Annotated in this window: 119 protein-coding genes, 3 tRNA genes, 1 other RNA gene and 1 pseudogene (2 of these 124 running past the window's edge); 73 read left to right on the plus strand and 51 right to left on the minus strand. The window is 59.6% G+C overall.

Annotated elements, in window-relative coordinates; all coding sequences use genetic code 11:
* Positions 1–195, plus strand: a pseudogene (locus tag ACA027_RS09775) (RNA recognition motif domain-containing protein); its annotated part reaches 156 nt to the left of the window's first position; the annotation flags it as partial.
* A gap of 194 nt (positions 196–389) precedes the next feature.
* Here the strand turns inward: ACA027_RS09775 and ACA027_RS09780 are convergent.
* On the minus strand, positions 390–1,877 hold the full coding sequence (locus tag ACA027_RS09780; RefSeq protein ID WP_370682185.1) for a PLP-dependent aminotransferase family protein: 1,488 nt from the start codon (positions 1,875–1,877) through the stop codon (positions 390–392).
* Between the two features lie 149 nt (positions 1,878–2,026).
* On the opposite strand from ACA027_RS09780, the gene ACA027_RS09785 reads away from it, so the two are divergent.
* On the plus strand, positions 2,027–3,286 hold the full coding sequence (locus ACA027_RS09785; protein ID WP_370682553.1) for a benzoate/H(+) symporter BenE family transporter: 1,260 nt from the start codon (positions 2,027–2,029) through the stop codon (positions 3,284–3,286).
* A 4-nt stretch (positions 3,287–3,290) separates the two neighbouring features.
* Complete coding sequence (locus ACA027_RS09790) at positions 3,291–4,091, plus strand: YggS family pyridoxal phosphate-dependent enzyme (RefSeq protein ID WP_370682186.1); 801 nt, start codon at positions 3,291–3,293, stop codon at positions 4,089–4,091.
* 28 nt (positions 4,092–4,119) lie between these two features.
* Here the strand turns inward: ACA027_RS09790 and ACA027_RS09795 are convergent, their stop codons facing one another.
* Entirely contained in the window at positions 4,120–5,637 is a 1,518-nt protein-coding gene (locus ACA027_RS09795; protein ID WP_370682187.1) for an aldehyde dehydrogenase family protein, read from the minus strand.
* A 129-nt stretch (positions 5,638–5,766) separates the two neighbouring features.
* Positions 5,767–6,960, minus strand: coding sequence for a saccharopine dehydrogenase family protein (locus ACA027_RS09800; RefSeq protein ID WP_370682188.1), 1,194 nt, complete (start codon positions 6,958–6,960; stop codon positions 5,767–5,769).
* 332 nt (positions 6,961–7,292) lie between these two features.
* Here ACA027_RS09800 and ACA027_RS09805 point away from each other — a divergent pair, with 332 nt between their 5' ends.
* From ACA027_RS09805 to ACA027_RS09825, 5 genes are all read left to right on the plus strand, one after another.
* Positions 7,293–8,120, plus strand: a complete 828-nt coding sequence (locus ACA027_RS09805) for a MetQ/NlpA family ABC transporter substrate-binding protein (RefSeq protein ID WP_370682189.1) — start codon at positions 7,293–7,295, stop codon at positions 8,118–8,120.
* A gap of 130 nt (positions 8,121–8,250) precedes the next feature.
* A complete protein-coding gene (locus ACA027_RS09810) occupies positions 8,251–8,766 on the plus strand; it encodes a cupin domain-containing protein (protein ID WP_370682554.1) in 516 nt (171 codons plus the stop codon).
* Positions 8,763–9,884, plus strand: a complete 1,122-nt coding sequence (locus ACA027_RS09815; RefSeq protein ID WP_370682190.1) for a DUF6817 domain-containing protein — start codon at positions 8,763–8,765, stop codon at positions 9,882–9,884. Before ACA027_RS09810 ends, ACA027_RS09815 begins: the two co-directional genes overlap by 4 nt.
* Positions 9,885–9,928: 44 nt before the next feature.
* Complete coding sequence (locus ACA027_RS09820) at positions 9,929–10,141, plus strand: hypothetical protein (protein WP_370682191.1); 213 nt, start codon at positions 9,929–9,931, stop codon at positions 10,139–10,141.
* Between the two features lie 163 nt (positions 10,142–10,304).
* Positions 10,305–10,381: transfer RNA gene (locus tag ACA027_RS09825), tRNA-Met, on the plus strand.
* A gap of 174 nt (positions 10,382–10,555) precedes the next feature.
* Here ACA027_RS09825 and lapB read toward each other — a convergent pair.
* From lapB to gyrA, 9 genes are all read right to left on the minus strand, one after another.
* Positions 10,556–11,728, minus strand: coding sequence for a lipopolysaccharide assembly protein LapB (gene lapB / locus ACA027_RS09830; protein ID WP_370682192.1), 1,173 nt, complete (start codon positions 11,726–11,728; stop codon positions 10,556–10,558).
* Positions 11,718–12,035 (minus strand): lipopolysaccharide assembly LapA domain-containing protein, encoded by a 318-nt coding sequence (locus tag ACA027_RS09835; protein ID WP_370682193.1) that lies wholly within the window; start codon positions 12,033–12,035, stop codon positions 11,718–11,720. The genes lapB and ACA027_RS09835 overlap by 11 nt, the downstream gene beginning before the upstream one ends.
* A 71-nt stretch (positions 12,036–12,106) precedes the next feature.
* A complete protein-coding gene (locus ACA027_RS09840; RefSeq protein WP_370682194.1) occupies positions 12,107–12,439 on the minus strand; it encodes an integration host factor subunit beta in 333 nt (110 codons plus the stop codon).
* A 103-nt stretch (positions 12,440–12,542) separates the two neighbouring features.
* Positions 12,543–14,225, minus strand: coding sequence for a 30S ribosomal protein S1 (rpsA, locus tag ACA027_RS09845; protein WP_370682195.1), 1,683 nt, complete (start codon positions 14,223–14,225; stop codon positions 12,543–12,545).
* 184 nt (positions 14,226–14,409) lie between these two features.
* A complete protein-coding gene (locus ACA027_RS09850; RefSeq protein ID WP_370682196.1) occupies positions 14,410–16,467 on the minus strand; it encodes a bifunctional 3-phosphoshikimate 1-carboxyvinyltransferase/cytidylate kinase in 2,058 nt (685 codons plus the stop codon).
* Positions 16,468–16,563: 96 nt separating this feature from the next.
* The gene (locus ACA027_RS09855; protein WP_370682197.1) at positions 16,564–17,451 is read right to left on the minus strand and encodes a prephenate dehydrogenase; all 888 of its coding nucleotides are present in this window, start codon (positions 17,449–17,451) and stop codon (positions 16,564–16,566) included.
* Between the two features lie 12 nt (positions 17,452–17,463).
* Positions 17,464–18,567 (minus strand): prephenate dehydratase, encoded by a 1,104-nt coding sequence (gene pheA, locus ACA027_RS09860; RefSeq protein ID WP_370682198.1) that lies wholly within the window; start codon positions 18,565–18,567, stop codon positions 17,464–17,466.
* A gap of 273 nt (positions 18,568–18,840) precedes the next feature.
* Complete coding sequence (gene serC, locus ACA027_RS09865; RefSeq protein ID WP_370682199.1) at positions 18,841–19,944, minus strand: 3-phosphoserine/phosphohydroxythreonine transaminase; 1,104 nt, start codon at positions 19,942–19,944, stop codon at positions 18,841–18,843.
* A gap of 115 nt (positions 19,945–20,059) precedes the next feature.
* Positions 20,060–22,927, minus strand: coding sequence for a DNA gyrase subunit A (gene gyrA, locus ACA027_RS09870; RefSeq protein ID WP_370682200.1), 2,868 nt, complete (start codon positions 22,925–22,927; stop codon positions 20,060–20,062).
* Between the two features lie 227 nt (positions 22,928–23,154).
* Between gyrA and ompA the strand changes: the two genes are divergently transcribed.
* From ompA to ACA027_RS09895, 5 genes are all read left to right on the plus strand, one after another.
* Complete coding sequence (ompA, locus tag ACA027_RS09875) at positions 23,155–23,802, plus strand: outer membrane protein OmpA (protein ID WP_370682201.1); 648 nt, start codon at positions 23,155–23,157, stop codon at positions 23,800–23,802.
* 88 nt (positions 23,803–23,890) lie between these two features.
* Complete coding sequence (gene ubiG / locus ACA027_RS09880) at positions 23,891–24,604, plus strand: bifunctional 2-polyprenyl-6-hydroxyphenol methylase/3-demethylubiquinol 3-O-methyltransferase UbiG (RefSeq protein ID WP_370682202.1); 714 nt, start codon at positions 23,891–23,893, stop codon at positions 24,602–24,604.
* Positions 24,604–25,278 carry an HAD family hydrolase gene (locus tag ACA027_RS09885; RefSeq protein ID WP_370682203.1) on the plus strand — a complete coding sequence of 225 codons (675 nt, stop codon included), beginning with the start codon at positions 24,604–24,606 and terminating at the stop codon, positions 25,276–25,278. Before ubiG ends, ACA027_RS09885 begins: the two co-directional genes overlap by 1 nt.
* 12 nt (positions 25,279–25,290) lie before the next feature.
* Positions 25,291–25,668, plus strand: a transfer-messenger RNA (tmRNA) gene (gene ssrA, locus ACA027_RS09890).
* A gap of 218 nt (positions 25,669–25,886) precedes the next feature.
* Complete coding sequence (locus ACA027_RS09895) at positions 25,887–27,137, plus strand: tyrosine-type recombinase/integrase (protein WP_370682204.1); 1,251 nt, start codon at positions 25,887–25,889, stop codon at positions 27,135–27,137.
* Positions 27,138–27,185: 48 nt separating this feature from the next.
* On the opposite strand, the gene ACA027_RS09900 is transcribed toward ACA027_RS09895, so the two are convergent.
* The 6 genes from ACA027_RS09900 to ACA027_RS09925 form a co-directional block, all read right to left on the minus strand.
* The gene (locus tag ACA027_RS09900) at positions 27,186–27,956 is read right to left on the minus strand and encodes an oxidoreductase (protein WP_370682205.1); all 771 of its coding nucleotides are present in this window, start codon (positions 27,954–27,956) and stop codon (positions 27,186–27,188) included.
* A gap of 74 nt (positions 27,957–28,030) precedes the next feature.
* Positions 28,031–28,369 carry a helix-turn-helix domain-containing protein gene (locus ACA027_RS09905; protein WP_370682206.1) on the minus strand — a complete coding sequence of 113 codons (339 nt, stop codon included), beginning with the start codon at positions 28,367–28,369 and terminating at the stop codon, positions 28,031–28,033.
* 118 nt (positions 28,370–28,487) lie between these two features.
* Positions 28,488–29,546 (minus strand): phage capsid protein, encoded by a 1,059-nt coding sequence (locus ACA027_RS09910; RefSeq protein ID WP_370682207.1) that lies wholly within the window; start codon positions 29,544–29,546, stop codon positions 28,488–28,490.
* Positions 29,547–29,629: 83 nt separating this feature from the next.
* On the minus strand, positions 29,630–30,691 hold the full coding sequence (locus tag ACA027_RS09915; protein WP_370682208.1) for a YqaJ viral recombinase family protein: 1,062 nt from the start codon (positions 30,689–30,691) through the stop codon (positions 29,630–29,632).
* A gap of 151 nt (positions 30,692–30,842) precedes the next feature.
* Complete coding sequence (locus ACA027_RS09920; RefSeq protein WP_370682209.1) at positions 30,843–31,826, minus strand: DUF932 domain-containing protein; 984 nt, start codon at positions 31,824–31,826, stop codon at positions 30,843–30,845.
* Positions 31,827–31,912: 86 nt separating this feature from the next.
* Positions 31,913–32,284, minus strand: coding sequence for a hypothetical protein (locus tag ACA027_RS09925; RefSeq protein WP_370682210.1), 372 nt, complete (start codon positions 32,282–32,284; stop codon positions 31,913–31,915).
* 527 nt (positions 32,285–32,811) lie between these two features.
* On the opposite strand from ACA027_RS09925, the gene ACA027_RS09930 reads away from it, so the two are divergent.
* The 3 genes from ACA027_RS09930 (at position 32,812) to ACA027_RS09940 (ending at position 35,888) form a co-directional block, all read left to right on the plus strand.
* Positions 32,812–33,171: a helix-turn-helix transcriptional regulator gene (locus tag ACA027_RS09930; protein WP_370682211.1), complete on the plus strand. Its 360-nt coding sequence runs from the start codon at positions 32,812–32,814 to the stop codon at positions 33,169–33,171.
* Positions 33,172–33,333: 162 nt separating this feature from the next.
* A complete protein-coding gene (locus ACA027_RS09935) occupies positions 33,334–34,557 on the plus strand; it encodes an inovirus-type Gp2 protein (RefSeq protein WP_370682212.1) in 1,224 nt (407 codons plus the stop codon).
* Positions 34,554–35,888 (plus strand): DUF3987 domain-containing protein, encoded by a 1,335-nt coding sequence (locus tag ACA027_RS09940; RefSeq protein ID WP_370682213.1) that lies wholly within the window; start codon positions 34,554–34,556, stop codon positions 35,886–35,888. The genes ACA027_RS09935 and ACA027_RS09940 overlap by 4 nt, the downstream gene beginning before the upstream one ends.
* Positions 35,889–35,962: 74 nt before the next feature.
* Here ACA027_RS09940 and ACA027_RS09945 read toward each other — a convergent pair whose 3' ends face one another.
* A complete protein-coding gene (locus ACA027_RS09945) occupies positions 35,963–37,111 on the minus strand; it encodes a hypothetical protein (protein WP_370682214.1) in 1,149 nt (382 codons plus the stop codon).
* 108 nt (positions 37,112–37,219) lie between these two features.
* Between ACA027_RS09945 and ACA027_RS09950 the strand changes: the two genes are divergently transcribed.
* The 8 genes from ACA027_RS09950 to ACA027_RS09985 all read left to right on the plus strand — a co-directional run bounded on the left by ACA027_RS09950 (position 37,220) and on the right by ACA027_RS09985 (position 49,059).
* Positions 37,220–37,405 (plus strand): hypothetical protein, encoded by a 186-nt coding sequence (locus tag ACA027_RS09950; protein ID WP_370682215.1) that lies wholly within the window; start codon positions 37,220–37,222, stop codon positions 37,403–37,405.
* Positions 37,406–37,475: 70 nt separating this feature from the next.
* Positions 37,476–39,830: an N-6 DNA methylase gene (locus ACA027_RS09955; RefSeq protein ID WP_370682217.1), complete on the plus strand. Its 2,355-nt coding sequence runs from the start codon at positions 37,476–37,478 to the stop codon at positions 39,828–39,830.
* The gene (locus tag ACA027_RS09960) at positions 39,827–41,671 is read left to right on the plus strand and encodes a DUF262 domain-containing protein (RefSeq protein WP_370682218.1); all 1,845 of its coding nucleotides are present in this window, start codon (positions 39,827–39,829) and stop codon (positions 41,669–41,671) included. Before ACA027_RS09955 ends, ACA027_RS09960 begins: the two co-directional genes overlap by 4 nt.
* On the plus strand, positions 41,671–42,954 hold the full coding sequence (locus tag ACA027_RS09965; protein WP_370682219.1) for a restriction endonuclease subunit S: 1,284 nt from the start codon (positions 41,671–41,673) through the stop codon (positions 42,952–42,954). Before ACA027_RS09960 ends, ACA027_RS09965 begins: the two co-directional genes overlap by 1 nt.
* A gap of 9 nt (positions 42,955–42,963) precedes the next feature.
* Positions 42,964–45,924 (plus strand): type I restriction endonuclease subunit R, encoded by a 2,961-nt coding sequence (locus ACA027_RS09970; protein ID WP_370682220.1) that lies wholly within the window; start codon positions 42,964–42,966, stop codon positions 45,922–45,924.
* A gap of 35 nt (positions 45,925–45,959) precedes the next feature.
* On the plus strand, positions 45,960–46,970 hold the full coding sequence (locus ACA027_RS09975) for a nucleoid-associated protein (RefSeq protein ID WP_370682221.1): 1,011 nt from the start codon (positions 45,960–45,962) through the stop codon (positions 46,968–46,970).
* A 2-nt stretch (positions 46,971–46,972) separates the two neighbouring features.
* On the plus strand, positions 46,973–47,914 hold the full coding sequence (locus tag ACA027_RS09980) for a hypothetical protein (protein ID WP_370682222.1): 942 nt from the start codon (positions 46,973–46,975) through the stop codon (positions 47,912–47,914).
* Positions 47,914–49,059 carry a hypothetical protein gene (locus ACA027_RS09985; RefSeq protein ID WP_370682223.1) on the plus strand — a complete coding sequence of 382 codons (1,146 nt, stop codon included), beginning with the start codon at positions 47,914–47,916 and terminating at the stop codon, positions 49,057–49,059. The genes ACA027_RS09980 and ACA027_RS09985 overlap by 1 nt, the downstream gene beginning before the upstream one ends.
* A gap of 955 nt (positions 49,060–50,014) precedes the next feature.
* Here ACA027_RS09985 and ACA027_RS09990 read toward each other — a convergent pair.
* Together ACA027_RS09990 and ACA027_RS09995 are read right to left on the minus strand one after the other, a co-directional pair.
* The gene (locus tag ACA027_RS09990) at positions 50,015–51,196 is read right to left on the minus strand and encodes an Arm DNA-binding domain-containing protein (protein ID WP_370682224.1); all 1,182 of its coding nucleotides are present in this window, start codon (positions 51,194–51,196) and stop codon (positions 50,015–50,017) included.
* Positions 51,157–51,414, minus strand: coding sequence for an excisionase (locus ACA027_RS09995; protein WP_370682225.1), 258 nt, complete (start codon positions 51,412–51,414; stop codon positions 51,157–51,159). The genes ACA027_RS09990 and ACA027_RS09995 overlap by 40 nt, the downstream gene beginning before the upstream one ends.
* Before the next feature lie 516 nt (positions 51,415–51,930).
* Here ACA027_RS09995 and ACA027_RS10000 point away from each other — a divergent pair.
* On the plus strand, positions 51,931–52,878 hold the full coding sequence (locus ACA027_RS10000) for an HNH endonuclease (RefSeq protein WP_370682226.1): 948 nt from the start codon (positions 51,931–51,933) through the stop codon (positions 52,876–52,878).
* 79 nt (positions 52,879–52,957) lie between these two features.
* The gene (locus ACA027_RS10005; RefSeq protein WP_370682227.1) at positions 52,958–53,548 is read left to right on the plus strand and encodes a hypothetical protein; all 591 of its coding nucleotides are present in this window, start codon (positions 52,958–52,960) and stop codon (positions 53,546–53,548) included.
* Positions 53,549–53,590: 42 nt separating this feature from the next.
* On the opposite strand, the gene ACA027_RS10010 is transcribed toward ACA027_RS10005, so the two are convergent.
* The 8 genes from ACA027_RS10010 to ACA027_RS10045 form a co-directional block, all read right to left on the minus strand.
* Positions 53,591–53,890, minus strand: coding sequence for an H-NS family nucleoid-associated regulatory protein (locus ACA027_RS10010; RefSeq protein WP_370682228.1), 300 nt, complete (start codon positions 53,888–53,890; stop codon positions 53,591–53,593).
* Positions 53,891–53,909: 19 nt separating this feature from the next.
* Positions 53,910–54,206, minus strand: a complete 297-nt coding sequence (locus tag ACA027_RS10015; protein WP_370682229.1) for a hypothetical protein — start codon at positions 54,204–54,206, stop codon at positions 53,910–53,912.
* A 6-nt stretch (positions 54,207–54,212) separates the two neighbouring features.
* The gene (locus tag ACA027_RS10020) at positions 54,213–54,386 is read right to left on the minus strand and encodes a hypothetical protein (protein ID WP_370682230.1); all 174 of its coding nucleotides are present in this window, start codon (positions 54,384–54,386) and stop codon (positions 54,213–54,215) included.
* Positions 54,383–54,988: a hypothetical protein gene (locus tag ACA027_RS10025; protein ID WP_370682231.1), complete on the minus strand. Its 606-nt coding sequence runs from the start codon at positions 54,986–54,988 to the stop codon at positions 54,383–54,385. The genes ACA027_RS10020 and ACA027_RS10025 overlap by 4 nt, the downstream gene beginning before the upstream one ends.
* A 56-nt stretch (positions 54,989–55,044) precedes the next feature.
* Positions 55,045–55,899 (minus strand): YfdQ family protein, encoded by an 855-nt coding sequence (locus tag ACA027_RS10030; protein ID WP_370682232.1) that lies wholly within the window; start codon positions 55,897–55,899, stop codon positions 55,045–55,047.
* A 43-nt stretch (positions 55,900–55,942) separates the two neighbouring features.
* On the minus strand, positions 55,943–56,356 hold the full coding sequence (locus ACA027_RS10035) for a hypothetical protein (RefSeq protein WP_370682233.1): 414 nt from the start codon (positions 56,354–56,356) through the stop codon (positions 55,943–55,945).
* Between the two features lie 115 nt (positions 56,357–56,471).
* Positions 56,472–56,669 carry a hypothetical protein gene (locus ACA027_RS10040; RefSeq protein WP_370682234.1) on the minus strand — a complete coding sequence of 66 codons (198 nt, stop codon included), beginning with the start codon at positions 56,667–56,669 and terminating at the stop codon, positions 56,472–56,474.
* Between the two features lie 12 nt (positions 56,670–56,681).
* A complete protein-coding gene (locus tag ACA027_RS10045) occupies positions 56,682–56,825 on the minus strand; it encodes a hypothetical protein (protein ID WP_370682235.1) in 144 nt (47 codons plus the stop codon).
* A 308-nt stretch (positions 56,826–57,133) separates the two neighbouring features.
* Between ACA027_RS10045 and ACA027_RS10050 the strand changes: the two genes are divergently transcribed.
* Positions 57,134–57,697: a hypothetical protein gene (locus tag ACA027_RS10050; protein WP_370682236.1), complete on the plus strand. Its 564-nt coding sequence runs from the start codon at positions 57,134–57,136 to the stop codon at positions 57,695–57,697.
* Positions 57,698–58,503: 806 nt separating this feature from the next.
* On the opposite strand, the gene ACA027_RS10055 is transcribed toward ACA027_RS10050, so the two are convergent.
* The 3 genes from ACA027_RS10055 to ACA027_RS10065 form a co-directional block, all read right to left on the minus strand.
* Complete coding sequence (locus tag ACA027_RS10055) at positions 58,504–59,067, minus strand: hypothetical protein (protein WP_370682237.1); 564 nt, start codon at positions 59,065–59,067, stop codon at positions 58,504–58,506.
* A gap of 1 nt (position 59,068) precedes the next feature.
* Positions 59,069–59,938, minus strand: a complete 870-nt coding sequence (locus ACA027_RS10060; protein ID WP_370682238.1) for a DUF4747 family protein — start codon at positions 59,936–59,938, stop codon at positions 59,069–59,071.
* A gap of 191 nt (positions 59,939–60,129) precedes the next feature.
* Positions 60,130–60,678: a helix-turn-helix transcriptional regulator gene (locus tag ACA027_RS10065; RefSeq protein ID WP_370682239.1), complete on the minus strand. Its 549-nt coding sequence runs from the start codon at positions 60,676–60,678 to the stop codon at positions 60,130–60,132.
* A 225-nt stretch (positions 60,679–60,903) separates the two neighbouring features.
* Between ACA027_RS10065 and ACA027_RS10070 the strand changes: the two genes are divergently transcribed.
* Genes ACA027_RS10070 through ACA027_RS10120 form a run of 11 tightly spaced genes read left to right on the plus strand, consistent with a single transcriptional unit; the run spans position 60,904 to position 64,667 of the window.
* A complete protein-coding gene (locus ACA027_RS10070) occupies positions 60,904–61,116 on the plus strand; it encodes a hypothetical protein (RefSeq protein WP_370682240.1) in 213 nt (70 codons plus the stop codon).
* Positions 61,117–61,299, plus strand: a complete 183-nt coding sequence (locus ACA027_RS10075) for a hypothetical protein (RefSeq protein ID WP_370682241.1) — start codon at positions 61,117–61,119, stop codon at positions 61,297–61,299. It begins immediately after the preceding gene.
* On the plus strand, positions 61,292–61,597 hold the full coding sequence (locus tag ACA027_RS10080) for a hypothetical protein (protein WP_370682242.1): 306 nt from the start codon (positions 61,292–61,294) through the stop codon (positions 61,595–61,597). The genes ACA027_RS10075 and ACA027_RS10080 overlap by 8 nt, the downstream gene beginning before the upstream one ends.
* Positions 61,598–61,600: 3 nt before the next feature.
* Complete coding sequence (locus tag ACA027_RS10085) at positions 61,601–61,774, plus strand: hypothetical protein (RefSeq protein WP_370682243.1); 174 nt, start codon at positions 61,601–61,603, stop codon at positions 61,772–61,774.
* Complete coding sequence (locus tag ACA027_RS10090) at positions 61,771–62,634, plus strand: hypothetical protein (protein ID WP_370682244.1); 864 nt, start codon at positions 61,771–61,773, stop codon at positions 62,632–62,634. The genes ACA027_RS10085 and ACA027_RS10090 overlap by 4 nt, the downstream gene beginning before the upstream one ends.
* Entirely contained in the window at positions 62,631–63,176 is a 546-nt protein-coding gene (locus ACA027_RS10095) for a hypothetical protein (RefSeq protein WP_370682245.1), read from the plus strand. Before ACA027_RS10090 ends, ACA027_RS10095 begins: the two co-directional genes overlap by 4 nt.
* Positions 63,173–63,394, plus strand: a complete 222-nt coding sequence (locus tag ACA027_RS10100) for a hypothetical protein (RefSeq protein ID WP_370682246.1) — start codon at positions 63,173–63,175, stop codon at positions 63,392–63,394. Before ACA027_RS10095 ends, ACA027_RS10100 begins: the two co-directional genes overlap by 4 nt.
* Positions 63,391–63,735: a DUF1064 domain-containing protein gene (locus ACA027_RS10105; protein WP_370682247.1), complete on the plus strand. Its 345-nt coding sequence runs from the start codon at positions 63,391–63,393 to the stop codon at positions 63,733–63,735. The genes ACA027_RS10100 and ACA027_RS10105 overlap by 4 nt, the downstream gene beginning before the upstream one ends.
* Entirely contained in the window at positions 63,735–64,001 is a 267-nt protein-coding gene (locus ACA027_RS10110; protein ID WP_370682248.1) for a hypothetical protein, read from the plus strand. The genes ACA027_RS10105 and ACA027_RS10110 overlap by 1 nt, the downstream gene beginning before the upstream one ends.
* A complete protein-coding gene (locus ACA027_RS10115) occupies positions 63,995–64,255 on the plus strand; it encodes a hypothetical protein (RefSeq protein WP_370682249.1) in 261 nt (86 codons plus the stop codon). Before ACA027_RS10110 ends, ACA027_RS10115 begins: the two co-directional genes overlap by 7 nt.
* Before the next feature lie 16 nt (positions 64,256–64,271).
* Entirely contained in the window at positions 64,272–64,667 is a 396-nt protein-coding gene (locus tag ACA027_RS10120) for a hypothetical protein (protein WP_370682250.1), read from the plus strand.
* 114 nt (positions 64,668–64,781) lie between these two features.
* Here the strand turns inward: ACA027_RS10120 and ACA027_RS10125 are convergent, their stop codons facing one another.
* Entirely contained in the window at positions 64,782–65,537 is a 756-nt protein-coding gene (locus ACA027_RS10125; protein WP_370682251.1) for a hypothetical protein, read from the minus strand.
* Between the two features lie 204 nt (positions 65,538–65,741).
* On the opposite strand from ACA027_RS10125, the gene ACA027_RS10130 reads away from it, so the two are divergent.
* The 28 genes from ACA027_RS10130 to ACA027_RS10265 all read left to right on the plus strand — a co-directional run bounded on the left by ACA027_RS10130 (position 65,742) and on the right by ACA027_RS10265 (position 89,662).
* Positions 65,742–66,206, plus strand: a complete 465-nt coding sequence (locus tag ACA027_RS10130) for a hypothetical protein (protein ID WP_370682252.1) — start codon at positions 65,742–65,744, stop codon at positions 66,204–66,206.
* 44 nt (positions 66,207–66,250) lie between these two features.
* The gene (locus ACA027_RS10135) at positions 66,251–66,838 is read left to right on the plus strand and encodes a terminase small subunit (protein ID WP_370682253.1); all 588 of its coding nucleotides are present in this window, start codon (positions 66,251–66,253) and stop codon (positions 66,836–66,838) included.
* On the plus strand, positions 66,835–68,139 hold the full coding sequence (locus ACA027_RS10140; protein WP_370682254.1) for a PBSX family phage terminase large subunit: 1,305 nt from the start codon (positions 66,835–66,837) through the stop codon (positions 68,137–68,139). The genes ACA027_RS10135 and ACA027_RS10140 overlap by 4 nt, the downstream gene beginning before the upstream one ends.
* Positions 68,139–70,235 carry a hypothetical protein gene (locus ACA027_RS10145; RefSeq protein ID WP_370682255.1) on the plus strand — a complete coding sequence of 699 codons (2,097 nt, stop codon included), beginning with the start codon at positions 68,139–68,141 and terminating at the stop codon, positions 70,233–70,235. Before ACA027_RS10140 ends, ACA027_RS10145 begins: the two co-directional genes overlap by 1 nt.
* Complete coding sequence (locus tag ACA027_RS10150; protein ID WP_370682256.1) at positions 70,232–70,525, plus strand: hypothetical protein; 294 nt, start codon at positions 70,232–70,234, stop codon at positions 70,523–70,525. Before ACA027_RS10145 ends, ACA027_RS10150 begins: the two co-directional genes overlap by 4 nt.
* Positions 70,518–70,892, plus strand: a complete 375-nt coding sequence (locus ACA027_RS10155; RefSeq protein WP_370682257.1) for a hypothetical protein — start codon at positions 70,518–70,520, stop codon at positions 70,890–70,892. Before ACA027_RS10150 ends, ACA027_RS10155 begins: the two co-directional genes overlap by 8 nt.
* A 10-nt stretch (positions 70,893–70,902) precedes the next feature.
* Positions 70,903–71,274, plus strand: coding sequence for a Gp49 family protein (locus ACA027_RS10160; protein ID WP_370682258.1), 372 nt, complete (start codon positions 70,903–70,905; stop codon positions 71,272–71,274).
* Between the two features lie 136 nt (positions 71,275–71,410).
* Entirely contained in the window at positions 71,411–72,364 is a 954-nt protein-coding gene (locus ACA027_RS10165; RefSeq protein ID WP_370682259.1) for a hypothetical protein, read from the plus strand.
* Between the two features lie 2 nt (positions 72,365–72,366).
* Positions 72,367–73,308, plus strand: a complete 942-nt coding sequence (locus ACA027_RS10170; protein ID WP_370682260.1) for a DUF5309 domain-containing protein — start codon at positions 72,367–72,369, stop codon at positions 73,306–73,308.
* Positions 73,309–73,365: 57 nt separating this feature from the next.
* Entirely contained in the window at positions 73,366–73,683 is a 318-nt protein-coding gene (locus ACA027_RS10175) for a hypothetical protein (RefSeq protein ID WP_370682261.1), read from the plus strand.
* A complete protein-coding gene (locus ACA027_RS10180; protein WP_370682262.1) occupies positions 73,680–74,309 on the plus strand; it encodes a hypothetical protein in 630 nt (209 codons plus the stop codon). Before ACA027_RS10175 ends, ACA027_RS10180 begins: the two co-directional genes overlap by 4 nt.
* The gene (locus tag ACA027_RS10185; RefSeq protein ID WP_370682263.1) at positions 74,306–75,757 is read left to right on the plus strand and encodes a hypothetical protein; all 1,452 of its coding nucleotides are present in this window, start codon (positions 74,306–74,308) and stop codon (positions 75,755–75,757) included. The genes ACA027_RS10180 and ACA027_RS10185 overlap by 4 nt, the downstream gene beginning before the upstream one ends.
* Entirely contained in the window at positions 75,754–76,062 is a 309-nt protein-coding gene (locus ACA027_RS10190; RefSeq protein WP_370682264.1) for a hypothetical protein, read from the plus strand. Before ACA027_RS10185 ends, ACA027_RS10190 begins: the two co-directional genes overlap by 4 nt.
* Complete coding sequence (locus tag ACA027_RS10195) at positions 76,059–76,472, plus strand: hypothetical protein (RefSeq protein ID WP_370682265.1); 414 nt, start codon at positions 76,059–76,061, stop codon at positions 76,470–76,472. The genes ACA027_RS10190 and ACA027_RS10195 overlap by 4 nt, the downstream gene beginning before the upstream one ends.
* Entirely contained in the window at positions 76,469–77,236 is a 768-nt protein-coding gene (locus ACA027_RS10200) for a hypothetical protein (protein ID WP_370682266.1), read from the plus strand. The genes ACA027_RS10195 and ACA027_RS10200 overlap by 4 nt, the downstream gene beginning before the upstream one ends.
* A 1-nt stretch (position 77,237) precedes the next feature.
* Complete coding sequence (locus ACA027_RS10205) at positions 77,238–77,753, plus strand: hypothetical protein (protein WP_370682267.1); 516 nt, start codon at positions 77,238–77,240, stop codon at positions 77,751–77,753.
* A 3-nt stretch (positions 77,754–77,756) separates the two neighbouring features.
* Positions 77,757–79,040, plus strand: coding sequence for a hypothetical protein (locus ACA027_RS10210; RefSeq protein ID WP_370682268.1), 1,284 nt, complete (start codon positions 77,757–77,759; stop codon positions 79,038–79,040).
* 1 nt (position 79,041) lies between these two features.
* The gene (locus ACA027_RS10215) at positions 79,042–81,300 is read left to right on the plus strand and encodes a hypothetical protein (protein ID WP_370682269.1); all 2,259 of its coding nucleotides are present in this window, start codon (positions 79,042–79,044) and stop codon (positions 81,298–81,300) included.
* Between the two features lie 152 nt (positions 81,301–81,452).
* Positions 81,453–82,166 carry a hypothetical protein gene (locus ACA027_RS10220; RefSeq protein ID WP_370682270.1) on the plus strand — a complete coding sequence of 238 codons (714 nt, stop codon included), beginning with the start codon at positions 81,453–81,455 and terminating at the stop codon, positions 82,164–82,166.
* Between the two features lie 198 nt (positions 82,167–82,364).
* A complete protein-coding gene (locus ACA027_RS10225; RefSeq protein ID WP_370682271.1) occupies positions 82,365–83,162 on the plus strand; it encodes a hypothetical protein in 798 nt (265 codons plus the stop codon).
* Positions 83,163–83,169: 7 nt separating this feature from the next.
* Positions 83,170–83,820 carry a hypothetical protein gene (locus ACA027_RS10230; protein WP_370682272.1) on the plus strand — a complete coding sequence of 217 codons (651 nt, stop codon included), beginning with the start codon at positions 83,170–83,172 and terminating at the stop codon, positions 83,818–83,820.
* A gap of 1 nt (position 83,821) precedes the next feature.
* Positions 83,822–86,902: a hypothetical protein gene (locus tag ACA027_RS10235; RefSeq protein WP_370682273.1), complete on the plus strand. Its 3,081-nt coding sequence runs from the start codon at positions 83,822–83,824 to the stop codon at positions 86,900–86,902.
* Positions 86,886–87,158 (plus strand): hypothetical protein, encoded by a 273-nt coding sequence (locus ACA027_RS10240; RefSeq protein WP_370682274.1) that lies wholly within the window; start codon positions 86,886–86,888, stop codon positions 87,156–87,158. The genes ACA027_RS10235 and ACA027_RS10240 overlap by 17 nt, the downstream gene beginning before the upstream one ends.
* A gap of 61 nt (positions 87,159–87,219) precedes the next feature.
* Positions 87,220–87,432 (plus strand): hypothetical protein, encoded by a 213-nt coding sequence (locus tag ACA027_RS10245; protein WP_370682275.1) that lies wholly within the window; start codon positions 87,220–87,222, stop codon positions 87,430–87,432.
* An 8-nt stretch (positions 87,433–87,440) separates the two neighbouring features.
* Positions 87,441–87,974, plus strand: a complete 534-nt coding sequence (locus ACA027_RS10250; protein ID WP_370682276.1) for a lysozyme — start codon at positions 87,441–87,443, stop codon at positions 87,972–87,974.
* A gap of 216 nt (positions 87,975–88,190) precedes the next feature.
* Positions 88,191–88,430: a hypothetical protein gene (locus tag ACA027_RS10255; protein ID WP_370682277.1), complete on the plus strand. Its 240-nt coding sequence runs from the start codon at positions 88,191–88,193 to the stop codon at positions 88,428–88,430.
* Between the two features lie 528 nt (positions 88,431–88,958).
* On the plus strand, positions 88,959–89,525 hold the full coding sequence (locus tag ACA027_RS10260; RefSeq protein WP_370682278.1) for a hypothetical protein: 567 nt from the start codon (positions 88,959–88,961) through the stop codon (positions 89,523–89,525).
* 43 nt (positions 89,526–89,568) lie between these two features.
* Positions 89,569–89,662, plus strand: a tRNA-Tyr gene (locus ACA027_RS10265).
* A gap of 275 nt (positions 89,663–89,937) precedes the next feature.
* Here the strand turns inward: ACA027_RS10265 and ACA027_RS10270 are convergent.
* The 7 genes from ACA027_RS10270 to ACA027_RS10300 all read right to left on the minus strand — a co-directional run bounded on the left by ACA027_RS10270 (position 89,938) and on the right by ACA027_RS10300 (position 93,787).
* A complete protein-coding gene (locus ACA027_RS10270) occupies positions 89,938–90,375 on the minus strand; it encodes a tyrosine-type recombinase/integrase (protein WP_370682279.1) in 438 nt (145 codons plus the stop codon).
* On the minus strand, positions 90,279–90,626 hold the full coding sequence (locus tag ACA027_RS10275; RefSeq protein WP_370682280.1) for a hypothetical protein: 348 nt from the start codon (positions 90,624–90,626) through the stop codon (positions 90,279–90,281). Before ACA027_RS10275 ends, ACA027_RS10270 begins: the two co-directional genes overlap by 97 nt.
* A 21-nt stretch (positions 90,627–90,647) precedes the next feature.
* Entirely contained in the window at positions 90,648–91,037 is a 390-nt protein-coding gene (locus ACA027_RS10280; RefSeq protein ID WP_370682281.1) for an Arm DNA-binding domain-containing protein, read from the minus strand.
* Positions 90,998–91,243 (minus strand): excisionase, encoded by a 246-nt coding sequence (locus ACA027_RS10285; RefSeq protein ID WP_370682282.1) that lies wholly within the window; start codon positions 91,241–91,243, stop codon positions 90,998–91,000. The genes ACA027_RS10280 and ACA027_RS10285 overlap by 40 nt, the downstream gene beginning before the upstream one ends.
* A gap of 1,362 nt (positions 91,244–92,605) precedes the next feature.
* Positions 92,606–92,794, minus strand: coding sequence for a hypothetical protein (locus ACA027_RS10290; RefSeq protein WP_370682283.1), 189 nt, complete (start codon positions 92,792–92,794; stop codon positions 92,606–92,608).
* Positions 92,795–92,983: 189 nt separating this feature from the next.
* Positions 92,984–93,169: an H-NS family nucleoid-associated regulatory protein gene (locus tag ACA027_RS10295; protein ID WP_370682555.1), complete on the minus strand. Its 186-nt coding sequence runs from the start codon at positions 93,167–93,169 to the stop codon at positions 92,984–92,986.
* Between the two features lie 432 nt (positions 93,170–93,601).
* Complete coding sequence (locus tag ACA027_RS10300) at positions 93,602–93,787, minus strand: hypothetical protein (RefSeq protein ID WP_370682284.1); 186 nt, start codon at positions 93,785–93,787, stop codon at positions 93,602–93,604.
* 856 nt (positions 93,788–94,643) lie between these two features.
* On the opposite strand from ACA027_RS10300, the gene ACA027_RS10305 reads away from it, so the two are divergent.
* Both ACA027_RS10305 and ACA027_RS10310 read left to right on the plus strand, forming a co-directional pair.
* Positions 94,644–94,874: a hypothetical protein gene (locus ACA027_RS10305; RefSeq protein ID WP_370682285.1), complete on the plus strand. Its 231-nt coding sequence runs from the start codon at positions 94,644–94,646 to the stop codon at positions 94,872–94,874.
* Between the two features lie 201 nt (positions 94,875–95,075).
* Complete coding sequence (locus ACA027_RS10310; RefSeq protein ID WP_370682286.1) at positions 95,076–95,258, plus strand: Arm DNA-binding domain-containing protein; 183 nt, start codon at positions 95,076–95,078, stop codon at positions 95,256–95,258.
* 156 nt (positions 95,259–95,414) lie between these two features.
* Here ACA027_RS10310 and ACA027_RS10315 read toward each other — a convergent pair whose 3' ends face one another.
* The 6 genes from ACA027_RS10315 to ACA027_RS10340 all read right to left on the minus strand — a co-directional run bounded on the left by ACA027_RS10315 (position 95,415) and on the right by ACA027_RS10340 (position 100,684).
* Positions 95,415–95,771, minus strand: a complete 357-nt coding sequence (locus ACA027_RS10315; protein WP_370682287.1) for a LexA family protein — start codon at positions 95,769–95,771, stop codon at positions 95,415–95,417.
* Positions 95,772–96,086: 315 nt separating this feature from the next.
* On the minus strand, positions 96,087–96,272 hold the full coding sequence (locus tag ACA027_RS10320) for a hypothetical protein (RefSeq protein ID WP_370682288.1): 186 nt from the start codon (positions 96,270–96,272) through the stop codon (positions 96,087–96,089).
* Between the two features lie 176 nt (positions 96,273–96,448).
* Positions 96,449–97,237, minus strand: a complete 789-nt coding sequence (locus tag ACA027_RS10325) for an IclR family transcriptional regulator (protein WP_370682289.1) — start codon at positions 97,235–97,237, stop codon at positions 96,449–96,451.
* 55 nt (positions 97,238–97,292) lie between these two features.
* A complete protein-coding gene (locus ACA027_RS10330) occupies positions 97,293–98,645 on the minus strand; it encodes an MFS transporter (RefSeq protein WP_370682290.1) in 1,353 nt (450 codons plus the stop codon).
* A gap of 114 nt (positions 98,646–98,759) precedes the next feature.
* Positions 98,760–99,779, minus strand: a complete 1,020-nt coding sequence (gene dmpG / locus ACA027_RS10335; protein ID WP_370682291.1) for a 4-hydroxy-2-oxovalerate aldolase — start codon at positions 99,777–99,779, stop codon at positions 98,760–98,762.
* Positions 99,780–99,793: 14 nt separating this feature from the next.
* Positions 99,794–100,684, minus strand: a complete 891-nt coding sequence (locus ACA027_RS10340; protein WP_370682556.1) for an acetaldehyde dehydrogenase (acetylating) — start codon at positions 100,682–100,684, stop codon at positions 99,794–99,796.
* 598 nt (positions 100,685–101,282) lie between these two features.
* Between ACA027_RS10340 and ACA027_RS10345 the strand changes: the two genes are divergently transcribed.
* From ACA027_RS10345 to ACA027_RS10365, 5 genes are all read left to right on the plus strand, one after another.
* Complete coding sequence (locus tag ACA027_RS10345) at positions 101,283–102,662, plus strand: dicarboxylate/amino acid:cation symporter (protein WP_370682292.1); 1,380 nt, start codon at positions 101,283–101,285, stop codon at positions 102,660–102,662.
* Positions 102,663–102,827: 165 nt separating this feature from the next.
* Complete coding sequence (locus ACA027_RS10350) at positions 102,828–104,711, plus strand: ATP-binding protein (protein WP_370682557.1); 1,884 nt, start codon at positions 102,828–102,830, stop codon at positions 104,709–104,711.
* On the plus strand, positions 104,704–106,068 hold the full coding sequence (locus tag ACA027_RS10355; RefSeq protein ID WP_370682293.1) for a sigma-54-dependent transcriptional regulator: 1,365 nt from the start codon (positions 104,704–104,706) through the stop codon (positions 106,066–106,068). The genes ACA027_RS10350 and ACA027_RS10355 overlap by 8 nt, the downstream gene beginning before the upstream one ends.
* A 210-nt stretch (positions 106,069–106,278) precedes the next feature.
* Positions 106,279–107,199, plus strand: a complete 921-nt coding sequence (locus ACA027_RS10360) for a polysaccharide deacetylase family protein (RefSeq protein ID WP_370682294.1) — start codon at positions 106,279–106,281, stop codon at positions 107,197–107,199.
* 300 nt (positions 107,200–107,499) lie between these two features.
* A complete protein-coding gene (locus ACA027_RS10365; RefSeq protein WP_370682295.1) occupies positions 107,500–107,847 on the plus strand; it encodes a hypothetical protein in 348 nt (115 codons plus the stop codon).
* 111 nt (positions 107,848–107,958) lie between these two features.
* Here ACA027_RS10365 and ACA027_RS10370 read toward each other — a convergent pair whose 3' ends face one another.
* The 5 genes from ACA027_RS10370 to ACA027_RS10390 all read right to left on the minus strand — a co-directional run.
* Positions 107,959–108,252, minus strand: coding sequence for a hypothetical protein (locus tag ACA027_RS10370; protein WP_370682296.1), 294 nt, complete (start codon positions 108,250–108,252; stop codon positions 107,959–107,961).
* Complete coding sequence (locus ACA027_RS10375; protein WP_370682297.1) at positions 108,249–109,133, minus strand: SPFH domain-containing protein; 885 nt, start codon at positions 109,131–109,133, stop codon at positions 108,249–108,251. The genes ACA027_RS10370 and ACA027_RS10375 overlap by 4 nt, the downstream gene beginning before the upstream one ends.
* Positions 109,134–109,368: 235 nt before the next feature.
* Positions 109,369–109,444 (minus strand) — tRNA-Thr (locus ACA027_RS10380).
* 12 nt (positions 109,445–109,456) lie between these two features.
* The gene (locus tag ACA027_RS10385) at positions 109,457–110,479 is read right to left on the minus strand and encodes a class 1 fructose-bisphosphatase (RefSeq protein ID WP_370682298.1); all 1,023 of its coding nucleotides are present in this window, start codon (positions 110,477–110,479) and stop codon (positions 109,457–109,459) included.
* Between the two features lie 61 nt (positions 110,480–110,540).
* On the minus strand, positions 110,541–110,891 hold the 3' end of the coding sequence (locus tag ACA027_RS10390) for a hypothetical protein (protein WP_370682299.1). The gene runs 639 nt beyond the window's last position; 351 of the gene's 990 nt are visible here — the last part of the coding sequence; its start codon lies beyond the right edge, outside the window; the stop codon is at positions 110,541–110,543.

Here is a 110,891-nt window from a genome sequence, read left to right on the forward strand (position 1 = left end):
TCGGACGCCGAAGCCCAAGCCGCTATCGAAGGTCTGCACGAGCAGCCTTGGGGTGGCCGCAACATGATCGTCAACGTGGCCCGTCCTCGTGAAGAGCGTCCCGGCGGCTTCGGCGGCGGCGGCGGTGGCTTCCGTGGCAACGGCGGTGGTTTCCGCGGTGGCAACGGCGGCGGTGGCGGCTACGGCGGTGGCCGCAGCAGCTACTAAGCAGCCAGAGCGTTTGCCGCATCAGTGCTCGCTTGCAGCGGGCCTGGTGTGGTCAGGCTCCCAAAAGCTCCCCTCGGGGAGCTTTTTTTATGGCGAATCGGCTTGCCGCTGACGGGGCACGCTTGTGCACGGACTCTGCCGATATCTATGGATGGCGGTGCAGGTCGCCGGCAAGGTGGCGATCAATTACTGGGAGAAAGCGTGCGCAGCACCTGGGCCAATTGCAGCACGCCGGCCTCCAGCTCCATCGGGGAATGGGCGGCAAAACCCATCAGCACGCCGCTGTGGCGTGGGGCTGCGCTGTACAGCGTGGAAAGACCAACCAGGCTGATCCCCGCACGCGCTGCAGCGGTCACCAGCTGTGACTCGGGAATAGGACCGCGCAGGTGGCAGGCCATTTGCATGCCGCCTGCGGGAACCTGGGGCTCCAGCACATGGCCCAGGTGGGTGCGTAGCAACTGGGCCAGCAGGTCACGGCGCTGGGCATAGACGGCCCGCATGGTGCGGATATGGGCGCCCAGGTGGCCGCCTTCGATGAAGCGCGCCAGCGTCAGCTGGGCCAGGGCGGCGCTGTGCCCGTCCTGGAGCGACCGGGCCACGGCCATGGGCGCCACCAATGTCGGCGGCAGCACCATATAGCCTATGCGCAGACTGGGGAACAGCGATTTGCTGAAGGTGCCGATGTAGAGGGTGCGTCCATGCGGGTCCAGCCCCTGCACGCAGGCCGTGGGCTTGCCGGCGTAGTGGAACTCGCTGTCGTAATCGTCCTCGATGATCCAGGCCTGGTGCTGCTGTGCCCAGGCAATGGCGGCCAGCCGCCGCTCCAGCGACAGCGTGGCGCCCGTGGGGTATTGGTGGGAGGGTGTCAGGAACACCGCCTTGGCGCTGGGGACTGCTGCCAGTTGCTGCACCTGCATGCCATCGGCGTCCAGGGGAACGGGCAGGCAGACCAGGCCGGCCGCGTCAAATGCCTTGCGTGCTCCGTGGTAGACCGGGTCTTCGATCAAAATGCGCTCGCCCGCATCGAGCAGCACCTGGGCGCACAGGCTCAGCGCCTGTTGCGAGCTGGTCAGTACCAGCACCTGCTCGGGCGTGGCGCGGGCGCCGCGCTCCAGGTTCACATAGTCGGCAATGGCCTGGCGCAGCGGCAGCAAACCCTGGGCCGGGCTGTGCAGCAAGGCCTGTGTGCCGTATTCCTGCAGCACCTGGCGCTGCAGCCGCTCCCAGGTGTGCAGCGGGAAGTTGCGTGTCTCAGGTATGCCGGCCACAAAAGCATGTGGCGGCTGAAAGTCGCGCACGCCGCCACCGGACAGCATGGCCTGGCCACGCTGGCTCAGCGCCGGAGCGGCCTGGGCCGCCGTCGCAGGCCGTGTCATGCCGCGCGCCGGCAGGCGCTGTACCTGGTCGGACACCAGGCTGCCGCTGCCCACGCGCCGGGTGATGAAGCCCTCGGCATGCAACTGGCTGTAGGCCGTCTCCACCGTGTCGCGGGAAACGGCCAGTGACAGCGCCAGCGCACGCGATGCAGGCAGGGGCCGGCCTGCGGCGAGCTGGCCATCAAGGATGAGCTGGCGCAGGCCGCGCTGCAGGCGTGCATGCAGGGGGAGGGCGCTGTGGGCGGGGTCGGCCATCCAGGCTTTGACGGACTCGAGCTGGGCGTGCTTAAACAATTGGTCTGACTATCTGCTTGAAAGTGGATGGTTGGATCATGCCATTGGCATTTTATAAATGCCCCATACCCGAGGCCATGGGCGCCATGTTCTGCATGGTTAAGACCAGCCCGGTTGCTTTTTATTTCTCGCAAAAATTGTATTTCGGCATGCCACACACCACGGCCCACACCGCAGCCACATCACCGCTGCGCGCGCGCGATCTGCTCCACCCCATCGTGGCGGGACTGATTTCGGTCATCGTCAACTACGGCGGCACTTTCATTCTGGTTTTTCAGGCAGCCCGGGTGGCAGGTCTGGACGCTGCACACACGGCTTCGTGGGTGTGGTCCATCTCCATCGGCGTAGGGGTAACAGGCTTGTGGCTCAGCTGGGCCACGCGCGCGCCCATCATCACGGCCTGGTCCACGCCGGCCGCGGCTTTTTTGGTGACGGCGCTGGCCACCACGCCCTATGCCGAAGCCGTGGGCGCCTACCTGGTGTCTGCAGCCGCCTTTGTGGCGCTGGGGCTGTCGGGCTATTTCGAGCGCGTCATACGTTTGATTCCGCCGGGCGTGGCCTCGGGGCTGCTGGCGGGGATTTTGCTGCCCTTCGGCATGCGGGCCTTTGGCGGCATGGCGGTGGACCCGGCCCTGGCCTTGTTGCTCATCGTGGCCTATGTGGTGCTCAAGCGCACGGCGGCGCGTTACGCCGTGGTGGGCATTTTGCTGTTGGGCCTGGCGTTCTTGCTGCTGCAGCAGCGTGTGGATTTGTCGGGGCTGTCGCTGCAGCTGGCGGCCCCCGTGTACACCGCGCCGGCATGGTCGCTGAACAGCCTGCTCAGCGTGGCCTTGCCGCTGTTTTTGATCACGCTCACCGGCCAGTACATGCCCGGCATGCTGGTGTTGCGCAACGATGGTTTTGCCACCAGTGCCAACCCCATCGTGACCGTGACGGGCCTGGGCTCTTTGTTGATGGCCTTTTTTGGCGCCCATGCCTTCAATCTCGCCGCCATCACGGCGGCCATTGCCACCGGCCCTGAGGCACATGAAGACCCATCCAAGCGCTGGATTGCTGGTGTGGCCGCAGGCCTGTGCTACATCCTGGTGGGCGTGTTCGGGGTGACGCTGGCCGCCGTCTTCATGGCCTTGCCTGCCACCTTCATCACCACGCTGGCGGGCCTGGCCCTGTTGGGCACCATTGGTGGCAGTCTGGCCGGAGCCTTGGCCGATGCCCGCACCCGCGAGGCCTCGCTGATCACCTTTCTGGTCGCAGCCGCCAATATCCAGCTGCTGGGCATAGGCGGCGCTTTCTGGGGGCTGGTGATTGGCCTGCTGGCCCATGCCGTGCTGCACGGCGCCATCCCTTGGCGCAAGCAGGCCACTGACCCCGTCACCCCTATTGCCGCAGCGCTTATCAAAAAGGTCTGAATCCATGCAGCCATCCCACTTCAACCCTGGCACTACCACCCGCCATGACCAGCATGGCCTGTATCCCCAGGCTGTGACGGTGTCGGACTTTCAACACAACCTGGCGGCGGTGCAGGCCCGTATTGCGGCAGCCTGCCAGCGTGCCGGGCGCGATGCGGCCAGCGTGCGCTTGTTGCCCGTGAGCAAGACCAAGCCCGAGTCCAGCCTGCGTCTGGCCCATGCTGCGGGCTGTCAGATGCTGGGCGAGAACAAGGTGCAGGAGGCCTGGAGCAAGTGGGAGGCCATGCAGGATCTGGTGGATCTGCGCTGGTCGGTGATCGGCCATTTGCAGACCAACAAGGCCAAGCTGGTGGCGCGTTTTGCCAGCGAATTCCAGGCGCTGGACAGTCTGCGCCTGGCCGAGGCCCTGGACCGGCGCCTGCAGGCCGAAGGGCGCTCGCTGGATGTGTTTGTCCAGGTCAACACCTCGGGTGAGGCCAGCAAATACGGCCTGGCCCCCGAAGAGGTGGAAGCTTTCTTGCAGGCCTTGCCCGCCATGTCGGCCCTGCGTGTGCGCGGGCTGATGACGCTGGCGCTGTTCTCCAGCGATGTCGTGCGCGTGCGCCAGTGCTTTGTGCGGCTGCGCCAGCTGCGAGACCGGCTACAGCAGAGCGCCCCTGCAGGCATATCGCTGCAGCAGCTGTCCATGGGCATGTCGGGCGATTTTGAAATCGCCATCGAAGAAGGCGCCACCGTGGTGCGCGTGGGCCAGGCCATTTTTGGGGCCCGGCCCTTGCCGGACAGCCATTACTGGCCGGGGGCTTGAGCCTGGCCAACGCCAGGCTAGCGCGCTGTCACTCGAACTGGATGCCCTGGGCCAGTGGCAGCTCGCGTGAGTAGTTGATGGTGTTGGTGCTGCGGCGCATGTACTGCTTCCAGGCGTCCGAGCCGCTTTCGCGGTCGCCACCGGTTTCCTTCTCACCGCCAAAGGCACCGCCGATTTCCGCACCACTGGGGCCGATGTTGACATTGGCCATGCCGCAGTCCGAACCGGCTGCGCTCAAGAAGGCTTCCACTTCGCGCAGGTCGTTGGAGAAGATGCAGGACGACAGGCCCTGGGGCACATCGTTGTTCAAAGCGATGGCCTGCTCCAGATCGTCATAGGTCAGCACATAGAGCAGGGGGGCGAAAGTTTCGTGCTGCACCACAGTGGTTTGCGCCGGCATGTCGATGATGGCGGGTGCCACGTAAAAGCCTTGCGGGTACTGCTCGGCCAGCACGCGCTGGCCGCCAGCCAGCAACTGGCCGCCTTGCTGCTGGGCCTGGGCAAGAGACTGCTGCATGGCATCGAAAGCCGCCTGGTCGATCAGCGGGCCCACCAGACTGCCTTGCAGCGGATGACCGATGCGCAGGTTGGCATAGACCCTGAGCAGCTTGTCCAGCAGCGCGGCCTTGATGTCACGGTGCACGATCAGCCGGCGCAGCGAGGTGCAGCGCTGGCCGGCCGTGCCCACGGCGCTGAAGACGATGGCACGCACGGCCATGTCCAGATCGGCTGCGGGGGTGACCAGCATGGCGTTGTTGCCGCCCAGCTCCAGAATGCGCTTGCCAAAGCGCGCCGCCACCTTGGGGCCCACGGCACGGCCCATGCGCGAGGAGCCTGTGGCCGAGACCAGTGCGATCTGCGGGCTGTCCACCAACACCTCGGCCACATCGCTGTGGCCGAGCACGATCTGCGCCAATCCGTCGGGTGCACGGTTGCCAAATTTGGCGATGGCGCGCTCCAGGGCCTTGAAGGTGGCCAGGCCCGACAGCGGTGCTTTTTCCGAAGGTTTGAAGATCACCGGATCGCCACAGACCAAGGCCAGGGCTGCATTCCAGGCGAACACCGCGCTGGGGAAGTTGAAGGCCGTGATCACGGCCACCGGGCCCAGTGGGTGGTATTGCTCCATGATGCGGTGGCCGGGGCGCTCGGAGACGATGGTCTTGCCATGCAGCTGGCGCGACAGACCCAGGGCGAATTCGCAGATGTCCACGGCCTCCTGCACCTCGCCACGGCCCTCCTCGGTGATCTTGCCCACTTCCACCGACACCACATGGCCTATGTCGTTCTTGGCCAGGCGCAGTTCTTCGCCCCACAGGCGTACCAGCTCGCCGCGTGCGGGGGCTGGTACCTGGCGCCAAGCCTTGAAGGCGGCGCCGGCGCGCTCAATCACGGTCGGCATGGCAGCCACGGGCAGGGCCGCCAGTTGGGCCAGTTCGGCCCCGTCAATGGGCGAGCGCACGGTGATGTCGCTGCCCTGGTGGTCTGCAAGGGTGATGCCGCAGCGAGCGAGCACGGCGGAGAAGTCATTGCGTGGCGATGCAGTCATGGAAAATTCCGTAGTGGATGGGGCGGGACATGTGGCCCAGCGCGGTGGCCAACATGGCCTGGATTGTGGGCGACAGCGTGCAAGACACGGCGCTGGGAAAACGCGGAGCAGCCAGCGGCTGCCCCGTGTTCAATGGCGCAGAGGGCGTGCAGCTGCAGCAGTGGTTGCTGCCTCGCCGCCGTGCGGCTGGAGCAGGCCCGTATCTGCATCGCCCGCATCGGCACCCGGTGCGGGGTCTTGCAGCCCCGCAAAGTAGTGGCCCACACGGGTGGCCAGCAGGGCGGGCAATGGGCATTGTTCTTGCCGCACAAAGCCGCGCTGCGGCAGCTGGCCGCTGGCAAACAGCTCCACTGCGCCCAGCACGCCGGCGGCCGTGGTCAGTTCGATGGCGGTGCGTTGCTTGCCGCGCAGCGGGGCGCCATAGATGCGGGCGCTGCGTGTGAGTTGCTCCTGCTTGCCGGCGCGTATGCCAGTGGCCATGGCGGCCATCACCACCATGTCGTCCCGGCTGTGGGGCACGGCGCCTTCCAGCACCTGGCGCAGCAGATCGCGCCGCTCAATCAGGCGCAGGCCGTGCAGCAGCAAATGCATGGCGTCGCGGTGGCCAGGGTGGCGCATGGTCTTGTAATTCAGATTGCGCACGCGGCCGGCCAGGGTGTCGCACAGCGTGCCCAGGCCACCGGAGGTGTTGAAGGCCTCGAACAGCTCGCCGTCCAGGCTGAAGGTTTCCATGCCCTCCAGCGGTTGCACAGCGGCAGCTTGGCCGTTGACCACGGCATCACAGGGGTTGCAGTACTCGTTGATGACGCCGTCAATGCTCCAGGTGAAGTGGTAGCGCAGCGCATTGCTGGCATGGCGGGTCAGCGCACCCACGCGCAGCTGCAGGTCATAGAGCTCGTCAAACTGGGTGGCCAGATGCCCGCCCAGCATGCCGATCACGCCGGGCGCCAGACCGCATTGCGGCATCAGCACCGAGCGGGCCTGTGGGGCCAGGGCCTGCACGGTGCGCGTGGCGGCCACGTCTTCCGTCAGGTCAAAGTAGTGCACGCCATATTGGGCGGCGGCGGTAGCCACGCGCTGGGCGCAGAAAAAAGGCAGGGCATTGATGACCAGGGCATGCTGCTGCAGCACCGTCGCCAGTGCGGCGTCGTCCTGCACATCGAGCTGCAGGTAGTGCACCAGGGCGTCATCGTGCTGGGCGGGGGCGGGCTGCAAGTCAGCCAGGGTGACGGACACGCCGTGCAATTCGGCCAGCATGTCGGCGATGGTGGAGCCGATTTTGCCGGCGCCGAGGATGAGAACGTTGTCCAGGAAGAGCTGCATGGAATAACTCCTAGTCAGAGCGAGAGCCGAAGATGTTCCAGAGGTTGGAAGGCTGTACAGGACCGGGCAGATGTGGTGGTCATGTGCTTGCAGCATGGCGCGAGGATGCGGATTCGTCTCGCGAGAATTTCTAATTGCCGCTTAGTGCATTTCAGAATTCTGCGGGTTTATGCGGAGCGGCACGGCATCGCTGCGGCACTCGGGCCTGCGCGGGCGTGGTGTGACGGATGGCGAAGGCTGGCATGTCGATTTTCGCCAGGTGCATGAGCTTATGCAGGGTTTCCACGGAGGTGTATCTGGGCTACCTTTGCCGTCCTTGAAAGGACTCCCTCATGAAGCACACCGCATTGGCATTGCGCAAACGTTTTGCCCTGCAGGCCTTGGCAGCCGCTGCCTTGTTGCCCACGGGCCTGTGGGCCCAGGTGCAGTCCAGCCCGGCGCTGCAAGTCACCGTAGGCGTGACCGCCGGCCCCCACGCCCAGATTGCCGAAGTGGCCAAGCAGGTCGCGGCCCAGCAGGGCCTGCAGGTCAAGCTGGTGGAGTTTGGCGACTTCATCCAGTCCAACGCCGCGCTGGCGGCAGGGGACATCGACGCCAATATCTACCAGCACCAGCCGTTTCTGGATGCACAAAACAAGGACCGGGGCTACCGGCTGGTGCCCGTGGCCAAGGCCGTGAACCAGCAAATGGGCGTGTATTCCAAAAAGGTCAAAGACCTCAAGGAGCTCCAGAACGGTGCCCGCGTCGGCATTCCCAATGACCCCAGCAATGGCTCGCGCGCCTTGCTGGTGTTGGCCAAGCAGGGGCTGATCACGCTCAAGTCCAATGTGGGCGCGCGGGCCTCGGTGCTGGACATCACAGCCAATCCCCAAAAGCTCAAATTCATCGAGCTGGAAGCGGCCCAACTGGCCCGCTCGCTGGACGATCTGGACGCTGCCGCCGTCAACAGCAGCTATGCCGTGGCTGCCGGCCTCAAGCCCCAGGGCGATTCGCTGGCGCTGGAGGACGTGAGCACGCCCTATGTGACGGTGCTGATCGTGACCCGCGCCGGCCACGAACAGGACAAGAACCTGCAGACCTTTGTAAAGGCCTACCAGTCGCCCCAGGTCAAGGCCTTTGTGGACAAAACCTTCAAGGGTGCCTACACCACGGCCTGGTAACTGCCCAGTGACCCCGCCCTGCGCGCCAGCGTATGCTGCGGCAATGCAGACACCCTGCTGCCCACAGGGTCTGGAAAAACGAAAACGAGAGCACGCTATGCCCACCCCATCTGCATCTACCGACGATTCAATGCCAGAGCGCACACTGCGGGCCTCCGTCACCGCCCTGGGCGTGGACTGGCAGCAGCGGCCGTTGCGGCCCGAGCCCGGCCTGGCCGCCTTGCTGGCCCAGCCTGCCCTGAGCGAAGGCGACAAGGCCACGGTGGTCCAGGCACTGGGCGCCGAGCTGGTCGATGTCTGCCTGGCCCATGGCTACCACAGCATGGACCTGGTGGTGCTGCACCCGGACACGCCCGGTCTGGATGAAGCGCTGGCGCGTTTTGACCTGCCCCACACCCATGCCGACGACGAGGTGCGCTACATCGTGGACGGAGCAGGGCTGTTTGGATTTTTCGACGCAGAGGGGCGCGAGCACAGCATGCGCGTAGGCCCGGGCGACTATCTGCGCGTGCCCGCGGGTGCGGAGCATCGCTTCACGCTCACCAGCGCGCGCCGCATCAAGGCGTTGCGCTTGTTTAGCGACACCGCCGGCTGGGTGGCCCAGTACACGGCGCGCGTGGCCGACCCCATGGAGGTTTTGGAATGAAGCAGTCTGCCAACCATGTTCTGAGCCCTGTGCTGCACCGCCTGGATGTCGGCCTGTTTGTCCGTGCACAGGCTTTGCTGGATGAAGAGTGGCTGGCCCGCGATGCCGAACTCGCACCCCTGCTGCCCGTGGTTCTGGCCCGGGGCGTGGGCCAGGACTGGCACAAGGCCGGCACCTTTCGCCACCACCTGGTGGGCGTGGCGCGTTCGCTGGCGCTGTGGAAGCAGCCCAAGGACATCCGCCTGCTGGGCCTGCTGCACAGCGTCTACGGCAATGCTTTTGTCGATCTGGTGAAGTTCGACGCCAGCAGCGAGCGAGGCAATCTGCAAGCGCTGGCAGGCGAGGGGGCGGAGCATCTGGTCTACCTGTTTTGCACCATGAGCCGCACCCAGTTTGTGCAAAAGCTGCTGGCAGGCGAGCTGGCGGCCGATGGCAGCCTGACGCTGGAGAAAAACGGCCCCGAGCCGCGCCAGACCATCACGCTGACGGCCTACGAGGTGGCAGCTTTTGCCATCGTCAGCATGGCCGACAGCATCGAGCAGTGGTTCAGCTGGCAGGAAGACATTTACTCGCGTTTCCCGGCCGTGGACGCCAGCCGCCCGCAAGGCGTGCACTGGGCGGCATCGCTATGGCCCGGGCCCATGCGGCCCAGCAGCCGCATGCTCAGCCAGATCAGCGCCTTGGGCCATGCGCTGCAGCATCCGGCGCTGAAAAGCCAGCTGCCGCTGCCGCCGGTGTTTGCCCACTGCAGCCAGCCGCTGGCCGCCAGCGACGAGGCCGCAGCCACGGCGCTGTACTGGGCGGTCATCCAGCAGGACATGCCGCTGGTGGACCTGGACGTGGCCACGGCCACGCTGGAACAGGCCGTGCGCCTCAACCCCTGGGTGGGCGAGCCGCAAATGGTGCTGGCCCAGCTCTATTTGTCCGCTGGCCGTGCGCAGGACGCGGCCCTGGCGGCCGAAAGCGCACTGCAATGCTTCAGCGCCTGGGGCAATGCCTGGGACAAGCGCGTGCAATGGGATGCCTGGATGGCCTGGACGCGCATTCTTCTGCAGTCTGCGCAGGAGGGTGGCTGGCCTCAGCGGCTGGACAAGCTCAACAATATGGCGCTGCGATGAGCAAGGGGCCCGACAATAGGAGTCTTATTGACGAGGAGCAATGCGTGAACGCACCCCAAAAACAGGAACATGCGGCACTGCGTGCCAGCTACCACAAGGCCGCGGCCGATGCGGCCAAGAAGACCGCGCTGGTGCGGGCGCTGGCCGCCAAAGGCCCACGTGCCATCCAGGTGGCCAGTGAGACTGCGGCCAAGGCCGTCCGCCGCCGCAATGTGCTGGCAGCACAGCTCGCCGCCCTGGGCGTGGTGGATTTGTAAGAGCCACGCACCGCTGCGGTAGCGAGAGTGGCATGCGCCTGCCCAGGTGTTTTCTTTATGTTTCTTTGGAATAAAAAGATTTTTGGGTATGGCTTGTGGTAATATTCGATTGGTCGGTGCAGCAGTGGTTTGCAAAAAATGCTTCTGCACCGACACGATATATCGCGAGGTGGAGCAGTCTGGTAGCTCGTTGGGCTCATAACCCAAAGGTCGTTGGTTCAAATCCAGCCCTCGCAACCACCAAAATCAAGCACAGCGCTTGTCAAAAAGGCCCACGAAAGTGGGCCTTTTTTGTTGGCGGTGACGGCCTTATGCTGCGGGGCAGATGCTGTGGGCTCTGCGTGATGGAGAGGTAAAAACCTCTTTTACGCAGGCCCTGTATGCATTGGCTGTTCTTAGATCGTGAATACGTTCTTACAGCTCTTCCACCCGACGTGCCGGGTAGCTGTCCCAGCTTTGGCAGCCGGGGCAGTGCCAGAAATGGGTGCGGGCCTCGAAGCCGCAGGCCGCGCAGCGGTAGCGCAGCAAGGGTTTGCTGGCATGGTCCAGGGCTTTTTGCACCGCAGGGTGGTATTGCTCCTGGCTCAGCTTTTCACCTGCCAGCCATTTGGTGGCGGCCACCAGCGAAGGCTCGCGTGTGAGGTGCTGCACATACCAGCTGCGCTCGTCCGGGATGTTGCCGTCTTCTGCGGCGGCTGCGGGCTTGGCACCCAGGGTCACCAGCGCGTCCAGCAGGTCCAGCGATGGGGTCTGCTGGTAATGCTGGCGCAGCAAGGCCACGGTGTCTTCCTGGTGCTGGCTGGCGGCTGCCACCTCCAGCAGCAGTGGGGCGGCCAGGGGCAGGCCCTGAGGCGTTTCGGCCGCCAGGTGCAACAGGGTCTGGTAGGCGTCTTCGGCGCGGTCCAGGCGGAACAGGATCTGGGCCAGTGCAATGCGTGGGCGTATGGACTGGGGTGCGGTGGCTACGGCCTCGTGCAGCAGATCCAGCGCGGCTTCCAGCTGGGCGTTGGAGGCGTTTTCGGCGGCCTGCTCGCACAGATAGTGGGCCAGGCGGGCGCTGAAGTCGCCCTGGCCTGCAGCCTGCATGCGCCGGGCAATGTCGGCGGCCTGGGGCCAGTCGCGCGAGCGTTCGTAGATAGCCAGCAGCGCCAGCCTCGACTCGGTTTCGTACGGGGTGGCCTCCAGGCGGCGCAAAGCCTCTTCGGCGCGGTCCAGCAGGCCGGCTTTCAGAAAGTCCTGGGCAATGCCATGCTGGGCACGCTCGCGGTCACTGGGGCTGAGATCGGCACGCGAGAGCAGGTGCTCATGCACGCGCACGGCACGGTTGTATTCACCACGGCGGCGAAACAGATTGCCCAGAGCGAAATGCAGCTCCGTGGTGTCGGGGTCGTTTTGCACGGCCTCGATAAAGGCATCGATGGCCTTGTCCTGCTGCTCGTTGAGCAAAAAGTTCAGGCCCTTGAAATAGGCCTTGGGGGCCTGGCGGTTTTCGGCGCGGATCTGGCGCAGGTCCAGGCGCGAAGCCAGCCAGCCCAAGATGAAAGCCAGCGGCAGGCCCAGCAAGAGCCAGCTGAGATCAAATTCCATGGATGCTCGAAGTGATGGTGTCGGAAGAGGTGGCGGGCGCTGCGCTTTCAGGCGCCGTGCTGGCGGCCTGTTGGTCTTGCATCTGTCGCTGTGCTGCGGCTTTGCGGTGCTTCCACCAGCGCGGCACCATGCCCAGCACCCCGGCCACCAGGCCCAGTGCAAAGGCCGTCAGCACCACCAGCACCAATGGTGCCTGCCACCTGGTGCCGAAGAAGAAGTGCACGCTGACTTCTTGCTGGTTGTTCAGTGCGAAGGCGAAGAGGGTGAAAAAAATGGCTGCCTTGAGCAGCCACAGCAGGTATTTCATGTGCGCCCTTGAAGTATCAGGCCAATTCTAGGGCCAACATCCGGTGGGCTGGCGCAATGCGGGCGGTGGGCTCAGGCCGTGGTGGGCTCGGCAGCCTTGGGGGCGGCGCAGAGCTGCGCGGCCGTGTCGCGGTCTACGTCTTCGCGCAAGGCCTTGCCTGGTTTGAAGTGGGGGACGCGCTTGGCGGGAATCTGCACGGCTTCACCGCTGCGGGGATTGCGGCCGAGGCGGGGAGGGCGGCGGGTGACGGAAAAGCTGCCGAAACCGCGGATTTCAATGCGTTGGCCACGCACCAGGGCATCGCCGGCTGCATCCAGAATGGTTTTCACGGCCAGTTCGGCATCGCGCTGGGTCAGCTGATCGAAGCGGGCGGCCAATTCCTCGACGAGGTCAGATCGGGTCATCGCACAAACTAGAAGCTTGCAAAGGGTAAAAGCACAGCGGGCGCCGTGAAAGCGCCCGCTGCGATGGAGTCCTCCGGGTTAGCGCAGGGCTAACGCCAGGGGATTACTTGTCGGCGTCCAGCTTGGCGCGCAGCAGAGCACCCAGGCTGGTGGTGCCGGCGTTTTCCTTGGAGGACTGAGCCGACAGGGAAGCCATGGCTTCTTGTTGGTCAGCCTGGTCCTTGGCCTTGATGGACAGCTGGATGTTGCGGCTCTTGCGATCCACGTTCACCACCACGACGGAGACTTCTTCGCCTTCCTTCAGGACGGAGCGAGCATCTTCCACGCGGTCTTGCGAGATTTCGGAAGCGCGCAGGTAGCCCACGATGTCTTCGCCCAGGTCGATTTCAGCGCCCTTGGCGTCCACAGTCTTGACCTTGCCGGTCACCAGGGAGCCCTTGTCGTTCACGGTCACGAAGGTGGTGAAGGGGTCGCCGTCCAGTTGCTTGATGCCCAGGGAGATGCGCTCGCGCTCCACGTCCACGGCCAGCACGATGGCTTCGACTTCTTGGCCCTTCTTGTAGTTACGAACAGCGGCTTCGCCGGTTTCGTTCCAGGACAGGTCGGACAGGTGCACCAGGCCGTCGATACCGGCAGCCAGGCCCACGAACACGCCGAAGTCGGTGATGGACTTGATGGGGCCCTTCACGCGGTCGCCGCGCTTGGTGTTTTGCGCAAATTCTTGCCAAGGATTGGCCTTGCATTGCTTCATGCCCAGCGAGATGCGACGCTTGTCTTCGTCGATCTCCAGCACCATGACTTCGACTTCGTCGCCCAGAGCCACCAGCTTGGAAGGAGCAACGTTCTTGTTGGTCCAGTCCATTTCGGAGACGTGCACCAGGCCTTCGATGCCGGGTTCCAGTTCCACGAATGCGCCGTAGTCGGCGATGTTGGTGACCTTGCCGAACAGACGGGTAGCCGAAGGATAGCGGCGCGAAACGCCCATCCAGGGGTCATCACCCATTTGCTTCAGACCCAGGGACACGCGGTTCTTTTCGGTGTCGAACTTCAGGATCTTGGCAGTGATTTCTTGGCCAGCGGTCACCACTTCGGAGGGGTGACGCACACGGCGCCATGCCATGTCGGTGATGTGCAGCAGGCCGTCGATACCGCCCAGGTCCACGAACGCACCGTATTCGGTGATGTTCTTGACCACGCCTTGAACAATGGCGCCTTCCTTCAGGGTTTCCATCAGCTTGGCGCGCTCTTCGCCCATGGAGGCTTCGACCACAGCGCGGCGCGACAGCACCACGTTGTTGCGCTTGCGATCCAGCTTGATGACCTTGAATTCCAGGGTCTTGTTTTCGTAGGGGGTCAGGTCCTTGATAGGACGGGTGTCGATCAGCGAACCGGGCAGGAAAGCGCGGATGCCGTTGACCAGAACGGTCAGGCCGCCCTTGACCTTGCCGGAGGTGGTGCCGGTCACGAATTCGCCGGATTCCAGCGCCTTTTCCAGGGCCAGCCAGGAAGCCAGACGCTTGGCGGTGTCGCGCGACAGGATGGTGTCGCCGTAGCCGTTTTCGATGGAGCCGATGGCCACGGACACGAAGTCACCCACTTGGACTTCGATTTCGCCCTGGTCGTTCTTGAATTCGTCGATTGGCACATAGGCTTCCGACTTCAAGCCAGCGTTCACCACCACGAAGTTGTGCTCAACGCGCACGACTTCAGCGGTAATGACTTCGCCAGGACGCATTTCGGTGCGTGTCAACGACTCTTCAAAAAGGGCGGCAAAAGATTCAGACATGTAGTTCCTTGACCGGATGCAGGTTTCCGTCGGCACCATTGCCGACGTTTTTAAGGCTGCACACGGAGGGTTGTGGGCTCGCACCCACGGGGTTCTAGGTTGCAAACCGCAGCGCCAGTGCGCGTGAAAAGCGCGGATGTGGCGTGCGGACCTGTGCTTTTTGGGGACTGGTTCAGCCCTGTGCCTATTGGCTTGCGCCTGGTGTTGTTGCACCTTGCGCAAAAGGCTGGCGCTGTGCCCACCAGTTCAACACCTGCTGCACGGCCTCATCGATCGTGCCGCAGGAATTGTCTAGGCGCATAGCGTCTTCTGCAGGTTTAAGCGGCGCCGCAGCGCGTTGTGTATCGCGTGCGTCTCTCGCCTCCAAGTCAGCAAAAAGCGCATCCATGTTAGCAGAAAGGCCCTTGGAAATCAATTGCTTATACCTACGCTCGGCGCGGCATTGCACGCTGGCCGTGAGGTAGACCTTGAGCGGGGCGTCGGGGAAGATCTCCGTGCCCATGTCGCGCCCATCGGCCACCAGGCCGGGCAGGGCGCGGAAGGCGTGCTGCATGTCCACCAGCGCGGCGCGCACAGCGGGGAAGGCCGAAACCTGGGAGGCATGCATGCCGGCCGTTTCGCTGCGAATGGCCAGGGACACATCTTCGCCATTGACCAGCACGCGCTGGTCGGCGGTGAATTCCAGACGCTGTTCGGCCATCAGCGTGGCAATGCGCTCGGCATTGGCGGCTTCCAGCGCTAGGCCGGCGCGCGTGGCCACCAGGCCGGTGATGCGGTAGAGCGCGCCCGAGTCCAGCAGGTGGTAGCCCAGGGCCTCGGCCACTTGCGCCGCGATCGTGCCCTTGCCCGAGCCCGAGGTGCCGTCAATGCAGATCACGGGAATGCGTGCGTTGGCCGTGTCGCAGACCGAGAACAAGGCCTCGAAGTAATCAGGGAAGGTCTTGGCCACGCACTGCGGGTCTTCGATGCGCACCGGCAGGCCGGCCGGGTTGAAGGCGGCCAGCGAGAAGCACATGGCCACGCGGTGGTCGTCGTAGGTGTGGATGCTGCCGGCTTTCCATGCAGCTGCGGCGGCTGGCGGCGTGATGCAGATGTAATCCGCGCCTTCCTCCACCGTGGCGCCCAGCTTGCGCAGCTCGGTGGCCATGGCAGCAATGCGATCGGTCTCCTTGACGCGCCAACTGGCGATGTTGGTCAGGCGGGTCGTGCCCTCGGCATAGAGCGCCATGACGGCCAGTGTCATGGCTGCATCGGGGATGTGGTTGCAGTCCAGGTCTATGGCCTTGAGCGGCCAGGCCCCACGCGAAACCTGCAGCCAGTTCGGGCCGCTGTCCACCTGGGCGCCCATGGAGCGGGTGGCCTCGACAAAGCGAATATCGCCCTGGATGGAGTCCTGGCCCACTCCCAAAATCTTGACGCCGTTGTGGCCTGCAGTGTTGGCCGCAATGGCACCAAGCGCTATGAAGTAGCTAGCAGACGAGGCGTCGGCTTCGACATGAATATCGCCGGGCGACTGGTAGCGGCTGCCGGCCGGAATCACAAAGCGTTGCCAGTCTTCGTTTTTCACCGCAATGCCAAAGCGGGCCAGCAGCGCAAGCGTGATGTGGATATAGGGCTTGGAGATCAGCTCGCCCACCACCTCGATGGTGATGTCGCGGTCCGTTGCCAGCAGGGGCAGGGCCATCAGCAGCGCGGTCAGAAACTGGCTGGAGACATCGCCGCGCACCGGAATGGCTTGCGTGCTCAGCTGGCTGAAATCGGGCTGACCAATCTGGAGCGGCGGAAAGCCTGGGTTGCCCAGATAGTCAATGCTGCAGCCGAGTTGGCGCAAGGCATCCACCAGGTCGCCAATGGGGCGCTCGTGCATGCGGGGCACGCCCGTCATCTCAAAGTTGCCACCCAGCACGGCCAGGGCCGCAGTCAGCGGGCGCATGGCGGTGCCGGCATTGCCCAGGAACAGTGTGGCGGCTGTGCCCGCAGGCAATTGGCCGCCAATGCCGGTGACTGCAATCGGCTGGCCCGGGGTCACGGCAGCGGGCTGAATACGGCAGCCCAACTGCTGCAGGCCGGCCAGCATGACGCGGGTGTCGTCCGAATCCAGCAGATCGTGGATGGTGGTCGTGCCCTGGCTGAGGGCGGCCAGCAGCAGCACGCGGTTGGAAATGCTTTTGGAGCCGGGCAGGTGGACCGTGCCGCCGGCCGTGGCCAGCGGAGGAAGGTCGAGAAACGCGGTGCGGAACATGCGGGTTCCTTCAAAAAGGTCAAAAAAGCGGTACGAGATTGTGGAGGCAGGCCTTGGTGCAGCGCGTGCCTGTCTGCAAGCGAAATGCGCTGCAGCTCAGTCTTTGTGGGCGCTGGCCATGGCCTGGCCTATGGTCCATTGCAGCCGGCTTTGGCTGGCACTGGTCAGCAAGGTTTGCAGGGCTGTGGCGTCGTCGGCCTCCATGGCCTGCTCCAGCTCCTGCAGCGCCAGCTGGAACTGGCGCGCCTGGGCCAGCACTTCTTTTTTGTTGGCCAGCAAAATATCACGCCAGATCTGCGGGTCGCCCGCGCCAATGCGGGTGAAGTCGCGAAAGCCCGGGCCGGCCAGCGACAGATAGGTGTCGCCATCGGCCTGGCGCAGCATGCTGCGCATCATGGCAAAGGCCAGCAAATGGGGAAGGTGGCTGACGGCGGCCAGGGCGTTGTCGTGTAGCTCGGGCGCCATGACGCTGACGCGGCAGCCCAGGGCCTGCCACAGCGCCTGGGCGCGTTGCAGCTGGACGCTGTGGGTGTGCGCCGTAGGCGTCAATACCACCTGGGCGCCCTGGTAGAGCTGGGCGTCGGCATGCTCCACGCCGGCCACTTCCTTGCCGGTGATGGGGTGTGCGGGCACAAAGCTGGCCAGTTGCTCGCCCAGGGCCTGTGCGGCAGCTTGGGCCACATCCACCTTGGTGGAGCCCACGTCCATGACCAGCATCTGGGCGGTGATGTGGGGGCGAATGCTGCGCAGCGTGGCTTCGGTGGCGGCCACGGGCACGGCCAGCAGCACCAGGTCGGAGCCGGCGGCGGCCTGGGCAGCGTCGGTGACGGCGGCATCGATCACGCCCAGCTGCAGCGCGCGTGCGGTGGTGGACGGTGATTTGCTGTAGCCCACCACGCGGCGCACCAGGCCGGCTTTTTTCAGCGCCAGCGCAAACGATCCGCCCATCAGGCCGCAGCCCAGCAATCCCAGTTGGTCAAACATCGCAGCCCGTCCTCAACCCGCAGCCACGGGGTAGGTGCCCAGCACCTTGTAGAAGGCGCTGAGGCCTTGCAGCTCGGCCAGGGCCTGGGCCACATGGGGCTGGTCCGGGTGGCCTTCGATGTCCACGTAGAAGTAGTACTCCCATTTGCCGGTGCGCGCCGGGCGCGACTCGAAGCGGGTCATGGACACGCCATGCTGCTTGAGCGGCACCAGCAGATCGTGCACGGCGCCGGGGCGGTTGGGCACGGAGATGATGATGCTGGTGCAGTCATGGCCGCTGGGCGCCGGCGTGGGCAGGGTGCCGGGCAGGCAGATGACGGCAAAACGGGTGCGGTTATAGGCCTCGTCCTGGATGGCATGGGCCACCACATGCAGGCCGAACTGCTGGGCCGCACGCTCGCCGGCAATGCCGGCCCAAGTGGGGTTGAGCGCGGCCAGGCGCGCGCCCTCGGCATTGCTTTCCACCGGGCGGCGCTCGGCATGCGGCAGGTGCTTGGACAACCAGCTCTGGCATTGGGCCAGGGCCTGGGGGTGGGCTGCCACCACTTCAATGCCCTCGGCCGAATTGCTGGTGCGCAGCAGGTTGTGGCGGATCAGCAGGCTGACCTCGCCCACCACCTGGCAGGGCGTGTGCAGCAGCATGTCCAGCGAGCGGGTGACCACGCCTTCGGTGGAATTCTCAATGCCCACCACGCCGTATTGGGCGCTGCCGGCGGCCGTGGCGTGAAAGACTTCTTCAAAGCTGCCGCAGTACAGCAGATTGGCCGCACCGCCAAAGTACTGGATGGCGGCCTCTTCGCAGAAGGTGCCGGCCGGGCCCAGCACGGCCACGCGCTGGGGCGATTCCAGTGCCAGGCAGGCGGACATGATTTCGCGCCAGATGGCGGCCACATGCTGGCCCTTGAGCGGGCCGGGGTTGGCGCCCTTGATCTTCTCGATCACCTGGGCCACGCGGTCGGGGCGGAAGAAGGCCGAGCCCTCGTGCTTTTTGACCTCGCCCACACGCTCGGCCACCAGGGCGCGCTGGTTCAGCAGGGTCAGCAACTGCTGGTCGAGGTTGTCGATCTGCACACGCAGGCTGGCCAGTTCCGGGGTGGCTTGGGGTTCTGTGCTCATGGTGCTAGTAAAAATCGGAGCATCTATAGCGCGTCACATCAGGGTTTCGATATGTTTTGTCTTTGAAACGCTTGATGTGTCTGCGGTGAATGCTCCTGTTTGTTCAGTGGAGGAAAGGTGCTGCGATTGATGCCCAGAGTCTATGCAACTGGCGCTTGCCCGGGTCAGGGACAGCGAGCAAGGGCCTATACCGGCCGCGCCGCCCCGCAGCGAGGCTGTCGTCCCCCTCCCACGCAGTGAGAGAGGGGGCGCGGCAAAGCCGCTCAGGGGTGTTTATGCGGTCTTTTCGAAATCACGCATGTAGTCGACCAACGCCTGCACGCCCACCAGCGGCACGGCGTTGTAGATGCTGGCACGCATACCGCCCACGGACTTGTGGCCCTTGAGTTGCAGCAGGCCGCGTGCCTTGGCACCGGCCAAAAAGGCATCGTTGCGGCTCTCGTCGCGCAGCAAAAAAGGCACGTTCATGCGCGAACGATAGGCCTTGTCCACCTGGTTGACGTAGAGCTGCGAGTTGTCGATATAGCCATACAGCAGCTCGGCCTTGGCCATGTTGCGCGCCTGCATGGCGGCGATGCCGGTGAGGCCGCCCTCGGTCTGGCGCTTGAGCCATTGGAAGGTGAGGCCGGCCATGTAAATGCCCCAGGTGGGTGGAGTGTTGAACATGGACTCGTTCTCGGCCACGACCTTGTAATCAAAGGCGGTGGGGCAGATGGACAGGGCGTGGCCCAGCAAGTCTTCGCGGACGATGACCATGGTCAGGCCGGCCGGGCCGATGTTTTTCTGCGCGCCACCAAAGGCCAGGCCCACGCGGCTCCAATCCACGGGGCGCGAGGCCACATGCGAGGAAAAGTCAATCACCAGGGGCGCGTCGCAGCCCAGGGCTTTCAGGTCGGGCAGCTGCTGGAATTCCACGCCGTGGATGGTCTCATTGCTGCACAAGTGCACATAGGCCGCGTTGCTGGAGAGCTTCCAGCTGGCAGCGTCGGGCACGCTGGTGAAGCCGCTGGCCTCGCCGCTGGCGGCCAGGTGGCTGCTGGCGTATTTACCGGCTTCCTGGAAAGACTTTTTGCTCCAGCTGCCGGTGACCACAAAGTCCACCGTGCCGCCCTTGGACAGGTTCAGCGGGACGATGGCGTTCTCGGCCAGGCCGCCGCCTTGCATGAACAGGATCTTGAAGTTGGCCGGCACGGCCAGCAGCTCGCGCAGATCGACCTCGGCCGTTTGGTAGATGCTGATGAACTCCTTGCCACGGTGGCTCATCTCCATCACGCCCATGCCGCAGCCATGCCAGTCCAGCATCTCGGAGGCGGCTTGCTGCAAGACTTCTTCAGGGATGGCGGCGGGGCCGGCGGAAAAGTTGTAGGGGCGGTTCATGGAAAGCTACCAAATAGGGCTGTGGCGCAGCAGGGGTCAGCGCTGTCAGCTATCAAAAATGCAATCTTAGGCGGAAAAACACCCCACGGCTTGCGCGGTGGGGTGTGGAGAGTGCTTATTCCGCGGCTGGCGTTGGCGGCGTGCTGCCGTCGTCGGCGGCGGCTTCGGTATCACCCTCTGCAGCCTCGGCTTCGGCATCGCCGTTGGCGTCGTTTTCGGCAATCCGTTGCAGGCCGCTGAGCTTGGCGCCTGAATCCAGTGCGATCAAGGTCACGCCCTGGGTGGCGCGGCCCATTTCGCGGATCTCGCCCACCCGGGTGCGCACCAGCACACCAGTGTCGGTGATGAGCATGATTTCATCTTCCGGCGCCACCAGGGTGGCAGCCACCACCTTGCCGTTGCGCTCGGATTGCTGGATGGCAATCATGCCCTTGGTGCCACGGCCATGGCGGGTGTATTCCACGATGGAGGTGCGCTTGCCGTAGCCGTTTTCGGTGGCGGTCAGCACGCTGTGCAGGGTCTCGCGTGGTTGCTCGGCCAGCGCGGCTTCGGCGGCTTTTTCGGCCAGCTCCAGCGCGGCGCGGGCAGCGTCCATCTGCTGCTGCAGAGCATCGAGCTCGGCGGCGGGGGCGCTGGCGTCCTGGGCTTCCTTGTGCTGGGTCTGCAGCGCGTCCAGTGCGTCCTTGGCTTTGCGGGCCTCGACTTCGGCGGGGTGCTGGTCGGCGACCAGCATGGCAATCACGTTCTGCGTGTCGTCGATGTTCATGCCACGCACGCCGCGTGCGGTGCGGCCCATGGGGCGCACATCGTTTTCATCGAAGCGCACGGCCTTGCCGCCGTCGCTGAACAGCATCACGTCATGCTGGCTGTCGGTCAGCGCTGCGCCAATCAGCACATCGCCTTCATCCAGTCCCACGGCGATGATGCCGGCCTTGCGCGGGTTGCTGAACTCGGTCAGCGGCGTCTTCTTCACGGTGCCCATGCTGGTGGCCATGAAGACGAAGTGGTCCTCGGGGAAGCTGCGGTTGTCGCCGGTGAGCGGCAGCACCACGTTGATCTTCTCGCCCTCTTGCAGCGGGAACATGTTGACGATGGGGCGGCCGCGCGAGCCGCGTGAGCCGGCAGGCACTTCCCAGACCTTGAGCCAGTACAGGCGGCCACGGTTGGAGAAGCACAGCAGATAGTCGTGCGTGTTGGCGATGAAGAGCTGGTCGATCCAGTCGTCTTCCTTGGTGGCCGTGGCCTGCTTGCCGCGCCCGCCGCGCTTTTGCGAGCGGTATTCGGACAGAGGCTGGCTCTTGATGTAGCCGGTGTGGCTGAGCGTGACCACCATGTCGGTGGGCGTGATCAGGTCTTCGGTGGACAGGTCTTGCGCGCTGTACTCGATGGTGGAGCGGCGCAGGCCCTTCTTGGTCTGGCCGAACTCGGCCTTGATGGCGGTCAGCTCGTCGCCAATGATGACGGAGACGCGCTCGGGTTTGGCCAGGATGTCGAGCAAGTCCTCGATCACGGCCATGATGTCCTTGTACTCGGCAACAATCTTGTCCTGCTCCAGGCCGGTCAGGCGCTGCAGGCGCATTTGCAGGATTTCCTGGGCCTGGGTTTCCGAGAGGCGGTACAGACCGCTGCCCTGCATGCCGAACTCCTGCTCCAGCCCTTCGGGGCGGTAGTCGTCGGCATTCACCACGCCGCCATCGGCGCGGGTGCGGGTGAGCATTTCGCGCACCAGCTTGCTGTCCCAGGACTTTTCCATCAGCGCAGCCTTGGCCACTGGGGGGGTGGGGGCGTTGCGGATGATGGCGATGAAGTCATCGATATTGGCCAGGGCCACGGCCAGGCCTTCCAGCACATGGCCGCGGTCGCGGGCCTTGCGCAGCTCGAACACGGTGCGGCGCGTGACCACTTCGCGGCGGTGCTGCAGAAAGACCTTGACCAGGTCCTTGAGGTTACACAGCTTGGGCTGGCCGTCCACCAGGGCGACCATGTTCACGCCGAAGGTGTCTTGCAGCTGGGTCTGCTTGTACAGATTGTTCAGCACCACTTCGGGCACTTCGCCGCGCTTGAGCTCGATCACCAGGCGCATGCCGGACTTGTCCGACTCGTCCTGGATATGGCTGATGCCTTCGATCTTCTTCTCATGCACCAGCTCGGCCATGCGCTCTTGCAGGGTCTTCTTGTTCACCTGGTAGGGCAGCTCGTCCACGATGATGGACTGGCGCTGGCCACGGTCGATGTCCTCGAAGTGCACCTTGGCGCGCATCACCACACGGCCACGGCCGGTGCGGAAGGCTTCCTTGACGCCATTGATGCCGTAGATGATGCCGGCAGTGGGGAAGTCGGGCGCGGGGATGATCTCCATCAGATCTTCCACGCTGGCCTCGGGGTTGCGCAGCAGGTGCAGGCAGGCGTCCACCACCTCGTTGAGGTTGTGTGGCGGAATATTGGTGGCCATGCCCACGGCAATACCGGCTGAGCCGTTGACCAGCAGATTGGGCAGGCGCGCGGGCAGGGTCAGCGGCTCGCTTTCGCTGCCGTCATAGTTAGGGCCGAAGTCGACGGTTTCCTTGTCGATGTCGCCCAGCATTTCATGGGCAATCTTGGACAGGCGGATTTCGGTGTAACGCATGGCCGCGGCGCTGTCGCCGTCGACCGAACCGAAGTTGCCCTGGCCGTCCACCAGCATGTGGCGCAGCGAGAAATCCTGGGCCATGCGCACGATGGTGTCGTAGACGGCACTGTCACCGTGCGGGTGGTATTTACCGATGACGTCACCCACAATACGGGCCGACTTTTTGTAAGGTCGGTTCCAATCGTTGTTGAGTTCATGCATCGCGTAGAGCACACGCCTGTGCACGGGCTTCAGGCCATCGCGTGCATCGGGGAGGGCCCGGCCTACGATCACGCTCATGGCGTAGTCGAGATAGCTGCGGCGCATTTCCTCTTCGAGGCTGATGGGAAGTGTTTCTTTTGCAAACTGGGTCATGTACTTGGGCGGTGACGGCGAAGACCGGTCATTCTAGAAGGAATGGGCTGTTGCTGCCAGGCAACATATGCCGGGTATTAGGCTTTTGTCCTACGGTTGCGATTCAAGGGCCTTGGCTTTTGATCTGTTACGTATGGCACAATTAAAGCCAGCGTTCTTGGTGATGGTCACTAATGACGTCCTCAATTCCGTGGTTAAGCCACGGCTCAATCCCCAAGAGGAGAACCATGAAGAAACTGAACAAAGTAGCGATGCTGTTCGCAACCGCAGCCCTGGCAACCGCAGCTGGTGCACAAGTCAAGGCAGCTAACGGTGGCAACGTCATCGAAAACTGGCAGAACGGCACTGGCGAACAAGTGTGGAAGAACGGCACGAACGAACTGTGCTGGCGCGATTCCACCTGGACGCCTGCTACTGCAGCCGCTGGCTGCGACGGCGCCCTGCAAGCCGCTGCTCCCGCAGCAGCTACCGCTGCTCCTGCAGCTACTGCCCCTGGCGTTGCTCCCGCTCCCGCCGTGGCTTCGAAGGTGACTTTCGCCGCCGACGCCTTCTTTGACTTCGACAAGGCTGTTCTGAAGCCCGAAGGCAAGGCCAAGCTGGACGATGTGGCCTCCAAGGTCAAGGACATCAACCTGGAAGTTGTGATCGCTGTGGGGCACACCGACTCCGTTGGCTCTGATGCTTACAACCAAAAGCTGTCCGTGCGCCGCGCTGAAGCCGTGAAGGCTTACCTGGTGTCCAAGGGCATCGCTAAGGACCGCGTCTACACCGAAGGCAAGGGCAAGAAGCAGCCTGTGGCCGACAACAAGACCAAGGACGGTCGCGCAAAGAACCGTCGCGTGGAAATCGAAGTGGTGGGCACTCGCGCTCAGTAATCACTTGATTACCCTGTAAAAAAGCCCCGGTAACGGGGCTTTTTTTATTTCGGCGGAAGCCTGTATAGATGGGGGACAATCGGTGCCCATGAACCAAAATACCAATGTGGATCCAGCCGAGCTGGAGAAGTTTTCCAGTCTGGCCCATCACTGGTGGGACCTGGAAAGCGAGTTCAAACCCTTGCACCAGATCAACCCCCTGCGACTGGGGTGGATTGATGGCCTGGCGCCGCTGCAAGGCAAGCAGGTACTGGATGTGGGATGTGGTGGCGGTATCTTGGCTGACTCCATGGCGCGCAAGGGCGCGGAAGTGTTGGGTATCGACCTGGCCACCAAATCGCTGCGCGTAGCCCAGCTGCACGCGCTGGAGGCCTCCACGCCGAATATCCAATACCGCGAAGTGGCGGTGGAGGCGCTGGCCGAAGAAAAGCCCGCAGGCTTTGATGTGGTGACCTGCATGGAAATGCTGGAGCATGTGCCCGATCCGGGCTCGGTGGTGCGCGCCTGTGCGCAATTGGTCAAGCCAGGCGGCTGGGTGTTTTTCTCCACCATCAACCGCAATCCCAAGGCCTATGCCCTGGCCATTGTGGCGGCCGAATATCTGCTGAAGATGCTGCCGCAGGGCACGCATGAATTCGATAAATTCATCCGCCCCAGCGAGCTGGCGCAACATGCCATCGATGCGGGCCTGGTGGTGGACTCTGCCAAGGGAATGCAGCACAACCCATTGAGTGGACGCTATTGGCTCAGCAGCGACACCAGTGTGAATTACCTGCTGGCCACGCGCCGGCCCCTGCGCTGATGCCGGCCGCATGGAGTGGCGTGCGCGCCGTGTTGTTTGATCTGGATGGCACCTTGCTGGACAGCGCACCCGATCTGGGGGCCGCAGCCAATGTGCTGCGCCGCAGTGCTGGCTTGGAAGATTTGCCGCTGTCTGCCTACCGCCCCTATGTGGGAACGGGTGCGCGCGGCATGTTGCGCATCGCCCTGGGTCTGCAGCCTGATGCGGCAGATTTTGATGCGCATCGCGAAGCCTTTTTCCAGGCCTATGAAGCGGTGTTGATGCAGCACTCCGTGCTGTTCGCCGGCGTTCCGCAGCTGGTGCAGCAACTGGAGCAGCAAGGCATATGCTGGGGGATTGTGACCAACAAGTCCGAGCGCTTTACCCATCCCATTGCGCTGCAGCAGGCCACGCTGGCGCGTGCCGGTGCCTTGGTCTGTGGTGACACCACGGCACATGCCAAGCCGCACCCCGCACCACTGCTGCATGCCTGCGAGCGATTGGGTGTTGCGCCAGAGCAGGCCATCTACGTGGGTGATGATGAGCGCGACATGCAAGCCGCCCGGGCCGCAGGTATGCGTGGGGTTGCAGCAGACTATGGCTATCTGGGAGGCGTGGAAAGCACGGATGCCTGGAATCCAGACGCCGCAATTAAAAATCCCCTTGAGCTCTTGAACTTGCTGGGACTGGACTAAAATACACGCTATGGGGCTGTCCTGGTTTCGACGTGGGTTCGGGATCAGTGTGGTGCATGCCGAGCTTGAGTGACGCTCGTAAATCTCCATTCAAAAAACTAACTGCAAACGACGAACGTTTCGCACTCGCCGCTTAAATCCGGTGAGCCTTGCAACAGCACGCTGATGGGCTGGGCAAGGGGGTAGCAATACCTCCAGGCTGCAAGGGAATTTTCATCAGCTGGTTCTAGGCTGGGTACCTTAGTCCGGAACGAGAAAATAGGGTGCTGGCCTTGTTTGCAGCGTGCGTCTGCGCGGCAAATGAGGCGAGATTCAAAATAGTACGCTAAGCATGTAGATCTGCCTGACGAAGGCTTGCGGACGCGGGTTCAATTCCCGCCAGCTCCACCATCCACCCGTACAAAGGGGTTCAATGAAGTTCATTGAACCCCTTTTTATTTTGGTAAATCAATGACTTATCGTCTCTTTATGTCTTAAGTGATTTCACTGCTGCCAATGCATACATGGGGAACATTTGGGGGAACAGGTGGGGTGAATGGTAAATTTACCCCCACCTGTTCCCCCTTTCCCCTCTGGGGGAGGTCTTTTTGAGAGGATTTGTTCCCCCTATGTTGACTGATGCACAGTGCCGAAACGCAGTCTGTTCCCCCGGCGCAAAGCGAGAGCGTTTTTCTGACGCAGGTGGCCTGTACCTTGAGGTCAGCCCTGCAGGCTCTCGACGCTGGTTCTGGAAGTATCGAAAGGACGGTAAAGAAGGGCGTCTGGCTCTAGGCAGCTATCCGCAGGTTACATTGACGGCTGCACGGAAAGCTAGGGATGCTGCTCGGTTGCAGAAGTCAGAAGGCATCGACCCCGCTAAGGCACGCAAGCTGGAAAAGTTGGTCAACCCAACTGGGGTAGCTGACACATTCAAAGCGGTGGCGCTGGAGTGGTACGAAAAGCAGGTGCCACGCTGGAGCCCTGGTCATGCTGAGCGAATGCATCGTCAACTGGAGCGCGACTTGTTTCCGTGGATTGGTGACCGGGAAATGGCGCAGATCCAGCCCATGGAGTTACTGGCTGTGCTGCAGAAAGTGGAAGCGCGCGGTGCTGTGGAGACCGCTGATCGTGCACTGATGTTGGCACGGCAGGTCTGGCGCTACTGGTTGCCAACCGCTAGCAATACTCAGCGTGACATCACCGAAGGTCTGAAAGCTCGATTGACACCATATCGAGGCACGAACTTTCCTGCCATTGTGGAGCCCCAGCGCTTCGGGGAACTTCTGCGTGCCATGTACGCCTATAAGGGTGGCCCCTTTGTGCGCACTGCGCTTCTGCTTGCCCCATTGCTTTACCAGCGCCCTGGCAATCTTCGGATGATGGAGTGGGGTGAATTGGATCTTGATGCTTCGCTTTGGACCATCCCCAGCGTCAAGATGAAGCGCACGGTACAGGAAAAGGAAAATGGTGAGCCGCATGTGGTACCGCTGCCAAAGCAAGCTGTGGCGATGCTGCGTGAATTGCTGCCGCTTAGTGGCCGTGGACGATATGTATTCACTGGTCAACGTGACCATGACCGTCCTATGTCCGATAACTCTGTGCGTACAGCTCTGTACAGCCTGGGGTTTGGCGATGAGCAAAGCTGGCACGGCTTTCGTGCGAGTGCCAGAACCATGTTGGTCGATCAGCTAGACCTTGATCCGCTGGCGATCGAGGCCAATTTGGCGCATGCCGTCAAGGATGCCAATGGACGCAGCTATAACCGGACGAAGTACTTGGCAAAGCGCTTCGAACAGGTTCAACAGTGGGCTGATTACTTGGATCGCTTGCGTGAGGGTGCTGCCGTGATCGAGTTTCCACAAAAAATCAAAGTTATGTGACACAAGCCAGCGCCCTATGCGCTGGCTTGTGTGCTATGTGAAGCTGCGTTAACTTGCGCTCAGTGCTCGCCAACCGTTCTCGGTCTTGCGCATGGTGATCTTGCCCTTCATCTGAAGCTGCTGCTCTTGTAGCCAGTACAGGACGTCTTGTGCCTTCATTGCTTCAATGTTGATTCTGTCTAAGGCTGGGGAGAGGAACTTTGTGGAGCCTCCTTGCCGGCATCCCGCAGCGTACATAGACCAGACGCGTTCCGGCACCTGGTTGTAGATGGTGTTTTTGGGCTGGTTGTGCTCTTGTTTTTGCCGGGAATCTTGCTCCAGTGCATCGAGCGCCTGCATCTTCTGACGCAGGCTGTCCGGCAGCGGATGCTCGTTTTCCCACTGGGTCAGTGCTTTCCGATATGCGTCCTCTTCCAGGAAGCCCATCCCCGGCGGATTGTTGAAGTTGAAGTCTTCGCGACGTGGTGCACTGCTGTTGTGTTCCTTGCGTAACGCTAGGATCTCAGCCTTGAGCTTTGCAATTTGCTGTTGATCGGCCTTTCCTGCATCCTCCCATGCTTTCATGCGGTCACGCTCCTCCATGTAGGTCTGGCGCATGCGCGTCAAGGTATCTGGGTCTTTGAGCTCGATGTCGTACGAGAACTCGACACGGTAGTGACCATCCTCTTCATAGCCGTTGGTCTTTTTGATGTGCGTCACCTTGACGTTTTCGCAGGTGGCAAACTGGGGCTGCAGGAATTTTTCGATATCGCTGTCACTTGGGGCAGAGCTGCAGCCAGCCAAGGCCAAGGCAGAGCAAAGTAGTAGTAGCTTTTTCATATATCCCTCTCTTGGGTCTAGATAACGAATTGGAAATTTGGACCTGCCCCTCCAAGGGAGCGTAGGTGTGTGCTTTAGGGTGATTGCCGATTGATGCCTTGCAGGTAGTGCGGTGCAAAGCCTTGCAGGTGCACAGTTTTCAGCTGCTCAGTGATGTCCCGAAAATGCGCATCTAGCGCCAGGAAGAACTCGGAAGGCTTCATGTGCAGGGCGGCGATGATTCGCTCCATATTGGCGAGCGTCACATTGCGCTCCCCACGCTCCACGCCACCCATGTAGCTGCGATCTAAGCCGCAGTAATGCGCAAAACCTTCCTGAGAAAACCCTCGCGCTCTTCGGCACTCGCGCACGGCCTGCCCAAATGCCTTGAGCACTGGAGATCGTTCCGCATCGGTCATTGGTTTGCTTGCCATAGGACGCAATGGTTACGATTCGTAGCATGCTTGGCCACAGTGCAAAAGCACACAGCGATAGTGATCACGGTGCACAGAAACACTGCTTCAAGTACTACGGCCATAACAGCCACTGCTTTTACGGATACGGACTTTGCGTACCATTTCGCTGGCTGGCCTGGGCGATAGGGGGCCAGTGCTCATTGGCTGCAGCTGTAGTAGGGGCGGTGGATGTGTCGCTTTCTTCGGGATAAAACTCCTCCACAATCTCAACCATCTCATCGGGTGCATCTTCAAAGTTGCCGTTGGCAAAGCCCTGTCGTGCGGCCCCGTCCAAGGCAGACTGATCAAACCCGGCTGCCAAGCGCTCAGCCGCCAAGGTGTGGGCTTGCACAATGGCCTCGTTCAAAGAGGCACCAGTACGCACCACCAAGTCCGCGTAATAGATGGCCGATCGATGCGACTGCGTGGTGGACTTGCCGCGCAGCTTGAGCTCCAGCGGCATGCAGGCCAGGTTGCCACCAGAGACTGCAGCGAAATATTGCAGCCGCGCTGTCAGAGTGCGAATGCTGTTGAAGCCCGTGGTTCTGAATACAAAGCTGCCCAACTCATCGCTGTCGCCAATACTCACGTTCAAGCGGCCGTAGGGCTTGCAATGGCCCATGCCAAACCGGCATGTATCCGGACCAGGGCAGGCCAACTCTTCAAAACCTTTATCTGTCACACGCTTGCAGCTCTCGCCATTGCCGACGCACAGCGGGCGAGCGGTACTGCGATCAAACATGCAGTAATCAGCTCGGAGGTTCAAATCTGGATCATTGAACAGCACCCGCACTGGGATGCTGCGCAGCTTGCGCCTTGCCGTGCTCGGCGCAGCCGTTGGCGTATCTGCCACACCCATCTTGTCTTTGAGTGAGCGTTTGCCTGTGCGAGTTTGGGTAGCGCTTGCGGACGTTTCACTTTGCACATCGGAAGGCTCTGTGCCTTCTTTTATGCCGCCGGAAACTTGACCAGGTGCTTGGCTCTGGCGCAAGGCCTCATCCAAAGGGTGTAGCACCCACTGGCCTCGCTGCTGCACCTGCGTGGTGATGGTGAACTCATCGTCCTTTTCTGGCAGACGCTTGCCGTTCTTCTCCACCACCTTGCCAATCGAAATCCTGCCAATCACAGGAGGGGTGATCATTAAACCTTTGATCATGTCTTGCTCCAAAAAAAGAAGCTCTCTGGGGCTGTGAACCGCAGAAAGCAGAGGGGGGGATAAAGAGGGCAGTGAGTCACCGCTCACGTTTCATTGACGCAAAATCGCCGAGCGCCAGCCCGCGTGGACAGGTAGGCCTTGGCCAGCTCTGGGTGATCTTTGCTGAACTGCGCCGTATTGAACACTTGACCATCCTTGCTGCGCCGCCATGTCACGCTGCCGCCGCAGGCAAACGTTGCTTTGCCAGCTTCTCCCATATGGATCTGGATGGCTTGGCGCAAGCGGGCTTCATTTTTCTGTGCGGCTTCAAACTGCTCACGTGCTGCCAGCAAGGCTTCAAACGTGGCATTGAGCTCTGGGACATCACTCATGTCTACGTCATCGCCTGCACTGTTTGGATAGAGGCTACGCAAGGCTTTTTCTGCACTGTCCGATCCATCGCCAGCAGGCGGCGTTTTGCTCTCCACCATTTGCCAGAATGCGTGCTCCATCTCGATCAGTCGGGCAATCAAGGCCTCATCACGCTCAACCCTAAAAATACGAAGCTCCTGACCACCAATTAGCACTGCTACGTCAGCAGCACGATGGCCAGTCACGGCCAACTGGTGCATCACCTGCAGTTGCACATACTCGGGAACACCGTCACGCCACAGGCGGGCGCCATGGATACCTGCAGTTTTGCATTCCAGAAGCTGCACCTCCGAAGAGCCGACAACTTCACGATCCACGTTAGCCAGCATCCAAGGATGCTCAGGATGCTGCAAAACCGCATTCACTCTGCGCACCTTGTTGCCTGTGCGCTTGGTGTAGTGAGCCGCCACAATGGGCTCTAGCATCGTTCCCCAGAACATGGGGCTGGTGTCATCATTGGCATCGACGACTGGCAGCAGATCACCCTTGCCCGTCTTTTGCATCCACAACTCCAGCTGGGACTGGTAGGGGTTCAGGCCAATCGCTGCAGCGGCATCGGAGCTACCAATCCCGGTGCGGCGCACCTCCAGCCAATCATCTCGCTCCAGGTCTTTGGTGGAGACCAGGCGCAAAGCAGCGCCCTTGCGTGGCGTGCGTGGAGTGTTATTGGAGGCCGCGTGAAGAGCGGTAGAGCCAGCATCCAGATTGCCATTTATGAGAACATGCACAGACATCGAAATCTCCTGGCCCGCCAATTGCGGGCATAAAAAAGCCACCTCAAAAGGTGGCTTGGTTGGGTGGAAAACAGAAAGCGTAAAAACGGTGTGATGCGTCCAAACACGGACAACTAGATCTGCAGTCAGTCATTGCTATGGCGTCAACCCATCAGGCTACCAGCTGCAGCGCATGATCCAGAGCGCGTTGCTTGATGACGGCACCTTGGCCAAACCAGGCGCTGTCCAAGCGGTTGTCCTGGCTGCGGGCTTGCTTCTCATGGTCAATGAACTCGGTCACAGAGCACAGCAGGCCCCAGGCCGTGTCCTTGGACGCATGCATCTCTGCACCACGGCCATGGCCTTCATAGAGCATCTGCACCTTCTTGAGAGCACGCTCATTGGTCAAGCCCACAGACATATCGGAATGCTGGTCGGTGTTGCAGATCACCTTGAGGAAATAGTTCATCGCCTCATGGGTCTTGACCTTGCGCTCGGCCAGCGTCTTCATGCGGTACATAAAGCTGTCCCACTGACCGACTGCCACACCCAACTGGCGCTTGACCGCCTGGGCATCGAAAGCCGTGCTGTGAGGCACCTTGACGGCTCCCACGCCATCACGCAAAGCAATCGTCAGCGTGTTGTTGCAGACCACCCGCACCGTCGTCGGCATCGCCACCGTGGCCAGCGTCCCATCGCAGGACGTCGCCAGCAGCAAATAACCGTTGACCACATCCTTGCCCTTGAGAGCGGCAGACTTGCCTGTGCGGGCCAGTGCCCAGAATTTGCGCCCGGCCTTGAGCACCCCGGCTGTCTCCAGCTCGTAGCCGGCCACTTCGGTCAGATCCCGGTAGAACTCCAGCACCTCACGGGGCTGCACCACCTGGTAGCGACTGCCAACCACCGACAAGGGCGCTTGCGTATCGCTGCGATACAGCACCTTTTGCTCTGGGAATTCCTTGGGTTCGGCATACAGACCTGAAAGACCGGAATCAGCATCAGAGGCGAGATAACGCACCGGCGTTTCTTGAATGCGCCAATCCATGCCGGCAGCCTGGGCCCAGACATCGATGCTTTGCTTGGCGGGCAGTGCGTGGCCCAGTTCATGCCAAGGGGTTTGACCAGCGTAGGCCATGGTTTCAACGAGATGTGCCATGAGAAAACTCCTTCAGTAAGAGAAGCGAAAAACCAAAAAGGGAGGTCAGGGATAAAAGTGAAAATGGATTGAGCAGGGTGAATCGCTCAATCCGAATTGACATAGCCGCAAGTCGATTCCTGGCGTGCAAATACATGCTTGCATTCCAGGCACTTGAAGTTGTCCAACATGCGGGCATCAATCGTTTTGCCCACCGACGTGCCGACTTCGCAGCCTATGGCCGTGCCAGCCAGACCACCTAAAACTGCGCCTGCAATTCCACCGATGGTTGAACCCGCGGGGCCGGTCATTAGCCCCGAGGCAATACCAATCTGTGCACCGCGCAGGGCGCCAACAAAACCACCTGTTGCACCAGCAGCGCAGCCGATGGCACCTGCGGCTTTGCGAGCCCAGTTGCGGGACATGACCCGTGGGCTCTGGCACAGGGGGCATGTGGGATGGATAGAAGAAAAAGCCATCAAAGCTCCTTGGAAGAAAGACAAGAAGCCAGGTGCTGGAGCGTGCTCTGCAAAGCAGGCGCATCACCACGACCTGGACGGCAGACCGGTGTCTGCTCAGGTCGGTGATATGTGGCTGAAAAAAAGTGGATTGAAGAAGTTGGTTTTTGAGCGTAAGGACGGCCGCGACTTCTAGAGAACGCCTTTAAAGCAGGAAAAAAATGCGTGGCAATGTGACCCTGTCGATGCGATTGAGCGTGCGAACACGAATCTGTTCGCACAGCCTTTGAACGATGGAAATTTCCCTCTGTACGGAACTAAATGTTGAGGGCAATTCGCACGTTCGCATGGATTTCGAACATTGCTTCTTGCGTGGGTGGTTGGACGTCCTAGAACAAAAGATGCTGAAAAAGTCAATACATCTCAGGACGCTGATTTAGAGAAATTCGCGAGCCCGGCGCGTAGATCTTTTTGGCGCCCAAAACGGCCCAATGAGTGCATATCAACCACGGACCTGCACTCACATGCTCCAAACATCCTCTCCCCAAATGGCATCCATCAATGGCGTTATGCCCACTGCTGTCGCACTCGCAAGTTCGGCGGCTGTGGCTCTCCGTTCGAAGAGCCCTGCACCTGCGAATACGCAGCAGACAGTTGCTGCGCTCTCTAAGACCAGTGAGATTGCCTCAACCAAGAAGGACCCGAAAGCCATCATTCGTCTGAACACGTTGCTTGCCTTAGTGGGGATGTCTCGCTCCACGGTCTACAACCGAATCAGCCCCAATTCCAAGTACTACGACCCGATGTTTCCCAAGCCGGTGCGTCTTGGTGCCAAGGCGGTTGGCTGGATTTTGGCAGATGTATATGCCTATATCGAGCATCTGCGTCATGGTGCTAGCGCTTGCTGATGGGTACTAAATATTCATAAAACCAACGATTTATAAGTAGCACTCACGGAGGTAAAAACTCCGTGGGATGCAGATTATTTTGAATAAAACTTTGATGTTGAATTTATCAATTAACTTGGTATTTAGTAACTAAGTATATAAGGGAATATATAAGGTACGTATATGCGTAAGTATGATATTCTGGCAGGCGATGCCGTAGCCAAGTACTTGAGTAATCAATACCTTTCGAGCAAACGGGAAGAGTCTATTTATGACTCTGATAATTCAATCCTTTCGAATTCCATTAAGGATCTTCTTGAGTGGTGTGTCAGAACACCACACGTCTTTCCTTTTCATCGCAAGGAGAAATATCGTAAATATAAAAGTGCACTTCTGAAATATCAGAAGGCACTGTGTGAGTGCGTCTCCGAAGTATTCTCGAATCTAATCAGTGAAGCTGACTGTGTAGAGTATTTTTACTTGAAAGTAAACCCTGATGCAAAAATAGTTCTTGAAGGGATTAAGTTGTGGCTTAAGAAGAAAGAAGAGAGCGACGAATACTTGTTTTCGCTTCTGTATCAATTTGACTATAACGCTTATCTGCTGCAGTCTGAAAAAGATAAGGCGCGTGTGAAGAAAGCTCTGAATGGGCTTTCGGCTTACTTGCGCAAGAAATTGATGCAATCAGGCCATAAAGAGAAGGTGCATAGCTTTAAGAGAAACTCGACCGAATGCTACAAGCAAGTGCTGCAGGTATGCCAGCAAGCATGGGAGGCGTATAGCTCGATACTGCTGATCCGCCTGGATTGGGGTTACCGTGTCAAGGTGCCAGACATGCGGGGGATTTTTACATCTGCACAAGACTATGAAATGCGCTTCAAGCAGGTGAGTGAATATCGCGCCAAGATGCTGAAAGCTCTTCGCAAAATGTATGGAAATGATCTTGCTTTCTTTGTCTGGAAGATTGAATGTGCGCCTTTCAAGGGATTGCACATTCACTGGATGATTGGACTCAATGGTGCAAAGCATCAGGACCGTATCAATGTTCCCAAAGCCATTGCGAACAAATGGGATGAGATTGTTGGTGATCCGGAGGCCTACACCTGGAATCTCAGCGCTGAACAAAAGCACGAGGAAGCCATTTTGCGGGTGATCGACTACAACGATCCGCTGCTGTGGCGGATCGTGGGTGGCTATGCCGACTACCTGACCAAGGTGGACTACCTAGTACGTCTCAGGACGCCCAAGGGCATGCGTAGTTTTGGTTGCACCAAGCTGAAGCCAGCCATCAAGCCCAAGAAGGGCCCCAAGCGTGGCAAACCGATGCCTGCGCTGGACCCTTGGGCCGTGCGTCGCCCATTGAATGAACTCAGTACCGAAATGGGCTGGCAAGGATACAAAGCATGAACACGATACTTCCTCTTTACCCTACCAACTGCTTACATGATCTTGGTAGCGACTTTGCTGACTGTGTCGCTCGCACTGCGCAAGCCAAGGATGCGCTCGTCGGCCCTGTGGTGCTTGCTGCCATGGCGGCAGCTGTCCAAGGTGTGTTGGATATCTGCACGCCTTTTCATCAGGTGATGCCGACCAGCCTGTACGTGTCCGTGATCGCTGGGTCTGGGCTGCGCAAGTCCACCGTTGTGCAATTCGCTTTCCAGGGCTTTCGTGAATTTGAAGCTCGCTTTGATGGTCGTATCTCAGGCAAGGTCGATTTCGACTGCGTTGGCGCCCACCCTTACGTCTGGGAGGATGCTTCTGAAAGCGGTATTACCGGCCTGTTTGGCAATGGAGCGAAGGCGGCTGCGATGGTGATGGATGAAGGTGGGATGCTGGAGGCGCGACTCAACAACCAAGCCATGTGCAAGCGCTTTGATGGCACCCCGCTGCGTGTAATTCGCAAGGATCAGATCACGCAGATTCGCGATACGCGCACCACCTTTTGCATGACGGTGCAGGATGCAGTGTTTGATCAGTTGCTCAAAGGCAAAGAAGGCTCTTTGATGGTGGCTTCGGGCTTGATGGCTCGCAACCTGATTTCCTACGCTACGCATGCTGCGCCGCATCTGAGCTTCAGCCGCACTGCCCAAAATCCGAACGAACATGGCTTCCATGATCGTGTGCGTGAGTTGATGCGCGACTACAGCATGATATTGCGTACATCGGGCCAGAGGGCTCAGATACGTCTGAGCCCTGAAGCCGAGCAGCTTTGGCGTGAGGCAGACACATACTGGAAGGCTTTGCCCAGCACGGATGAGGCTTGGAAAGGCATGGACTCGTTTGCACAAAGAGCTGGTGAGCAAGCTCTGCGCATCGCAGCCGTTTTGCAGTGGTTCACGGATCCTCAGCTTTTCATTGAACACCGCTATATGGAGTCTGCTGTGACGCTGGTGGAGTGGCACCTGGAGCAGGCCTTGGCGGGATTTGGCGCACCTTCGCAGGAGGCGCTGCAAATCCAACTGGGCAATGATCTGTATGCCTACCTAGTAGGCAAATGGAAGACTGTGAAGCAGGGCGCTTTTATGCGCGTCGATTTGCTGCGCAAAGGGCCTGCAAGTCTGCGCAAGGCTGCACACCTGGACTTTGCGATTGATCAGTTGCTGCTTGAGGGGAAGGTTTCGCTGCATCCTGCAGACACACGCAAGCAACTGCTTCTGAACATCACGCCGGAGCTCATGAATCAGCTTATCCCGAAGCAGCACGTGCCGGGTTTATCGCTTCGTAAGTTCCTGAAATAATTATCGAAAAATAATCAAGACCCAAGAGATCTAAAAATCTCTCTGGGTCTTGTCATTTATTGAATGGGGTATATTTATTTCGATTTATTTTCTTTAATCACAACAACGCGATTAATTGCCTCAATAAAAAGCAAGTCATTTTCTTCTATCCAAGTTCTGAAAATTCTTTCAAAATTCGGTGTTTCTACATCCTTAAGATAATTCGGATTTTTATACAGAGCTATATCAGCAAAGGTTGTATTCTTTGTTTCGTCGTTAGATTTGTAGTCGTGGAATATTTTTAATAAAATATGCTCCTGATCTTTGCAGAAGGCTGGAAGACTTGGGTACTTCTCACTGATTTCAGATTCTTTTTTGTTTTTGTTATTTTTCTTTGTTTTGTTGAATTTTTTTATTTCTTCTGTGTCGAGATTAAGAATATAAGTGGCAATATCATCTTTTAGGCTTTGCTTGCCAGTGTGACGGATGATGTTTTTGATTGATGAGCTATTCCCCTTGGAATGGTTTGAGGGATTTTCGGCGCTCTGATAAATTTGATCGCTCAGATCTTCACATCTTTCTAGAAGACTTCGAAAAATTCGGAGAAGACGATTTTTATCGTAAATTTCTCCATAATGTTTTATATCAAAATCTTCTTTTATAAAGTCTATGAATCTGATGCCTCGGATTGAGTGTCTAGCAGGTTCGATGGTGATTTTTATTTTGTAAGCTGAAGCCAATATTGAGAAGTAGGCGTTTTTCAAAGGATCTTCGTAGCTGTTTCCTAGAAGCATCTTTGAGCGCGCAATTTCTGCTTTATTGTCTATGTAATTTACATCCTGCCATTCTGAGTATCCCCAGTAGCTTTTTATTTTTCTTTTGTTGTGCTTCTCAAAGTGGGTAAGTAGGGAGGATGCGAAGTCCCAAGTAAAGTACATGTAGAGCAGTTTTTTGTCCAGACCATGAACTAGGGTGGACCTGTCATTTTTATACTTATCAAATACATGCTTTGTACTTATCTTTGAGCTACTGGGTAATTGTATTGAATGGATTTTCTTAAAGCCCTGCTCATCACTTTCATCGATGCTGAAATTTGGCTGATAAGTGGATGATATTTTCTCCTCATATATTTTTGAAATATAGTCTTGAATGAAAATGCTTTTCACGAACTTGCAACACTGGTCGATGGAATGCTGGCATGTTACATCAGGGGTTCGCTGCCGTAGGCCTAGATCGGCGGCCATTTACCGCTCCAAGTATCCTTTGCTCCGCAGTAGGGGCTAGGTGGCTGTAGTTTTGAAGCAAAGCGCAGTACATTTGCAGGACAATCAACCTAGGACTTTGATATCGTTATGAAGCTTCCGAAGGATGAAACCCTGTCCATACGCACATCGGCAGACATCAAGCAGCTGCTGCGCATGGCCGCTGAAAAAGAACACCGTTCCATCGCTTCGATGATGGAAGTGCTGATCCTGAACTACGCGCAAGAGCACGGCCTGAAGGCCGATGCCGTCCAGGAAAAGCCACCCAATAAATGAACTGCATGGCCCGTAGTAAGCGGGCTTTTGGAACCGATACGGGCTGAGGCCCAGAGAAGAATAGAAAAGAATGGATCATTCAGTACATAACAAGATCGTCAGCTTCATCTGGTCAATCGCTGATGACTGCCTCAGGGATGTGTTTGTACGCGGCAAGTACCGCGATGTCATCCTGCCGATGTTTGTCCTGCGCCGTCTGGATTGCTTGCTGGAGCCCAGTAAGGAAGCGGTGCTCGAAGAGGTCCGCTTCCAGCGTGAAGACGCAGAAATGGCCGACCTTGATCCGCATGGACTGCGCGAGGCATCGGGCTACGTGTTCTACAACACCTCCCGCTTCACACTGAAGTCCCTGCTCGGCAATCCGTCCCAGATGGAAGCCAACCTGAAGAACTACCTCGATGGCTTCTCGGACAACGTGAAGGAAATTGTCGAGAAGTTCGACCTGCGCAACCAGATCCGCAAGATGGCTCAGTCGGATGTGCTGCACGACGTGATCGAAAAGTTTGTTTCCGACGAGATCAACCTTAGCCCCAACGACCGCAAAGGTCCGGATGGGCGCACCCAGCCGGGGCTGTCCAATCTGGGTATGGGCTACGTCTTCGAGGAGCTGATCCGCAAGTTCAACGAAGAAAACAACGAAGAAGCAGGTGAGCACTTCACGCCCCGTGAAGTGATCAAGCTCATGACCAATCTGGTCTTCATCCCGGTCAATGATCAGTTGCCCAATCCGCTGACCATCTATGACCCGGCCTGCGGTAGTGGCGGCATGCTGACCGAGTCACAGGACTTCATCACCGACCCCGAAGGCGAGATCAAGGCCAAGGTGGGCGTTTTTCTCTACGGCAAGGAAGTGAACCCGGAGACCTACGCCATCTGCAAGTCCGACATGATGATCAAGGGTAACGACCCTGAAAACATCAAGTTCGGCTCGACGTTGGCGACCGACGATTTCTCGGGCACGCGCTTCGACTTCATGCTGACGAACCCGCCCTACGGCAAGAGCTGGAAGAGCGACCAAAAGAGCATCGTTGAAGGCAAGGATGTGATCGACCACCGCTTCCAGGTCAATCTATCCGACTACTCTGAGGAAGACTTCGACTTCTACCCGGCCATTCCGCGCTCGTCGGACGGCCAGCTCCTTTTCATGATGGAGATGGTGGGCAAGATGAAGCGACGCAGCGACAGCCCGATGGGCTCGCGCATCGCTTCCGTTCACAACGGTTCGGCCTTGTTCACTGGCGATGCAGGCAGCGGCGAGAGCAACATCCGCCGCCACATCATCGAGAATGACTACCTCGAAGCCATCATCCAGCTGCCGAACAACCTGTTCTACAACACCGGCATCACCACCTACGTCTGGGTTCTGTCCAACAACAAGGCCGACCAGCGCAAAGGCAAGGTGCAGTTGATCGACGCCAGCAACCTGTGCCAGAAGCTGCGGAAGAACCTCGGTGAGAAGAACTGCGAATTCACCGACGAGCACATCCACCAGATCACCCAGCTGTACTTGGAAATGCCGAATGATGGCATTTCTAAGGTCTTCAATAACCGCGATTTCGGCTACTACAAGGTCACGGTCGAGCGCCCGCTGCGACTGGCAGCCCAATTCAGCCCCGAGCGCATCGCCACGTTGCGTTTCACGCCGGGCATGCAGGACATCATGGAATGGGTGTACGGCATGTACGGCGATGAGGTTTACACCGGACTGAAGGCGCATGTCGAAGCCATTGAAGCCCACCTTGAGCGCGAAGAGATCGCCCTGTCGCCCAAGAACCGCAAGGAACTGCTGTCCGAGACGACATGGCGCGAGCAACGCGACATCATGCTGGCCGCGCAGCAACTGGCCGAGAAAATTGGCAGCGGCGAATTCCTCGACTTCAACCGCTTTGAGGACATCGTCGATGACGCTCTCAAAGCACTGGGCCTGAAGCTGGCTGCACCGGCACGCAAGCAAATCCTGAACGCCGTCAGCTGGCGTGATGAGCGGGCTGAGAAGGTCATCAAGAAGGTCCACAAGCTCAACGCTGCCAAGCTGGGCGATCTGTTGTTCCAGCTGGGCACGACCCACGACAAGTTGGGCGACTATGGCTACATGGCGACACCGACCGGTGAGTACATCGAGTACGAACCGGACAGCGAATTGCGCGATACCGAAAACGTGCCGCTGGCGCTGGACACCAGCCTGTCAGCCTCCAGTGTGATCCACGACTACTTCATTCGCGAAGTACGCCCGCATGTGGACGAAGCCTGGATCGCCATCGACAAGACCGTGATCGGCTACGAGATCAGCTTCAACAAGTATTTCTACCAGCACAAGCCGCTGCGTAGCCTGGAAGAGGTCACGGCAGAAATCCTGGCACTAGAGGCTGAAACCGATGGCCTACTCAAGCAGCTGGTGAGCTTTGTGTCGGGGGCGAAGCAATGAAGGAAATTCAGGCCAAGACGCGCAGCGTGCGGGAGCTGCTGAGCGACACCAAGTACGGCATCGACTACTACCAGCGCGAATACAAGTGGCAGACCAAGCAGATTGTCGAGCTGATTTCGGACCTCTCCACGGCGTTTCTCGAAGAGTACCAATCCCAGCATGAGCGCAAGGACGTGGCCTCCTACGGGCACTACTTTCTGGGCTCCATCGTCATCAGCCAACCGGACGAGAAAAAACAGATCGTGGATGGTCAGCAACGGCTGACCAGCCTCACGCTGCTGCTGATCTACCTGCACAACATCCAGAAAGGCCGTCCCGACGCCGTTTCCATTGAGAAGATGATCTTCTCCGAGGAGTACGGGGAAAAATCTTTCAACCTCGACATTCCCGAGCGCAACGAGTGCATGAATGCGCTGTTCGATGGCACACCCTACGATGCGGTGGATCAAGTTGAATCGATCCAGAACCTGATCGGGCGCTACAACGACATCGTGGAAGCTTTCCCCGCCGAGATTGCGATCGACAAGGCGCTGCCGTACTTCGTGGATTGGCTACGCAACAAGACTCAACTGGTCGAGATCACGGCTTACGCAGATGCCGATGCCTACACGATCTTTGAAACCATGAACGACCGTGGGTTGTCGCTCTCCAACACCGACATGCTCAAGGGCTACTTGCTAGCGAGCATTGCCGACACCGCCAAGCGGGCCGAGGCCAACAAGGAAATCAAGCAATGGCTGCTGACTTTCGCCAAGCGTGATAGCGAGCACGACACCAAGGAGAGCGAAGCTGATTTCTTCAAGGCATGGTTGCGTGGGAAGTACGCGCAGGACATCCGTGAACGGAAGAAGGGCGCGAAACCTGAAGACTTCGACCTGATCGGCACCGAGTATCACCGCTGGGTCCGAGCCAAGGCCGATCTGATCAGCCTGAACACGAGTGACGATTTCAACCGCTGGGTGCGCCAAGATTTGCGCTTCTTTGCCCGCGTCTATCTGGAGCTGCTGGATGCCTCCGAGACCTTGAAGCCGGGCCTAGAGTCCGTCCGCTTCAATGCCGACCACGGCTTTACCCAGCAATTTCAGGTGCTGCTGGCCCCGTTGCTGCCGACCGACGACGAAGCTACGGTCAAGGCCAAGCTCAAGCTGACGGCGGATTACCTCGACTGCTGGCTGAATCGCCGCCTCTGGAATTTCAAGTCGATCGACTATTCCACGTTGCAATACGCCACTTTCCTGCTGACCAAGGAACTGCGCAACTTGTCGCTGGATGCGCTACGCGACAAGTTGATCACTCGGCTGACCAATGATCAAACCGAGTTGCCGCTCGACGATCAGCCTTATCTGAACAACTGGAACGCCAAGAGCCTGCATCGCCAGCTGGCTCGCTTTACGCACTGGCTGGAAGAGCAAAGCGGACAGCCAGGGCGGTATCTGGAATACATCGTTCGTTCGGGCAAGAACGCTTACGAGATCGAACACCTGTGGGCCAACCACTTCGAGCGCCACACCGATGAATTTGCCCATGCGCAGGAGTTTTCTGCGCACCGCAACCGGGTGGGCGGGCTTGTACTGCTGCCGAAGAAGATCAATGCGAGCCTTAACGACAAGGCCTACAGCGACAAGCTGGAGCATTACCAGAGCGAAAACCTACTGGCCCGTTCGTTGCACCCCATGTGCTACGTCCACAACCCCGGCTTCCTCAAGCTGAAGGCGGAAACCGGACTGCCATTCAAGGCATTCACGGAGTTCAAGAAGGCCAACTTCGACGAACGATTCGGTCTCTACAGGGGCATTGCCGAACTGCTTTGGTCGGCTGATTGCTTGAAGGAGGTGGAGTGATGCAGCGCTACGAGAGCTACAAGTCGAGTGACGCCGCATGGCTAGGCAATGTTCCCTCACACTGGGGCGTTCAGCCTCTTCGTGCTGTAACCTCGCTCAAGTCCGACAAGAACAGGCCTGATCTGCCTGTTCTGTCGGTATATCGAGAGTACGGGGTTATTCTGAAAGACTCCCGAGACGACAATCACAACGCCACCTCGCTCGACACGAGTACCTACAAGGTTGTAAAACCAGGCGATCTGGTCGTCAACAAAATGAAGGCTTGGCAAGGCTCAATGGGCGTGAGTGTCCATGACGGAATTGTTAGCCCTGCATATATCACCTGCACAACCAAGGCGGATCGGGTCCGCCCCGCATACCTTCATTACCTTCTGCGTTCGTCACCATTGATCGGTGTTTACAACTCTTTGTCTTACGGCGTTCGAGTCGGGCAATGGGACATGCACTACGAGGATTTCAAACAAATCCAGATTCCCTTGCCACCCAAAGACGAGCAAGACCGCATCGTTGCCTTCCTCGACCAGAAAACCGACGAGATCGAGGCTGCGATTGCGAAGAAAGAGCGGCTGATCGAGTTGATCAAGGAACAGAAACACACCTGCATCGAGAAAGCAATCACGGAAGGCCTTGAAGTACCCAAAAACAGCGAGGTCGGTTTATCGCCGAAGCACTGGTCGCGCGTCAAGCTCAAATACTGCATCAATCTGCTTCCGGGCTTTGCATTCAAAAGCTCGTCCTACTCCTCAAATGACTCCGACATTCCTTTGCTGCGCGGGGTTAATGTCAACCCAGGGAAGTTGAATTGGGAAGACAAGGTCAGCTGGCCGAAGGCCTCGTTGGCTCCTCACCTTAAGTACCTGCTAGAGCCCGGTGATCTGGTGATTGGCATGGATCGCCCCTGGGTTGCAGATGGAATTCGTGTCGCACCAGTTCAAGCATGTGACTTGCCTTGCTTGCTCCTCCAACGCGTTGCAAGACTGCGTGCAGCCAATCGCATTACACAAGAATTTTTAGCGCTTGTTCTCACGTCACGCGGGTTCCTCACCTATTTTGAGCCAATGCTGACGGGAATCAGCGTGCCCCACATTAGTCCCGAACAAATTGGAAACTATGAGGCAACCTTGCCTCCGGTCGAAGAACAAGAAGCCATCTGCAAGTTTGTCAGCCAACTGAGTACATCTTGTGAGCAGGCTATAGCCAAGGAGACACAGATCGTGAATGGACTCCGGCAATTGAGGGCCTCTGTAATTGCCGATGTCGTGCTTGGCAAGAGAAAAATCTAAGGGAGAAACATGGTCAGCCAAACCAACGAAGCAGCGCTCGAAACGCACATCGAAAACGCCCTCGCCAAGGACGGCTACTGCATTGGCAACCCGGCTGACTTCGACAGAGAGTTTGTCATTGACGGCAAACTCTTCTGGCAATTCCTCGAAGCCACGCAGCCCAAAGAACTGGCGAAGCTGAAGGATCGTCCGAACTGGCAGCGCCTGCTGCTGGAACGCCTGAACAAGAAGATCAAGAAGGACAGCGTGCTTGCTGTCCTGAAAAAGGGGCTGGACATCGACGATGCCCACTTCGATCTGCTCTACCGGCTGCCCTACAACGATCTGAATCCGGAAGTCGTCGCCAACTTTGCGGCCAACATCTTCAGCGTCACCCGGCAGGTGCATTACAGCGAGTCCGACACATTCAAGTCGGTGGACATGGTGCTCTTCGTCAATGGTTTGGCGATTGCCACGCTGGAGCTGAAAAACCCCTGGACCGGCCAGAACGTCCACAACGCCATCAAGCAGTACCGCACCGACCGTGACCCGCGTGAGCCGCTGTTCGAATTTGGCCGCTGTCTGGTCCACTTTGCGGTGGACCCAGACGAGGCCTACATGTGTGCCCAGCTGGCCGGAAATGACAGCAATTTCCTGCCGTTCAACAAGGGGTTCAACTTCGGCAAGGGTAACCCGGTCAACCCGAAAGGCCACAGAACTGCCTACCTCTGGGAGGACATCCTGCCGCGCCGCAGCCTGACCAACATCATCGAGCAGTTTGCCAAGTTCACCGTTGAGAAGGACAAGAAGACCGGCAAGGAGCGCAAGGCGCTGTTCTTCCCCCGCTATCACCAGTTGGATGTGGTGCGCGGCATCCTGGCTGATGCCAAACAGAATGGCATCGGCCAGACTTACCTGATCCAGCATTCGGCAGGCTCAGGCAAGTCCAACTCGATCACTTGGCTCGCCTACCAGCTGGTGGAGCTATACGACACGGCAGGCACGGCCAACGTGTTCAATTCCGTGGTGGTGGTCACGGATCGCCGGGTACTGGATACCCAGCTCAAGGACAACATCAAGCTCTTCTCCGAGACCAAGAACATTGTTGCCCACGCCGAAAGCGCCGCTGAACTGAAGGCGCATCTGGAACTGGGTAAGAAGATCATCATCACCACGGTGCAGAAATTCCCGTTCATCGTGGATGGCATCGACGATCTGACCGACCGCAACTTTGCCGTCATCATCGACGAAGCCCATTCTTCGCAGTCCGGCAGCGCATCCGACAAGCTGAACATGACGCTGGGAGCGGAAGACGATGAAGTGCCCGAAGACCTCCAGGACAAGATTCTTGCAGCCATGAAGGGCCGCAAGATGAGCCAGAACGCCAGCTACTTCGCCTTCACCGCCACCCCGAAACCTGCCACGCTGGAGAAGTTCGGGCGGCAAGGCCCGGACGGGAAGTTCTACCCCTTCCACCTGTACTCCATGAAGCAGGCCATCGAGGAGAAATTCATCCTCGATGTACTGGAGAAGTACACCACGTACAAGAGCTACTACGAGGTCCAGAAATCGGTCGAAGAGAACCCTCTTTTCGACACGGCCAAAGCGCAGAAAAAGCTCAAGGCCTTCGTAGAGGCCAGCCCCCGGACCATCGAGGTGAAGGCCAAGATCATGGTCGATCACTTCATGAGCAATGTTTGGCAGGCCAAGAAGCTCAAGGGCAAGGCTAAGGCGATGGTAGTCACGCGGAACATCGAATGCGCGATCCGCTACTTCTTCGCCATCCGCACCGCCCTACAAGAGGCCAACGCGCCATTCAAGGCTCTGGTGGCCTTCTCGGGCGAAAAAACCGTCGATGGCATCAAGTACACCGAGGACGGGATCAACGGCATTGCTGCCCGTGACTTGCCAGAGGAGTTCGAGAAAGACGATTTCAAGATTCTGGTCGTTGCCAACAAGTACCTCACCGGCTTCGACGAGCCCATGCTGCACACCATGTACGTAGACAAGAAGCTGCAAGGGGTTCTCGCGGTACAGGCGCTGTCACGCCTGAACCGCTGCAACTGGAAGCTAGGCAAGACCGACACCTTCGTGCTCGACTTCTACAACACGGTGGACGACGTCAAGGCCGCATTCGATCCGTTCTACACGGCCACAACCCTGAGCGAACCCACCGACGTCAACGTGCTGCACGACCTCAAGGATGTGCTGGATGACTTCGGCATTTACGGCTGGTCAGAGGTGACGACCTTCAACGAGAAGTTCTTCGCCAGTGCCGAAGCCGAGGAACTGCACCCGATCATTGATGCCGTAGTGGCTCGCTTCGATGCCGACCTCGACGACGAGCAGCGCATCGACTTCAAGATCAAGGCCAAGCAGTTCGTCAAAATTTACGCGCAGGTAGCGGCCATCATCCCATTCAACAACGCGAACTGGGAAATGCTGCACTGGTTCCTGAAATTTCTGATCCCCAAGCTGAAAGTGAAGGACCCCGATCAGGACAAGCTGGATGAGCTGCTGAACAGCGTTGACCTTTCCACCTATGGGCTGGAAAGGTCACGCCTTGAGACGAAGATTGGCCTCGACGACTCGGAAACTGAACTGGAGCCCCAGAACCCGAACATCCGTGGCCCACATTTTGGTCCAGGTGAGGCCGATCCGCTTGATGAGATCGTGCGTGCTTTCAACGAGCGCCACTTTGCAGGTTGGGAGGCCACGCCGGAAGAGCAGCGCGTGAAGTTCATCAACATCGCCAAGCATGTGATGAACCACGCTGACTACAAGGCCCAAGTCGAAGACAACCCAGACAGCCAAAACCGGCAGCTGGCGCTGGAGCGCCTGATCCAACAGGCGATCAGCGTCGAGCGTCGGCGGGAACTAGATCTCTACAAGAGGTATGCGTCTGACCCGGATTTCAAGCGGGCGTTTGATGCGAGCGTTTCAAGACTTCTGGCAATGCAAAGCGGCAATTCCAATATCTTCGGCGTGTGAATTTCAGAGCTCACCCCCAATCAGGAAGGATAAAAATGGATATAAGTTCAGCGAAGATTTCAAAGGTCATTGTCCACCGGGTTGGCAACAAACTTAGGGATGAAGGCATTCACCTGTCACCAATCGAATGTCAACGATCCGGCGCATTAGACGATTTGCTGCTTAAAAACCTATTAGCTCCAGTCGTGCGGAATGGTCAGGAATACTATCTGACACACGAATCGGATATTTCCCTGAACACAATCAATCACTATGCTGTCAATGCGTTTGCCGATGCAGATAAATTCAAGGAATGCAGCGAGGCTATAGCAAAGCATTTGTATAGCTGCTCCAGCCATCCAAACATTGGTGGCGGAGAGTTTATCGTCATTCTTTTTGAAAATATCAGGACTGATGACCGCGCACATCAAGCTCTGGGCTTGTTCAGAGTTGAAAGCAAGGATGACTACCTAGATGTCGGCGAAGAAAAGGGCGCAATCCAAGTAATCGAGAGAAGCGGCATATCCCTCGACAAGATTCAGAAAGGTGCGATCGTCCTCTCGGACAGCCTTAAAGTTCTAGTGATTGATAACTTGGGGCAGAAAACAAAATACTGGATAGAGAATTTTCTAAAATCCACACCTAGTCAGACGCCTCAAAAATGTGCTCAAGTTGCTGGAGCATTGCTTAAGGCTATTTCCAGCAAAGTTGAAACCCCGAGTAATGCACTGGAGTTCGCACGACAAGTAGAAGATCTCCTCACCGAAAACGAGTCCCTGTCATTGACGGATATTCGGAATGTTTCCAGAAACTACATTGACAATGAAAGCGTAGATGAGCTTCTTGCTGGCGCTCATCTCAAATATGGAATTTCTCTAGACGACGACCTATCAATTGAGAGCAAGCGTCTCGCCAGATACGCAAAAGATGTTGTCACAAAGGCACGCATCGCGGAGGGAGTCAGTCTATTGGTCTCGAATCCGGATGCGAAAATATCATCAATTGACGTGAAATCCACCAAGAACGGATTTCGGGCGGTTGTGGACATTCAACTTAAAGGGGCATAACGATGGCTGGGGAGAAGTCTAAAAAATCCGGAGAAATCGGCGAGGCCTTGGCCAGCGCCCTTCTTGATCGGATCGGCTGGAAGCATCTAATTCACAACATTGCTATTAGTTGCAACACGCCCACTCATGTCAATGAAGAGGGGAATCCACGCCAAAGCCACGGCGAAGATCAGATTTATCTGTATAACAATCCGTTCCATGATGATCGGACTGACTTTGTTCATGTTTCCAACAAGAACATCATCGGCAGTTATCCAAAGGAAGGAACGCTCAGGACGCAATTCAAATCCCATATTAAGGAACTAGGCCAGACAATCGAATGTGCCAAGTACAATCAAACGTTGCGCGAGATTGCTACAAACTTCAAGGCAAAAAAGAATCGAAATCACGCTGGTCTGCTTATCTGGCTTCACAACGACCACGAAGACATCGAGAAAAGTATTCTGGGTGATCTTGCGCCTTCTCGACTCGAATTGAATACTGATGCGCCGTTTTATGTAATTGACAATGGCCGGGCAACCTTCCTTTTGAAGGTGGTTGATGATTTGCGCAGGCGTTCAGCGGGTGGTGATTATCAGTTCTTCTATCCACGCATCGGAACGTCAATAACGGTTGATGAAATGAGAACAGGAAAGGAACTTCCGCTTGAGCTGTTGGCCGCAGACATCATTCCCGCTGTTTTGACGGTCAGTGGTGCAAAGGAATTGATTATCTACGCCAATGAGAGCTTCGACCCCACCTCATACAAGAACTTGATGGCATATGGGTTGAGCTTTGCATCGGGGTTGATCACCACTATCAAAATCGGGATGTCAAACTACAACCCAGCACGTGATGAAGAGGTAGCAGCGCAGGCGCGGCTTGCTTTTCATAGCCGTCCAGAGGAAATCTCCCCTTTTTCATTCAAACGATCGATTCTTGATCTCCTTCAGGAGGCACCGTAATGAAACAGGTTCTAGATTCCAACTACCTAATTCCATTGGGAAGCGAACTTCGGGTGCTGCTAAATAGCGAGCATATTTCATATGGTGAAGTTCATTCGGCATTGAAGACAAAGGGAATATTCTCGGGAAGCAACGACAAGTCGATAACAGTACCTCTTTTGGCAGCAACGCTACTGACGCCATCAGGTTATTCAGCCCTGATTGAAGCGTCTGTGGATCGTGACTCAAAACCCAAAATGAAGGTGTCCGCTCTTGACTTGGTGGCCTCAAGCTCAGATTGGATTACCCCGCTCAAGCAACTCTTCGAGACTGATTTCAACCCGTTTGCAGGCATTGAAAATATCGAGGTAATCGATACGCCAGGGGTCGTTGTTGATGGCAAGGATAAGGTTCGGATTCCATTTTCCATCGTCCGCAAAGATTTCAGTAAGGACTGGACACAGAGGGAATTGCGCTTTGATGGAGAAGTAACTATCGAGCGCCAAGGGGGTAGTTTGAAACTGGACTTTGCTTCAACCCACTCATCCAAGGAAACGGAGATTGCGAATAGGCGCATGACCGCCTGTATATCTAAGGCGCTCAAAGATTCTGGCATCACGCAGAGCGATATTGAGCGTCGAATCACATTCGACAGTTTTACGAACGTTGAGCGGGTTCGGTTTTTTAAGAGATTGACCGGCGGTTACGGTCGTTTTGTCGGCAAAGGTAACGTAAACGACATGGAAATTAGCCGAGACATATCAGGCCCGCCACTTCCAGATGATCCGCAAGTATCTTGGATGAACCAGACCGTTAAGCGCCTCAAAATTGATGGAGAAAAGCTGAACGACATATTTCTCATTTCCGATGATAAATACTATCCGTTCTATCATGTGCAACGCATGGATGTAACGTTCCCTTACACTGCTGCCGCAAACTCTGGAGAATGTCGAGTTGGCTTTTTCTTTAGCACACCGTCAAGAAGCGACTCCGCCAAGGATGATGCAGAGCTTACCTTTGAGGTATTGAGAGTAACTCACGATCACACAGTAAATTCGGATACGAAGAAAGAGCTAAATACGCAGATTACACGTCATGTTCGCAGCCTGATTGAGACTGAATTCGAGCGTATCGTAGCGGATAGAAATCCACCTATTCCGACTTGAAAAAGGTGGTCATAGCGCGGAGTTAGGAGGCTCATGCGTCTTCAAGATGTCTGCCGAGATTGAGTCAGTATCAGTCGTGGCGACACAAACGAAAAAGCCAACCCCGAAAGGTTGGCTTTTTCAATTTTGGTGGGCCCCACGAGAGTCGAACTCGGCACCAACGGATTCCGGTTTGTGTGACTTTCGTCAATCCCTGGACTATGCCTTCACCATAGCTTTCGCCTTAGGTGGGTGCCGTCTAGTCTCTACACCTTCAACGGCGCTTACGCACTGAAGCTTGGCTCGGCGTTGCCGTACGCATTGCTGCGCCGTAGGTTTCGCCGAATTTGACACCATCCCATACGCAGTTTCCAAACGCATGGCACAAATTTTATGAGTCCGCTGCTCTAACCAAGCATGAGCTAGAGGCCCGAAATTTCTAATGGTACAGGCTCTAGGCGCTTCGTTGAAGTGCTCGGAGCCTGCCCATTTCCTGAGTCAGCCCGGAAATGAGCCGTCTCAGGGATTTTTCCGCCCCATGCACCACGGGTGGTGGTGCGTAAGTCGTTGAAACGTAACAAACTGGCCTTCGCTCTTCGGCTCAAGCATAGGGATTATGAGTCCGCAGGGTATGCCCATGCATAGTTCGATGAGCCTGGAAGGGTGAGAGGGTTAAGCAGTCTGATTCGCTTCCTACGTTGCAAAACATCAAGTGAGTCCGGAATCGATTCATCTGTTCCAAAGCCGTCCAGCCTTAATTAAGCTATGTATGGGGAACAACATGGGGAACAATCGAGTAAAAATTTCATGTTAAATCTTTATTTCATGAGGTTTAAAGGTGAAGATTCAATAGACGCCAGCCCATCCAAGACACCGCCACACACTGGAAAGCCTAGTGTGTGGCGGTTTTTTCTTGCCCTCTAGGGTCGTGTGGTGTCGCCAAATTCGCACCGATTTCGCACGGGATTCGCACGGCTCACTCCCTGCTGACAAGACGAAGCTCAGCCTTGGGCTTCTGGTAGTCCTCGCGGATGAACTTGCCGTAGGTGCGGAACACCATCTCCACGTCCTCGTGCCCCAGCTGCTGGGCCACATACCAAGGGTTGGCGCCGGCCGTCAGGAGGGTAGAGGCGTAGGTATGCCGGATTTGGTACGGATTCCGGTACGGTACGTCGGCCCTGGCCATGATCGGCAACCAGGCTGTTTTGCGGACCTGGGCGTCAGTGCTCCAAGGGGCCAGCGTTCTGGGGTTCAGCCAAATCCTGGTGCCAAGGTGCCCACTGACCGCCTTCTGGGCACGCAGTGCGGCCATGGCCTCGTCGTTGAGCTCGACATCCCGCTTGCCTGCTGCCGTCTTGGGCCCCTTGATGACGCCAGCTACCTGGTTCTGGATGATCCTGGCCGCGCAGCGCTTCCAATCGATGTGCTCCCACTCCAGTGCTTGGAGCTCACCAGGGCGCAGGCCTGTGTTGAACCAGAACAGGAAAGTGGGGTGCTCATCGGGTCGGCAGGCATCGAGGATGGCCTGGCGCTCGGCTTGGGTGAACGGCTGGACCACATAGTCGCTGGCCTTGGCGGTTTGCCGGATTAGCTTGGCCAGGGCGATGCGGTCGAATGGATTGAATTCGATCAGCTCACCATTCAGAGCATCCTCAAAAACGGAGCGCAGCGGAATCAGCGTGTTGCGGATGGCCTTTGATGTGCAGTCCATCTCGCTGATCCAGTCGCGCAACATGCTGGGCGTGACCTCGGATGCGTGCACCTCGCTCCAGCGCTTCATGCGGTCGCCATTGATCACCTTGGCGTAGCCGTTGTAGGTGGACGGGGACATTTGCCCGTTGTGCACCTGGCGCTCGTAGATCTCCAACTGGTTCTGCAGGAGCGTGCGCATCAGGCCCGATTTCTTCTTGCTGACGCCAGCCCTGGGGCTGTCAGGGAAGAAATCGGCGTAATCGAAGCTGCCGGCCTTTATCTTGTCGCGAATGTCTTCGCGCAAAACGGCTGCGCGCTGAATGCTGGATTTGTTCACCGGGCCAGGGGGAAGCATCTCGCGGCACTCCTTGCCCTGGTAGGAGAACGCAATTTGAATCCGGTCGCCAGTGACAAATTGGCGAATGGTTATGCCGGGTGGTGTTTCGAGCTTTGGTCTTTTATCCATTGGTCTGCTGCCTTGATGTTGACGTAGAGACGGCGGGAAACGACAGCAACCTGCTGACCGATTTTCCAAGTGCCGGTTTTTTTCCGTTGCTTGACGGTTTCGCGGGTGACGCCTGTCATTTCCTCGTACTTGCTCGCCAGAACCCATTCGGGGGCGCTGGCGGCGGCGGGATTTTCGTGGGTGGCCACGGTTGCCTGGTGGGCTGTCTGCTCTCTCATTGGCTGCTCCAGAAAAAAGAAACCCCGCTCAATGGCGGGGTTGGTTTGTATGGCGCCTTGGGGAAGGCGCTCGCTTGCCGTGGTCCTGGTGGGCTCTGCGGCTTATGTCGGCTTGTCTGTATTGCTGGAAGGTTCACTGGTAGTGCGTCGAAGTTTTTTCAACCACGCCTTAAAAATCCCCCAGCCTGTTGTGTGCCGTTTGGCGCAGTGGCGGCACGGGATCTGCTGGCCAGCATGGACCAACGCGATACCCGTGCCGTAGCAAACAAAGCACGGCTCGTTTCTCCTAAACATCCCATTCCTCTCTTTGTATTAATGGCGCGTATTGTTAACAAAATTTAATGTTCGGTGCTGAGGTATTTAAAGGCAACCTTGACCCTTGTCTACCTGAGTGCCTGCATGCCAGCTTTTTGTCAGGTTCATGCTGTTTTGAGTGGTCATGGCGTCCTCCAAAAGAAAAGGCCCGCTGATGGGCGGGCCTGGGGCGGGTAGGATCGGCTTCAAAGGGAGAAGCCAATGAATTACTGGTGGGTCAACCATAAGCAGACGTATAGGCAAGAGGTCCAAGGGGGATACATCTGGAGCCCGAAGGCAAAGGCAAATGGGCAAGCGAATGAAACCTACCTGACGCTGACCCGTGTTCAACCGGGTGATGTTGTCGTTTCGTATGCCGATGGCCAAATCAAAGCGCTAGGGGTTGCAACGGCTCCCCATCGCGAGGAGAGCAAGCCAGAAGCTTTTGGCGCGACTGGCGATGTATGGGACTCCCAGGGCTGGCTGGTGCCAGTTGAGTGGGCGTTGTTGCGTAAGCCATTGCGACCAAAGGATCACCTCGGGGCTATTGGACCGTTACTGCCGAGCAAGCACTCGCCCATCCGCAGGGAGACCGGTGACGGCAACCAGGGGTGCTACTTGGCGTCGATTAGCCAGAATTTAGGCCAACTCCTCTTGCGGCTGATTTCTCCAAGTGACTCTGCTGCACTGGAAGCGCTGGCGCTGCAGGCGGCGCAGACATCTGAGGACATCGCAGAGGCGCAGATCGCCACCTCAGGTGGCAGCCCAACAGAGGTGGGGCAGCTGGTTCGTGCGCGGCGTGGCCAGGGGCGGTTTCGCCTTAATGTTCTTGCTGTTGAAAAGCGGTGCCGGCTCACTGGTGTGGAGCTGGAGCCATTCCTCATTGCCAGCCACATCAAGCCATGGGCTGTCGCTTCAGATGAGGAGCGGCTGGATGGGAACAACGGCTTAGTGCTTGCGCCGCACGCTGACTTGTTGTTCGACCGAGGCTGGATTTCGTTCGCTGATGATGGATCGATCCTGGTGGCGAACGAGGAGGCTGCCGCGGTGCTTGCCTCATGGGCCCTGCCAGGTTCTGATGTGGCCACTGCACCATTCAATGCAAAGCAGCGTGAATACCTGGCTTTCCATCGATTGAATGTCTTTGGCAAGGGCTTCCGCTTAGATTGACGGTGAAAAGAAAAAGCTTGCGTGGTTTGGGGCGGGTGGGCTGTTAATAGACGGTAGGATCACGCCCGAGGAGGAGCGCATGAACGCAGATCAGGTAATTGAGGGAATCGGGAAAGCAATCGTAGCGGTTAGTCCAGCGCAGGAGTACTGCGCTCTATGGATTGACTCATGGGCGACCTGCATGACCAAGAGTGAGTGGTCGGGATGGGTACAGGCAATCGGTTCGGTCTTGGCTATTTGTGCAGCGGTTTGGGTGTTTAGTCTTCAGCAGCGTGCTGAACATAACCGGCACCGAGCAGATGCCGCGTCAATTCTGAGCTCATTCATTGGCACTCTGGACACTATCCAACGTTTAATTCCTGCAGACGGCAATCGTTCAGTGTGGACTGTTATTAAGGTGCGCGTCTTGATAGAAGCCGAGCTCCAAAGAGTAGGCGGTTTAGAAATGCATGCATTGGTTTTAAATGAGCAAGTCGGCGTATTCAACTACCGAATGGCTGCAATGCAATTAATCGAAGCGCTGCGCGTGGTTGAGGGTGATATTGATAAGACAGAGAAGGGTGTTTTTGTCCATCAAGAAGCCTATGTTTTTTTGCAAGGTGTAATTGTGGAAGCTATGGAGTTAATGAGGAAGGGTAGACCACTGTTTGGTAGCTGGATAAAGGGCTGAGAGATTAATCAGGACAGGCCGAAGCCTGTGCTCATGCCCCTGTTATGTGGCTGGGGTGATCAGATAGGCCTCGCGGGCCAGGCCGCGAATCCACACTGGCTCCTTGCCGCGCCCGGTCCAGGTGTCCCCTGTTTCCGGGTTGCGGTACTTGGCCGGTACGCTGCCCACGGCGCGGGGCTTGCTCTTGCTGGCGCTGGGCACCAGGTCGGTCGCGGTGATGCCGTACTCGGCGCACAGCTCGCGCACGGTGGTCAGGGCCGTAGCCCGCGCGGCGGCGCGCTCGGCTTCAATCTTCTTTTCCAGCTCGTCGCGCTGGGCCAGCAGTTCTTTGTAGGTGCTCATGGAGTTTCCTGGGTGGTGATTAATCGAGGTCGCCGCCTTCGGTGTCGTCGGCGCGCTTGCGCTCAAACCCCGGGGCGGCTGCGGTGGTGATGGGCTGGGCCAGCCGGGTGGCCAGGGCCTGGCGGATACGGGGCACGGAATCAGCCGGGTACAGCTTGGCGTTGCGCAGCTGCCGTGTTTGCTCGGGCGGCAGGCCTTCGCAGATGGCTTTGTTATCCAAGGGCTGGAATCCCAGCTCGGCCAGTTGGGCCGCATTGACGGAAGCGATGGCCAGGGCATGGTTCACCTGGCTCAGGTTGATGATGTTGGTCTGCATTGGTGATCAGGCACCCCAGTAGGTGCCAGGGGGAATAGAGGGCGGTGGTGGGCGCTGCTCATCCAGCCAGGGCTGGGCGCGCGCCTCGGCGGCCACGGTGGCCAGGGCATCCAGCCGGTGGGCATGGGCCAGCAGCACGGCAAGGCGCTCGCAGCGCCACCGGATTTCTGCAGGGCTCATGAGGCAAGGCCGGCCCACGGGGATGCGGTGGGCACGCGCGGCTCTGGCGACAGTTCGCGGTAGGTTCGGTTTTTGCGGCACAGCTGCACCACACTGAAATTCACGCCAAGCTCGCGGGCCAGGGCCCGGGCTGATGTGCCGGTCTCGGTTTTGACGCGCAGGGCCTGCTCATCGGTCAGCGCGCGCACTCCGCTCTCTTTGCGTGCGGCCAGGATGCGATCCTTGCGCAGGGCATTGAGCACCGGATTCATTTCTTCCATGGCGCGGGCCGTCAAGTAGGTGCGCCGCACGTAGCGCGCGCAGTCCGGGCAAACGCAAGCTCCATTGCGGCAGGTGGCCGACACCACCACGGTGCGCGGCTTGGCGTTGGCCGGCGGGCGTTTGTTTGTGCACAGCTCCAGCAGCAGGCCGCGCACACGGAGCTGGCAGGGGGCCACGCCCTGGCCGAACCGTCGGTAGGGCATGGCCATCACCGGTGAGCCTGCATCGACTGCACCCTGCCAGATCAGGCAGGTGCCTTCTTCCACGGTTTCGCGGATGAGTTTGCGCAGGACGGTTTCAAGCAGGTGGAAGTAGATCGCCAGGACATGGGCGCGCTGCATGGGGACTCCGGAAAAGAAAAAGCCCGGCGCTTGGCCGGGCTCATGGGGTGGGCGGCTTACTTGGAGGGCGTGCCGTTCAGGATCTGCAGCTCAGTGGCCGCGGCGATGGTGGCGCGCAGCTCCTTGACCGCGTGCTCGATGGTCTTGTGCGGGCGGATCAGCTCCAGCCACATGGTCAGCTGGCCGCCATCGGCGATGCGATAGCGCAGGCGCACATCCACGCGGTACTTGTCGCCGTTCTCGAAAACAGGGATACCCAGGCTGAATTGCTCGGGCACGGCCAGCTGGCCCTGGCGTGCGCTGCCGGACACATCCTCGTCGTAGGTGAACTGCGTGCTGCCGTCGGCCAGGCGGATAGCGGACTTGAAGTCCACCTTCTTTTTGGCTTCCAGCGTGCGGCAGACCTCCAGCAGAGTGGAGCCGTCAGGGCTGCCCACTTCGCCCACGGGCGCGCCGGCAGCGTCCTTGTCGATGAACACGACATCGATCAGGTTGTTTTCGATGAACTGGGCCAGCTCCACCTGGTTGACCTTCTTGCTGTCCATGCCGGTCCAGGCCTTCCACTCGGGGGCCAGGGGCGCGGCGTAGTGGGCGCGGTGGTCACCCCAGCCGGTGCCGGCGGCGGTGTGGTTGAACACTGCGGTGAAGGTGGGCGGCTCGATGGTGCTGAACATGCGGGTGTCTTCGCCCTTTTGGTCCTTGACCACGGCGATGAAGGACTCGGCATCGTTCAGCACTGTGGTGCCCTTCTTGCGGGCCGGCGCGGTCAGCAGGTGCTCCATGGTGTGGGCGCTGTAGCCTTCGGGCAGCAGCACCATGGGCACGCCGGCACCAACAAAGCGCAGGTCCTGGTGCGCAGCGGCCAGGGTGGCGAGGGTGGCGGCTTCGGTTTGAATGTCTTTCAGTTCCACGGGGTTCTCCTATAGGTGTGGATGGGTCGGGTTGGAAACGGGATCAGCCCACGGCGCGCAGCGGGGCGGCAGCGGTGGCCGGGGCCTGGCGCAGCGTTTGCTGCTGGGCGGTGGATTCCTGGTTGACATCGCGCACGCCGTCCAGCGTCTGCTGGCGCGGGTCGGAGCGCTGCAGGTTGTTGTCGGGGGTGGTGAACAGAATGGTCTTGCCCTTGGTGGGCGCGGGCAGCTTGGCCTTCACATCGGTTTCCAACTCCATCTGGCCGGCCTTGCCACCGATGGGTTTCATCTTGATGGTCAGGGTCAGCGAGCCGGCCTTGCCGGTTTCCGTGGTGGCGTGCACCAGGTCGTTCAGGGCTTCGGTGGCCTCTTCGCCCAGGAAGGGGACGCTGTTGGCCAGGAAATCAGCGAAGTCCTGGCGGTTGGCCTTGAGGGTGGGATTGATCAGCTTCGACATTTCAAAGGGCTCCTTGGGTAAAAAGTGATTCAGAAGGGCGCGCCGGCTACGAGGGCGGCAGCAGCCAGACTCAGGGCGCAGATGCCCGACCAGGTGAGGACATGGAACAAGGCTTTCACAGCAGCTCCTTCAGGCACTCGGCGGTGGTGCTGTCCACCCACACGCCCACGAACCCGGGCGGACAGGCAGAGGCAGGTACAGCCATGGGCAGCACATCAGGCTCAGCAGTGGGGGTGAAGCTGGTGCCGGCCACGGCACTCAGGCCCAGGGCCAGCAGGGCTGCGATAGCCCAGGGGGTGATGCGGTTGAACATGGGGCAGTCCTTTCAGATTGCATCGGCGCTGAGCTCCAGCACCTGGGGTGATTCGGTGGCCAGCTGCTGGCGCAGCTCGTCGGGGGAGAGGCAGGGCGGCAGCTGGCGGGCGGGCGCGGTCGGCGGAAAAGGCAGGGGGCAGGGCAGGTAGGTCATGGGCACAAAAAAGCCCGCTATGTGCGGGCTTGAGTGGTGTCGGTGGTGGGCGGCGGACTGGTTGGAGGCTTGTCCTGGGCGCGCTGCTTTTGCTGCCCGCGGATAAGCCGCAATTCCTCTTGTTCGTCAGCCCAGGACTGGGGCTCGTAGATGCGCTGCCCTCTGCAGCGTGCGTATGTGCGTTTCATATGTGGGCCTTGCAGTGGTGAAAAGAAAAAGCCCGCCGAAGCGAGCTCGTGGGAGCAAAAACTCAATTGCGGTTCTGAATTCGTACACTGCACCATCCTCAGGCGGTGCTTGGATATGAAATGACCAATAAGACTTTCGTCTCGCAGTTGAGTGCTGCTAATGCTCCGGTGGCCTCTGTAGTAAAGCTATTTCTTGAGGATGACGGAACACTGCCCGACATTTGCTTTAAGCGGCTGTCGATGGCGGAGGTCTCTGCGGTTTACGAGTTGCTGCGAGGGTTCGCGCAGGATTTCGAGAGCTCCCCTTATTGGTCTGTATCCGACCAGGCAGACCGTCGAGTACTGGCAACCGAGAGCGCGTCGGAAGTTCTCGCCCAAGCAGAGGCGAAGTTTTTTCACATCGTGCTTTTGGGTGTCAAGTCTCCATCCGGTCTATCGGTTCCAGCGCTTGGTGTTTGCGTTCTGGAAGATCAGATCAGCATCGATTACCGGGCTGGCCATGAGTGGGGCATGGGTTGCGTCCACGGGCTATTTGAAATCGTTTGCGCCGCTCTGCAGCTTTGTGCAACACCTGTGGTTGCCCATGAAGGCAATTGCAACGACCCAGATGGGGCTCTGCTGCGGCGCGCTTTAGATGGCTTCAAGAAGGCTGGATCACGTACTGACAGCAATCCAGCTGGATAAAAAGCCGGTGCCTTACGGCTGCCTGGGGAAGGAGTTAGAGAGGGAGGGAGGAGCCTCCCAGGCCCGGCTGGAAATCAAACCGCAGCACCCTGGTGCAAGGCGCTCTGGTTTGTGCCGTATCGCGTGACGGCTGGCACTGCAGGTTCTTACGGTCGCTGCAGACCTCCACCCCCGGCCTGGAGAGACGCAGACCTCGGCGGCTGCTCAGCTACGGGATTCCTTCGCTGCTCTCGTCATTGGCTTGATCGCCACCACTGCCTCCCTGGCTCTCGCTGGGGTGCAGTGGTGTGGTGCGATGGGATTAATTAAACATCACGTTTAAAACTATGTCAAACAAATTGTTTAAACAAGATGATGAAGAAGCGAACGGCTAGAAGTGCACCGCCGCAAAAAAAGCCCGCTGCTGCGGGCTGATTGGCCCCGGGGAGGTGGCCATGGGATGTGCGTGCTGGGTCGACAGCGTGGCCAAAAAAAGAAACCCCGACATGCGGGGTCAACCACCAGAGGGTGGAGCGATAGGAGACGATCCCAGTATGGCCAGGCAGGACCTGGCAGCGCTTCCCGCTTAGCGCGCGAGGCTGTAGGAGCAAGTCTCGACAGACGGTCCAGGCAAAAAGAAGCCCCGTTGGTGCGGGGCTGCCTCCAGGGGAGATGGGGTTGTGGAGGCAGGGCCAGTGTGGGGCTGCTGATGCTGGCCGTGGTCACCGTCAGGCGCAGACAAGCGCGGGAGTGGATGCGCGGTGCCAGGGCATGAAAAAGCCCGCTCGGTGGCGGGCTTAGGGCATTTTTTCATCAAGAAATTCTAGTTATGAATTAGATCTCTGATGCATTTCATACCAAGTTGCAGTTCTAAAAAGATGCATTGTTGCCGCCAATATTGACGTCATTGAGTATAGAAATATTAAAAAGCCAAGCCCCCAGAAAAACAAAGTCATAAAATTAATAATAGGAATTATTGAGGCATCCCATGAATATGTAAAGTTTAGAGATTTTGATATTAATGCAAAAAAGAAGGCAAATATTTGTATAACTATGAAATGAACGAATGTGGAGCACAACTCTACATATAGACTTGAACCCGAGCTATTTGAATCCTCATCGTCATCATCGTCGTCAGAGTTGTCGATAAGCATCTCTCTAAATTTGTCATCTCCGAAGGCTAAAAAAACAGCAAATCCACCCAGAGTAAAGCCTAACAAGTTGGGCAGAACAGATATAGATATGTCCCACCAATTGGCATTACTCCAGATTTTATAAGTAAAAACTAGCAGTATTAAAGCTAGATGCAAGTATGGCGATTTTATAAGAGCTGAAAACCCACCATAGGCACACCAATACTTACTAAATATTCTTGACATGCCTTTATACATTTTAATTTATCCTTCCGCGAGAAACTCTTAATAGAACATCGCTAGATAATTCAACCCCGGAGTTAACAGTATAAGGCGTATCCATTGGTTTGTCTTTAGTGGATTCTTCAATACGCTTGCCTTGGTTATCTAAGCCATATCCGATCACTTTGCCATTCGATGCAGCCACTTGAGCTAGCAGCCTTGTCTCCTCGTCGGGCTCGAGCGATTTACCTGGAAGTGCAATAAGCGCAGTCTCGATTCTTTTTGCGTTTTGTTTTTCTAGTTTTTTTAAGAATTTTCGTTCCTGAGCTTCGAAATCGTCAGGGTTAGGCCGCGCTAATGTGATTTCAATTTTTTTGAGCGTGGGGATGCTGAAGATTTCTTCAATGCTTTCTCTTTCAGGAATCGCAGTGACCGTCACTGCGGGAAATTTCCCTTTTTCGCATGCCAAATCAAAAAGTTGTTGAAAGAATTTTTCTGCAAATTGTGGTGATAGGGTGTTTTTTCTATCTTTATTAATAAAGAAAAGCTTGTGATTATGCGGATGGAAAACAAATTCAATAATTTTTAAGTTTGGCCTTAGTTCGCTCGGAATGTTAATATTACTTGTCTCCTCCTCTGTTGCTGGTTCATTTTTTATTGTGTTAAACCATTGGGCTGTCTCATCAATGTTGAGGAATTTATAAATATCTCCTGAAATGTAATCCCCAGATTTTTTATAAGTCTTAAAATCCATCGGGCCAAGAATAGCCGCTTCATCACCTCTTAAAATAATTGGTGTCCTAATGCTCTTGGCTTGACGGAATAGCTCAATGTACCTCTCGGGAGAGTGTGGACTCTCCATTGCAATATTAATTTGTGAAATTCTGATTGTTCTAATCTCTCGCATTACATCTCCCTCCAAAAATTTATATTTAAGTCGAATCTAGATTTTTTATCTGCTCCAGGACCAGATCACGTCAAGCTACCGGATCGAATGCTGCCTCATCAGCTTTAGCGCCCTAAACAGGGCTGAGCGAAAGCACTGCCTCTCAAAACACCATCGAGTCCGGCCCCACGGAGCAGACACTCGGGAGATGCTCATAGCTTTTGGCCGTTCCAGGCCCAAACCACACGGCCCAGCACCCGCACCTCGTGATCCCCGTTCAGTTCATCCACGGTCTTGATCGTTGGGTTGTCAGAGCTAACCTCCAGCGTGCCAGACATACGCATGCGCACGCGTTTGATGTAGGTCTTGCCATGCACCTCCAGCACATACACGCCTTCATGGCTGGCTGGATCGCGTGAACCAGAGTCCACCAAAAGCACGTCTCCATCGCTGAATGTGGGCGCCATGCTTTCGCCGTGGGCGTGGATGAACTTCAGCTCACGGATGTTCCCCGGCTTGATGTACTGATTTATCCAGTGCGATGACAGCGATAGGTCGCCTACCACGTAGTCAGCATCGAGCACTTCGTTGCCAGGCCCCATGCTCCCGCTGTTGGCTAAAAGGGGGATGCGGACCATGTTTGGCATTTGAGCCGGCAGCAGACCTTCGGGAGTAATGGCCATCGCGACGCCCGTCGCCATCTCGCCTTCACCAGTCATTAGCCAGTTGGCGCGAACACCCAGCACTTCTTCGGCCTTCATGGCTCCAGATCGCGAGACGCCGCGCGTCTCCCAGTTCTTTACTGTCTGCGGAGACTCATTGAGTAAGCGGGCGACAGCTGACTGACCGGACACGTCGCGGAGTTGTCGGGCGGCTTGGTAGAGGCGTTCTGCAGATACATGCATCAGTGAATTTTCTGTTTAGTAAACAAGGTGTTGTTAAACGCTTCGTTTGACTTTTGTTTAAACAATGTGTTTAATTTGCGTATGCATCAAGACGCAGAACTCATTTCCCACATGGGCGGCGCCACCAAGTTGGCCGTGCGCCTTGGCTATGACCTGAAAGAGGGCGGCGTTCAGCGCGTCCAGAACTGGAAGAGCCGCGGCATACCTCCGGCGGTTGAGCGTGACAACCCATGGATCACGCGCATCCGCCGAGCCGTTTCGCGGCAGGCAGCGGCCCAACCCAAGGAGGCCTGAATGAACGCCTTCCTCTGGACGTTTCTGATTCTGGAATCCCTGAGTGTGGCCGGGCGACTGATGTGGCTCGCAACAGGGCGTTTCCCCAAGAGGACGCCGGCTCAAGCTGCGGTTGATTCCGTGGCCGGAGCGCTCTTTTGTGCCTGGGCTGCTTGCCTGTTGATGGAGTTGAGTCATGTCTGAAGTTTCCGAGACTGCGCACGAAAGGTCACGAAAGGCGCACAGCCTGGTCTTGCAGGGCATGAAAGAGGTCAAGCAGACCGCCATTGCCGCAGCGATGGGTGTGTCTGAGGCCACGGTCAGCCGCATCAAGAACGATGACCTGGAGGCTTCTATCCAGTTTCTGTACCACGCGGGCTGGAAGGTGGTGCCGCAGGACCACCGCTGCATTCCCGAGGTGCAGGCCCGCGCCTGGTTTGACTCGCATCAGCGCGAGGTTGAGCGCATGCGCCAGACCGAACAGCTGTGGCCGGAGGAGTGACCCATGCAGCGCAATGCATTTCATCTGCCGGTGAGCACCTTCGCACGAGAGCTGCAACGCAACCGCGACAGCAAGCCCAAGCGCAAGAGCCCGGCATCGCAATTTCACATCACCGGTGGCAATCAAGGCCGCCAGGACATGGTGCGCTTGACCGCGCTGAAGAAGACATCGATATGAGCAAACAACTCCCTTGGTTCCGCGTCTACACGCGGATGGTTGACGACGACAAGCTCAAGCTCTTGGCTTTTGAGGACCGCTGGCACTTCGTGGCCTTGCTGTGCCTGAAGGGCGAGGGCTTGCTGGACAAGGGTGATGCCCCCGGCCTGCTGATGCGCAAGATCGCCGTGAAGATGGGTCTGGACGTTCGCACGCTGGAGGAGGTGGCGCGCCGCCTGGCCGAAGTGGGGCTGGTGGACCAGACCTCGCTGCAGCCCACCAAGTGGGATGGCCTGCAGATGCGCAGCGACAACGACCCCACGGCCGCAGACCGCAAGAAGCGTCAACGCGAGCGCGCAAAGACCGCCAAACCCGCGCCGGGCAACGATGTCACGGACGATCACGGACAAGACACGGACGCGTCACGCGTGACGGGTACGAATGTCACGCGTACAGATACAGATACAGACTTAGATAAAGAACCCCAAGTAGATACACCAGAGGTAGAACAAGATTCTGTTGGTTCGCCACAGCCCGGCGATGCACCGGCAGCTGCTGCGCCTGCGGCTTCGCCAACCGACAAAGCCAAGGGCACCAGACTGCCGAAAGACTGGGTGCTGCTCAAGAGCTGGGGAGACTGGGCCCTGAAGGAGCGCCAAGACCTGACGGCTGAGGACGTGCGCCGCGAGGCTGCGTGCTTCCGAGACCACTGGGTGGGAAAGGCTGGCGCTGATGCCCGCAAAGCGGACTGGGAGGCGACCTGGCGCAACTGGATTCGCCGCGTGGATCGCCGCAAGGCTGCTGGCGCTGGTGCATCCGCCCAGGGTGCGGGCAAGTTTGCCGGTGCAGCTGCAGCCATTTACGACGGGGTGGAGCTGTGAAGGGCGCCGCCAACCTGGCCGCGCAGGGCTTGCGCGATGTTGCCCACCACCAGGAGCAGGACGGGAAGCCGGTGCGCAAGGCTTCGCCCCGTACCCGCAAGCTGTTTGTGGTTCTGCATGGCGCCTACGGCAGCGCCTTCCTCTCGAAATTCAACACTGGCCAGCTTGGAGCCGACGGCCAGGACAAGGGTGTGCGCATGGCCATGCTGGTGTGGGACTCTGCCCTGGCCAAGTTCACCGATGACGCGGTGGAGCTGGCGGTGGAGCGCATCAAGCGTGCAAGCCCGGAGTTCGCCCCCACGCTGCCCATGCTCGAAAAGGAGTGCGAGGCGGCCATGCCCGTGAAGCCTTACGCCCAGCAGCAAGGCTGGGTGGCCTTGCCCGCCCCAGCACCGGCTCCGCACCCTTCGTTCCAGCGTATGGGGGATGGCCGCGACTGGGCCCGTGGGCTGCGCGCTCGGCATGAGGCTGGCGAGAGGCTGACCCCGCATGTGGTGGCGATGTTCCGAAAGGCCCTTGGCATGGAAGCGAGGACCGCATGAGCTCGCAAAGCACTTGCATCGAGTGCACCCACTGGTCCCTCAAGGACACCGACCGCAGCATGGCCCGCCTGGGTTTCGCATGCTGCCTGAAGAAAAACCTCCCGGGCTACACCACCAGTGCCGAGGCAGTTGCTTGCCAGCGCTTTGCTGCTGCGGATGCTGGCGCTGCCAAAGCGCGCCGCGAGTGGCTGGAAAAGAAGAGTGGGGGCCACGCATGAAGCAGGCCATGTACGCCCTGGGCCGACTCAAGGTCGGCGCAATGAACAAGACCGAGGCAGCCTACGACCAGCACCTGGCCGGCCTGCAGCATGCTGGCCAGATCCTCTGGCGCCGGTTTGAGGGCCTGAAGCTGCGCCTGGCCGACAACACGTTCTATACGCCCGACTTCGCGGTGATGAATGCGGAGGGTGTGATCGAGTGTCACGAGGTCAAGGGCTACTGGCAGGACGACGCCCGGGCCAAGATCAAGATCGCGGCCGACCAGTACCCGTTCCGCTTCATCGCCATCAAGGCGCGCACCAAGAAATCCGGTGGCGGCTGGGAAGTGGAGGCGTTCTGATGGACCTGGCATTTTTTGGAAAGGTCGTGCCCCTGGCCGGCCTGCGGCGGCCACCCCCACCACCTGGGACGCAGCCAGTCCGGGCTTCGATGTACCCGCGCGGGCCATCACAGAAGCCGGAGCGGCTGAGCGATGGCCGCTACCTGGTGACCAACTGGATGACCAACCGCTGTGGGCGCGAGGTGCAGATCGGCGCGACGGCGATCTATGTGGTCAACGACTACGGAGTGATGGTCCTTGTTGAGAGCTGGGGTGACCAATGCTGAACAGGCTGAACGACCGAGAGCGCGAGCACTTGGCCCTGGTCAAGGAGCTGCCGTGCAGCGTGTGTGACCGGTCGGGGCCCAGTGAGGCCCACCACGTTAAGCAGGGCCACCAATACACCGCAGTCGCGCTGTGCGAGAGCTGCCACCGCGGCGCGCTGATGGGCCTGCATGGCCAGCGCCGCATGTGGGCAATCAAAAAGATGGATGAGCTGGCTGCGCTGAATGTGACGGTGCGCCGGCTGATGGGTAATTGAAGAAAGCGAGACGAGAGTGAGACGAGACATCAATCTGGCCACGCCCGTGGATCTGCGGCAAGCCGAGGGGTTGCTGGAGAAGTACGGCCACTGGGCCCAAGACCGCTACAAGAAGCAGCGGTGTGCCAGCGCGGAAGGGGGCTATGTTCCGCCGCCACTGCCCATGGCCGAGCGTGACCTGCCTATGGAGCCCTTCATCCCGGATTGGAGCGCCGTCGGTGTTCAGCGCGCGCTGAACCAGGTGCCGCTGCAGTACCGCCGTGTCCTGCAGGCTTACTACATCCCCCAGCGTCTGCCGCACCATGCGATACGGCGACAGCACAAGATCAGCCCGCGCATCTGGGAGGAGAGTCGCATCCTGGGTATACGCATGTTTTGGAACGTGTACCGCTTGCACCACTTGACAACGTGATGCACAATCGCGCCATATTCCGCGAAACTGATTCGTGTGCCCTGGTTGCCTGATGGCAGCCAGCGGCGTGAACAAAGAAAAAGCCCGCTAGGTTCGCCTGCGGGCTTTGGTACATCAGTCGACCAAATTTTCTTTTATGCTTTCTCGATGCTGTTTGTGGTAAGAATCAAGGATAAGGGCGTAAGGGCGATCATTGTCACCCAGCGGGAAGACATGCAATTGCTCAGAGAAAGGGTTGCCTGCAGCATCAGAGCAGTGAATCCTTAGATTTAGTGCTGCAACATCCTTAATGCCGGAGGGAATGCGGCAAGTGATCGTAAAGATAGAATCTGGTTTAACAAATTGCTCAGATACACTGCATTTGACGTCGTCGGACAAAGAATGCACGCGGACTTGAGAGCAGCGATTTCCAAGATTTAATACATCAACTTTTACAATGTGTGCATATAGAGTTCTCTTCGCCTCTGTAGACCACGCTGCGTTCGCGGTGCATGTAGTCCGCTGCTGAACAAATATTGGCTTGAGGTTGTCCCTTTGAAGCTGTTCCATTTTCGCGGCGGCTTGAAGTTGGAATTCAAGCGTTTCTCGCGCAGAAGAGGCCAGCTCCTCTTGCTGCTCTACAGAGCGTCTTAGCTCTTCAGCTTGTAGGTTCAGTGCTCGGCTATTCTGACGGAGTTCTATACCCTGTTGGAAGTAGCCCAGCACTAGCCATAAGATCGCAAGTGGGCCAAATGCGCCTGCAAGGAAATCCCCGAGTTCATTGAGCGGAAGTTCTTGAATTGTGGCCCATCGCCCGTGTGTGAGCCAGGCTAAGCCGGCGAGATAGGCGAGCGTCAAAAGCGCGCCGATCCATCCCAATAGTCGCCCCATCCATATCTCCTGTGTGAGCCAGGGAGTGTGCCATAGCAACTTGTTACATCTCCTGATTCAGCCAGGCCGCGCCTGAGTGATTTGACGGCGTTGGCATGTCTTTCGTGAGCTGTCCACGGAGCTGGAGGAGCAACACAAGCGGCTCTGCCGTAAATTCGTATGAGAGGCATGTATGCTGCAGACCTTCTGTAACAAGGAGGTTGCATGTCAGCGAATGGCGTTATTGAGCAAGAGTGGCGAAAAATTTCCAATACTCTTGATGAAGTTGACTCGATTCGGCGTAAATATTCCAAATTGCTTGCTGGCCTTGTAGAGGTCGGCAACGATGCAATGCATCTTGTGCCTGAATTCTCCGTGGCTGTCGATGCGGCCTCTGAGACGGCCATTGTTAAGTCTTTCGCTGGCGAATCCAGTATCCGGCTTGCGTGGTCGGCTGATGCTGAGTGCCTTGATGGAGTAGCGCTCGTCACGTCTCCAAAAAGAGGGGGGAAAGGTGAGCACACAGTCTTGCATGTGCATTTGCCTGGATATGGTGATCCGTATGTCGATGTAGATGGCGGAGAGCAGCTGACTCAATCATCATTTCATCGCGGTAAATTTCTTTACGCGATACTGATGATGATCGTGCGAAAGCACGTTGACCTCAGTACGCTGCCGCAAGAAAACTAACGCAAGGCCACCTCCGGGTGGCTTTGTAAATTTGGAATATTGGAATGGCACTCACCCCAAAGCAAGAGCGCTTTGTGGCCGAGTACCTGATAGACCTGAACGCGACTCAGGCAGCGATCAGGGCGAGCTACAGCGCGAGGACGGCAGCATCCCAAGGGGAGCGCCTGTTGAGAAATGTTGAGGTGGCCAAGGCCATCCAGGCCGCGCAGGCCGCCCGCGCGGCGCGCACTGAAATCACCCAGGACCGCGTGCTGCAGGAGCTGGCGCGCATTGCGTTCTTCGACATCCGCAAGCTGTACCGGGATGACGGGACCATGAAGGACCCACACGAAATGGACGCAGACACGGCGGCCGCGCTGGCCAGTATCGAGGTGAAGGAAGAACTCGAGCGCGGTGAGGTGGATGAAGAGCTGGAAGACCAACCCCACGGCGGCGCGCTCAAGCGAAAGCGCGGGGAGCTGGTGGCTGGCTACACGATCAAGGCCAAGGTATTTGACAAGGGCTCCGCGCTGCAACTGGCTATGCGCCACCTGGGCATGCTGAATGACAAGCTGGGCCTGTCTGCGCCTGGCGGCGGCCCCATTGAAACTGTTACGCGCGTCACGCGCACCATCATCGACCCCAAGGCATGAGAGAGCTGGACTTGAAGACGGCGCGCGTGTTTGCGCCGCTGCTGGAGCCTGCCCGCTACAAAGGCGCGCATGGCGGCCGAGGATCTGGCAAGAGCCATTTCTTCGCTGAAATGCTGCTGGAAGACTGCCTGTATGAGCCCGGGGCCATGGGCGGCGAAGGCATGCGGGGCGTGTGCATCCGCGAGGTGCAAAAGGACTTGAGCCAGTCGAGCAAGGCGCTGCTCGAATCCAAGCTATCCACCTTGCGGCTTGGCCCGGCCGATGGCTTTAAGGTCTACAAAGACGTGATTACCGCGCCCGGGGATGGCTTAATCATCTTCAAGGGCATGAACGATTACACGGCCGACAGCGTGAAGTCCTTGGAGGGTTTCAAGCGCGGGTGGTGGGAAGAAGCCCAGACAGCGACCCAACGCAGTCTGGACTTGCTGCGGCCCACGCTGCGCGCGCCGGGCTCTCAGCTGTGGTTTGGCTGGAATCCGCGCTTTGCCAAAGACCCGGTGGACCGCATGCTGCGCGCGGCGGAGCTGCCCACTGGGGCCAGGGTGGTGCAAGCCAACTGGCGCGACAACCCCTGGTTTACGGCCGAGCTGGAGCAGGAGCGCCAGGACTGTCTGCGCCTGCAGCCTGACAAATACGACCACATCTGGGAGGGCGGCTACGAGACGGTGAACGAAGGCGCGTACTTCGCCCGCCAGCTTGCGGATGCCAAGGCCCAGGGCCGCATAGGCGCTGTGGCGGCTGATCCGCTGATGACGCTGCGGGCTTTTGTGGACATTGGCGGCACTGGCCAGAACGCCGACAGCTTTGCCATGTGGATCGTGCAGTTCGTGGGCATGCAAGTGCGCGTGCTGGACTACTACGAGGCCCAGGGGCAACCCATGGCCACCCATGCGCAGTGGCTGCGCGACCGTGGCTACACGCCGGACAGGCTGCAAATCTGGCTGCCCCATGACGGCGAGAAGTCGGACACGGTGCACGCAGTCACACCCAAGAGCGCGCTGCAGTCACTGGGCTACAGCGTGACGGTGGTGCCCAACCAGGGCAAGGGTGCTGCCATGAAACGGGTCGAGGCTGCGCGCCGGCTGTTTCCCAGCATCTGGCTCAACGAGGCGACAACGGAAGGTGGCCGCGCCGCGCTGGGTTGGTATCACGAGAAGCGGGATGAAGCCCGAGGCATTGGCCTGGGCCCGGCCCACGACTGGGCCAGCCATGGCTCTGACGCTTTCGGCCTGATGTGCTGTGTCTGGGAGCCTCCTCGGCAACAGGCACCACTGCCGCTGCCCAACATAGGAATTGTGTGATGGCAAATATGGAGAAAGACACGTTCCGCAATGTGCTGGAGCGTGAGATCGAGGACGCCCATGCCTGGCTGGCGGGTGGTATCCGAGGTGAGCAGCAGCGCAATATGCAGTTCTACCTGGGCCTGCCGCTGGGCAATGAGGTGCCCGGCCGCTCCCAGGTGGTGAGTTGGGACGTGTTCGAGACCATTGAGGGCGCGCTGCCGAACTTCTTGGAGCCGTTTTTCAGCGGTGACAACATCGGCGAGTTTCTGCCGCGGGGGCCCGAGGATGGGCCATTTTCTGACCAGGCCACCGAGCTGGTGAACTATGTAATCCGGGACGACAACCCCGGATTTTTGCTTTTTAGCGACTGGTTCAAGGACGCGCTGCTGTCCAAGCTGGGCGTGGTGCGGGCCAAGTGGGTGCAGCCAGACCCCGTGCGCGAGGAGTTCAAAGGCCTGAGCGAAGAGCAGTTGGTGCTGCTGACCCAGGACCCGGCCGTGAGCGTGCTGGAAGCCTCACCCAGCGAAGTACTGCCCCCAGGGCTGGCCCAGGCTGCCGGCCTGCAGCAGCCCGCGCTGTGGGATGTGACTATCCAGCGAAAGCAGCGCGGCCGGGTGGAGCTACGCAACGTCGCGCCTGGGGACTTTGTGGTCAACCGCTCGGCCAAGCGCCTGGAGGATGCCCGCCTGGTCGGTGAATGGGTGACATACACCCGCTCGCAGCTCAAGGAAATGGGCTTCGACAATGCTGCGGACATCAAGCCCTACGACGGCGCGGCCGAGCTGAGCCAGGATGAGCAAGCGGGCGACCAAGTAGACAGTGCAGACAAGACGCTGGAAGAGGTGAGGCTGTTTGAGGGCTTCATCCGCTGCGACTACAACGGCGACGGCGTGGCCGAGTGGCGCCGCGTGCTGGTGTCCGGTGATGGCGATCTGGAAAACGAGGAGGTCGAAGGCCACGAATACGCGGTGCTCACGCCCATCAAGCTGCCGCACCGAGTCATCGGCATGGCCTTGGCCGACCCGGTGGTGGAGCTGCAGCGTCTGTCCAGCGGCCTGACGCGCCAGTATGTGGACAGCCTGTACTTGGCCAACAATCCGCGCACCTACGTGAACATGGCGGCCAAGGTCAACATCGAGGACGTGATCAGCAACCGCATCGGCGGGATCATCCGCGGTGAGGGCGCGGCGGGTGATGCTGTGGCGCCCATCAAAACCGCGCTGGTGGCCACCGAGAGCCTGCAGGGCCTGGAGATGGCCCAGGGCATGCGCGAGCGCCGCACTGGTGTGACCCGCTACAACCAGGGCCTGGATGCCGACAGTCTGAACAAGACGGCCACGGGCATCACCAAGATTGCCGGCATGGCCGACAAGCGCATGCTGCTGATTCTGCGGATGTTCGCTGAAACCGGTGTCAAGCAGCTGTTCAAGCTGGTGCTGCGCCTGCTGACCCAGTACCAGGACATCCCGACGACGGTGCGCTTGCGGGGCAAGTTCGTACAGTTCGACCCGCGCATGTGGTCGCCCGACATGGATGTGAGCACGGACGTGGGCCTGGGCACCGGTGACAAGACCGAAACCCTGATGCTGCTGCAGCAGTTTGGGCAGTTCATGCAGCAGGCGGCCCAGGTGGGGCTGGTGGGGCCTGAGCAAGTCTATGAATTTGGCAAGGCCTTGGCCAAGAACGCCAAGCTCAAGGGCGCGGACGAGAAGTTCATGCTCTCGCCGGACAAGGTGCAAAAGCCACCGCAGCAGCCCAGCCCTGAGCAGATCAAGGCCCAGATGGAGCAGATGAAGCTGCAGGGCCAGCAGCAGCTGGAAGGCATGCGCTTGCAGGCCGAGGCCATGGAAGGCGACAAGGCGCGCGCGGCCGAGCTGCAGATCAAGCAGATGGAGCTGCAGCAGCAACAGTGGGCCAAGCTGCTGGAGCTGTCGGCGGGCTACGTTATGGGCCAGTCGCGCATCGATGGCACGGCACAACCGGCGCAAAACATCATCGGCGGCACGATGCTGGACCAGAACATGCAGGCCCCGGGCATCTCGCCCGAAATGATCAACAACGCAGCCCAGATCATTGGCGGCCTGGCTTCACGTTTCCAAGGGGGGCAGGGATGAGCGATGTCCAGTACCGCGCAGAGCAGGCCCAGCGCCTGCTGAGCGAACCGCTGTTTCAGGAGGCCCGCGCACTGGTGGTGCAGGCCCTGCAAACCGAAGTCCTGTCTCTGCCCCTGGCGGAGCGCGAGCGCCGCGAGGCGGCCGTGGCCATGCTCAAGGGCGCGGAGCAGTTTTTTCGTGTGTTCGAGCTTGTGATCGACGGCTACAAGCTGGAGCGTGCCGAGATGGCCAATGAAGCACAGATGAAAGCCCGTCACCAAGCAATCGAGGAGCGCATGCGCAATGCCTAGACCCCGTAAAACCACTACCAGCACCGAGGCACCGGCCACGGCCGCGACCCACCCGCAGGAGCAGCAAGAGCTGCAGGCGCCCACAGGGCTGGAGGGGGAGCAAGCCGCAGTGCCCGACACGACCCAGGAGCCGGCCGACCAGGCCCACGCAGTGAAGCCGCCCGAGCCGATTGCGCCGGAATGGCCCACCGAGCCTCTGGACGAGTTTCTGCGCCGCGTGGAGCGCGTGCACATCGACCGCGACGTAGTGGCCACGGCCGCGACCCACCCGCAGGCCACTGAAACCACATGGCCCGGCACCTATGGCGGTATTCGCCTGAGCGCTGGCCCGGTGTCCGTCACCTACAGCGACGGCACCACCGAATAAGGAAAGCACCATGAGCGACCAAGCAGTTGAGCAAGAAATCCAGGCCAAGGGCAAGACGGCTGCACGCATCACGCCGGCTGACATCGAGGACAACATTGCCAGCGAGCACTATTTCATTGCTGCCGATGCCATTGATAACGAGCCGAATGCCACCAGCATCGCCCATGACGGAACTGTAGGCATCCACGACAGTCTTGAGCGGCTGACATTTTGCGTGCTGGTGCTGCGCAACGGTTTCACCGTTACCGGCGAGAGCGCATGCGCCAGCCCTGAGAACTTCGACGCCGAGATCGGCCGCAAGATCGCGCGCCAGAACGCGGTGCAGAAGATTTGGCCCCTGATGGGCTACGAGCTGCGCAGCCAGCTGGCCACCACCGCGTAACCCATTTTTCAACCCGCCCGGGCACGGTATGCCCGACCGACCAGTTTAGGAACAACCCAGCGAGGGGCTGTGTGCGACGGCATGCAGCCCCTTTTTGCGTGGACTCACACCTGGCCGGACTCACACACCAAAGACCATGGACGACGATCAAATCAACACCGTAGACGATCTGGCCGCAGCACTGGAAGCCGGCGAGGGACAAGCCCAGGAAGCCCCCGATGCCGAGCAGCAAGGCGCCGCGCCCCAGAACGAAGGCGATCCCCAGGCAGATGCCGAGCAGGAGGCTGAACAGGCTGAGGGCGAAGCGGAAGCCGCCGCGCAGGAAGCTGGACAAGCCCCGGAAGCCCCAGCCGACGACCTGGTGGTGAAGTGGAAAGCCGCCGACGGTAGCGACATTGAAGCGCCGATTGCCGAGCTCAAAGCAGGGTATCTGCGTCATGCGGACTACACCCAAAAGGCCCAGCAGCTGGGCGAAGAGCGCCGGCAGGCAGCCGAGCAGGTGGCGCAGCAGCACCAGCACGCCCAGCAGCTGACGCGCGACCATGCCCGGCTGCTGCAGATGACGGACCAGCTGGCGCTGTACCAGAAGGCCGATTGGGATGCGCTGTACCAGCAAGACCCGACGGAAGCAGGGCGCCTGCAAGCCCAATGGCGCCAGACCGAAGCCCAGGCCCAGCAGCTGGCCCATGGCCTGCAACTGGCCGCGCAGCAGCAGGAGCAGCAGGCAGCACAGCGACACCAGCAAGCCTCGCAAGAGGCGCTGGCCGCGCTGCAGGCCGCGATCCCTGGCTTTGGCGCGGAGCAGCTGACCGCGATGCGCGACACAGGCCTGGCCCACGGGTTCACCGAGGCCGAGCTGTCCCAGGTGGCAGATGCACGCACGCTCAAGGTGCTGCACGAAGCCGCCCAGTGGCGCGCGCTGCAGGCCAAGAAGCCCGCCGTCCAACAAAAAGTGCAGGCAGCACCGCCCAAGGCATCCAAGCCTGGTGCTGCAGGCGTTCCCCCATCCAAACTCGACGCGGCCTGGAAGCAGCTCAATGCCCGCCGCGACGTGAATTCTTTGGCCGCCCTCTTGGCGGCGCAGGAGTAGACATGGCACAACAAACCAATACCTTCGCCACCTTCGATGCCGTCGGCAATCGTGAAGAGCTGGCGGATGCGATTTACCGCATTTCTCCCGAGGAGACGCCTTTCGTGTCGTCCATCGGCAAGGACAAGTGCAGCTCTGTGAAGCCCGAGTGGCAGACCGACGCACTGAGCGCTGCGGGCAACAACAAGGTGGAGCAGGGCAACAACGCCACGGTGAAAGCCGTGACGCCCACCGTGCGCGTGGACAACCGCACCCAGATCTCCGAAAAGACTTTCGGCGTGACGGGCACCCAGGAAGTGGTGGACAAGGCCGGGCGCAAGTCCGAAAAGACCTACCAGGAAGCCAAGAAGATGTTGGAGCTCAAGCGCGACATTGAGTTTGCTGCCATCAACAATGGCACGGCCATCGCTGCGGTGCCGGGTGTGGCCCCGCAGGCGCGTGGCCTGTCGGGCTGGCTCAAGACCAACAGCTTCCAAGGTGCCACGGGCGCGGCCCCGGACCCCATCGCCAACACGGCGCCCACGGATGGCACGCTGCGCACCTTCACCGAGGCGCTGCTCAAGCAGGCCATGCAGAAGGCCTGGGAGGAGGGCGGCAATCCCACGCAGCTCTTTGTCCCGTCGGCACTGCGCGAGAAGGTGTCGGCTTTCTCCGGCTCGGCCACCAAGTTCGAGCAGGCCGACAAAAAAACCACCACCGCCACGGTGGAGGTCTACATCGGTGACTTTGGCCGGTTGAAGATCGTCAACAGCCGCTACAACCGTGCACGCGATGTGTTTGGCATCGAGCCCGGCCGTTTCAAGCTGCTGCGCTTGCGCGGTGTGAAGACGACCCCGCTGGCCAAGACGGGTGATGCTGATAACTACATGATCAACACGGAATGGTCGCTCAAGTGTGAGCAAGAAGCCGCGAACTTCGCCATCCGTGATCTGCAGGCGGCCTGACTGGCTTCAACCCACTGACTACCGCCCCGTGTTGCAAGACCGGGGCGGTTCTTATTTATGCGCTCTCAAATCCTCAATGCTGCGCCTGGCTCGCAGACCTTGTTTCACAGCCATGGCGACGGCAAAGTGACCATCCAAAAGGTGGATGACGTGACGGATGCGGTGGAGCGAGCCAAGGCGCTGCACAACCTGGGCGCGCACACCACGGGTATGGGTGACAAGCATGCCGCATCGATCCCTATCCCAGTGCTCACCGAGTGGGCCGCCAAACGCGGCAAGACCTTTGCCGATTGCATGCAGGACGAGGCGTTGCTCAAGCAGTTTCTGGAAGACCCGGATAACAGCGTGTTTCGCATCTGGAAGGGGGCTCTATGACCATCGTCGTGCCCGTGTCGGGCGCTGCTGGCGCTGCGGCCGCGGCCACGCTCGCGTCCTTGTCTGCAGCTGTGGCCAAGTGGCTCAACCGCACCGACCTGGACCTGGTGATTCCCGACTTCATCCGCATGGCCGAGGCAGAGTTTGCGCGCGATGTGCGATTGCGCGCGGGCTTTCAGATCGTGGTGGATGGCGGCCATGCCCCCGCTGGCGATATTTCGCTGCCTGGTGACCTGCTGGAGCTCAAGGAGCTGGAGTTCGCCGGCCAGGTGTTGAGCGAGTTGCCCTATGCCGACTGGCGCCGCCGCCGTGAGGGGCTATTTTTCGCGCGTGTGGGCGAGGTAGCTCGCGTGCTTGGAAAGCCGGCTGGTGAGTTCATGCTCACCTATGTGCAGCGGCTGCCTCAGTTGCTGTTCAGCTCGGATTCCAACTGGTTGCTGCGCGACCACTTCGACATGTACCTGTACAAGAGCTGTGAAATCGGCTCGGTCTGGTTGCGCGACGTGGAAGGTGTCCAGGGCTACAGCGTGAAATATGAAGAGGCCGCGCAGAAGCTGCTGCAGGCAATCAATTACCGCAAATGGGGTGGTGCCCCGCTGGCCGTACAAGCACCGGGGGTGGTATGAACAAAGTGCTGGGCTTTGCGCCAGATTCCGACCCGACCACACCGGGGCTGCTGGTTGATTGCGAAAACCTGATTCCTTCCGAGCTGGGGATGCGGCCAGGCCCGACGATCACACCGGTGGGCGTGGCGCCATTGGTGCAGGACGTGCGTGGTGCGATGGCCGCCATCGACCTCAACGGCAACCGACTGGCCATCGTTGGCACGCAGGCCGGCCTGTTCACGCTGTCCGGCAACAGCTGGGGAGATATTTCTGGGGCCGGCGCGCCGTTTTCGCTGGGAAATGACGAGCGCTGGGCTCTCACCCAGTTTGCCAACAGCACCATGGCCTCATGTCGCTCGGCAGGCATGCAGATGGCCACCGGTGGGCACTTCGTGCCACTGGATGCTGCGCCCAAGGCCAAGATTTTGGCCAGCCTCAAGGGTTTTGTGATGGCCTTCAACACCCAGGATTCCACCTACGGGGACTCGCCAGATCGCTGGTGGTGTTCGGCTTACCTGAACGCCGCCGATTGGACGCCGAGCGTGGCCACCTTGTGCACCACGGGCCGCCTGGTCGAGTCCGGCGGGGAAATCACGGCCGCGCACCGGCTGGGTGACGACATCATTGTCTACAAGCGCCGCTCTACCTTTGTGGGCCGCTACACCGGTCCGGCCGAGGTGTGGAACTTCACACAGGTGGACTCGGATGTGGGCTGCGTGGGGCAGGACGCCGTATGCGACACGGGCAAGGCGCATTTCTTCATCGGTGATGACGACATCTACTCGTTTGATGGCGTGCAGGTTCGCCCCATTGGGCGCGGTGTGCTGCGCGATTGGTTTGTCCAGGTGCGCGATCCCAAGTCCATGCACCGCTCGCAAGCCTTTTGGGACAAGCAAAACCAGCTGGCCTGGTTTTTCTTCCCCTCGGTGCGCGGTGGTGGTGAGCTGGATTTCGGCCTGGTTTATCACCCATCGACCAACAAATGGGGCCGGGCCAACAACTACATACGGGCACTGGTGCGCTACGCCTCGCCGGCCGCATCCTATGACGGCGGCTCTGAGCTGGTGAGTGACTACGACAGCGGGCCCAGCATTGATTACGACTCGCCGTTTTGGGCGGAATCGCAAGAGCTGATGTCGGGCTTTGATGCCCAAAACCGGCTGGTGACTTTCTCCGGTGTGCCTGGGCCATCGAGCTTTACCAGTGGTGACTTTGGCGACGAGGACCAGCACACGCTGTGCGACCGGCTGGTGCTGCGCCTCAAAGAGGCCCCGGCCAGCGCCTGGGCCACCGGCTACACCAAGGACGACGGCGGCCAGGAGGCGCGCCAGGCGTCTATGGCCATCCGTGACGATGCCGCTTTCGATATGCGTCAGCGTGGGCGCTGGCATCGTTTCCGAGTGGACATGACGGGTGACTATGCCTTGATCGGCCTGCGGCCACGGCTCAAGCAAGCGGGGTATCGATGAAGCTGCAAACCGATAACTTCCGCCTGGGCAGCGATTTGCCCTCACTGGCCAAGAGCCTCACCCAGCTGCTACCGCGCATTGCCATGCAGGTGAACAACGTGTCCGAGGGCCGTTTGGTGGGAAGCCACAACGCACAAGAAGTGCCGCCGGCCATGGGCCTGTACCAAGCAGGGGACTACATCCGCAACAGCGCGCCGCGCGTGCTGGGGGCTGACGGCGCCCAGTATGTGCTCAAGGGCTGGATCTGCGTGACCAGCGGCGAGCCGGGGGCATGGGTGGAAGACAGGGGAGTGACTGGCACATGAGCTATCAATTGCGCGTCGTGCCGGCTGCTTTCGTGGGGCGTGCCTGGGCAGATGGCGCCCACCAACTGGCCCAGGCCTGCGAAACCTCTGGCGGGGAGATCACTGGCGACCAGCTCAAGCTGCTGCTGTGCCGCGGCGAGCGCGACCTGATCCGCATTGACCTGGGCGACCAGGCCGTGGGCTGGGCCGCGACCCGCATCGACCAACTGCCCAATGTCCGCGCCCTGCATGTCTGCGAGCTGTACGCGCCAGGCGGCCACTGGCTGCCGTGCTGCGAGCTGCTGGCCGACATGGCCCGCAGCAATGGCTGCACAGAACTGCGCTGCAGTGCCAAGCCGGCGCAGCAGCGGCTTTATCAGCGGCACCTGCCTTGGGAGCCGCTTTACACAACCATGAGGATGCCCCTATGAACCCGCTTCAAGAAAAGCACCGGGCGCTGGGCTGGGCACGGCCAGGTAAGGGCGGAGGCTCCAGTACCAGCAGCAGCCAGATTGCCTATCCCGACGAAATCAAGCCTTTGCTTTCCAACGTGGCCCAACTGAGCACCGACCTTTACAACAAGGGCTGGCAGGGTTATGGCGGCCAGCGCTTCGCAGACCTGAACGGCACCCAGCAGCAGGCGCTGCAGGGCATCCAAGACCGCGCCACGGGTGGCTCGGAGCTGTGGAACCAGGCCAAGGGCAATCTGTCCCAGATGATGGGTGACCAGCAAAACCCGTATCTGGACCAGCAGGTGGCCAATGCCCAGAAATCGGTGGTGGACAGCTACAACCTGAGCACCAAGCCGCAAATGGAAAGCGCCATGGTGGGCTCTGGCTCCTTTGGCAATTCCGGGCTGCAGCAGATGCAGCAGCAAGGCCAAAACCAGTTGCAGCAGAACCTGGGCAATGTGGCGACCCAGATGTATGGCGATGCCTACAAGACCAACCAGACCAACAAGATGCAGGCGCTGGGCATGGCCCAGGGCTTCGCCAACCAGGACTACACCGACCTGAACCAGATGCTCAACGTCGGCAACACGTTCCAGGACCAGGCCCAGAACAAAGCCGACTTCAACTATGAGCAGTGGCAGAGCCAGCAGGACGACCCGTACAAGAAGCTGCAGGCCATGACGGGCGTTATGAGCGGCACGGCGGGCAGCACGACGACGAGCAAACAGTCGGGAGGGAAGTGAGATGTTCTGGATTCCAATGGCAGCCGGCGCTGCTCTGGGGGCGCTTGGCAACAAGGACAACCCGCTGAAGGGCGCCGCCATAGGGGGCACCCTGGGTGCCTTCACTGGTGGGCTTGGCGGTTTGGGTGGGGCTGCAGCCGGGAGTGCTGGCGGTGCTGCAGGTGGTGCTGGCGCCGCTGGCGCCGCTGGCGCGGCCGGGTTGGGTGTGGATGCGGCCTACCTCGGGGGTGCGAGCGCGGGCCCAGGGGCGATGAGCGCTGGCCTGTCCGTGGCACCTGGCTACGGCGGAGGAGCCGCAGGCCTGTTGTCTCCGGGCGGCATCAAAACCATGGGCGACATGGCGGGCCTGGCCGCGCAGGCTGGGGCCTTCAATGGGCAGCCTAGTGGTCCACAGGCGCAGTCCGCAGGCATTCCGGCGCGCCAGGCCGATTTCACAGGCCTGCTTTCGGCGGGCCGTGGTCAGCAAATGTCTGGCGCTGAAAAGCTGATGGCGCAACGCGCCGCACGACGGGGGTAGGTCATGGCACAGCAACTACCGAGCTACGAGGCGCTGCAGCAGGCCTATGGCCAACAGCCAGAGCAAGGCGGCTTTATGGGGCTGCTCAGCTCGCCCATGGGCCAGGGCCTACTGGGTGCTGGCCTGGGTGCTTTGGCCAGTCGTGGCACCACGGCCCAGGCCATTGGCCGTGGTGGGCTGCTGGGGCTGTCCGCCTTTGGCCAGGCCCAGGGCCAGCAGCAAAACCGGGTCATGCAGATGGCTCAGGCCAAGATGCAGCAGGATGCGCTGGCTGCCATGCGCCCAGGAGAGGATGGAAGTATTTCTGCATCGCCTGCGCAATTCATGGCTGCAGGCTTCACGGACCCCAGCAAGTGGGCAGACATCCGCAATGCCGGCCGTGACAAGTTCAAGCAGATGCAGGAAGTGACGAATGCCGATGGCTCCAAGGGCCTCTACAGCGTCAACGAATACGGTGGCATCCAGGGCACAGGGCTGGCAAATGCGCCGGAGGTCAAGACGCAAGACATTGGTGGTCAGGTGATTGGTTGGAACCCGTACACGGGCCAGCAAAACAGCGCCATGAACAAAACACTGACGCCTGACCAGGTGCAGGACACCGCAAACAAGCCTTTCATGGTGGTCAACGGGCAGATCGTGCCAAACCCCGGGTATCAGAAGTTTGCCCTGGACAAGGCGCATGCCGGCGCTGCCCGCACCAGCGTGCAGGTGAACAACAAGATGGGCGAAAGCCTGGCCGGGCAGATCGGGCCCATGATGAAGGACTCGCAGATCGCTGCAGACGCTGCGGTGAAGCAGGTTCAAGCAGCCGACAGCATCGACAAGGCGTTGAACTCTGGTCAGGTAATCACCGGGCCGATGGCTGATGCTCGCCTGACCGTAACGCAGTGGGGTGATGCCCTTGGATTTGGTGGCGCGAATCAGAAGGCGAAACTGGAAAACACTCGCGCTGCCATGCAGGGTCTGGCCCAGCTGACGCTGCAGGGGCGCCAGCAAATGCGCGGGCAGGGACAGATTACCGACCAAGAGAATGCGCTGGCTCAGCGCGCAATTTCAGGTGACTTGAACATGTCGCCCGCAGAGCTGCGTGTCCTCACCAATGCAGCCCGCCGTGCTGGCCAGCACATTTACGGAGAGCACCAACGCAAGGTCCAGGCCGTGGCCGGCAACCCGGATTACGCGGGGATGGTCCCGTTCTACGCCGTGCCGGAGATGCCGACTGCTTCGCAGCAGCCTGCGGCCAATGCGCCGGCGGCCGGCGGCTGGGGCATCCAGAAAGTGAACTGATATGGCGAAATACCGCATTACAGCCCCTGACGGTGGCACCTATGAGATCACGGCGCCGGATGACGCCACGCAGGATCAGGTGCTGGCCTATGCCCAGGCGAACTATGGCGGCGGTGGGTACGCTCAGGCACCGCGCGAGGAAACCAGCCAGCTGGGAGCCATCGGCGCGGGCCTGGGGGCAGGCGTTGGCCAAGTCGCTATGGGTGCGCAGCATTACCTGGGCAAGGGCGTCGAGGCTGTGGGCGACCTGTTTGCCCCGAAGCGAACTATGTCCTCCCTGGTCACTGGCCAGGCCCCGAAGAACGTGGTGCAGCGCGCGGGCAAATGGCTGGTGAACGACGCAGCCCAAGGACGCAAGAACATGGCAGAGGAGGCGCGCCCGTACAAGGAGGATCATCCGCTGACAACGGGCACGGCCCAGGTGGCGGGCAACATCGCCGCGACCTGGCCAGTGGGCGGCCTGCTGGGGGCAGGTGTGCGCGGTGCTGGCGCAGCTGCAGGTGCCGGCCGCATTGTGGAGCCTCTGGCCCAGTCCATCGCAACCGGTGGCCTGCGGGTTGGTCAGCTTGCAAGTGCCACAGGCAAAGCGGCCACTGCTGCCAGTTTGGGCACGCGAGCGGCGGGCGGCGCGGTTGCCGGCGGCACCACTGCTGGCTTGGTAGACCCGGAGAGCGCGGGCACGGGGGCTGCGATTGGAGCGGCTTTGCCTGGCGTGGTCCGGGGCCTGGCTGTCGGTGGAAAGGCCGCTGGACAGGCTATCCGCAAAGCCTTTGCACCATCAACCGAAGCGGCTGCCCAGACCGTTCTCAAGGCGGCGGGGGCGAATACGCCGGATCAGATCGCTGCATTGCGTGCGGCCCTGAGTGCCCCAAGGCCCAATCTATTGGGTGAAGAGCTGACGGTGCCCCAGATCCTGCAGACCCCTGGCCTGAGCCAGTTGCAGCGTACGTTGCGCAATGCGGGCGACGAGTCGCTGCTGGCACGCCACACCGCACAAAACGCCCAGCGCCTGGATGCTCTGAATCGGATTTCGCCGGTGACAGGCACGACCCAGCAGGCCGCACAGCGCTTTGGTAATGAGCTGGAGGCTTTTGCCCAGCCGGCAAACGACCATGCACGACAAGCTGTGAATCGGGCTTATGAAGCGGTTGACCCGCATGGGGCTACAGCCTTCCGCATCCCTGTTGACCAGATGCGTGGCGCTCGGGATCAGTTCCTGGGCCCCGGCACATTTGGCACGGGGCGCCGCGCAGATCAGGCCATCGATGCGGCCGAGGGGCTGACCACAGCCCATGGCGTTGACCCGATGACGGGCGCGCCGGTGGTGGTGGATCGGCTGTCGCCCTTCCGCGAAATCCAGAATCTGCGCTCCTCCATTGGTGAAGCTGCTGCGGCTGCCCAGGCCAATGGCGCGAACAAGGAGTTTGCGGCGCTGTCTCGCATGGTCAATGCGATTGATCAGCGGCTGGATGATGTGGCCGCAGGCCGTGGTGCTGTGGATGAGCTTTTCCCGGCTGATGTGGTTGCCCAGTGGCGCCGAGCCAATGACATGCATGCCGCACGCCTGCAGCGTTATGAGACTGGGCCGCAGCGCTCCATGTGGCGCCAAGGTGGCGATGGCCAGCCCGTGGCGCAGGGCGGGGAGCTGGCGCCCAAGTTCTTCAATGCATCCAAGGGGCAGGCCGATGACATGGCCGCGTTCCAGCGGTTGCGTGGGCAGGACTTCCCGGACAGCAGCTTGAAGAACTACGCCATCACCGACCTGGCCAGCCAAACCGACCAACTGGGCAACCTGCTGCCGGCGCGTGCTGGGAATTGGCTTGATGCGCGCAGTGGCGCTGTGCCGGGCTTGTTCAGCGAAGGGGAGCAGGCCACGTTGTCAGCGGTTCGGCAAAGCCTGGACCGTGCCGCGCTGGCGGAGAATCTGGGCCGCGCCACGGGCTCCAATACTGCCCAGAACGCGCAAGGGGCGCTCAATCTTGGGCTGTTGGACAACCCCGCAGTGAATTTTGTAGCGGGTCGGATTCCCATCCTGAAAAGCTTCAGTGCACCAACGCTGGAGGCGCTGCGAAAGAATGCGCGCCAGGCCAAGGTGCGCGAGCTGGGTGAGTTGCTGTCCGACCCGCAGGCGCTGAATGAGGCAGTTGGTGGGTTGCTCAGTCGCCCAAGCGGCGCTGGTCTTTTGTCTGCTCCTGAGCGTTCCGGCGGCCTACTTGGTCTTTCCGTCCGTACAGCACCTCTTCTATCGACCTCCCGGTGAGCCCTGCATAGAAGCCTACGCCAGCCGCGAGTGCGCCCAGCACAATCAGCTTGATCCACATGTAGTCAGTAAAGCTCATGCAGCCATCGTAGCAAAGCCTGCAGACATAACCCGAACCGCCCTTGAGGCGGTTTTTTCATACCTGGAATCACATGGGAATTTTCGACTCTCTCGATATGCCAAAAAGGCGTGCCGGCTCAGAGCAGGCCATGCGCGACGTAGTAAACCGTGGGATCGCTGGTGTGCTTGGCGGCCCCGTGGACCTGGCTGCATTGGCCCTCAAACCGCTCGGCTACGACCACCCGGCGCCCATTGGTAGCTCGGAGTGGATTGGTAACCTGATGCAGCAAGCGGGCATTGTTTCGCCGCAACGGTATCCATTGCCGGAAGCTTTGATCTCACTGGGCTTCCCTTTGGGGGCGATTTCACCTGTTGGCAAAGCCAGGCTGCTTGCGGACCTGAAAGCCGGAAAAGGAAGTGGGACCTACCCGCTAGGCGAGGTAACTGAGGGTCAAGGAAAGGGGCTGAACAGTTTGTTTGGAAACGAGTCTGCAGGGCGCACCGTGTTCATGACCGATGAGGCCGCAGCACATCTACTGGCAAGGCGAGTGCAGGGCAACAAATTTACTCCAGAGGATGTTGCCAAATTTACCGAGCAGGCAATGGCGAGTCGAGCACGGCCTGATTTGAATGTTGCCAAAACCGCTCAAAACCCGTCTCTGCTCAATAGCGGTATGCGAGATCCTCTTACCGGAAGGCCTTATGACGCACGTATGCCGTTGCGCCAATTGGAAGACGGCTATGAGGTGCGCAGTGTGATTCCGGAAGGCTTGCCTCCCCGAAACGAAAAAACCCCGAAGCGATAAGCAACGGGGTTTCTTGGGCCTTCTAGGAGGGGGTGGCTCCGACTTCCACCTCTCGTACTTAACGATCTTTCGACCGCCATTGACACGGCACAACCTAGAGAGCACTGCCTGTCTGGGACACGGTGCCCGAATTCTAACCACTTCCCAAAAATTCCACCAGCCACCTTTCGAGGTGGCTTTTTTTATTTGCGAGGCCCTATGCCCGTACCAAACTCGATTGCAGATCTCGCACTCAATCCGGCCGACAACTACCCCGTGGGCACGGAGCCGGTGTTTCCCAATTTGGACAACTACATCCGCGCGCATGCCGCTTTTATTGCCCAGCTGCGCGACCGTATGGATGCTGAGGGGCTGCCGCTGTCGGCTGTGATGTGGTGGGGTGGGGCGCGAACCTCGATTCCCACGCGGCTGATGGCCTTGGATGGCCCGATTCTGCGTCGTGCAGACTACCCCGCAATCTGGGCATTTGTTTCTGGCGGCGGCTACCCGATGGTGTCAGATGCTGACTGGCTGGCGTCGCCGCTCAAGCGCGCCTCTTTCTCTTCTGGGGATGGCGTGACCACGTTCCGCCTGCCAGACCTCAATGGCAAGCAGGCCAACAGCATTGGAGCGGTGACAGTGCGTGGTGATGGCTCGCAGTCTGCTGAATCACCCGGGCAACTACAGGACAGCCAGAACCTGAGTCATGGACACACAGCAGCGACGGATAGTGCCGGAACCCACGGCCATGCTGCTTCCGTCTCAATGGGGGGCGAACACTCGCATGCCTTGAGACTTCCTCGAGGAGACGACTACTGGAGCGATGGCGGAGGAAATGTGCTCTGGGGCAATGGTCGTGGCGCTGCATTTCAAACTGATAACGCTGGCTCTCATAGCCACTCGGTGGAGTTGGCATCCGCAGGCGATCACAGCCATAAAGTGACGGTAAGCCAGAGCGGGGGAGGAGAAGCCCGGATGAAGTCGGCCACAGGGGCATGGGTTATGCGGGTGAAGTGAGGACGAGATGCAAAAGTACAAATCCAACATCACAACAACCAGCGGGGCTGCAATTCGCAACGTGCCGGTGACGGTGCTCAAGGAAGACGGCTCGCTTGCCTCTATCTTCCTGGACCGTGCTGGTCAAGTGGTCGCACCGAACCCCATGAAGTCGGACGCTGACGGGACGTTCTATTTCTATGCGGCCAATGGCCGCTACAGCCTGCGCACCACGGTCGATGGCATGACCGTGACCGATGACGACGTGGTGCAGCTGGCCGACCCGGACGAGCTGGCCAAGTCTGGGCCGATTGCCGAGGCCATTGCCAAAAACTCGGGCGTGTCGGGCAAGGTGCTGATCACCACGCGCAAGATCTCTATCGCAGGCACGACGGACATCCCGTTTGTACAGTCGCCCGCCGGCGGGCTGATGGTGGTGTCTGTGGAGTCTTCTGGCACTGGCGCCGAGGATTTTCACGACATCGAACTGTATGACGGCCTTCCTTCCGTGCAGAGCCTGCGCTACCACGCCCGGCTGGTTGCTGGCTCCTTTGCTGATGCGGTGCCGGTGTACTGCCTGCTGGGCAGCGGTGTGCTGTACCTGCGACTGGTGAACATGCGTGCTGACGGCCAGGCGTTCGAGGCCAGCATCACGGTGCGGCATATGTTTGGGGGCTGATATGGGATTGCGTGACTATCTGCACATCGTCTCTGACAAGTCCTGGGCGGGGGAGAACTTCATCGACTGGCGCGCGCGTTGGTACACGCTTGATGAAATCGAGCAAATCGGCGTGTTCGATATGCCGGGCGTGGCCGGCAAGGTGCGTGGGGAGTGGGTTGCCGAGGGCGGTGACCAGTCCGTGGCCCCAGAAAAGCGGGAACCGCGGACCTTGGCCAAGAAGGGCAAGCTGGCGCTGCGCTTCACGGGCACGAACATCACAATTCGTTTGGGCGTCAATCCTGGGTGGGGCGTGGGCCAGGTCTATATCGACGGCAAAAAGCCCAGCACCATCCCAGGGGTGAGCTTGGCCAAGGATAGCTTCACCTGTGATGCCAATGCGCATGGCTCTTGGGGCAACGAATACCTGGACATTACCCTGGCCGATGGCCTGTCGCCCAGCGAGCATCTGCTGGAGGTGTATTGCAACAACTCCACGTCAGGGGCTGGCGGCTTTGTGGTTGTCACCGGATGCAAGGTGTTTGCCCAAGCCAATGTGACGCGCGATGTGTCAGCTTGGATTGCGGCGCGTACGGAGCTGGCACAGGGGGAGGCCTTCAAGGTCACCAACCTGAGCGGCAAGACGGTGTGCAATGTGCGCCTGCGCTTTCCGCGCTCCATGGTGTCCCCGCTGGGGGCTGCATTGAGCGATGTGGTGCTGGGCAATATTGCGCCCAATGAGAGCGCCAGCGTGACGGCAGTGCCGGATTTGACGGGGGCGGAGGACGAGGGCATGAAAGACGCTGCCATCGAGATGCAGGCCTCCTACCAAATGGACGGTGAAACCGGGTCCGGGGTGTTTGTTCCCAAGCAAAGTGGCCTGACCTACACCGGCACCTGGTTCAGCGATTCGGATTTCGGGGAACTGCGTGAGATTGCCGGCAGCAAGGGGGCATCCTTCGCCCTGGTGGTCAATGCAGACAATTTCACGCTGCGCGTGCAGCGCGACTATGGCTGGGGCAATTTCCTGGTGATGGTCTCGCCCATCGAGGCCGCAGGCTGCACCACCACCTCGGCCAGTCCCACCGTGGCCGTGCCGGCCGCAGTGCTCGGCAAGCTGGCCATTGGCATGTATGTCATGGGCACGGGCGTGCCCGCGCTGTCCACCATCACAGCTCTCAACACAGGTGCGGGAACCATCACCTTGAGCGCCAACGCGACGGCCAGCAGCACCAACCGCGCGCTAACCTTCGAGCAGAAGCTGGCGACCGTGACCTGCCACGATGCAAACGGCGGTGGATTTTTCTCCGATGTTCCCATCACGGGACTGCCGGCGGCACAGGGCAACAAGGTGCGGCTGGTGGCCGATTCGACCAAGCCTGCGGTGTGGTCACGGCTGGCATGGGAGGGGCTGGACGTTTTCGAGACGGTGACCGAAACCTTGCACTACCGCATGGCTTGCAAGCATGTGCCACCGTTCCCGCTGCGCGATGTGCGCCTGGAGCAGGGGCAGGTAGTCTGGACGCCTGGCGCCGTGGGGGCTGTGGACCTTTCGCAGCCCTACGATAACCGGCGTGTCGGCCGCGAGGAGGTAGCCGCACGGTTTCCCACGTACATCGTGATCTACCAGCCTGGGCACCAGGAGACGATCAAGCAGTACGACATCGCCGTCATCGATCCATTCGGCACGACACGCAAGCAGGTGCGCGAGCTGCAGGAGTTGGGCATCAAGGTCATCGTGTACGTGTCCTTTGGCGAAGAGGACGGGACACTGAAGGACAAATGGGACCCCAATAGCCCGCAGGTCCCCTGGGTAGGCGACGGCAAAGGCCCCGGTGGCTATGCCAGCTACTACATGAAAGGGGGCTATGGCTTTGGTGAGATGTCGGAGTGCAAGCACGATTGTCAGCGCGTGGATGGCACCAAGCGCTGCGCCATGGGCAACGCCAAGTACAACCCGAACTGGTCGGGGCGCTGCTCGGCCGCATGCTCCAAGGACTGGCGCGATGGTTATCTGGCATGGACTGCGGGCGGGGCCTGCGGCGGTGGGTACACCAGCTCCAACAACTGGCAGCGCGATGCATCCCAGGCATGCTCCAACCAGGCGTGCCCGAAATATGCCCCGTCAAACACCAAGTGCAGCCAGTTTGAAGGGGCAGATGCTTGGGGGCAGGATTTCTCGATGGCAGCAAACTTCCCCGACGAAAACGGGGTGTGGAGCGCTTACTACGTGGATGCGGTGAGCCGTGGACCCAACAGCTGGCATGCACGCATCCGCGACTACTACCTGCCGCTGATTTTTGATCTGCCCACGCCCCGCGACGAGGTGCGGACTGTCATCAAGAAGGTGGTGGACCCGCTGGACCTGGAGACGGGCACTGTGCATGGCATTGAGCTGTCCCATGCGCCTGTGGACGAGGAAGATCCACTGCTGATGATCCACCTCGATACCGGCCATGTGTACCAGCAGGGCCTGGAGTGGGACGCGGATTTCAAGCTGGGCATTGTCAAACTGCATCCCAATGAAGACTCACCCCCGGTGCAAGAGGGCACGCAGATCCGCGCGGTCTATTCCACCAAGGGGCTTGGCGCTGATGGGGTGTTCATGGACACCGTGGACACAGTGGACATCTACCCGGATGAGCCATATCAGCAGGCAGCGGCCGACCTGATCAACGACATGAAGGCCCTGTACCCCAGCAAGTCCTTTTGCAGCAACCGAGGTTTTTCCATCCTCGACCGCATCATCAAGTCCTGCTCTTACGTCATGTTCGAGTCGTTCTTGACGGACTACAACTGGGAGACTGGGGAGTACGGAAAGATCAGCGAAGGGGCTGCAGCATGGAACGACGAAATCACTAAGCAGCTGTTCGAGCTGCGCCGCAACCATGTGTTTGACGTGCTGGCGCTGAACTACTGCGACAACGGGTCCAAGGGGGATGAGCTGCGCGCGTACATCCGCCAGGAGTCGTTGAAGCGTGGCTGGCTGTCGTGGTCCAGCGAAATCTTGCTGAACAAGCCGCTGCCCAACGCAGGGTTCACCGAGGCCGCCGGGCCAATTCGCAGCAACGCATGGAGGGTCTACCGTGGCAAGCGTAAATGACTATGACGACGTGCCCTGGCAGGAAATGGATAACCCGTTCCTGGCCAACATGCCAGTGGTGAGCATGGTGCGCAGCGTGCGCACGATCAACAAGCACGACGTGACGACGCTGGACACCCAGTGCCAGCGGGTGTTTGCGCGGGTGGGCAATCACCGGGTGTTTCCGGCTTTGGACCCCAGCCAGGAGGTGCTGGCCGCCAACGGGGCGGTGCAGACGCTGCGCAGCCTGGATCGGCTCGAGCCATATGGCATTTGAGCGTTTTCCCAATCAACCCATGACCCGCCACTGGCGGGTTTTTTTACGCCCAGGGAGGGCTATGAGCAACGAAAGCAAAGTGCAGGCGATGATTGAAACCGCCAAGGCGGCGCCAGCCGTGGCGGGGGCCGCAGCATCCAGCCTCACACTGAACGAGTGGGTGGCCATTGCCACAGGCATCTATATCGCCCTGCAGGCGCTGTATCTGCTGCGCAAATGGTGGCGAGAGGAGCGAAAAGCCGGCGGCTGGCTGGAAGACGGGGAGGGGGTATGAGCGCGCCAGTGCCAAAGACCCCGAGCATCCCGGCCGCCGTGGTGCGCAAAGGTGTGATTCCAACTGTGCTGCTGGCTGCGCTGAGCAGCCCCTTTGCGCTGAGCACATTGGAGCGCCTGGAAGGGAATGTGCTGCAGGTCTACGCGGACCACCTGGCCGGAGGGCTGCCAACGTACTGCGCGGGGCGTACAGATCGCGCTGCCGTGGTGGGCACCAAGCTCACGGCCGACGACTGCCGGGAGGTGAACAAGGTCACGCTGCTGGAATACGGCTACGCAATGCTGGGCTGCGTGAGCTGGGACTACCTGTCGGCCAAGCGCTTGGTTGGCCTGACCATGTTCGCAATCAACGTGGGAAAGGATGGGGCCTGCGGGTCGCGCGCGGTACGGCTGATCAATGCCGGCCAGGTCACGCAGGGCTGTGAAGCGCTGGCGCGCGGGCCTGATGGCAAGCCGGTGTGGAGCTATGCGGGCGGGGTGTTTGTACCTGGACTGCAGGGCCGCCGGCAGGCTGAGAAAGCGCTTTGCTTGGAGGGAGTATGACGGGGCGCGGCAAAACCATCCTGAGATCTCTGGCGCTGGCTATGGCCTTCGCGGCCGGTTGGGTTGCCCAGGGCTGGCGCGCTGATGCCGTGGCGGCCCGGGTGGAGACAAAGCAGTCAAAACAGGATGCATCGCATGCAAAGCAAGCGAAGGATGCTATAGAAAACAAAGCGGGTGCGCTGTTGCAGCACGCCGCAGCCCAACAGGAAAACACCCATGAATACACCCAAAAGCTGGCGGCCCTGGAGGCTGGCCGCGCTGCTGACGCTGTTCGCATTGCAGGCCTGCAGCACGACCTCCGCACCGCCGCCACCCACCACGCCCAAGCTGCAGGTGACGCCGCTGCCTGCCGAAATCTCGCAGATCGACACGAAAAGCTCGCAGTCCTGGTTGGAGAGGGCGGAGCAGTGGTTGCAGGACTTGCAGGCCTGGTCCGGCAGCGGGATGCCGAAGTAGGGCTGCTACAGGGGCAGGTGCGAGTGGACAAGGCACTTCTTGAGCGGCTGGAGTAGCGGGAGGTTGGTCGAATCCGGCAGCTCGCATGCGCATGCTCATAAACTGGCAGGGATGCAGTGGCTAAACACAAGGCAAGCACATGTCTTACAACTCTCACCAGCGGAAGCTTTTGGACGACTCTGTTTCTCTTGAGCACAGGGCGTCTCATGCACGCTCCTGTGCTCTGCACGTCGCAAACAAGCTTGGAGTAGATCGCGAATATGTGATTGGGCTGGTGAAGCAAAAGACTGGCGTCAGCCTTCATGATCCATGCAATGTTGATGGCCTTATCGCGGTCCACAGAGAGCTAGAACACCTTCGACGGAGCGCTGCCGTTGCGGATCCAGGCGAAGCTGGTGGAGAGCTCGCGCGCCAAGCTGATGGGCATGCAGCAGATGCGGGACTGATGTTGGAGGCGTGGCCGAAGTGACGCCTAACAATTGCTTGAGATACTATTTGATACTAATTCAATGAGTAATTAGGAAAATTATGAAGATCCGGAAGATTTGCAGTCTGCTTGCTTTTAGCATTTGTGGGTTTGCACTCTCGAGCCACGCTCAAGGTGATATTGAAAAACCACCCAGTGTGGCAGAACAAACAAAGAAAATTATTGAGGTAGTAAACCTCTATGCTCGTGCGATCGCATGCGATGCCGACGATGGGCTGTCTGGTAAAAATATTGCAGCCATGACGCCATTGACAAATATGCTCGAACGTGATGAAGCTAAGTTTGCTGTTTTATGGAATGGTGACTTGGGCTGCCAAGGGGGCTCAGGGACTAGTGGTGCGCGCCTTGCAATCGTGGGTGTTGGTGCGGGAGACACTTTTTATGTGAATCCGTATGAGTCTGAGCCCGCCGTTGATGCTGGCTTGCCGCGATATGTCGAGAGAATTGTTGGGGCAACCAAAGACACGCTAGTTTTTGACGTTAGAGACTACTCTGATCGCGATGCAAACTGCTGTCCTTCACTGCGTCAGCGCATCACCATAAGACAACTGCCTAATGGAAAATGGCAAAGAGTATCGACAAAGAAATTGCCTCCAGCGAAAGACTAAGAGTGGCCTTGGTTTCCGGGGCTTCTTCGGTACACTGCCCAAAGGAGCGTGCCAGAGCGGCTTAATGGGCGCAGCGCCTGTAAAGGACTGCGCGGGTATCAATGATGACCTCACAGGTTCGAATCCTGTCGTTCCCTGTATTGCCGCATCTGATCTGTAAGGAAAGAGCCCCGGAGCCTTGATGGTGTCGGGGCTATTTTTGTGCTTTGAGTGTCAGTCAGTGTCGGGTGTTTTTCTTGATTCGCACAGCTTTCGCACCGATTCGGTGCAAACCCGCACATAGCCTAGTGCGGGCTGCGGTTCAATTCCCGCCAGCCCAGCAAATGCAAGGTGTAGGCCGGTTTTCTTTTGCCAAACCGGTGTGTGTTGGTGCACAGAAATGCACCAAAAATGCACCAGGAATGCACCGATCTCAGTTGACGGCCTGCAAGGCAACCTTTGGCTTCTGGTAGTCCTCGCGGATGAACTTGCCGTAAGTGCGGAAGACCATCTCCACATCCTCATGCCCCAGCTGCTGGGCCACATACCAGGGGTTGGCCCCGGCCGTGAGCAGGGTGGAGGCGTAGGTGTGCCGTAGCTGATAGGGGTTTCGGTACGGGATGCCGGCGCGCTCCATCAGCGGCAGCCACAGCGTTTTACGCACCTGGGCATCGGTTTCCCACGGCTGCATGGTTCTTGGATTCAGCCAAATCCTGGGCCCACGGGCTTTGCTGATCAGCTGCTGGGCCTGCAGCGCCTCGAGAGCGTCGCTGTTTAGGTCGATATCCCGGATGCCGGCCGCCGTCTTTGCTGGGCCTGGAGCTCCCCAGGTCGCAGGCCGGTGTTCAGCCAGTATTGAATGGTGGGCCACTCATCGCTACGACAGGCTTGCAGCAGCATGGCTCGCTCGGCCTGGGTGAATGGCTGGATCACATAGTCGCTGGCCTTGCTGTTTTGGCGGATCAACTTGGCCAGGGCGATACGGTCAAATGGATTGAATTCGATCAGCTCATCATTCAGCGCATCTTCGAAACCGCTGCGCAATGGGGTCAGCAAGTTGCGTATGGCCTTGCTCGTGCAATCCATCGAGCTGATCCAGTCGCGCAGCGCCGAAGGCGTCACTTCACGCAGCTGCTTTCCGTGTCAGGTCTTCATCCTAGCGCTGTTGATAGCCTTGGCGTAGCCGTTGTAGGTGGCAGGGGACATCTTCCCGTTCTTCACCTGTTTTTCATAGAGTTCCAGCTGGTCCTGCAGCTTCTTCTCCATGCGGCAGCTTTCCTTTTCTGGTGTACGGGCCTTGGGGTTGTCCGGGAAGTACTCGGCATAGACAAACGTGCCATCGGCAATCCGGCGCTTGATCTCTGCGCGGAGGTTGGCCGCATATTGAATGCTGGACTTGTTGACTGGGCCGGGAGGCAGCAGCTCCCGGCATTGCTGCTTTTGCCAGGTAAAGGCAATTTGGATGCGCTGGACAGAGGCTTGCTCGCGGAGCGTTATGCCGGGCGGCGTGGCGATATTTGGCTTTGGATCCATTGGTCTGCTTCCTTGATGTTCACATAGAGGCGGCGCGCGACGACGGCGCAGTGCTTGCCATCCAGCCAGCGGCGGTTATGGATGGCCATGGGCGTGACGCCGGTCAGCTCTTCGAATTTCTCGGCCAGTACCCAGTCGGCACTGGTGCCCGCGCCGGTGGGCACGTTATTGCTACCTGCAATGGCAGCTGCTTCAGCTTGTTTCATCTCTTTCTCCGAATGAAAACAAGAAGCCCCGCTCAATGGCGGGGCTGGTTTGTATGGCGCCTCAATGGGGGGCTCGCTTGTTTTGCAGTGCTGACTAGTTCTACGGCTTATGTCGGCTTGTCTGTATTGCTGAAAGTCTTGCTATTGGTGTGTCGAATTTTTCAACCACACCTTAAAAATACTCCAGCCTGTTGTGTGCAGGGTGGCACAGTGTCGGCGCGGGATCTGCATGGCCAGCTTGGTCCAACGCGATACCTGTGCCGTAGCAAACAAAGCACGGCCCATTTCTCCTAAACATCCCATTCCTCTCTTTGTATTAATGGCGCGTATTGTTAACAAAATTTAATGTTCTGTACTGAGGTATTTAAAGGCAGCCTTGACCCTTGTCTACCTGAGTGTCTGCATATCAGCTTTTTGTCAGATTCATGCTGTTTTGAGTGGCCATGGAGTGCTCCAAAATAAAAGGCACGTTGGTGGGCGGGTCTGGGGATTAGGAGACCATCAGCGTGCCAGCTCGATAAGCCACTCGGCCAGTGGTAGCCGCGTGTGCTCTCGTTTGGCTTTGGTGATATGGAGTCTTGATTTATGGCGTCTCCTGCTTGGGATAATAAGGGAGGACTCTCCAGGAATAAAAGGAAGGTCGGGAATCTCATGCAACCCACGATGTAGAGCAGCGTCGCTTTCTCCGCTCGAGCTCCCCAGCAGTGTTGGTGAATGGGGTGCGTCCACCCTCCATATTTCCCGAGCTGGGATGGCTCGGAAGGTCCAGATTTTGTCCAAAGTTGTGAACCCGCGGGGTGTTCATGAACGCCACCCCACAGGTGGATTTTCTGTACTGCCCACGTTGCCAGAAGACGTTCGCCTTTGCATGGATTTGAAAACAGATGCAGCCTTCCCCAAGCGCGGCACGGAGGGTGGGCAACAACAGGGCTGCCACCTGACCAATTGCGAGCATCGTGCTCGGCATCCCATGCCTCCACATCGGCAAGGGACTTGTAGTCGCTGCCTGAGCGGTGGAATAGCACGGCAACGGTTTTCATTCAGGGCTATAGAAAAGAAAAAGCCCGCGCGGCTTGGGCCGTGCGGGCTGAAATAAACCCCCACTATCAAGTGGTAACAGTTTTTCAGGGGGGCATTTAACCCCAAAAAATCGGGGCTTAATTAAGCGTCACGATTTACCATGTACTCGTCCTCTAAGATAGCTATTTCCTCTTTGGTCAGAGGTTTGCTCGCGGAATTCTGAGGGAGTGGTTCTATTTGTGAGCCGTGGGAGAAAATGCTTTCAACTGCAGCATAAATTTTTTCCCATAGTGTGAGTGGAAGTGTGAACATATCTACCTCGATCTGTCTATTCGGATGCCGCTATCGCTTTGGCACTGCATTTTTTTGCCGAGAATCCGTTTGATCTTTATGCGGCTGAATGTGATTTTTGTTTTTTGGATCATCTGGCGTGCGGTGATAGTCATCGCGATGTACGGCGTGGCTGTCGACATCTGGAAGATGTTCTTTTCGGCTTTGAATATTGTGAATTGTTTTATCGGTGTACTGCATTTGGACCTCCGGTCCTTGTTGTCAATTAGGATTAACTGACTTATTCACAATACTCCAATTTATGGTAAAAAACCGTCCGTGTAACAATACTTACAATATATAGACCATGGTGTATTAATGGCATTGGAAATTAAAGAGATCAGGACAGGCTGCAGCCTGTGCTCATGCCCCCGTTTGCTGCTGGGGTAATCAGATAGGCCTCGCGGGCTTGCCGCGAATCCACGCTGGTTCGTTTCCGCGCCCGGTCCAGGTATTGCCGGTTTCCGGGTTGCGGCTGTTGGCCGACACGGAGCCCGTGGCACTGCGAGTTGTTGCCCACGGATTGATGGCAGGCGCACCGCAGCTTTGCTGCATTGCTGGTCTGGTTGCGCGCATTGATGATTGCGCGGTGCTTGTGTCGGTACCGGGCTTCGGTTTGCCTGCATTCACGGCAGGTTTCTCGGCCGCTACACCGCCAGGTCGCGGCCACGGCGGTCAGTGACCGGCACCTAGCGCACGGTGCAAAACCCCTGCTCGGGCAGCAGCCAGCAGCCAGCGGGTAGTGCCGACGGTGGTGGTCACTTTTTCGCTTTTCCAACCGAGGTATTCGGCCAGCCCCGTAACGGTCATGGGCCCTGCTGCTTTGAGAGCGTGAACACGCTCTGAGGGGGCACGACCTGAGATCGGTTGATGGGTTGGAATTTCATTCTTGATCGGCAAAGAAAAAGCCCGATGCAGGGGCGAGCGGGTATCAGATGGGTATGTCGGTCATGAGGCCGGCAGCCCTCAGGCAGATGCCGGATCAGGCGAAGAGATGGAACAAGGCTTTCACGGCAGCCCCCTCTGGCACTCGGCCATGGTGCTGTCGATCCACACGCCGACCAGACCTGGCGGGCAGGCTGCGCTGGGTACGGCCATGGGCAACACGTCAGGCTCAGCCGTGGGGCCGGCCACGGCACTCAGGCCCAGGGCCAGTAGGGGGGCGATGGCCCAAGGTGTGATGCTGTTGGACATGGGGCAGTCCTTTCAGATGGCATCGGCGCTGAGCTCCATCACCTGGGGTGATTCGGTGGTCAGCTGCTGGCGGGCGCGGCTAGGTGCAGAGGAAAGGGGGGCATGGGCACAAAAGCCCACTATGTGCGAGCTTGGGGGGGCGGTGGTGGGCGGCTTCTGTGGCGCACCAGGTGCTGGTGCCGAAGGGGGCGACCTGTGCTGGCAGAATGGGGCGCGGACCCTCGTCAAAGCGCTCGGCGGCCGCGCCACGCAGGCGGCCAAAGTTGCAGCGGTAACGACTGGACATGGTGTTTCTCCAAAAAAGAAAAACCCACCGAGCGTGGGCAGGGTGGGCAAGGTCGCATGAAGCGACTCACAAGAAGAAAAAAGCCGGCGCCTTGCGGCTATCTGGGGAAAGAGAAGGGCGGGAGGAAGAGGAGAACCCCCAGACCCGGCGAAAAATCAAACTTGAGCACCTACGGCGTATATGCTCAATCAAGCTTGGCCCGGGCTGTGCCGGGCTCAGCTAGAACGGTTTCACGTCCTTACTGTCATTTCATATGAATACAACGCGCAAGTATGGTTTTTCGGGCGAGCGTGTCAGGAAATAACGCTAGGCATATATAGCCAAGCCGCAGGGCCTTCTGCTGTGGTCAAGAAAAAAGCCCACACATTGCGGGCTTGGCAAGTTGTGAGTCGGTGTTGAGAAGCTCAGAGTATCTGTACAGCATTGCTGTAGGTGGTTTCTGTACACCGGCCAGGCGTTGCCTCCTACATTTGTAATTGCCCTAATGAAAAAGTCCGATAGCATTAAAAATACGAATCACATCTTGTCTAACATCATATATGCTGAAATCTTTGTTAGCAGAGGTTTCAAATGGATGGAAAGCGTAAGTTTTTAAGTATCCAGTCAAGCTTTGACAAGGGTGGCTACATGCATCTTTTTGCCATTGCGGATGATGGCACTGCTTGGTCTGCTCTGGCATTGGGCAAGACACCCAACGCGATCCAGTGGACACAAGTCTCGCCGCTGCCCGATGTAAATATGACTACGGCAGCCGTGGACAATGTATCGATACTGAGCCGCCATTTTGCAAAAGCCTCATAACGCAATTTAAATCTTATGTATCTATAAGATTTATGGAATCGTTCCGGTTTTGAACTGACCCCGGGGTGATTCAATGCGTTGGGCAACTTGCCCCCTGCTTCCCACTGAAACCCAATAGACATGCGGCTTGCAGCCCACGGGCTGGAGGGAACGGGCAGGGACTCTGTCCTCCACCCTGGAGCTGCTGCCCATGTATGACCGATGCTCAGTGTCGTCCGTGTCGAGCGAGAGCAAGCACGCTTCACTGACCCAGATGGCCTGTACCTTCAAGTGAGTCCCAAGGGCTCCAAGCGCTGGTTCAGCAAATATAGGGCCGAAGGCAAAGAAAAGCAGCTGGCCCAGGGCTGCTCACTGGGGCGCAGGCCCGTGTTCAACCAGTACTGATTCAGGCATTCGAGGGGATTTCTGCTGGTATGACAGCGGAGAAGCTTGCTGGATTGTTTTTTGTGGCGACTCCCGCCGATGGCGCCGCATTTCGGTGCGGGCCTTTTTTGGGGACTACGCTCTTGGTCTGTGGGATGGTTTTGGCAGAGCGCCGTTCTACGTCTGGCGAAAGCGGCGCACGCTGTTGGTGACCACCCCCCAGATTTCGATATCCTGACCTGCCCCAAGGTGGATGCTGGGGTAAGCGGGGTTTTCTGCTTGCAGGGCGAACAAGCCATCACTGCAGCTATAGCGTTTGCAGGTGAACTCTCCGTCCACCCGAGCGATGACGATGTCGCCGTGCAGCGGCGCCAGGTATCTGTCCACAACAAGCAGGTCTCCATCGAAGATACCCGCGTCTTCCATGCTGTCGCCAGTTGCCCGTTGTATGAAGGTGCGCAGCGGATGCCGCACCAGTTCCTTGGCCAGGTCCATGTGGATGCTGGAGGGCGCTTTGGTGGGGCGGTCCAGCATTGGAAGAGGCATGGGGCTGGCACTGATGGGGACGGGCAGACCCGCGAGGACGCGATTGCTTTGCATGGCATAACTGTAAGCGCATACAGTATTGTGCTGTCAAGCGGGTGGGCATGCTTCCAACTGCATTTGCAGCAATCCTCGGCGCAACGTGGGCTTGTCATGGGGGTGAGACACCATGACCACGCCTTCATGGCCCAGCAGCGGGGCCGCGGGCTGAGTCAATGCGCAGGTGCTCTCTCTCAGAAAAGAAAAAAGCCCTGCAGGGCAGGGCTTGTGCGCAGGGAGGGCCGTAAAGCTGCGCTCAGCAGGCTTTTACTCCGTCTTGCCACGGCCTCGGTAGTCCAGGTCCGTTGCCGAGTAGCTTCCACGCTGGCGCCAGTCCATTTGCACAGGGCCTGCGTGTCCTGGTGGGTAGGTGATGCGTTCTTGCTCGCGCTGGAATTCCCATCGCTTTTGCTCCACGGAGTGATGAACGGTGGAAGCTTTCTTTTTGCTCATGGAGTGTCGCTCTCGGGAAAGTTGTCTAACTTTGCAGACAGTACAGTGATAAGACGCTCTAGTCCAGTGGCTGGATGGAACAGCAGGTCACCCTTCGGCCATATGCAGCCCAAAGCAAGATGGCTGCGCGCAAGCTCCCGGGCATGCAAGGCGTGGCCCTGGTCGTGTGTCGGGGGTTACGCTGCAGCGGCACCGAGCTGCAAACTGATCTTGCGCGCCACTTCCTGCACCAAGGGAATCACCTCGCGCATGCGGGCTTCATCGGTGTAGGTGACCGTGCTTGTCACGCTGATCGATGCCACGATCTCCCCGCTGGCATCGCGTACCGGCGCACCCACGCAGCGTATGCCATCCACGTTCTCGCCCATGTCAAAGGTATAGCCATTGGCGGCATAGCTTGCCATGGCGGCCAGCCATTCTTCCAGAGGCAGTGGTCCTGCAAGCCCCTTGGCGGCTTCTTGCTCGTAGCGCTGCTTCCAGGCCGTGCGGCCCTGATCGAGAATCAGCGCCTTGCCTACGCTGGTGCAGCACACCGGTTTGCGGCCGCCGATACGGGTGTTGACCTCGATAGGACGTTGGCTGCCAATCTTGTCGAGGTAAATAATGCCTTCGTCCTCGTCCAGCGCAGCCAGATGCACCGTGTCCTGGGTCTGTGCGGCAAGCTCTTCCAGAAAGGGGCGGGCCGTCGTGGTGACGGCGGATTCGCGGAAGGCCATAAAGCCCAGCTCCACCAGCCTGCTACCCAGCCGGTAGCCCTTGCGTGGTTCGAAATGCAGGTAGCGGATCTGCACCAGCGCCGATGCGAGCCGGTGCGTGGTGCTGAAGGTGATGCCTGTTTTCTCAGAGATGTCCTTGACCGTGCGGTAGCCGTCGGCGACGGCACTCACGATGTCCAGGCCACGGAACAGGGTCTGGCTGGCAAAGGGCTTGGCTGGCTTGGCAGCCTTGGTGGTGGAGGTGTTCATAGCAGGGGAGAGGCCTGGGTGATGAGGTCGTCAGCACCCATGCCGCGCCTCGGGATCACGCATCCAGCGGTTGTCCAGTACGGTCCTTGGTGAAGCTGATGGCGACCAGCGAGACCAGCGCACACAGGACAATGAAGATGGCCACCGGCACATAGCTGCCATGATAGCGAGCCACCAGCGCCGTAGCGATCAAAGGCATGGGCCCTCCGACCAAGGCTGCGCCCACTTGATAGCCCAGCGAGATGCCGGTGTAGCGCACATTGGGCGGGAAGCTCTCTGCAAAAAAGGTGCCGAGCACCGAGCCGTAGGTGGACCAGATGATGGAAAAGCCAATCACCACCGCGATGGTCGAAACCAGCGCCGAGCCCTGGTTCAACAGCCAGAAGTAGGGGCCGGCATAGATGGCAATGGCGATGGTGCCCAGAATGAACACCTTTTTGCGACCGATGCGGTCCGACAGCGCGCCAAAGTACAGCATCACCGGCACGGCAATCAGCGCCGCGATCAGCACCACGTTCAAGGCGTCCACACGCTGGTAGCCCAGGCTCACCAAGTAAGAGATGGTGAAGGTGGCGAACAGAAAGAAGGTGGAGGTCTCGACAAACTTCGCGCCGATGGCAATCAGCACCGGGCGCCAGTGTTGGGTCAGCGTTTCCATCAAAGGCATGCGCTTGTGCTCCGCGCCCTTGGGATTGGCCTTGACCTCGGCGGCCACCTTGCGAAACGAGGGGGTTTCTTCCACCTTGTTGCGAATCCACATGCCGATCAGCACCAGCACGATGGACAGCACAAAGGGAATGCGCCAGCCATAGGACAGAAAGGCCTCTTCCGAGAACACGGTGCTCAGGCCCGATGTGGCCAGATTGCCCAGTGCCAGGCCGAACAGTGCGCCAGTCTGTGGCACCGCGCCAAAGAAGCCGCGTTTGTGGGCGGGCGAGTACTCCACTGCCAGCAGCACGCCGCCACCCCATTCGCCGCCCAATGCCAGGCCCTGCAGCAAGCGCAACACGGTCAGCATAATGGGCGCCCAGATGCCGATCTGGGCATAGGTGGGCGTGAGGCCGATGAGCACCGTGGACAGACCCATGATGGACAGCGTGATGACCAGGGTCTTCTTGCGGCCCACGCGGTCGCCGATGTGGGCGAACACGACGCCGCCAATGGGACGGATCAAAAAGGCGAGCGCAAACGAAGCCAGGGCCAGCAGCTGGCTGGTGATGGGGTCGTCGGCCGGGAAGAATAGCTTGGCGAACACAATGGACGACATAGTCCCGTACAGGAAATAGTCGTACCACTCGATGGTGCTGCCCACTGCGCTACCGAAAAGGGCGCGGCGGCGGTCGGTATCGCTGATGGTGGCTTCGGTGTTGCGCTCCTGCGCTGCCGGGGGGAGTTGTGTAGCAGTCATTGGTTTGTCTCTTGGGTGTTTGGCCGACGCAAACGCCTGTGGTGCCGCCAGGCACACCGCAAAGATGTGCCTGTGGCGATCGCAAGTGCCTGCCCGGTTTTTATTTTTCGGTGCTCAGGTGCGCTGTTTGAGCAGGTCCAGCGCCACGTCCACAATCATGTCTTCCTGTCCACCGACCATGCGGCGCTTGCCCAGTTCGACCAGGATGTCCACCGTCTTGATGTGGTACTTGGCGGCCGCTGCCTCGCTGTGGCGCAGGAACGAGCTGTACACACCGGCATATCCCAGTGCCAGCGTCTCGCGGTCCACGCGCACCGGGCGGTCCTGCAGGGGGCGCACGATGTCGTCGGCCGCATCCATGAGCTGGTACAGGTCGGTGCCATGGTTCCAGCCCATGCGGTCGATGGCGGCGATGAAGGCCTCCAGGGGGGCATTGCCAGCGCCCGCGCCCATGCCTGCCAGGCTGGCATCCACGCGGTCACAGCCTTCTTCCACGGCCACGATGGAGTTGGCCACACCCAGGCTCAGGTTGTGGTGGGCATGCATGCCGGTATGGGTTTCGGGCTGGAGCACTTCCTTGAAGGCGCGAAAGCGGTCACGCACATCCTGCATGCCCAGGGCGCCGCCCGAATCCACCACATAGCAGCAGGTCGCGCCATAGCTCTCCATGAGCTTGGCCTGCTGGGCCAGCGTCTGGGGCGTGGTCATATGGCTCATCATCAAAAAGCCCACGGCCTCCATACCCAGCTTGCGGGCGTATTCGATGTGCTGGCGGGAGACATCGGCCTCGGTGCAGTGCGTGGCCACGCGCACCACGCGCACGCCGGCTTCGTAGGCGTTCTTCAGGTCGTGCACGGTGCCTATGCCGGGCAGCAGCAGCGTGGCGATCTTGGCGTTCTGAACGACGCTGGCCACGCCCTCTATCCATTCGAGGTCGGTGTGCGCGCCAAAGCCGTAGTTGAAGCTGGAGCCCTGCAGGCCGTCGCCGTGCGCCACTTCGATGGAGTCGACGCCGGCCTCGTCCAACGCCTTGGCAATCTGCTTGGCTTGCTCCACGCTGTATTGGTGGCGGATGGCATGGCTGCCATCGCGCAGCGTCACGTCGGAGATGTAGATTTTTTTGCTTGGATTCATGGTGTGTGCTCCTCTCAAGCGCGTGCAGCAGCGGCCAGCATGCGTTCGGCCATATGTTCTGCGGTGCGCAGGCCGGCGCTGGTCATGATGTCCAGATTGCCTGCGTAAGCAGGCAGGTAGTGGGCCGCACCCTCGACCTCCAGGAAGATGGAAGTCTTCAGCCCGGTGAGGGCATCGCCCACGCCGGGAATGCGGATGGGCTGGGCAATGCGGTCAAACTGCACTTGCTGCTTGAGGCGGTAGCCGGGCACATAGGCCTGTACTGCGGCCGCCATCTCCTCGACCGACCGGGCGATGGCGGCTTCATCCGCCAGCTCGCTCAGCGTGTAGACCGTGTCGCGCATGATCAGCGGAGGCTCGGCCGGGTTCAGCACGATGATGGCCTTGCCCTTGCTGGCGCCGCCCACCACTTCGATGGCCTTGGAGGTTGTCTCGGTGAACTCGTCGATATTGGCGCGGGTGCCGGGGCCTGCGCTCTTGCTGGAGATGGACGCCACGATCTCGCCGTAATGCACCTTGGCCACGCGCGAGACGGCCGCCACCATGGGGATGGTGGCCTGGCCACCGCAGGTGACCATGTTCACATTCAGCGCGTCCAGATGGGCCGCGCCATTGACCACCGGGATGCAATAAGGGCCTATCGCTGCGGGTGTGAGATCCACCATGCGAATGCCGGGCTTGAGCGCGCGCAGCAAGGCGTCGTTGTGCACATGGGCGCCGGCACTGGTGGCATCGAAGACGAAGTCGATGTCCTGGAACACGGGCAGGCGGGTCAGGCCCTCCACCCCTTCGTGCGTGGTGGCCACGCCCATGCGCGCAGCGCGGGCCAGACCGTCTGACTGTGGGTCAATGCCCACCATGGCCCCCATTTCGATGTGTTGGCCGTGGCGCAGGATCTTGATCATCAGATCCGTGCCGATGTTGCCGCTGCCGATGATGGCAGCCTTGAGTTTGCGTTGGGCGGTGACCACGTTGCTCCTTCCGTTTCCTAAACAGCTTCTGTGCTTTCTTGGAGGGCGAGTGTAGGTGGAATTTTTTGAAATATCAATATGTGAGTATTGATCTCATATATTGAGAGATGTGCCGAAAATCTCAATATTCCATATTGAGTGGAGAAAAATGGAAGAAGCCTTGGGGAGGGCGGTGACGCTGTACGCGAGAAGCTGCTGGTGCGGCCCGGCATGGCCGGCATCTTGTCCAGTGAGTCGTGGGGCGTTCGGTTTTCCGAATATTTGGCGGGTGAGGGGTGACGGAAAACCGTCGATCCTTATGCGAAAAAGTTAGGCGCACATAAGAAAATCATATGGTTAGCGTGAAAACAAGGGCTGGCACGGCATTTGCAAAAAGACCCTACCCGCCAGCGGCTGCAAGCCGGCTGGTGTGCGAAGCCGGGAGACAAGCCGGCCTTCGGCAACTGGCTTGGTCCGTTCGCTGAAGGCGCGGTGCGGTGGGCAGCTCCACCGGTGTGCTTTCCAGTCCGACAACTATTCCAAATAGACACGCATGAAACTCAACCGTTTGACCTCGATGGTCCTGATCGCCCTGGTGGCCGGTGTCCTGGTGGGCTATGCCTGCCACCGCCTGGTGCCTGACAGCGAAGCCGCGCATGATCTGGCTGGCTACTTCACGCTGCTGGCCGACATCTTTCTGCGCATGATCAAGATGATCATCGCGCCGCTGGTGTTCTCCACCTTGGTGGTGGGCCTGGCCAATATGGGCGATGCCAAGACCGTGGGCCGTATCGGTAGTCGGGCCTTGGGTTGGTTCATCATGGCCTCGTTCTGCTCGCTGGTCATCGGTCTGGTGCTGGCCAATGTGCTGCAGCCCGGCCACAACCTGGGTGTGCCGCTGCCGCAAAGTGCCGATAGCCTGGGTCTGCAGACTTCTTCGCTGAATCTGAAGAACTTCATCACCCATGTCTTTCCCAAGAACTTCTTCGAGGCCATGGCCACCAATGAGGTGCTGCAGATTTTGGTGTTTGCACTGTTCTTCGGTATTGCGTTGGGCCAGTTGCACCACCAGTCCGCACGCTCGCTGGTCAACACCATGGACGAGGTGGTCCATGTGATGCTCAAGGTCACCGACTATGTGATGCGCTTCGCCCCGGTGGGCGTGTTTGGCGCCGTGGCCGGTGCCATCACCGTCGAAGGCCTGGGCATGTTGTCGGTGTTCGGCAAATTCATGCTGAGTTTTTATGTGGCGCTGGCCGTGCTGTGGCTGCTGCTGGTGGGCGCTGGCTACCTGGTGCTGGGCAAGGACGTGTTCCGACTGATCAAGCTGATCCGTGGACCGCTGCTGGTGGGTTTTTCGACCGCCAGCAGTGAATCGACCTATCCCAAGCTGATGGAGCAGCTCGAGCGCTTCGGCATCAAGCCGCGCGTGACGGCCTTTGTGCTGCCGCTGGGGTATTCGTTCAACCTGGACGGCTCGATGATCTACACCACCTTTTTGGCGATCTTCATTGCCCAGGCCTACGGCATCGAGATGTCGCTGGCCTCGCAGGTCACCATGCTGCTGGTGTTGATGGTCTCCAGCAAGGGCATTGCCGGTGTGCCGCGTGCTTCGCTGGTGGTGGTGGCTGCTGTGCTGCCCATGTTCAATCTGCCCGAGGCCGGCATCTTGCTGATTCTGGGTATCGACCATTTCCTGGACATGGGCCGCACTTTCACCAATGTGCTGGGCAATGCGATTGCCACCGCCGTGGTGGCCAAGTGGGAAGGTGCCGTCGACCCGAATGCCGCGTTGGCGGATGACGAGGACGAAACCCCGCTGGCAGCGCATGCCGAACCCACGCAGCCCCTTGCCGCAGCCGAGCCTGTTGCACCTGGCTTGTCTGTGCAGATGGCCAGCGAGGTCGCGCCCGGCCCGCGTCAGCCGTCCTGAGCGCGCGTGCCTGAGTCCTTGCACCCCGCCACCGCAGCGCACGAGGCAGCGCCTGAGCCTGCCGCGTCGCTGCTAGCATTGCTTGTGGCACAAGAAACACCTCCTTCTCCTCCCTGGCGCCGCCGGTTGCGCCGCCTGCTGCTCACCGTGCTGGTACTCGGCCTGATGGCGCTCAGCGGTCTGGCGGCCTTTCAACTGGCCCAGCGCATGGGCCTGGCCGAGGTGCGGGCCACCGGCATGCACCGGCTGGACCTGTATGCCGCCAGCCTGCAGCGTGAAATTGGCAAATACGCTTTTCTGCCCGGCGTGCTGGAGCTGGAGTCTGATGTGCAAGGCCTGCTGGCCCCAGCCAGTGACGAGGCCGCACGTGCCAGCTATGCGGCCAAGGTCAACAACTACCTGGAGCAACTCAACGAGCGCGCCGGCACGCTGGCCGCCTATGTGATCAATACCCAGGGCCGGGTGGTGGCGGCCAGCAACTGGCGGCGGGCCGACGGTTATTTGGGGGAGGACCTGTCTTTTCGCCCCTATTTTCTGGATGCCATGCGCAATGGCAGCGGCCGGGTCTTCGGCATAGGCACCACACGTGGTGAGCCTGGTTACTACCTGGCCTCGGCACTGAGCGACAGCCAGCAAACATTGGGCGTGGCCGTCATCAAGGTCAGCCTGGACCAGTTGGAGCAATCCTGGGCCACGGTGGAAGCGCCGGTGCTGGTCACTGACGAGCATGGGGTGGCCATTCTCAGCTCGGTGTCAGACTGGAAATTCAGCACCCTGCGCCCGCTGGACGAGGCCGCACGCGCTGCCTTCGAGCAGTCACAGCAATACAGCCGCCGTGCACTCCAGCCCTTGGGCCTGCAAATTGTGCGTGAGTTGGGCAATGGCGCGCGCCTGGTGCGCCTGGCCCGCAGCGGGCAGGAGATGGCCACCATGTTCCCCGTCAGCGGTCAGTTTCTGGCGCAGTCGCGCCTGCTGCCCGGCACGCCGTGGACGCTGACCGTGCTCTCCCATTTGGAGCAGGTGGAGCAAGTGGCGCAAAGCCGTGCGCTGGCTGCGGCCATTGCGGCGGCGTTTTTGTCACTGCTGGCCTTGATGCTCAATGAGCGCCGCCGCCACCTGCGTGATCGCCTGGCTGCCCGTGAGGCCCTGCAGTCCGCCAACGATGCGCTGGAGCGCAAGGTGGCTCGGCGTACGGCCGATCTGTCTGCTGCCAACCAGCAGCTGCAGGACGAGGTGGCCGAACGCATACGCACCGAGGCCACGCTGCGCGCCGCCCAGGACGAGCTGGTGCAGGCCGGCAAGCTGGCGGTGATAGGGCAGCTCTCGACCGGCATCGCCCATGAGCTCAACCAGCCGCTGACGGCGCTGCGCACGCTCTCGGGCAACAGCCTGAAGTTTCTGGAGCGCGGCGACACCGCCACCACCCGGGTCAATCTGGAGCGCATCTCCCAACTGGCCGACCGCATGGGCCACATCACCGGCCAGCTGCGCAGCTTTGCCCGCAAATCCAGCGGCGAGCGCCAGCGCGTGCCGCTGGGCCAGGCGCTGGACAACGCGCTGTCCGTGCTGGAGGCGCGCGTACAGCATGGCGGTGTGCAGCTGCGCTTTGACGTGGCCCGGCCCGAGCCCGTGGCCTGGTGCGACGGCAATCGCATCGAGCAGGTGCTGGTGAACCTGATCCACAACGCGCTCGACGCCATGGAGGGCTGTGAGCAGCCTTGTCTGGAGGTGCATTGCCGCACCCAGGGCGACCAGGTGCTGCTGTGCGTGCGCGACCATGGCCCCGGCCTGAGCGAGGCCGCGCAGGCCCGCTTGTTCGAGCCCTTTTTCACCACCAAGGAGCCCGGCGTGGGCCTGGGGCTGGGGTTGCCGCTGTCGGCCGGCATTGTGCGCGACTGCGGAGGCAGTCTGACGGGGGCCAACCACCCGCAGGGCGGTGCCATCTTCACCCTGGTCTTGCCGCTGGCGCCGCCTGCATCGGCAGCCGCCGTATCCGCTGCACCGGGGGCACCACCCACCGAGGGGTTGGATAATGAGCGCCATGAGTGAAGCCTCCATGTCCGATGTGTCCAGCAGCCCGGCGCTGCGCGTGCTGATCATCGAGGACGACCCGGACATCGTGCTCGGCTGTGAGCAGGCATTGCAGCTCGAAGGCATTGCCTGCGAGAGCGTGGGCAGTGCCGAGGCCGGCCGCAAGCGGCTGACGCCGGACTACCCCGGCATTGTGGTCAGCGACATCCGCTTGCCCAAGCAGGACGGCATGGCGCTGCTGCGTGATCTGATGGCCTTTGATGCCGAGCTGCCCGTGGTGCTGATCACCGGCCACGGTGACATCTCCATGGCCGTGCAGGCCATGAAGGACGGCGCGCATGACTTCATCCAGAAGCCTTTTGCGCCGGAGCAACTGGTGGCAGTGGTGCGCCGCGCCCTGGAGCGCCGCCGCCTGGTGCTGGAAGTGCGTGGGCTGCGTCAGCAGCTGCAGCACAAGGACAGCCTGGAGCAGCAGCTGATTGGCCGTGCACCCAATATGCAGCAGCTGCGCCAGACCTTGCTGGGCCTGGCCAGCAGCGCGGCCGACGTGTTGATCCACGGTGAGACCGGCACCGGAAAGGAACTGGTGGCACGCTGTCTGCACGAGGCCAGCAGCCGCCAGGGTGGCAACTTTGTGGCGGTGAATTGCGGCGGTCTGCCGGACACGCTGTTCGACAGCGAAATGTTTGGCAGCGAGGCCGGGGCTTATACCGGCGCGGGCAAGCGGCGTATCGGCAAGATCGAGCATGCCAGCGGCGGCACCTTGTTCCTGGACGAGATCGAGAGCATGCCCATGGCCATGCAGATCAAGCTGCTGCGCGTGTTGCAGGAGCGTGTGGTGGAGCGCCTGGGCTCCAACCAGCTCATTCCCATCGACTGCCGCGTGGTGGCTGCCACCAAGGTGGACCTGCTGGAGCTCAGCCGCCAGGGGCTTTTTCGGGCCGACCTGTACTACCGGCTGAACGTTGCCACGCTGGCATTACCACCGCTGCGCGAGCGCCGTGAGGACATCCCGCTGCTGTTCGAGCACTTCGCCCTGCAGGCCGCCGCCCGCCACCAGCGCCCGCTGCCGGAGTTGACGGCGGGCCGCATACAGCAGCTCATGGGCTATGACTGGCCCGGCAATGTGCGTGAGCTGCGCAACGCGGCGGAGCGCCTGGTGCTGGGCATCGAAGCAGGCGGCCCACCCTTTGGCGCTGCCAGCAGCGACGCTGGCGCCCAACCCCTGGCGCAGAGCGTGGAATCCTTTGAGCGCGCTCTGATCGCCGATGCCTTGCGCCGCCACGGCGGCAACCTCACACGTGCGGCCGAGTCGCTGGCCGTGGCCAAGACCACGCTGCACGACAAGGTGCGCAAATATGGCTTGGAGCGCTGAGCCCGCGCGGGCAGGCTGCTAATGATTTCAGGAGCTGCCAACGCTGATATAGACTGGATCTCACGGTGTTTTTTTCCGGAAACCCAAGGTATAAAAGCAGCAATAGCTCATTATTTTGAAGAGCCTCTTCATCTGCCCTGCTGGGGCATTGGCGTTTCTGCGCCGCACGCAGCCCTACCACTACGGTCTACCACTGAAAGGACAACACCCATGCGTCGATGCCTGCTCACACTGCTGCTGTCGCTCAGCGCTTCGCTGGGCATGGCTCAGACGCTGAGCCTGACGTTTGACGACGGACTCCATCCCGGGAAGTTCCCCGAAGCGCCGCTGTGGAACCAGCAGATGCTGGCCAGCCTGAAAGCGGCGGAGGTGAGCGCAATGGTGTTTCCCTCGCTGGTGCGTACCGGTGGTGAAGCCGGATTGGAGTTGATCCGGGAATGGGGACGGCAGGGCCATGCAGTGGGCAACCACACGGCCAGCCACCACAGCCTGGCATCGGCCCAGGTCTCGCTGGCGGACTTTATCGCCGACGTGCAACAGGCCGAGGCCAGCTTGCGCAGCATGCCCCGCTGGACATCCATGCTGCGCTTCCCCTATCTCAAGGAGGGTGACACCCTGGAAAAGCGCGATGGCATGCGCCGCTGGATGCAGTCGGCCGGTTACCGCGCCGCACCGGTGTCCATCGATGCCAGCGACTGGTACTACAACCAGATCTACTCGGTGTGGATGGAGTTAGGGCAGGCGGGAAAAGCCGAGCAGGTGAAGGCCGCTTACATTGCCCACCTGCTTGATCGTGGGGCATATTACGATGGGCTGGCACGACAGGTGCTGGGCCGCAGCCCGGCGCATGTGTTGCTGCTGCATACCAGCCGCATCAATGCAGCGGCGCTGGCCGACGTGATTGCTGCCTTTCGCGCACAGGGCTGGACTGTGGTGTCGCCGGAGATGGCGTTCGCCGATCCACTCTATGCAATGCAGCCCGACACTTTGCCCGCGGGGGAGAGTGTGATTTGGGCCATGGCCAAGGTCCGGCAGCTGCCTGGCTTGCGCTACCCGGCCGAAGATGCTGTGTATGAAGCGCCAGCGCTTGAGGCACAGGGCCTTTTGCCTCCGGCATACAAGAAGCCGTAGTCTTGGTGTCCGCTGCACTGGTCAGGTGAGCTGATTTGTGCATTCACGGTTGTGGGTGAATCCCCGGCGGTGCGATTGCGCTCGCAGCGTTTGCCGGGCTTGTGGGGTGATCTTCCAGTGTGAGTGCCTTGGGCAAAGTGAGGCAACTTGCGCAGCGCCACCCGGTAAAGAGTCCGTTATGCTCTGGCATCACTACCAAGAATCGAACAGTTGGCTATGTCAAATTTAGGAGCGCAAGCGCTTGTTGTGGGCGGCTTACTCAGTGCGATAGCTGCCGTCGCTCACCTCGCTTGCATCGCCTTGGGCGCGCGTGCTTATAGCTGGATGGGTGCGAGCGAGCGGATGGTGCGCGCTGTCGAGGCCGGCAAACTCCAGCCAACCCTGGTCACTCTCGCCATCACGGCAGTTCTCTTTCTGTGGGCCGCCTACGCATGGGCTGGCGCTGGTGTCATCGAGCGTCTGCCGCTCACCAAGCTGGCACTTGTCGTCATTTGCACGGTGTATTTGGGCCGAGCGGTCGCTTTCCCGTTTCTCCGGCCCATGTTCCCAGCCAACTCTCCGCGCTTTTGGCTGGTGTCGTCTGGCATCTGCTTCGCAATGGGGCTGCTGCACCTGGTCGGTATTGCATCGCTGTGGACAACGCTCTGAGCCTCGCTTCTGTGGCTTGACCAAGCCGCAGCGTGCACAGCGCTATGGCCGGACAGGATGAAGAAAACCCGCACAAGGCGGGTTGGTGGTTGGGAGCTTTTGGCCCTGCGTTTATTTTTTGAAATCCAGGCCTTGCTTGACGGCGTCTTGCATGCGCTGGTCACGCTCACTGCCCGGCACCGGCTTGCTTAACCTGTCTTCGATTTTGGCGTCGGACTCGACAAAGACTGGTGGGGCTTCACGCACGATCTGCCCCTTGGGCAGGTAGGAGGGCTGGGCCTGGAAGTAGACAAACAAGATGGCGGCAGTGGTGGCCGCTATCCACAGCTTTTTGTACTTCCAGCTCAGGCCCAGGCCGGCAACGGCGATGGCAAGGGGCAGGAGGTTGACGAGCAGGGTGCTCATTTGCTGATGTTCACCATGGGCACGCTATCGCCCAGCGTGGTGGTGGGCAGTTGGCCATTCCATTTTTCGATCCAGGCGCGCTCGTTTTCCAGCTTGCGCAGCTGCAGCACGCGGGCGTCGACGGACTGGGCCAGCACCGATTGCGACATGGCTTCGGTCTCGGCCTTTTCCTTGTCAATGGCGCGCTGCAGGCGGGCTTCTTGCAGCTCCCGCTCCAGCTGGGCCTTGGAGATGGCCAGCTGGGCCTCTTCCTTTTGAATGGCCTCGCGGCGTTCGGCTGCCGATTCCTGGGCTTCGGTGATGATCTTGGGGTACTTCAGGTTGGTAATGCCCACGAAACGCACCGAGAACGGGGTCAGCGTTTCGATGGCCTTGCCGAGTTGCAGGCGCAGGTCTGCATTGATTTTTTCGTTGCTGGAGGCGATCTCGCCAATTGACCGCTTGCTCAGATATTCGCGAACCTCGGACTGGATGATCTGGCTGGCGTAGGTGCGGTAGACCTGCTCGTTGGCAATGGTCGAGATGTCGCCAGAGACCTGGGTGGGGGCCACCGCATTGAACAGTTCGGCGGTCTTTTTCGGGTTGATGCTCAGCGTGGCGCGGATGCTCACGTCCAGATTCAGCTTGTCTTCCGGGATGAAGATGGTCATGGCCTCTTCGTAGGCCTTGTCGGAGACATCCAGCAAGACCAGGCGATCACAGTAGGCCCAGCATTGGCTCAGCCTGAACTTGGAGGTGGGAATCAGGGCTTCCTGGTAGCCGTCCTTGGTCATGATCTTGCCCACATGCGCAGGGGGGACCTCCACCTTCTGGCCGCATGCGGTCAATGCCAGGACTGCGGCGACTGCGGCCAAACCGTTTTTGTACTTGGTGATTTTCATAGGGTCTTGCCGCCTCCTTTGCGACCTCTGGGTTGGATGCAAGCGCACAGGAGCCTGTCACAAGGCCGCTGCCAGGTGCTGCGAAGTGCCGCTAGGGCATACACAGGGCACGTGTGGCTTGTCTGTTTTTCCGGGGCAGACCCGGTCTGTCGTTTTCTCAGTTCTCTCACCTGCTTTGCCGCAGGCAGAAAGAAAAAAGCCCTGTGATGCAAGGCATCGCAGGGCTTTTTGTTTTTGGTGCCGGAGACATGAATCGAACACGCGACCTTCTCATTACGAATGAGCTGCTCTACCAACTGAGCTACACCGGCGACAGAGCAAAATTATAGCGCGGTTTTGTCGGCCTCGGCGTGATACTGCATTACGCGTTCCACTTCGTTCTTGGCGCCCAGGATCACGCTCACGCGTTCATGCAGCTGGGTGGGCTGGATGTCCATGATGCGCTGGCGGCCGTTGGTGGACAGGCCGCCGGCCTGTTCAATCAGCCAGCTCATGGGGTTGGCCTCATACATCAGGCGTAGCTTGCCGGGCTTTTGTGGCTCGCGCTTGTCCCAGGGGTACATGAAGATGCCGCCGCGGCACAGGATGCGGTGCACATCGGCCACCATGGCGGCCACCCAGCGCATATTGAAGTCCTTGCCGCGCGGGCCTTCCTTGCCTTCCAGGCACTCGTCCACATAGCGCTTCATGGGGGCGTCCCAGTGGCGCATATTGCTCATATTGATGGCGAATTCCTTGGTGTCTTCCGGGATCTTGACGTTTTCCTGGATCAGCACGAAAGAGCCTTGCTCGCGGTCCAGCGTGAACATGGACACACCGTCACCCACGGTGAGCACCAGCGTGGTCTGCGGGCCGTAGATGCAGTAGCCGGCCGCCACCTGGTGGGTGCCGGGCTGCATAAAGTCTTCCTCGGTCACGCCGGGGTGGCCTTCGGGCTTTTTGAGCACGCTGAAGATGGTGCCAATCGACATATTGATGTCGATGTTGGACGAGCCGTCCAATGGGTCGAACATCAGCAGGTATTCGCCCTGGGGGTAACGGTTGGGCACCACGTAGATGCCTTCCATTTCTTCGGAGGCCATGGCCGCCAGGTGACCGCCCCATTCGTTGGCTTCGATCAGGGTTTCGTTGGCGATGATGTCCAGTTTTTTCTGGACCTCGCCTTGCACGTTCTCGCTACCGGCCGTGCCCATGACTTCACCCAGCTCGCCCTTGTTCACGGCAAAGCTGATGCGCTTGCAGGCGCGGGCCACCACTTCCAGCAGCAGGCGCAACTGGCCGGGGATCAGGCCGTCCACACGCTGCTGCTCGACCAGATAGCGGGTCAGGCTGATGCTTTTCTTCATGGTTCAACTCCTTAAAAATTCGTGGCAAATCTGCTCCCGCAGGCACAGCGGGGCAGGGTTCCTAGAGCGCTGTGCGCTCAGGCTGTGGTCGTGTGGCCAGCTCGGCTTGCAGCGCCTTGGCGCGGGCCTGTTGTTCGCTGTCCTTTTGCGAGAGGGCATGTTGTTCGTAGGCCTGCAGCCACCGCCTGGCTTGTGAGGATTGTCCTTGTTCATGGGACAGCACCATCAGCTGAAAATAGCTGTCATACACCGTGGCATGGCCCTGTGCGCGCAGCGCAATGTTCAGGCGCTCCTGCAGGTAGCGGCCGGCCTGCTCCAGCTCTCCCAGCTCATAGCAGTTCTGCGCCAGATTGGTCAGCACGCCGCGCAGGCGCTCCGGCATGCCCAGGGCTTGCAGGCGCTCGCGTGCCAC

Origin of the sequence: Comamonas sp. GB3 AK4-5 (genome assembly GCF_041320665.1) — a bacterium.
In the GTDB taxonomy this organism is placed as follows: Bacteria; Pseudomonadota; Gammaproteobacteria; order Burkholderiales; family Burkholderiaceae_C; genus Comamonas.

Coding starts and splice junctions, on each gene's coding strand:
- ACA027_RS09980 (WP_370682222.1), top strand. CDS start 46,973: ATGGCTGGGGAGAAGTCTAAAAAATCCGGAGAAATCGGCGAGGCCTTG.
- ACA027_RS10230 (WP_370682272.1), top strand. CDS start 83,170: ATGCAAAAGTACAAATCCAACATCACAACAACCAGCGGGGCTGCAATT.
- ACA027_RS10375 (WP_370682297.1), bottom strand. CDS start 109,133: ATGAAAATCACCAAGTACAAAAACGGTTTGGCCGCAGTCGCCGCAGTC.
- ACA027_RS10075 (WP_370682241.1), top strand. CDS start 61,117: ATGAACGCCTTCCTCTGGACGTTTCTGATTCTGGAATCCCTGAGTGTG.
- ACA027_RS09905 (WP_370682206.1), bottom strand. CDS start 28,369: ATGGCAAGCAAACCAATGACCGATGCGGAACGATCTCCAGTGCTCAAG.
- ACA027_RS10000 (WP_370682226.1), top strand. CDS start 51,931: ATGAATTACTGGTGGGTCAACCATAAGCAGACGTATAGGCAAGAGGTC.
- ACA027_RS10170 (WP_370682260.1), top strand. CDS start 72,367: ATGGCACAACAAACCAATACCTTCGCCACCTTCGATGCCGTCGGCAAT.
- ACA027_RS10330 (WP_370682290.1), bottom strand. CDS start 98,645: ATGACTGCTACACAACTCCCCCCGGCAGCGCAGGAGCGCAACACCGAA.
- ACA027_RS09855 (WP_370682197.1), bottom strand. CDS start 17,451: ATGTTTGACCAACTGGGATTGCTGGGCTGCGGCCTGATGGGCGGATCG.
- ACA027_RS10345 (WP_370682292.1), top strand. CDS start 101,283: ATGAAACTCAACCGTTTGACCTCGATGGTCCTGATCGCCCTGGTGGCC.
- ACA027_RS10070 (WP_370682240.1), top strand. CDS start 60,904: ATGCATCAAGACGCAGAACTCATTTCCCACATGGGCGGCGCCACCAAG.
- ACA027_RS09840 (WP_370682194.1), bottom strand. CDS start 12,439: ATGACCCGATCTGACCTCGTCGAGGAATTGGCCGCCCGCTTCGATCAG.
- ACA027_RS09800 (WP_370682188.1), bottom strand. CDS start 6,960: ATGCAGCTCTTCCTGGACAACGTTCTCATCCTCGGCGCCGGCAAAATC.
- ACA027_RS09985 (WP_370682223.1), top strand. CDS start 47,914: ATGAAACAGGTTCTAGATTCCAACTACCTAATTCCATTGGGAAGCGAA.
- ACA027_RS10145 (WP_370682255.1), top strand. CDS start 68,139: ATGGCAAATATGGAGAAAGACACGTTCCGCAATGTGCTGGAGCGTGAG.
- ACA027_RS10360 (WP_370682294.1), top strand. CDS start 106,279: ATGCGTCGATGCCTGCTCACACTGCTGCTGTCGCTCAGCGCTTCGCTG.
- ACA027_RS10190 (WP_370682264.1), top strand. CDS start 75,754: ATGAAGCTGCAAACCGATAACTTCCGCCTGGGCAGCGATTTGCCCTCA.
- gyrA (WP_370682200.1), bottom strand. CDS start 22,927: ATGACCCAGTTTGCAAAAGAAACACTTCCCATCAGCCTCGAAGAGGAA.
- ACA027_RS10090 (WP_370682244.1), top strand. CDS start 61,771: ATGAGCAAACAACTCCCTTGGTTCCGCGTCTACACGCGGATGGTTGAC.
- ACA027_RS09805 (WP_370682189.1), top strand. CDS start 7,293: ATGAAGCACACCGCATTGGCATTGCGCAAACGTTTTGCCCTGCAGGCC.
- ACA027_RS10100 (WP_370682246.1), top strand. CDS start 63,173: ATGAGCTCGCAAAGCACTTGCATCGAGTGCACCCACTGGTCCCTCAAG.
- rpsA (WP_370682195.1), bottom strand. CDS start 14,225: ATGTCTGAATCTTTTGCCGCCCTTTTTGAAGAGTCGTTGACACGCACC.
- ACA027_RS10150 (WP_370682256.1), top strand. CDS start 70,232: ATGAGCGATGTCCAGTACCGCGCAGAGCAGGCCCAGCGCCTGCTGAGC.
- ACA027_RS09920 (WP_370682209.1), bottom strand. CDS start 31,826: ATGGCACATCTCGTTGAAACCATGGCCTACGCTGGTCAAACCCCTTGG.
- ACA027_RS10055 (WP_370682237.1), bottom strand. CDS start 59,067: ATGTATAAAGGCATGTCAAGAATATTTAGTAAGTATTGGTGTGCCTAT.
- ACA027_RS10020 (WP_370682230.1), bottom strand. CDS start 54,386: ATGAGCCCTGCAGAAATCCGGTGGCGCTGCGAGCGCCTTGCCGTGCTG.
- ACA027_RS09935 (WP_370682212.1), top strand. CDS start 33,334: ATGCGTAAGTATGATATTCTGGCAGGCGATGCCGTAGCCAAGTACTTG.
- ACA027_RS10185 (WP_370682263.1), top strand. CDS start 74,306: ATGAACAAAGTGCTGGGCTTTGCGCCAGATTCCGACCCGACCACACCG.
- ompA (WP_370682201.1), top strand. CDS start 23,155: ATGAAGAAACTGAACAAAGTAGCGATGCTGTTCGCAACCGCAGCCCTG.
- ACA027_RS10125 (WP_370682251.1), bottom strand. CDS start 65,537: ATGGGGCGACTATTGGGATGGATCGGCGCGCTTTTGACGCTCGCCTAT.
- ACA027_RS09835 (WP_370682193.1), bottom strand. CDS start 12,035: ATGAAATACCTGCTGTGGCTGCTCAAGGCAGCCATTTTTTTCACCCTC.
- ACA027_RS10180 (WP_370682262.1), top strand. CDS start 73,680: ATGACCATCGTCGTGCCCGTGTCGGGCGCTGCTGGCGCTGCGGCCGCG.
- ACA027_RS10005 (WP_370682227.1), top strand. CDS start 52,958: ATGAACGCAGATCAGGTAATTGAGGGAATCGGGAAAGCAATCGTAGCG.
- ACA027_RS10205 (WP_370682267.1), top strand. CDS start 77,238: ATGTTCTGGATTCCAATGGCAGCCGGCGCTGCTCTGGGGGCGCTTGGC.
- ACA027_RS10350 (WP_370682557.1), top strand. CDS start 102,828: ATGGCGCTCAGCGGTCTGGCGGCCTTTCAACTGGCCCAGCGCATGGGC.
- ACA027_RS10315 (WP_370682287.1), bottom strand. CDS start 95,771: ATGCTGGACCGCCCCACCAAAGCGCCCTCCAGCATCCACATGGACCTG.
- ACA027_RS10015 (WP_370682229.1), bottom strand. CDS start 54,206: ATGCAGACCAACATCATCAACCTGAGCCAGGTGAACCATGCCCTGGCC.
- ACA027_RS10245 (WP_370682275.1), top strand. CDS start 87,220: ATGAGCAACGAAAGCAAAGTGCAGGCGATGATTGAAACCGCCAAGGCG.
- ACA027_RS09815 (WP_370682190.1), top strand. CDS start 8,763: ATGAAGCAGTCTGCCAACCATGTTCTGAGCCCTGTGCTGCACCGCCTG.
- ACA027_RS09895 (WP_370682204.1), top strand. CDS start 25,887: ATGTTGACTGATGCACAGTGCCGAAACGCAGTCTGTTCCCCCGGCGCA.
- ACA027_RS10280 (WP_370682281.1), bottom strand. CDS start 91,037: ATGGATCCAAAGCCAAATATCGCCACGCCGCCCGGCATAACGCTCCGC.
- ACA027_RS10260 (WP_370682278.1), top strand. CDS start 88,959: ATGAAGATCCGGAAGATTTGCAGTCTGCTTGCTTTTAGCATTTGTGGG.
- ubiG (WP_370682202.1), top strand. CDS start 23,891: ATGAACCAAAATACCAATGTGGATCCAGCCGAGCTGGAGAAGTTTTCC.
- ACA027_RS10130 (WP_370682252.1), top strand. CDS start 65,742: ATGTCAGCGAATGGCGTTATTGAGCAAGAGTGGCGAAAAATTTCCAAT.
- ACA027_RS10045 (WP_370682235.1), bottom strand. CDS start 56,825: ATGACCTACCTGCCCTGCCCCCTGCCTTTTCCGCCGACCGCGCCCGCC.
- ACA027_RS10340 (WP_370682556.1), bottom strand. CDS start 100,684: ATGATCAAGATCCTGCGCCACGGCCAACACATCGAAATGGGGGCCATG.
- ACA027_RS10300 (WP_370682284.1), bottom strand. CDS start 93,787: ATGTCCAACAGCATCACACCTTGGGCCATCGCCCCCCTACTGGCCCTG.
- ACA027_RS09885 (WP_370682203.1), top strand. CDS start 24,604: ATGCCGGCCGCATGGAGTGGCGTGCGCGCCGTGTTGTTTGATCTGGAT.
- ACA027_RS10220 (WP_370682270.1), top strand. CDS start 81,453: ATGGGAATTTTCGACTCTCTCGATATGCCAAAAAGGCGTGCCGGCTCA.
- ACA027_RS09810 (WP_370682554.1), top strand. CDS start 8,251: ATGCCAGAGCGCACACTGCGGGCCTCCGTCACCGCCCTGGGCGTGGAC.
- ACA027_RS10160 (WP_370682258.1), top strand. CDS start 70,903: ATGAGCGACCAAGCAGTTGAGCAAGAAATCCAGGCCAAGGGCAAGACG.
- ACA027_RS09945 (WP_370682214.1), bottom strand. CDS start 37,111: ATGGCCGCCGATCTAGGCCTACGGCAGCGAACCCCTGATGTAACATGC.
- ACA027_RS10050 (WP_370682236.1), top strand. CDS start 57,134: ATGACCAATAAGACTTTCGTCTCGCAGTTGAGTGCTGCTAATGCTCCG.
- ACA027_RS10115 (WP_370682249.1), top strand. CDS start 63,995: ATGCTGAACAGGCTGAACGACCGAGAGCGCGAGCACTTGGCCCTGGTC.
- ACA027_RS10255 (WP_370682277.1), top strand. CDS start 88,191: ATGAATACACCCAAAAGCTGGCGGCCCTGGAGGCTGGCCGCGCTGCTG.
- ACA027_RS10010 (WP_370682228.1), bottom strand. CDS start 53,890: ATGAGCACCTACAAAGAACTGCTGGCCCAGCGCGACGAGCTGGAAAAG.
- ACA027_RS10385 (WP_370682298.1), bottom strand. CDS start 110,479: ATGAAGAAAAGCATCAGCCTGACCCGCTATCTGGTCGAGCAGCAGCGT.
- ACA027_RS10370 (WP_370682296.1), bottom strand. CDS start 108,252: ATGAGCACCCTGCTCGTCAACCTCCTGCCCCTTGCCATCGCCGTTGCC.
- ACA027_RS09910 (WP_370682207.1), bottom strand. CDS start 29,546: ATGATCAAAGGTTTAATGATCACCCCTCCTGTGATTGGCAGGATTTCG.
- ACA027_RS10140 (WP_370682254.1), top strand. CDS start 66,835: ATGAGAGAGCTGGACTTGAAGACGGCGCGCGTGTTTGCGCCGCTGCTG.
- ACA027_RS10210 (WP_370682268.1), top strand. CDS start 77,757: ATGGCACAGCAACTACCGAGCTACGAGGCGCTGCAGCAGGCCTATGGC.
- ACA027_RS09975 (WP_370682221.1), top strand. CDS start 45,960: ATGGATATAAGTTCAGCGAAGATTTCAAAGGTCATTGTCCACCGGGTT.
- ACA027_RS09995 (WP_370682225.1), bottom strand. CDS start 51,414: ATGAGAGAGCAGACAGCCCACCAGGCAACCGTGGCCACCCACGAAAAT.
- ACA027_RS09915 (WP_370682208.1), bottom strand. CDS start 30,691: ATGTCTGTGCATGTTCTCATAAATGGCAATCTGGATGCTGGCTCTACC.
- dmpG (WP_370682291.1), bottom strand. CDS start 99,779: ATGAATCCAAGCAAAAAAATCTACATCTCCGACGTGACGCTGCGCGAT.
- ACA027_RS10295 (WP_370682555.1), bottom strand. CDS start 93,169: ATGCGCGCAACCAGACCAGCAATGCAGCAAAGCTGCGGTGCGCCTGCC.
- ACA027_RS10200 (WP_370682266.1), top strand. CDS start 76,469: ATGAACCCGCTTCAAGAAAAGCACCGGGCGCTGGGCTGGGCACGGCCA.
- ACA027_RS09955 (WP_370682217.1), top strand. CDS start 37,476: ATGGATCATTCAGTACATAACAAGATCGTCAGCTTCATCTGGTCAATC.
- ACA027_RS10065 (WP_370682239.1), bottom strand. CDS start 60,678: ATGAAGGCCGAAGAAGTGCTGGGTGTTCGCGCCAACTGGCTAATGACT.
- ACA027_RS10310 (WP_370682286.1), top strand. CDS start 95,076: ATGCTCAGTGTCGTCCGTGTCGAGCGAGAGCAAGCACGCTTCACTGAC.
- ACA027_RS09970 (WP_370682220.1), top strand. CDS start 42,964: ATGGTCAGCCAAACCAACGAAGCAGCGCTCGAAACGCACATCGAAAAC.
- ACA027_RS09990 (WP_370682224.1), bottom strand. CDS start 51,196: ATGGATAAAAGACCAAAGCTCGAAACACCACCCGGCATAACCATTCGC.
- ACA027_RS09950 (WP_370682215.1), top strand. CDS start 37,220: ATGAAGCTTCCGAAGGATGAAACCCTGTCCATACGCACATCGGCAGAC.
- ACA027_RS10085 (WP_370682243.1), top strand. CDS start 61,601: ATGCAGCGCAATGCATTTCATCTGCCGGTGAGCACCTTCGCACGAGAG.
- ACA027_RS10320 (WP_370682288.1), bottom strand. CDS start 96,272: ATGAGCAAAAAGAAAGCTTCCACCGTTCATCACTCCGTGGAGCAAAAG.
- ACA027_RS10215 (WP_370682269.1), top strand. CDS start 79,042: ATGGCGAAATACCGCATTACAGCCCCTGACGGTGGCACCTATGAGATC.
- lapB (WP_370682192.1), bottom strand. CDS start 11,728: ATGGAATTTGATCTCAGCTGGCTCTTGCTGGGCCTGCCGCTGGCTTTC.
- ACA027_RS09795 (WP_370682187.1), bottom strand. CDS start 5,637: ATGACTGCATCGCCACGCAATGACTTCTCCGCCGTGCTCGCTCGCTGC.
- ACA027_RS10235 (WP_370682273.1), top strand. CDS start 83,822: ATGGGATTGCGTGACTATCTGCACATCGTCTCTGACAAGTCCTGGGCG.
- ACA027_RS10135 (WP_370682253.1), top strand. CDS start 66,251: ATGGCACTCACCCCAAAGCAAGAGCGCTTTGTGGCCGAGTACCTGATA.
- ACA027_RS10285 (WP_370682282.1), bottom strand. CDS start 91,243: ATGAAACAAGCTGAAGCAGCTGCCATTGCAGGTAGCAATAACGTGCCC.
- serC (WP_370682199.1), bottom strand. CDS start 19,944: ATGAACCGCCCCTACAACTTTTCCGCCGGCCCCGCCGCCATCCCTGAA.
- ACA027_RS09900 (WP_370682205.1), bottom strand. CDS start 27,956: ATGAAAAAGCTACTACTACTTTGCTCTGCCTTGGCCTTGGCTGGCTGC.
- ACA027_RS09940 (WP_370682213.1), top strand. CDS start 34,554: ATGAACACGATACTTCCTCTTTACCCTACCAACTGCTTACATGATCTT.
- ACA027_RS09965 (WP_370682219.1), top strand. CDS start 41,671: ATGCAGCGCTACGAGAGCTACAAGTCGAGTGACGCCGCATGGCTAGGC.
- ACA027_RS10155 (WP_370682257.1), top strand. CDS start 70,518: ATGCCTAGACCCCGTAAAACCACTACCAGCACCGAGGCACCGGCCACG.
- ACA027_RS09790 (WP_370682186.1), top strand. CDS start 3,291: ATGCAGCCATCCCACTTCAACCCTGGCACTACCACCCGCCATGACCAG.
- pheA (WP_370682198.1), bottom strand. CDS start 18,567: ATGAGCACAGAACCCCAAGCCACCCCGGAACTGGCCAGCCTGCGTGTG.
- ACA027_RS10225 (WP_370682271.1), top strand. CDS start 82,365: ATGCCCGTACCAAACTCGATTGCAGATCTCGCACTCAATCCGGCCGAC.
- ACA027_RS09925 (WP_370682210.1), bottom strand. CDS start 32,284: ATGGCTTTTTCTTCTATCCATCCCACATGCCCCCTGTGCCAGAGCCCA.
- ACA027_RS10105 (WP_370682247.1), top strand. CDS start 63,391: ATGAAGCAGGCCATGTACGCCCTGGGCCGACTCAAGGTCGGCGCAATG.
- ACA027_RS10025 (WP_370682231.1), bottom strand. CDS start 54,988: ATGCAGCGCGCCCATGTCCTGGCGATCTACTTCCACCTGCTTGAAACC.
- ACA027_RS09930 (WP_370682211.1), top strand. CDS start 32,812: ATGGCATCCATCAATGGCGTTATGCCCACTGCTGTCGCACTCGCAAGT.
- ACA027_RS10195 (WP_370682265.1), top strand. CDS start 76,059: ATGAGCTATCAATTGCGCGTCGTGCCGGCTGCTTTCGTGGGGCGTGCC.
- ACA027_RS10355 (WP_370682293.1), top strand. CDS start 104,704: ATGAGTGAAGCCTCCATGTCCGATGTGTCCAGCAGCCCGGCGCTGCGC.
- ACA027_RS10060 (WP_370682238.1), bottom strand. CDS start 59,938: ATGCGAGAGATTAGAACAATCAGAATTTCACAAATTAATATTGCAATG.
- ACA027_RS10110 (WP_370682248.1), top strand. CDS start 63,735: ATGGACCTGGCATTTTTTGGAAAGGTCGTGCCCCTGGCCGGCCTGCGG.
- ACA027_RS10175 (WP_370682261.1), top strand. CDS start 73,366: ATGCGCTCTCAAATCCTCAATGCTGCGCCTGGCTCGCAGACCTTGTTT.
- ACA027_RS09850 (WP_370682196.1), bottom strand. CDS start 16,467: ATGTTCCGCACCGCGTTTCTCGACCTTCCTCCGCTGGCCACGGCCGGC.
- ACA027_RS09785 (WP_370682553.1), top strand. CDS start 2,027: ATGCCACACACCACGGCCCACACCGCAGCCACATCACCGCTGCGCGCG.
- ACA027_RS09960 (WP_370682218.1), top strand. CDS start 39,827: ATGAAGGAAATTCAGGCCAAGACGCGCAGCGTGCGGGAGCTGCTGAGC.
- ACA027_RS10290 (WP_370682283.1), bottom strand. CDS start 92,794: ATGCAGTACACCGATAAAACAATTCACAATATTCAAAGCCGAAAAGAA.
- ACA027_RS10035 (WP_370682233.1), bottom strand. CDS start 56,356: ATGTCGAAGCTGATCAATCCCACCCTCAAGGCCAACCGCCAGGACTTC.
- ACA027_RS10325 (WP_370682289.1), bottom strand. CDS start 97,237: ATGAACACCTCCACCACCAAGGCTGCCAAGCCAGCCAAGCCCTTTGCC.
- ACA027_RS10040 (WP_370682234.1), bottom strand. CDS start 56,669: ATGTTCAACCGCATCACCCCCTGGGCTATCGCAGCCCTGCTGGCCCTG.
- ACA027_RS10165 (WP_370682259.1), top strand. CDS start 71,411: ATGGACGACGATCAAATCAACACCGTAGACGATCTGGCCGCAGCACTG.
- ACA027_RS10305 (WP_370682285.1), top strand. CDS start 94,644: ATGGATGGAAAGCGTAAGTTTTTAAGTATCCAGTCAAGCTTTGACAAG.
- ACA027_RS10080 (WP_370682242.1), top strand. CDS start 61,292: ATGTCTGAAGTTTCCGAGACTGCGCACGAAAGGTCACGAAAGGCGCAC.